The organism is Dokdonella aquatica (genome assembly GCF_051987395.1).
GTDB lineage: Bacteria > Pseudomonadota > Gammaproteobacteria > Xanthomonadales > Rhodanobacteraceae > Dokdonella.
In genome coordinates, this window is record NZ_CP197094.1 from 3,982,635 (window position 1) to 4,097,977 (window position 115,343).

Consider the following 115,343-nt stretch of genomic DNA (forward strand, 5'->3'; position numbering starts at 1 on the left):
TCAATCCGCTCGCGATCATCCTGTCGCTGATGGTGTGGGGCTGGCTGTGGGGCATCCTCGGCCTGCTGCTCGCGGTGCCTATCCTGGTCAGCGTGAAGATCGTCTGCAGCCGCATCGAGAGCCTGCAGAACTGGGCCGTGCTGCTCGAGAAGTAGCGCGGCGGCTAGGCCGCCGCGCCATGGCGATCACTTGGCTTCGAGCTTCTTCTTGAGGTTGTCGAGGCCGGCCTGGTAGACGTTGGACATCGTCGTCGTCGCGGTCTCGTCGTTGGCGTCGGCGGCGGGCTTGTCGCCCGTGTCCTTGCGCTTGAACGTGCCGCTCCACGTCACCGTGGACTGGTTTGCGCCGTCGGCCTTGATGCTCACGGTCGAGGTGTAGTGGCTGACCGGCAGCACGCCCTCGAGGATCGAATAGCGGAACGTGTGCGACGCGGCGTTCCACTCGAGCAGTTTCTCGTGGATCGTGCCGCCGTCGCCGAGCGTGAGCTTGCGCTCCGCGCCGACCTCGTTGTTCTTGCCCTTGGTGATCTCGTCCTTGGCGACCGCCGGATGCCAGGTGTGCAGGCCGTCGAAATCCTTGACCGCGTTCCAGGCCTTCTCGGCCGGCACCGCGACGGTGACGCTCTTGGTCACGTTCAACTCGGGGGCCGCAGCGTGGCCCACCACGGACATGCCGGCCGCCACGACGGCAGCCAACGCGATCGACAGCTTCATGCGCTTCTCCACAGGGGTTCGGGAACGGGAACCGGGAAATCTTCCCGGGCGCGCACGGTGGCACGGAAGCACGGCGACATCACGCTGCGGTGCAGCCAGAACGCGCACCCCCAAAGAAGGTTGCGTCGGATACCGTTCGTCCGCAGGCGATATCGATTTCGATGTGGCATCGTGCGGAATCAGTCCAGTTCGCGGAACGTCATCGCTGTCGGCACCTCGGCGCCTTCGAGCAGCACCGTGGTCACGCCGCCGTCGAGGCGAAGACCCGAGATCGCCAGCGTCGACGACGCCTGCGCTCGTACCCATGGCGACACCTGCTCGAGACCCTTCGCTTCGCGCACCGACAGCCGCACGACGCTGGCCTGCGCATCGAGCCATGCACGCTGCACGCGGATCTCGCGACCGCTGCTACGCAGCACCAGCCCGTCGTCGAATCGACGGTCCGACGCGGGCGGCATCACGAACGCATGCACGGAGCGGCCGTCCAGGATCGCCTCTGCCTCGTCGCCGAAGATCGGTGCCGATGTCGGATATGCATCGTCGAAGCCTTCACGCAGGATCACGATCGTATTCGTGTCGACGAGCGAATGCGGGTCATGGCCGCCGACGTCGACTGCGAGCGTCGCCGACGTTTCCGCGGTGTCGTGACGAACCGGCACACGGACGAGCCAGGTCAGGCTGCGGCCCGGCGGGATCGTCGCGAGGTCGTCGAGCAAGCCGTCGCCATTCGCCGCGCAGGTTGCACCGGCGCCGGCGCCGAAGCATTGCCAGCGCGCGAAGTCGCCGTCGAACGCGGCCGACAGCGTCGCCGTGACCGGGAACGCGGTCGCCTCGCCAAGGCCGTCGTTGCGCAGGGTCACGGCATAGTCGACGACACGCCCGTAGGTGACATAGTCGCGCCCGTCGTCGAGGCTCGGCGCGAGCACGGCGCGCTCGAGCACCGCGAGCGGCGCGTGTGCGTCGGAGGCGAGGAAGTTGCCGTCGCCAGCGTAGCTCGCGGTCAACGTGCGCATGCCGGAGCCTGCCGGCATCAACGTGCAGGCGCTCGCCGTCTCGAGATCGATCGAGCACGAAACCGTGCCGTCGCCGATCGTGACGATGCCGAAAGGCGTGCCTGCTCCCGGCGCACGCGCCGCGACCGACACACCAACCTCGACACTGTCACCGACGAGCACCGAGGCCGGTGCGCTCAGATCGACGACACTGCCCGCGCGGTCGACGGCGAACGTCCCCGTCGTCGAAGACCCGGCGACGAGGTCGTCGACGGATCCGATGTGGCGCGCGGTGATCGCATGCACGCCGACGTCGAGCGCGGACGTTGTCCATGACGCGACGCCCTGGGTGATCCACGCGCGCGCCAGCAGGGTCGTGCCGGACAGGAACTCGACCTCGCCCGACTCGATCGGTACACCCGCATGATCGACAACGTGCGCCGTGAGCGTGGCCGGTTGGCCGTAGACCGGAATGGAGCCTTGCGGCTCGAGCGTGGTCGTGCCCTGCAGGTCGACGGTCACGTCGAACGTCGCCGTGATCGTCGCGTCGCCACGGCTCGTCACCGTGATCGTGCGCGGACCGGACGAGCCGAAACCGAGCGCAACCGGCACGCTGCCGTGCGATTGACGCACGTCGCCCGGCATCGTGTCGGACGGATCGCTGCTCGTGAAACGCCACAGCGTCGTGTCGTCGATGTTCGCGTTGACGACCGCATCGTCGACCGCGAGCGTGAACGGCTGCGCGGCGTCGGCCGGGATCGTGACCGACGTGGCGCCGGCCGGGATCGCGACGCGTACCGGACCCGACAGCGCCGCCGACGGCAACGGCAGGTTCTCGAACGCGATCTCGGCGCGCACGTTGTGTCCCGGGATGCTCACGATCGCCTTGTAGGCACCGACTTCGCGATTCGCCCGGCGTACATCGGGCTGATAGCCGGTCGAGCCGAAACCCGCGGCGAGATCCTGCGTTTCGGGATCCGGATCGCTTTCGAGATCGACGCTGGGACCCGAGAGTGGCGCCGCGATGTTGACCGGGCTGACGTACTCGGGATTCGAGTCGTTGAGGATCGAACGGATGTTGAGGGCGTAAGCGGACGGACTGAAGTTCTGGCCGATGCGCGCCCGCATCGAGATCGAAGGTGTGCAGGTTGCCGAACCGAGGTGCCGCATGCACAGCTCGATCCGGCGCGTGCTGTCGTTGATGTCGAACGCGTAGGGCAGATTCGTCGGCACGGGCGTGAGCACCGCGAGGAACTTCGGCGCACTGCCCATCGCACCGTCGCCGGTTGCGCGGATGCCCTCGAGCGTGACGGGGCCGGCGACCGACGTCGTGCCGGCGACCGCGAAATTCGCCGTACTGCTGTCGGCGACGTAGGCCTCGCGCAACGCGTCGATGTAACCTCGGGTGATGTCGCTCGCGAGCACCTGCGAGGCACGATCCGGACGCACCGTGTTGGTGGCCAGCAGCGCGGACGGTTCCGGCAGGCTCCAGCCGTTGTTCCAGGTGATGCGTGCATTGCCGCTGTTGAAGGCCGGCGTGCGATACCAGGTCACCGTCTCCGTCGCGGCACCCGCCGAGGGAAACGCGGAGTTCACCGACGTGATCATCGACATCTTGTAGCTGCGCGTGCCGGCCTGGTTGAGGAAGCTGCGCATCGTCGCGCCGCCGGTCTGGATGCTGCGCGGTCGGATCAGCGCGTAGGCACGCTCGGCGGGATGGCCGTTCATGAGCAGGTTGGGATCGAGCGAGAAGTCGCGATCGGCGACGGAAGGATCCGCCAGCACGTTCTGCACGCTGGTCGCGAAGAGCGTGCTCGAGGCCATCGTCGCCGCGTCGGTCAGCGTGATCAGCAGCTGCGGCGCATGGCGGGTATGGGACTGGCCCATCACCTTTTCCTTGCTCGCGAAGGCGAACCGGCCGAACGACCCGGTGGAGAGGTCCGGCGCCGACACCACGCGCAGCACGCCGGCATAGCCCTGGCGGATGCGATCCTTGACGACTTCGGTCACGTCGAGGCTGTGGTAACCGCGCTCGGCGATGCGCCATGCCTGCGCGGGATCGTCGGCATTGCCGGCGCGCACGGGGCCGGCAAGGGTCGAGGCGCAGTTCGAAGGCGTGGCCTCGTTCGCGAAGCAATCGCCACCGGCGGTATGGAGGCCATCGACGCGGACATAACCCGGTTCGATCACCTCGTCGGCGTAGAGCACGAGGCGCGCGCGGAACACTTTCTCCGCGGTGAGGTTGTAGGTGCTCGACGACACCGTCGCCGTGTTGTTCTCGATGACCAGCCGGCTCAAGGTGCCGCTCGGCAACGTCGCGAGCGAGAAGCGCAGGTCGGCCACGCGATCGGGACCGACCGCAAGCGTCTCCTCGAACGGCTGGTACGGCCCCGAAGCGGTCGAACGCGAGGCATCGGCTTCGAGCACCGCAGGCACCCACATCGGCCCGCTCGCTCCGCAGCCGGAGAGCAAGCCGGCCAGCCCTGCAAGGGTCCATGCCCTCGTCCCGCGCCATACGCGCGACTCCGTAACGCTCGCCATGCCGAACCCCTGATGCCCGTGGACGGCCCTGCCCGATCGCGACGCGATCGGATGCCGTCAGCGAACCAAGCGTCGGCGGCGCGGCCGAACTATCAGCGCTTCGGCGTCGCGCTCAGCAGACGCCGAACGGCAGGGCCAGCGTCGACACGACGCGCTGCCCGATCGCCTCGCCGCGCAGGAATCCGAGTCCGGCCGCGAGCGTCTCCGGGGCATCCACGACGCGATGGTGGCCGAGCCCCGACGTGCTCAGCAGCCGCGCCTGCGGCCAGTAGCGTGCGTAGCGCTCGCCCTCGTCCCAGGGTACGTCGCGGTCCTCGAGGTCGTGCACGATCAGCGCGGGCGTCGCGATGGCCGGCGCCGTCGCATGCGCATGCAGCGACGCGGCGCGGAACGCCGTGATCGCTTCGTACTCGTCGAAGATGCGACGCGAGAGATGCCCGGCGAGGCCGACGATGCGACCGAAGCGGCGTGCCGCGTCGATGGGATCGGCCGCCGGCGCGAGCAGGACCACACGCTCGGCCCGCATGCCCTGCGCGAGCGCAACCGCCACGGCACCACCGCCGAGCGAGTGGCCGATCACCGCGGCGAGCGGACCGACATGCTCCGCGACGCGTTGCACGGCCTGCGCGAACATCGGCATCGTCGCGCGGCGCCCCGTGCTGAAGCCGTGCGCGGGCTGGTCGAACGTGACGACCGCACAGCCGGCGTCGCGCAACGGCTGCACCCACGGCAGGAAGCGCAGGCCGAAGCTCGACCAGCCGTGCGCGAGCAGCACGGTCGGCTGTGTCGCCGGGTCGCCCCAGGTGTAGACGGCAAGTCGCTCGCGCCCGAAGTCGATCGTGTGGCGGTGCGCACCGCCGTCGTCGGCGCGTTGCGCCCTGCGACGCGCCCCTGGCATCGGCGTGCAGAACAGCCGGAACGCACGCTCGACCGTGGCCTCGGGCATGAGCCAGCTGCCGAGCGCGAAGCGCGCCCGCAGCGCGCCGAAGCCGAGCTTCGCGCGCCACGGCATTTTGCGAACGGTCGTGCTATTTCTTGCGGTGAGAACGGCGGCCATGGCCAGCTCCAGTCGAGGGTCAGTGGGTGGTGGAGGTGGGACGCTCGCCGTACGAGGCGAGCAGGCGATCGAGCGCGCGGTCGGCGAGTTCGGCGGCGCGATCCGGAAGATAGATGCGGGCGTTGTGCAGGCCTTCGGTGACCGCGAACAACTCGAACGCGAGCAGGTCGCGATCGGTGTCGGCAGCGAGTTCGCCCGCGTCGATGCACAGGCCGATCGCCTTGCCGAGCTGGCGATGCCACTGCATGAACCAGTCGGTGATGCGGTCGCGCAGCACGCCGGGGCGCGCGTCGTACTCGTGCGCCGCACTGAGCATGATGCAGCCCTCGGGATTGTCGCGTACCCACGCGAACCAGCCCTGCATCATGCCGCGCAGACGCGCGAGGCCGCGCGGACGCGTCAGCGCCGGCCGCACGGCCACTTCGGTGAAGCGCCCCGCCGCCCAGTCGAGTACCGCGATCTGCAGATCCTCGCGCGAGCCGAAATGCGCGAACACGCCGCTCTTGGACATGCCGGCCGCGGTGGCGAGATCGCCGATCGACAAGCCCTCCACGCCTTGCCGGCACGCGATCGCGTAGGCACGCGAGAGGATCATCTCGCGCGTCGCGGTGCCCTTGTTCGTGGCGGTCAGCGGGGACATGGCGCGATAAATAGCACGATCGTTCTATTTACTCAAGCGACGATCCGGAACCACCCTACCGAAGCCGCCTCCGGGACGACCATCAAGGCGCTCCGCGCGGCCTGAAACGCTCCAGCGCCTGGTGGGCGATCGTGCCGAACAACGCCGCATCACCGACGGCCCGCGCACCGAGCATCGCACCATGGATCGATGCGACGAACGCGCTCGCTTCCTCTAGAGGCGTGCCGACCAGGCGCAATGTCCCCGAGGAGTTGCCCTCTTCCATGACCGACGCGACCCACGCGTGCAAGCCCTCGAAATGAGCCTTGACCTCGTCGGCCACCTCGACGGGCAGCGACGGCAGCTCCGCCGCGAGCAACGCACAGATGCAGATCGGCGGATTCGAGGCCTCGATGCACTGGGCCCAGAAGCCGGCATAGGCCTCGAGTCGCGCCATGGCATCGGGAACGGCGTCATCGAGGGTATCGAGTCCACGTCGCGTTGCTTCCCTGTGCAGCGCGACCGTTGCCTTGACGAGATCCGCCTTGGCCGGGAAATGGTGGTGGATGCTCGCCTTCCTCACCGCGACGCGCTCGGCGATGTCCGCATAGCTGAAACCGTTGTAGCCGCCGCTCGCGATCAGCTCATTCGCGTGCGCGATGATCTCTAGTGCCTTCGGCGAGTACGCCGGCGATTCCGCATCATGTCGTGGCATCAGGCGTCCACCTTCCCTCGCGCAGGCCGGCGCATGTACACCGCCCGCAGCTGCAGCGGAACGCCGATCACGAGCGCGAGCAGCAACGCGCCCTGCACGCCGACGAGCAGCGGGTCGGTCATCGACTTCGCGATCGGATCGCCGGCCGGCAGCCTGCGCAGGGTCTCGCTGACCGCGGGAAGCAGCAGCATGAACACGCTGAGGCTCAATGCCACCGTCTCGACATACGGTCCCCAGCGCGTCGCGGAAGCCCAGCGCGAGACACCGTAACCGACCAGCAACGCGACCAGCGTGACCGCAGCGATGATCGTGCTGACCGCCTGGTGCGCGATCGGGAACACGGTCAGCACACCGAGCAACATGAAACCGAAATACGCCATGCCGCTGCGCGTGGCCGGCACGATCCTGCCGTGCCGGGCCAGCATCACGATCGCGAGTGGAATGGCGGGAAGGCTGCCCAGCGTGTGCAGCCAGCCCAGGGAAGAAATGCCCATGGCGAACCTCGAAGGATGTCGCGACATAATCTACCTACCAATAGGTAGACAATCAAGTGGGGCCGATCACGACGTTCACGACGACGGCGATTCGACGAGGTGGAACTGCCCCCGCTCGATGCCGTCCTGCCACGTGTCCGGTCGCGGTTGCCAGGGCCCGTCGCCGAGCACGGCATGCGCGAGATCCGCGATCGACACGCCGAGATGGTGCTCGGCACCCACGCCCCCGTCGCGAAGATCGGCTTGCAGCACGAACGCACGGAACGCCGCCTCATCGCGTGCCGCGAGTGCGGTGATCCTCGTGGCGAGGTCGTAGGACAGTCGGTTGCCCTCGTCCGTGGCGAGGAACGACTTTCCGGACCAGAACGTCTGGATGCTGTCGGCGTTCCAGTACGCAGCATGGTGGGCGATGATCTCGCGTTGCGAATACAGCTGCGCATGCGGCGATGCGAGGTGCGGGAACATCGCGTGCTCGGTGTTCACCGCCAGCCCCTCGTTGAGCCAGGCCGGGATCGGCAGGTGCGATACGAGGCGATGCGTGAGCTCGTGCGCGATGACCGGTTCCATCGCGTCGATCGCCTCGAGCGGCATCACGAAATGGCCGTAGCCGAACTGCAGGAACATGCCCGAGGACATCGCGTACTCGCCGTCCTCCGGGTAGTAGTGGCCGATGTAGGCGTAATAGTCGTCGGGATGCTCGAACACCATGACCACGTGCCGGCCATGGCCGCCATCGTCGGCGAGGTCGCCAAGGCTGCGTCGTATGCGCGCGAGCATGCGCTGGCAGGTCGCGAGGAAAAGATCGCCCTGGCGCGTGTCCAGTGTCGACAGCAGCAGGAAATCATCGGAACCGCGCACGCGATACCCCTCACCGAGCCGCGCGACACCGGCGTCGAGCCAGGCCCGTGCGGCCGAGTCCCAGTACGCGTGGAGTCTCGCCTCACCGGAATCGGTCGGCGCCGAGTCGCCGATGCGCTGCCAGTCGGGGATCGGCATGCTCGTGCCGTCGAACCAGTGCATCGTGACCGGAACGCGATCCGGCGCGGCGGATGGCGACGCCGTCGCGGCGGCGGGAAGGAACAGGCGAGCGAGGCGTCGGAGCATGCGGGCGTCGTCCGTGTCGGCCGGAAGTGGGAATGCGCGACGGCCGCGGCATCGCAGCGCGAACCGTCGTCATGCCGCCGATGTTAGCGGCGTCCCTGTCGCACGAGCATGCACGACATCCGGATCAGCCACATCGCCTCGACGCGGGCGGCTGGTCGCACTCCGGCGTCAGAGCCCCTGCCCGCCCGACACTTCGATGCGCTGCGCGTTGACCCAGCGGTTGTCGGTGCCGAGCAGGCTCGCCACCATCGGGCCGATGTCGTCGGCGACGCCGACGCGGCCGAGTGCGGTCACCGACGCGATATGCGCGTTGAGGTCCGCGTTGTCGCGCACGACACCGCCGCCGAAGTCGGTCTCGATTGCACCGGGCGCGACCGTGTTGACGGCGATGCCGCGCGGGCCGAGTTCCTTGGCGAGATAGCGCGTGAGCACCTCGACGGCACCCTTCGTCGCCGCGTAGGCGGCGTAACCGGGCAACGACATGCGCGTGAGGCCCGAGGACAGGTTGACGATGCGACCACCGTCGGCGATCAGCGGCAGCAGCGCCTGGGTCAGGAAGAACACGCCCTTGAAGTGCACGTCGACGAGGCGGTCGAACTGCGCCGTCGTCGTCGCGTCGAACGCCGCGTAGTCGCCGTGGCCGGCGTTGTTGACGAGGTGGTCGAAACTCTCGCGGCTCCAGTGCGTGTGCAGGCTCTCGCGCAGGCGTGCGGCGAACGCATCGAATCCGCCGACGTCGCCGCTGTCGAGCTGGAACGCGACGGCCTTGCGGCCGATCGCCTCGATCTCGGCGACGACGGCCTGTGCGTCGTCGGCGCGGCTCTGGTAGGTGATGACGACGTCGCCACCGCGATGGGCGATCGCGAGCGCCATGTTGCGGCCGAGGCCGCGGCTGCCACCGGTGACAAGGGAAATCGCGCTCATGGACGTGCTCCTCGAGTGGGGAGCGCAGTGTCGTCCCGCGACGCCCCGGCGGGTTGCCGGAAACTCGACCTTGCTTGCCTGATCCTCCAGACTGGCAGCTCCCGGCTCCGCGCAAACCGTACGATCGCTGCCATGACGACCCTGCTCGAGGCGGTACGCCGCCACGCGATGACCCATGCCGCCGACGAGGGCCCCGTGCCGAGCGCGGTACCGGGCCTGTGGACCGTGCGCGCGACCGTGCCGAGCGGGTTGCTGCACGCGATCTCGAAACCGATGGTCAGCCTCGTCGTGCAAGGCGCCAAGGCCGTCACCGCCGGCACGCGCACGTTCGCATTCTCGGCCGGCGATTCGCTGCTGATCACGGCCGACGTGCCGACCGTCAACCAGATCACGCGCGCGAGCGCCGCCGAACCCTACCTCTCGATCGGCCTCGACCTCGATCTCGCCGTGATCGCCGAGCTCGCCGCGCAGATGCACGAGCCGCGCGCCGTCGATCCGGCGCCGGTGCGCGTGCACACCACCGATGCCGAGGTCGCCGACGTCGCGTTGCGCCTCGTGCGCCTGCTCGACCGTCCCGAAGCGATCCCGTTCCTGCATGCACCGCTCGTGCGCGAGCTGCATTACTGGCTGCTCGCGGGGCGGCATGGCGCCGCGATGCGCCGCCTCGGCGGCCCCGACACGCATGCCCAGCGCGTCGCACGCGCGGTCGCGGTGCTGCGCCGCGACTTCACGCAGGCCTTGCCGATCGAACGACTCGCCGCGATCGCGGGCATGAGCCCGTCGTCGTTCCACCAGCATTTCCGCAGCGTCACCTCGCTGTCGCCGCTGCAGTTCCAGAAACAGCTGCGCCTCATCGAGGCACGCCGCCTGCTGCTTGCCGAAGGCGTGTCCGCGAGCAGCGCCGCGTTCGCGGTCGGCTACGAGAGCGTGCCGCAGTTCACCCGTGAGTACGGGCGCTTCTTCGGCATGCCGCCCGTGCGCGACACGCTCGCCGCGCGCCACGAGGCCCGCGTGCTCGCCGAACGTGCAGCGCCCGCGGCCACCACCTCGCGCTCGCCGCGCAGGCGCTCCGCATGAGCGCGACGCCATCGGTGCCGAGGCATCGCGGCCTGTCACCGCTCCACGCACGTTCGATGCAGGAACACCCGCCATGAAGCTCCTGATTGCCGGCGCGACCGGTCTCGTCGGCCGCCACGTCCTTGCGCTCGCACTCGACGATCCGCGCGTCGAACACGTCGTCGCGCCGACGCGCCGCGCCCTGCCCGCGCATCCGAAGCTGCTCGCACCCGAAGTGGATTTCGACGCCCTGCCTTCCGACGCCGCGTGGTGGGCCGTCGACGCGGTGATCTGCGCGCTCGGCACCACCATGCGCACGGCCGGTTCGCGCGAGGCGTTCCAGCGCGTCGACCACGACTATCCGCTCGCGATCGCGCGCCTCGCGCACGCGCACGGCACGCCCACGTACGTGCTCAATTCGGCGATGGGTGCCGATGCGGGATCGAGCGTGTTCTACAACCGCGTCAAGGGTGACGTGGAAGACGCCTTGCGCGAGGTCGGTTTCCGCTCGCTCGTGTTCGCGCGCCCGGGCCTCATCGGTGGCCAACGCGACGAGCACCGCCCCGCCGAACGCTGGGCGTCACGCGTGCTCGGCGTGCTCGGCCCGGTGCTGCCGCGCGCGTGGCGCATCAATCCCGCGACGACGATCGCGCGGCGCATGCTCGAGGCCGCGATCGAGGCGCGCGAGGGGGAGCATGTGATCCGGTCGGATGAGCTCATCTGAGCTCAGGGAAGCGAGGCAGCCGACACTGTCTCTACATCGGTAGCAGCGCCGGACCTTACCGCGCTCCCGGTCTCTGCGTGCACGCCGACGTCGAAGCATCATCCTTCGCAAGCGTGTCCTGCTCTCCGTCGAACGGGAGCAGGCGAATGCGCGGAAGATCGGCGATGCTGGCCAACTCGAGCTGCACAGAAGGCCGCACACGCAGCTCGATCTCGCCGACCTCCGAGAGATCGCCGAGCATGACCTTCCCGCCGACCATCGCGATCCTGAGAACGCCTACCTTGCCCGTTACGAAATGCACGTGGGCGTCGAGATCGGACACACCATCGCAATACCGCGAGGTCATGGGTCCCACATGGATATCGAGCGCCTCGGCATCTCCGCTCCACGTCAGGCTCCATGCGTCGAGGCGCAACCGCGACACGGCGATATCGCTGATGATCCGGAGCATCTGTCCGGTCACGTTCTGCAACCCTGGACCGATCTTCAACGACGCATTGTCGACGTATCCGTAGGGCATGTCGGTCGACACATGAAGCACCTTGTCGCTGACTTGCCACGTGGCCCTTTCGAGGCCAGATGCGGCCTGTGCATCCGTGAAACTCAGGACGGCGCCAGGGTTCTCGACGAATCGGATCTCATCCACTCGCGATGAACCGATGTCGATCGACGTGGCATCGCCCACGTCGATGTCGAGCGCGCGCCGCTCTTCCATCTCCTTGTGCCAGAGCTCCGCGCTGCTGCTCAGTACGCCCGCGACCACGAGAACGAGGCCGGCCAGGAACATCGAAGGTCCGAGCCGCATCACGCGATATCCCTCTCGCGCAGGAAGCCGTACACGCTGCACCAGAACAGCGCCGGCACACCGATCCACAGTACCCACAACCACGCGCGCACGCCGTTCCCGATCGGCAAGCTGTCGGAGCCGGGGAGAAGTTTCTCGGGATGTGCGCCAGACAGTGTCTGGATCAGCGGCAAGGCGATGACGAGGATCGCAAACAGCGAGACGATCGTCTTGAGCGCAGCGAATCGACGGAAATAGAGCATTCCTGCGAGCACCATTGCCTGCAACGTGCAAACGCCCAGGAACGCGGACGCCTCCTCGAGCGGGTTGTCACCCGCGAAAGGCATGAAAGGCCCGAAGTCACGCGAATAGAAGAGCAGGCCAGGAGGACTCGGAGCGGTCGCGGCGAGCGCGTATCCGGGCAGATGGCACACCTGAAAAGCGAAGGTGTAGGCCAGCGGATACGCCACGGCCACGACCAGGAACGCGAGCACGAACTTCTCGATCGTGGATCCCGGTCGCATGAGATACGTCAGTGCGGCGTCCGGTCGCGCGAAGATGGCGAAATGTCGCCCGGCGAAGATCAGCGACGTGAGCAGATAGCCGCCGTAGTAGAGGCGTCCCTGGTCGTGAAGCTGATACATGTCCATGCGCTTGCCGGCCTCAGTGAGCAGCAGCCACATGCACGCATGCACCGCGATCCCGATCCCGAAGAACCACAGGTATTCGCGCCGATGCTCGGCCCACTGCACGGCGGCGAGGCGTCCGAAGCGCCGGAGGTCAAACATGCGTCACCTCCGTCGCACGCAATGCCGCGAGCACGGCCTCTGGCGCGCGGCACAATGCGCGGTAGAGCAGCTCGAGCTGCACGGGCTCGATCACGTCGTCGTGGCGCGTCGCGATGAACGCGGCCTGCGCCCCGATCGCCTCCCGATAAACCACTCCGTCGACACCGGCGAGTGCCGCCTGGTCGACGACGCCCATGCGCAGGCACCTGGCGAGGTCATCCATCGAGGCCGACAGCGCGAGCCTGCCGTCTTCGACGAACATGACGCGTGCGATGACCTGTTCGAGGTCGTGGGCCTGGTGCGTGCTGATCACGACGATGCGGTCGGCCTGCTGCGGACGCCGGATCAGGTCGCGGAAGCGGTCGCGGCCGACGATGTCGAGGCCGTTGGTCGGCTCGTCGAGCAGCAGCAGCGGCGTGCGAGTCGCGAGTGCGAAGGCGAGCACGGCCTTCTTGCGGCCACCGAGGCTCATGCTGTCGAACGGCGCCCGGGCATCGACCTCGAACGTTGCTAGCGCCTCGTCGAGCACGACGCGGTCGAAGCGCGGGTAGAACCCGGCCTGGTGGCGCACGAGCCGCTCGCAGCTCAGGTTGGGGAGGTGGAACTCCTCGGGCACGATGGTGACGCCGGCGAGGAAGTCCGGATGCCGCAAGCGCGGCTCGTGGCCCGACACGCGGATGCGTCCGCCGCGCGGGAAGAGCAATCCCGCCAGCAGCTTGAGCAGCGTGGACTTGCCGCTGCCGTTGCGGCCGAACAGGCCATAAAGCCCCGGCGTGTCGACGCGCAGATCGAAGCCGTCGTACAGCGCCTTGCGGCCGTAGCCGAACCGCAACCCTTCGATCTCGATCACGCGCGCCTTCCCTGTCGTGAACGTCGATCCTAACCGTCGCGATGCCGTGCCGCCAGAACCGGCCAGCAGCACTGGCCCTGCCCGCTCAGGCGAACCAGCCCAGCGGATGATGCTGGCGCGCGACGCCGATGATCATCGCGTACACGGCCAGCGCGGCGGCGAAGCACGCCGCGCGCACGGCACGCGTGCGGCCGCGGCGCAGCGCGAACACGCCGAGCACGATGTAGGCGCCCAGCAGCAGCACCTTCACGGTGAGCCAGCCGTGCACGAAGGGATACTGGCCGAGCATCACCGCAAGCGTGATCGCCGAAGCCAGCAGTACGGTGTCGACGACCTGCGTGGTGCGGTTGAGGGCCGGACGCGTCGCCCAGGCCTGGCCGTCGAACAGGGCGAGCCCGCGCACGAGGAACAGCAGGCCCGACAGCGCGACCATCGTGACGTGCAGGTGCTTGATCGGTAGGTACAGCGTGCCCATCGGCGGACCCCATGGCGTGACGGCCGCGCGATGGTCGCATGATGCGCCGTCGATGAACGGCGACCGGCTGTCGCAGGTCGGGCGTCGGTCGACTCAGGTCACGACCTGCAGTGCGCGCTGGTCGGCGACGAGCGTCTCGAAGGCCTCGATCGGCATGGGCTTGCCGAAGTGGTAGCCCTGGAAGCCGTCGCAGCCGTGCTCGCGCAGGAAATCGAACTGGTCCTGCGCCTCGATGCCTTCGGCCACGACCTCGAGCGCGAGATCGCGACCGAGCTGCAGCAGGTTGCGCGTGATGCTCGCGGCACCGGCATCGCGCGTCACCTCGGCGACGAAGGCGCTGTCGATCTTGAGCTCCGACAGCGGCATCTGGCGCAGGTAGGACAACGACGAGTAGCCGGTGCCGAAGTCGTCGAGCGACAGGCGCACGCCGGCCGCGTCGAGGGCACGCATCGTCGCGATCGCGCCGTCCATGTCGTCGAGGAACACGCTCTCGGTCAGCTCGAGCGTAAGCAGATGCAACGGCGTGCCGTGGCGTCGCACCGCATCCAGCACTTCGGCGGCGAAGTCGGGCTGGCGTAGCTGCAAGGCGCTCACGTTGATCGAGAGGCGCAGGTCGTCGAGTCCCGCACGGCCACGCCATTCGCCCAGTTGGCGGCAGGCGGTTTCGAGCACCCAGCGTCCGAGCGGCAGGATGAAACCGGTGTCCTCGGCGGCCTGTACGAATTCACCCGGCGGCACCAGGCCGCGTCTGGGGTCGCGCCAGCGCAACAAGGCCTCGGCGCCGATGGTCCGCCCTCCGGGATCGACCTGCGGCTGCAGGAACAATTCGAACTGCCGTTCCGCCAGTGCGTCGCGAAGGGCCCGGTGCAGCGCGCGATGATCGGCGAGATCGCTTTCCTGGAGGTGCAGCACGATGAGCAGGCTCGCGACGACCGTCACGAGGTTCACCCAGATGCCGACCCGGCGCATGCGATCGTCGATCGCGTAAGGGCCCGGCGGATCGTCCGGCAGCGCCGCGAACACGACGAACGCCGCGAGGAACACGAGCACGCAGCCGTAACGGGCGAAAGGCCGCTCGTTGCGGAACACATGGTGCGCGCAGGCGGCCAGCACGAGCAGGAACAGGTGCGTCGTACGCGGAATCTCGTCGGTATGCACGTCCAGCCGGGCCGAGAACACGCAGATGTAGGCGAACAGGCCGATGAACGCCAACCACGACGCGCCGCGCACGCGATCGCGCCGTGCCGCTGCAATCACGGCGATACCGAGCACCGCCAGCGCGACTTCGACCACCGCGATGTGCGGCGCATCGCGCGTCACGAAGAACACGGCCCAGCCGATCCCGAGCGCGATCATGATCGCGCCGGTGGCGAACAGCAGGTTGAGCGCGCGACGGTTGCGCCGCGCTTCGACCGGATGCGTCGCCTCGAACGGTCGGGTGGCCCCCTTCATGCCGGCCCTTCGCTTCGGTTCGCGGCAAGAGTACGCCGTGTCCCGTCGGCCCGCACGTGGCCCGCCAAGGCCGCGCCGGACGCGCCGCCGAAGGCCGCCGGGGATGCCGCCACGCCTGATGATGTCCACATTTCCACGATGAAGCATGGTAATGGACGCGAGCACCGAACGTGCCGGCGCGGCACCCGCCCGTTGCGCACGCGGCCGACGGCGGCGGACCCGGGTCCGCCGCCGCCTGACTTCACTGCAGCGGCGGCGCCTCTCCGCTGATCCACATGCGCGGGCTCAGGCTTCCGGCATCGTCGAGCAACGGATCGTTGGCGTGGTCGCGGAAACGCCACGCCCAGGGATCGAAGCCCTGCGGCGCCAGCCAGCCCCAGGGATCGACCGCGCCCACGCTCGCGTCGCGGTCGTGGCGCCCGCCCTCGAAGTCGAACTCGAAGGCGGGACGGAAGGTCAGGTTGCGATGACGCACGACCGACATGTGCAGGTGATCGCCGCTCGACGCACCGGTCGTGCCGATTCTGCCCAGCACGTCACCGGCGGCGACGAGCTGGTTGCGGCGCACCGCGGTGTCCTGCATGTGCGCGTAGTAGGTCGTGAAGACCTCGGCGTAGCGCCCGCTGCCGATCTGGTGACGGACGAACACCTCGCGCTGGTACGGATCCATGCCCGCCGGCGCATAGTTCACCACATGGCGGGGCACCGCCATCGACACGCGTCCCGCCGCGGTGGACGTGGCCATGCGCGTGGACGGCGCGGCGATGTCGACGGCGGGTTCGTTGATGCCGGAGTTGTCGAACCAGCACTCGGACGGGTTGGCATTCGGATTGCCCACGCTTCGCGACCGCCCACGGTTGTCGATCGCGCAGGCATCGAACGACCCGGGCGTCTGGCCGTAGTCGGTCACGTCGAGCGGGATCATGTAGGGATCGTGGTTGAACGACTGCGTGTTGCCGATACCCGTGTGCGATCCCGAGTACGGCCGCGAGAACACGGGCAACGCATCGGGACTCGCCGCGAACACGCAGTTGCTTTGGCCGGCCGTGTCGGCGAACGCCACGTCGAAGGGCTGGACGCCGAAACCTGAACGCAGCGTGATGAAGCCGCCCGTGCAGGTGCCGATGACCCAGTTCAGGCCCGAAAGCGAGTACAGGCCTGCACGCTCGACGGTGCGCGTGGGATCCTCGGCGAGAAACACCTGGCAGGGATCGCTGCCGACACCCTGCCGAAGCAGGCCATAACCACCGCCACTCCGGTTGCGCACGCTGCAATAGTGACCGTAGCCCGCCGGAACCGCGATCACGGGTGGCGCGGCGCTCGGCGTGTCGAGGCCGTCGAAGTCGAAGTCGGCATCGAAGAGCCCCTCTGTCGTGATCGAGGCGATCACCGGCGCGATCGGGCCCGGCTCGTCGAGGTTGCCATCGCCGTCATGGTCGAACACGTTGGGCGGATAGCGCTCTCGATCGGCGATGAACAGCAGGTTGCCCTTGTAGCGCACGGCGTCGACGAGCACCTCGCTCGTGCGCTCTCGGGCACCCTGGCTGACGCCGCTCTGCGTCACCTCGGCAAGCGTGTGGAACTGCACGCCGTCCGCCGCGTAGGCACCTGTACCGCCCTGCACGACGCTGCCGTCGGCCTGGATGCGCAAGGTCGCCGCATCGTGGCTGCCGAAGCGGGCCACATCGATGCCGGTGTTCTCGTGCGTGCCGAGCACGTTGAAACTGCCGTCGTCGCGCATGAGCAGGCGCTTGACGCGTGTTCCGCCCTGGATGCGGGGCGGACCGAGCCCGTACGACGAGAACCGGAACGACTTGCGTCCGTCACCGTCGAACGTCGTGTCGAGCGCGCCGTTAGCGCCGCGTACCGCGATCACGCAACCCGAACGGTCCACACCGGCCGAAAAGCTCAGGTCGCAGCCGACGAGAATCCGCTGCCGTGCGGGATCCCATGCGAGGTCCGAGAGCGTCGGCGTCGCTGCGATGGCGCTGCCGTCGTCGATGAGCAGGCGCCCCTGGTTGCCGAACGCGGACACGAAGCCGCCGGTCGACGTCAGTCGCGCGAGTCCGTACGCCTGATCGCCGTCGGCGCCCGTCACGATGCCACCCGCGACGATACCGCCGTCGGGCAGCACGAGCAGGCGCGAGCAGCCGTCGACGCGATCCCCGGCGACGTTGAAATCGACCTCGAGGTGACCCGTGCCGCGGAACGTCGTGTCGAGCCGACCTTCCGCGTCGAAGCGCACGATCATCATGTTGCGGCTGGAACCGCGCTGCACCCAACCGCAGGCCAGCACCTTGTCGTCGACCGCGATCACGTGCTCAAGGCGCGACGACAGGTTAAGGAACGGGGTGAGGTTGTTGATGGCGAGCTTGCCGTCGGTCGAGAACGTCGTGTCGTAACCACCCGCCGCATTGAGCCTGACGACGAAACCGCTGATCCCCGGATCGGACGTGCCCCAGCCCGCGATGACGGCACGCGACTGCGCGTCGACGTCGATCGACGTGCAGAAATCGGCATTCGCCGAGCCCATGTCGGCCGCCACGCGACGCGTGCCCTCGAGCTCCTCGGGCCCCGTGTAGGCCATGTCCAGGAGTCTGGCGTTGGGCAGGTGCCGGGTGACCGCACAATCGAAGTTCGTGTTGCCGGCCTCGCTCCACTCGTTGAGCACGAGCACGCGCTGGCGTGGATCCACGGCGATGCCGTACGCATTCTGGCTGCGCAGGTGTTCCCGCGTGATGTTGACGAACACGCCACTGGCGCGGTCGGGTCCGAAGCTGTCCCAGGTCGCGCCACTGCCCGGCTGGGCATGGGCGGTACCGATGATGGCCGATGTTCCGAGGCCGAGTGCGAGCACGAAACGCTTGTCCATGGCAGTGCCTGCTGGGCGTGGACATCCACGCGCCATCCACCACGGCACGAGGGCCCGCCGCGGGCCACCTCGCGACACGTCCGGCCTTGAGGGTTCCTGCACGGCTCTGCGTAAGAGGCAGCACCCACCGACCTGCAAGGAGCACGGTCATGTCGTTCTCACCATCGCATCACGCTGCACGGATGTTCACCCTGCTCGCCCTCGCCGGCAGCACGGGCGCCCTTCACGCCGCCACGTTCACCGTCGGCAGCGAGGCAGGCTGCACCCACGCCACGATCCAGGCGGCACTCGATGCCGCTCGCGTTAACGGCGCAGGCGAGGACGAGATACGGATACGGGAGGGCACATGGCTGGGCCAGAACCTGTGGCTCGCCGGAAGCTCGGTGATCCTGAGCGGCGGCTGGAACGGCTGCGGTGCGGGCGCGCAACGTACCGGATCCAGCACGCTCTCGGCAGGATCCAGCCTCGGCACGCACGGCGCCAACCGCGTGCTGCGCGTCGAGCAGGCGAACTCCCCGATCGATGTGACGCTGCGCCATCTCGTGATACGCGACGGCCGCGATGCGGCCTCGTCCGACGGCGGCGGCGGCATACGCGCCACGGGTCGTGTGCAGCTGTACCTCGAGAACGTCGAGGTGACCCGCAACGCGAGCGTCGCCGATGGCGGCGGCGTGTTCGTGCAGGGCGCATCCTCGAACGCACCGGCCTTGCTCGAGATCCGAGCCAACGTCCACATCGCCGACAACGAGGCGTTCTCCCATGGCGGCGGCATCCAGGCGACCGACGCCAACGTCTACGTACGCAGCGACCGCACGCGCATCTCCGGCAACCGTGCCTTCTTCGGCGGCGGCATCGCGGCGCGCGCCGCGCGCGTGGTCTTCGGCGCGGTCGGAACCCCCGTCCCCTACGTCACGACGTCGGGAGCCTCGATCGACAGCAACCAGGCGGCCTATGGCGGCGGCATCCACGTGCGCGACAACACCTTGTTCGATGCGCGCGAGCTGCGCATCGTCGACAACACCGCGAGCGAGAACGGCGGCGGCGTCCACGCCACCGGCGGCTCGCAGGTCCAGTTCTCGCGCGATTATCCGACCGCGATGCAGGTTCGCTGCGCGGACTCGAGTTGTTCGATGTTCAAGGGAAATCAGGCCGGCGACGGATGCCCGGGCACGCGCGGCACGGGAGGCGCCGCCTACTTCGACGGCGCCGCCGGCTACTTCAGCCAGGTCGAGTTCGTGCGGAACTGCGCCTGGGGTTCGCCGGCAATCTTCACGTGGGGAACGCGCATGTACCTCGACGGTGTGCTTTTCACGCAGCAGCGCCTGCGCTTCCGCGACAACGGCGACAGGACATCCCGCCAGGTGGTTACCTACGGCCGACGCGCCGGCGACCCCGACGCGCAGAGCTATCTCGGGTTCGTCACCTTCGCGGACAACGTCGAGGTCAAGGGCGACGGCACCACGCTGCCTGCGCAAGCGACATCGGTCGACATCTTCGGCACATGGCACCATACCGTGACCGCGCTCGTGACGGCCGACCCGATCCTGCTCGACGTCCCCGGGGCGTGCAACGTCGTGGGTGCGACGGCTTGGGATTTCGTCAATGCGGCGGCGAGAGACTATCGCCCGAGCCTTGGGGGCCGCCTGATCGATGCCTGTCCACGCAACGCGGTGACGATCGAGTACACCGACCCGCGCCTGCAGGTGCGTTGCCAGGACCATCCGGGCATCGACCAGGGCGGCACCTGCGACATCGGTGCGTACGAACTGCCCGCACCACCCGCCGATCGCATCTTCGCCTCGGGCTTCGAGTAGAGCCCGGCGCGCTCCCCGGCATCCGGCCACACGCAGCACCACATTGGGGGATCGATGCCCGAACCGCGTATGGGGAAGGTTCCCGTTTCGTCACGAGGTGACCGATGCCTTTCCTCTCCCGTCCGCGCGCGTTCGCAGCCACGGCACTCGTCGCTGCCTGTAGCGCCGGAAGCGCCGCTGCCGCCACGTTCTGGGTCGGCAGCGGCGCAGGCTGCACCCACGCGACGATCCAGGCCGCGATCGATGCCGCCGCGGCGAACGGCGTCTCCGCAGACGACGTGAACGTGCGCGCGGGTACCTACGTGAACCAGAGTCTCGTGATCACCGGCCAGAACGTGTCGATCTCGGGCGGCTGGAATGCCTGCGGCGCGGGCGCACAACGAACGGGGCGCAGCGTGGTGAGCGCCGGACCCGCCGCCGGATCCTATGGCCCGAATCGCGTGTTCCGCATCGAGAACCCCGCAGGCAACTGGGTCACCGTGAACCTGACCGGCCTCGAGATCAGCGATGGCCGCGACACCGCGCTCGACGGCGGTGGCGGCGGCATCCGCGCGACCGGCCGCCTGCTGTTGCGCCTGCAGGATTCGCGCATCGTGCACAACACCAGCGCCAACGTCGGCGGCGGCATCTACCTCCGCGGCGAGTCGCAGAACTCGCCCGCGGCGCTCGAGATGCTCGACCGCACCTCGGTCGTCGACAACCAGGCACAGTCCTTCGGCGGCGGCATCCGCGCCGAGTTCGCCAACCTCAACATCCGCAGCAACGACACCGACGTCGTCGCCAACGTCGCCTACGCAGGCGGGGGCATCGCGGCGCGCCGCTCGACGGTCGTCATCGGTGCGGTCGGCGAGCCGCTGCCGGCCACCGGCAACGGTGCCGCGATCACGATCAACCACGCCACGCGCGGCGGCGGCGTGTACGTCGACGACCAGACCCTGTTCGAAGCGCGCGAGCTGCGCCTCTACGGCAACACCGCGGCGAGCATGGGAGGCGGCCTCTACGCGACGGGCGGTGCGCAGGTGCTGTTCGCACGCGACTACCCGAATGCGTTCGCGCTGCGCTGCACCGGCCCGAACTGCTCACGCATCGAAGCCAATCAGGCGGGCGACGGCTGCCCCGGCACCAGTGGCGACGGCGGAGGCGTCTACCTCGACGGTGCCTCGGGCTACTTCAACCAGGTCGAATTCGTCGGGAACTGCGCGTTCGGTTCGCCGGCCATCATGGCGTGGGGAACGCGCCTGTACCTCGAAGGCGCCCTCTTCGCGCGCAACCGCCTGACCTGGCGCAGCCCCACCAGCAGCACGGGCCGCCAGGTCGTCACGCTCGGGAATCGTGGCGGCGATCCGCCGCGCACGGCCGACATCGCGTTCACGACCTTCGCCGACAACGTCGAGGTCAAATCCGACAACACCACCGAACCCGCGTCACCGATCTCGATGCTCTACGCGGGCGGCGACTGGACGACGAGGATGCGCGGCACGATCGCGACGGGCTCGATTCCCGCCGCGAGCGGCGGCATCGACGCGCTCGGGCCGTGCAACCGCTCCAACGTGTTCACCTCGTGGTTCGCGAATGCCGCAGGTGGCGACTACCGCCCCAACCCTGCCGGCGGCCTCGTCGATGCCTGCGCGCGCGAGGACATCACGTTCGAGTACAGCGATCCGTTCCTCGTGCCGCGCTGTCAGGACCATACCCGCCCCAACCAGGGCGGTACCTGCGACCTCGGCGCCTACGAGCTGCCGGGCAACATCCCCGACGACCGCATCTTCGCGTCGGGATTCGACTGAGCATCCGGATGCTGCCCGGGCACACGCACTGGGGTGATGCCCGACACGCGCTCACGAGCTTGCGTGCCGGCCGCTCGTTTCGATGCCGGCGCATCTGCGCTCCGGCATCACGACGCGGCCTTCCACGTTGGTGCGCCCGGCCTGCTGCATCAGCCCGCCCCGGACAGCGTTTACCGGACATGCCTGCGTTGACAGCGTGACCTGTCACGGCGACGATGCGCGCCGCAGGACACTGCACTTGTCAGGGGATGAACAATGGATGTTGCCAAGGGCAGCCGCAGCCTCGCTGCGGCTTTGCTGTGCTCGTCGTGCGTCGCCTTCGCGGGCACGCCGTCTCCACCGATCTTCGTGGAGCTCGGCCACAGCATCGACAGTTTCAGGGACACGGCCTACGGCCGCTTCGCGGAGGCCGATTTCGACGGCGACGGCATCCAGGACGTCGCGTTCACCGCGTTCGCGCAGGACGCCGTGCTGCTCGTGATCGGGCGCAAGGGTGACGGCACGACCGGCTTCAAGCAGGCCGACGTCATGCAGGGCGACGCAAACATCGCACGCGTGCTGGCATGGTCGTCCGGCTCGGGGCCGCACCTGCTGGTCGTCGGCTCGTCGGGAACGGTGCGTGACTATGCGGGCTGGCCGCTGCAGCAGCAGCGCACCTTCCCCATTACCGGAAACGCGGTCTCGGCAGCGGTGGGTGACATCGACGCCGACGGCGTCGACGAACTGCTGGTCCTGACCTCATCGACGCTCGTGGCCTACCGGCTCGATACCGGCGCCCTCAAGTGGAGCACGCCCGTGCAGGCGGGTTACGACCTTGCACTCGCGCAACTCGATGCCGATCCGGCCCTGGAAATCATCCTCGCCGAAGGCTCGCCGTCGCGCATCCTCGATGGCGCCACGCGCGCGGTCGAATGGAGCTACATCGACGGTTTCGGCAACCAGCTGGCGGTCGGTCGACTCGCCGCCGGCGGTGGCCGTCAGTGGGTCGCCGCCCAGGCATGGCAGTCGTACACGGTGTTCCGCGCGACACCGTGGTCGCCGTTGTGGAGCGGGTCCACGAGCCACGACATCGGCGCGATCACGACCGCCGACCTCGATGGCGGCGAGCGCGACGCCATCATCTACGGCGACGGCCAGTGGGGTTCCGTCCACGTCATCGACGGCACGACGCATCAGGAACGCTTCGCCGTGCCGAACGGCGGCCATGGGACAGCGGCGGTCATCGCGAGCGACATCGACGGGGACGGTACCAGGGAGATCGTGTTCTCGCCGCGCAGCTCCTACGATGGCGACCGGCTGGTGAACGTTGCGAGCGGCCTCGATGGCACGATCGAGTGGTCGCACATCGGGTCGCGCGGCGGACCGTTCATCGCCAGCGGCATCGCCGACGTCGATGGCGACGGACGGATGGAGGTCGTGGCGGCCTCCGGGTCGGGCTATTCGACCGGCACGATCGGCATGTTCGACCTCGTGTCGGGTACGCCGATCTGGCGCTCACCAAGCCCGATCGGCAACGCCAACGAACCGTTCTACATGACGGCGAGAAGGGTCGCGTTCCGTGATCGACCGCAGGGCTCCGGCAAGGACCTTGTACTGGCCGGTACGTCGACCTACGACGGGCGGATCATCGTGATCGACGGCGTGACAAAACAGGTCACGTTGCAGATCGGGTACTACGCCACAGGCCCGATGCGGTCGCGCGCCGTCAAGGGACTCGTCCTGTTCGACTACGACGGCGACGGCATCGACGATTTCGTCGTCGCGACCGACGCGCAGACGACGGGATCACACGGAGCGATGCTGAACGTGTTCTCGGGTGTCGACGGCTCTCCGTTGTGGAACTCCGTCGCGATGGGCAACGGCTTCTCGCCCATACTCGATGTCCTGATCAGCGATGCCGCAGCGGGCAAGCCCGGCAAGGAACTGGTCGCCGTGCTGCCGAACAGCCTGCGTGCCTACAACAGCGTGACGGGACTTCTCTCGTGGACCCTGTCCGTTGCCAACACGGGCGCGGCCTACCTGCCGTACGGAGCAACGGGTGCCGAGTTCGCCCTGCTCGGTGTGGACAGGGTGAGCTTCTACGACGCCACGACGCGACAGTTCCTGCGCCATGTCCCGCTGCCGACGCCGGTGAGCGCGATTGCCGCGCCCGGAGGCGACGCCGCCTGCCTGGCCGTGGCCGCGGGCGGCAAACTGCTGTTCCTCGACGGCGTGCAAGGCAGCGTGCTCGCCGAAACGCCGTTCCTCGGCAACTTCCCCGAGGCCGGCAGCGTCGTCTCGTCAGTGGGCGACGGCTGCGGCACCGCGACGCTCGCGACCGGCACGCAGTCGGCGTTCTACCGCTTCCGCATGCATGCGAGCGACCGCATCTTCGCCGGGAGCTTCGAAGGGCCCTGATCATGCGAGTCGAGGATCGGCACATGCCGATCCTCGACTCGACGTGACGTTCTGCCCCGCGGCCTCCTCGCGCACCAGGCTGCGTCGACACGGCACACCCCGCCGGCCCTCGTCCCGGTCGCACCTGCGCTAGGATGGCCGTCCAGGCGCCCGCGACGCGGCGCAACTCACGTTACCCACAACCGTGCTCGTTCCCGCTCCAGCCAACCCGATCGCGATCCGTTCCTACGGAGCATCGAGCACGCTCGATCGCCACGATTTCGCGCAGATCGTGCTGCCGCTCGCGGGTTCGCTGGCCATGGACATCGCGGGGCGAGGCGCGCGCCTCGACCGCAGCACGGGTGCGTTCGTCGAGGCCGGCGCGCGCCACGACCAGCTCGGCGACGGCCCGAACCGCTCGATCATCGTCGACCTGCATGCCGGCGACCTCGATGCGCGTGCGACCGGAAGACTGGCGCGCACGCGTTACCTCAGGCTGACGCCCGAGGCGACGGGACTGGCCGACTACATGGCCGCGCTCGCGTCGCATGGCCAGGTCGCCCCTCATCGTTTCCGCCTGTGGCTGCCGCTGCTCGTCGACGCCCTGCTGGGCGACGAACCCCGGCCGCGTTCGCGTCTCGCGGATCTGCTCGCACGCGTCGAGGCCGATCCGGCGAAGGACTGGAATGTCGACGCCATGGCCTCGCGTGTCGGCGTCGGCACGAGCCGCCTGCACGTGCTGTTCCTCGAAGAACTCGACACGACGCCACGCGCCTGGCTCGCGGCGCGGCGCCTCGAGCGCGCGCGCCATCTGCTCGAGCACACTCACGTGCCGATCGCCGAAGTCGCCTACCGCTGCGGCTATGCCGACCAGAGCGCGCTCACGCGTGCGATGCGCAAGGCGCTCGGCACCACGCCGGCCGCATGCCGGCGCGCGGCTGGAGCCAGGGCCCAAAACCCGCGAGTTCCCGTCAAGACGGACTAGCCTCCCGGACACGATCGTCTCCGTCGACAAGGAGACGAGCATGGGCCACCGCGACACCACCCTCGGCATCGCCTGCGGCGCAGGTGCGGGCGCCCTCTGGGGCCTCGTGTTCCTCGCACCTGCGCTCGTGAGCGATTTCGCACCGTTGCAGCTCACCGTCGGCCGGTATGCGTTCTACGGCCTGCTGTCGTTGCTGCTCGTCGCGCCGCTGTGGCGTCGCCTCTGTGTATCGCTGGGCCGACGCGAGTGGGTCGCGCTCGCGACACTCGCGTTCGCGGGCAACGCGCTCTACTACGTGCTGCTCGCGAGCGCCGTGCAACTCGGCGGCATCGCGATGACCTCGCTCGTGATCGGCTTCCTGCCCGTCGCGGTCACGATCATCGGCAGCCGCGATGCCGGCGCGGTGCCGCTGCGTAGGCTCGCACCGTCCCTGCTGCTGTGCACGGCGGCAGCGCTGTGCATCGGCTGGGAATCCGTTGCCGGCCCCGCATCGGGCGATGCGACGCGAAAGCTCATCGGCCTGCTCTGCGGCATCGGCGCACTGGTCTCGTGGACGTGGTTCGCGGTGTCCAACAGCCGCTGGCTCGCACGCCTGCCGGGCATCACCGCCCACGAATGGAACCTGCTGATCGGCGTCATGACCGGCGCGCAGGCCTTGCTGCTCGCGCCGGTCGCACTGGTGCTGTATCGCGAACCGCACGCTGCGCAGGCATGGGCGATGCTCGCCGGCGTCTCGATCGGTGTCGCGGTGCTCGCGTCGCTGGTCGGCAATGCGCTGTGGAACCGCATGAGCCGCCTGCTGCCGCTCACGCTGGTCGGGCAGATGATCCTGTTCGAGACGGTGTTCGCGTTGCTCTACGGCCTCGCGTGGGAACGCCGCTGGCCGACGCTGCTCGAGAGCGTCGCCTTCGCGCTCGTCGTGCTCGGTGTGCTGAGCTGCCTCGCCGCGCATCGCACGAAGCGAGAGAACCGCCCCGCGCTGGCCGACGCGTGAGGACCTCGTCCGACGTGGCGTGACGCCGAGATCGACACGTCGCAGCGCTGCGGGGGCCCCGGTGTGCTGCGATGATGCGTGGGGGAAGGGCGGCATCGACCACCCTTCGCCCGAGAGTCGCCTCGCGCGACGTCAGTCGATGCCGAACGACATCAACTCGACCGGCACGGTGCCACCGAAATTGATCTCGTAGTTGAAAAGGCCTGCGGGCGCGGACGCGTTGTTGAAACCTGCCACGACCACGATGCGCGTCTCGCCCGGCGGCACCGCGAAGGTCAAGCGGCTGCAGCGATTGGTCGCTCCGCTGATGTCGTCGTTGACGGCAAGGCAGTTCGCCAGCGGCGTCGCGGGGTTGAAACTGCTGTAGAGGGTGAAGAACGTGTCGTTCGCATCGCCGCAGGTGCCACCGCCGGGCAGACTCGACGTGACGACGAAATCCGCGACGCCTGGATTGGTATTCGTGATCGTGATCGTGTCGTAGGCGGCGGCGGTACCCACCCCGGAAAGCGCGGCGCACGTCGTCGCACGGTTGTAAGTCGAGTCGTCGGCGTCGAGCGCGCCCGTGAACGTATCGGGCGTGCCGCCCGCGTAGTCGATGATCGTGTTCTCGCTGGCCCGCACGGTGGGAGGCGTCGCCGGCCCCTCGCGTCCTGCATCGGGAACCTTGTCGCCCTGGGCGGCGGCAAGCATGGAGACGGCAACCACGGTGGCCATGAACATCGCGAACCCCCCTTGTCACGTCGAACACCGGGATCGGATCCCGCATCCGCCCCGGCGTCCACGCCGGGGCGGAATCATCTTCGCATGATCGACGTGGGCACGGAGCAGCATCGCTCACGCGATCAGCGGGCGTGCGGCCTCGTGGTGGACGGCCGATCGCTGCGACGGCCCGGACCATGCCGACGCGAGCCGCTCGACGACCGCGACGAGCTGTTCCTGTGGCTTCGTATAAGGCAGGCGCATCCACGTATCGAGACCGCCTTCGACGCCGAACACGGGGCCCGGCACCACGTGCAGCCCTGCGCGTTCGACGTCGGTGGCGAGTCGCGTCGCGCTGCCGTGCGGCATCTGCACCCACAGTGTGAGCCCGCCGTCGGGCACGCGGAAGCGCCACGACGGCAGGTGCTCGCGCAACGCACCGACGAGCGCATCGCGCTGCGCACGCACGCGCCCGCGGCGCACCGCGAAAGGATCCTCGCTGCGCAGCACCTCGCTCACGACGAGCTGATCGAACAGCGAGCTGCCGAGGTCGATCTTCGCGCGCGCAGCGACGAAACGCGCGACGAGGTCGCGCGGCGAACGGATCCAGCCGACGCGCAGCCCGCCCCAGCAGAGCTTCGACGCGCTGCCGACCGTGATCGCATCGTCCGCGTGGGCGGCGAACGGTTTCGGCATCGGCGTGTCGACGAGGCTCGTCGACTGCAGCGTCTCGTCGACGATCGCGACCGTGCGCGTCGCACGCAGCGTGCCGGCGAGGCGCTCGCGCATCGCATCATCCATGAGAAAACCGGTCGGGTTCTGGTAGTCCGGGATCAGGTAGGCGAGGCGCGGCGACACCTGCCGCAAGGTGGCTTCGATACCGTCGACGTCCCAGCCCTGCTCGCCGAGCGGATCGGCCATCGGCGACGCGACGAGGCGCGCGCCGCCGAGGCGCAGCGCCTCGATCGCGTTCGGGTAGCCCGGCGTCTCCACGGTGATGCGGTCACCGGAGCGCGACAGCGCACGCGCGACGACCGCGATCGCGGCAAGTGCGCCCGAGGTCACGATGATCTGGTCGGGTTCGGTCGGCAAGCCGCGCCGCGTGTACGACGCGGCGACACGTTCCTGCAGCACCGGCAGTCCGGACGGCAGATAGCCATCGGTCGAGAGATACGCAGGCAACAGCGTCAGTGCACGCGCATAGGCTTCGGCGATGTCGGCCGAGGCCGAACCGGCCGCGCACGACAGGTCGATGCGCGGATCGTCCGGCCCGATCGGACCGAGTCCGTGCAGCGCGTGATCGTGCGCGCGGCGGCGCTCCTCGGGCACCGCCGCGTAGGTGCCCGAACCCTGCTTCGCGACCGCGAAGCCGCTCGCGGCGAGCTCCGCGTACGCGCGCGTCACCGTCGTGCGCGACACGTCGAGTACCGCCGTGACCGCGCGCTCGCTTGGCAACCGCGTGCCGAGCGTGATGCGGCCGTCGCCGATCAGCGCCTGCAAGGCCTGGCACAGGCCGCGGTAGGCCGGCGCGCGGTGGAAAGACCCGACGAGGGTGGCAAGGCGTTCGGCCGTGATCGTGCGCTCCATGAGGCCACTATCGCACGATTGGATCTATGGCCAATAGCCAATCGGGCGCATCGTGGCCTCATGAACACGACGACCTCCCCGGCAACTTCCCAGGGCCTGACCAACCTCGGCCCGCTCGCCCAGCTGCGCAGCGGCCGCCTGCCCGAACGCCTGCTGCGCCTCGTCACGGGGTTGTGGCTCTACGGCATCGCGATCGCGCTCATGATCGAAGGTGCGGTCGGCGCGTCGCCGTGGGACGTGTTCCACCTCGGCGCCTCGCTGCACCTGCCGTTCTCGTTCGGCACGGTCATGATCCTCGCCGCGGTCGTCGTGCTGCTGGGCTGGATCCCGCTGCGGCAGATGCCCGGTCTCGGCACGCTCGCCAACACGCTGCTGATCGGCCCGTTCGCCGACATCGGCCTCGCCCTGCTGCCGACGCCCGAGGGCTGGGCGCTGCGCATCGCGTTCCTGCTCGGCGGTGTCGTGACCTGCGCGTTCGCCACCGCGCTCTACATCGGTGCACAGCTCGGTCCCGGGCCGCGCGACGGCCTCATGACCGGTCTCGCGCGCCGTACCGGCTGGCCGATCCGTCGCGTACGCACCGGCATCGAACTCACGGTGCTCGCGATCGGCGTGCTGCTCGGCGGCACGGTCGGTGTCGGCACGATCGTGTTCGCGCTTGCGATCGGCCCCCTCACCCAGGTGTTCCTCAAGTACCTCGTGGTGCGCACGCCGTCGATGTGACGGCACCGATCGGTCGTTCAGACGTCCGCCTCGTCGTCCTCGACCACAGCGTGCGGATCGTGCACGAGCAGGTCGGCCGGCTGGCAGTCCAGTGCCCGGCACAGCTTGTCGAGCGTGGAGAACCGCACGCCCTTGACCTTGCCGCCGCGGAACAGCGACAGGTGGGTCTCGCTCACGCCCACCAGGGTCGCGAGGTGCTTGGCGGTCATGCCGCGCCGGGCGAGCAGTTCGTCGAGCGTGATGCGGATGGCCACTAGAAGATCCCATCGAGTTCGGACTGGATCGCCGCAGCCTGCCGCAGCAGGCGCCCGACGATGCCGAGGGCGAGGCCGAGCGCGCCTATCACGACCTTGGACACGTCGTACGCGATGACATGGCCGGGCGGCGCCCCGAGCGCCGCGGATACCGACGGCAGCACCAGCACGCCGAGCGCGGCGCCCACCAGCATGAGCAACCCGACCCGCTGCAGCGCGAGCGTGACCACGGGCGTGAACAGCTGCCCCGCCGCGATCTCGCGCATCGCGCGACGGATCCACCACAGCGCGATCACGTAGAGCACCTCGGGCAGCGCGAGGCACGCCGCCAACGCGACGCGGGCCCAAGGCATCGACGCCTCGCGCGGCACCGCGAGCATCCATCCGAACCGCTCGAGCACGAGCAGCACGAGCAGTCCCGCGAGGACGATGCCCATGCCGTTCGCGTACCGCGCGCTGCGTTGCCTGATCCGTTCGACCTCGTGCATGCCGACCCCGAAATTTAAGTTTGACTTAAACAAACGAACCGGCGTAGTTTAATTCTTACTTAAACTTCCCGGCAACCTCATGGCCTTCGCGATCCACACCCGCGAGCTCTGCCACCGTCATCCGGGCGGTGGTTCCGCCCTGCATGCGCTCGACCTGCGCGTCCCCGAAGGCAGCCTCTACGGCTTCCTCGGCGCGAACGGCGCCGGCAAGACCACCACGATGCGCCTGCTGCTCGGGCTGCTGCAGCCCGACAGCGGCGACATCACGATCTTCGGCGAAGCGTTGCCGCGGGCGCGCGAACGCGTCCTCGGCATGATCGGCTCGATGATCGAGAGCCCAGCGCTGTACGCGCATCTCGATGCCCGCGAGAACCTGGCGCTTCTGCAGATCGCCCGGCGCCTGCCCAGGGCGCGCATCGACGAGGTCCTCGAAGCGGTAGGTCTCGCCGACATCGATCGCCGCACGGTCGGGCAGTTCTCGCTGGGCATGAAGCAGCGCCTCGGCATCGCCGCCGCCCTGCTCCACGCGCCGCGCCTGCTCATCCTCGACGAGCCGACCAACGGTCTCGACCCGGTCGGCATCATCGCGATGCGCGACCTGTTGCGCCGGCTCAACACCGCCGGCATCACGATCGTCCTGTCCAGCCACCTGCTTTCCGAGATCGGCAGGCTCGCCGACCACGTCGGCGTGATCCGCGCCGGCAGGCTCGTGTTCCAGGGCTCGATGGACGCGTTGCGGCAGGCGCATGCGCGTGCGGCGGGCGTCGTCATCGGCACCGACGACCCGGTCGGCGCGCATGCGCTGATCGCGCGGCACGTGCCCGCGGCGAGGCTCGTCGACGATGCCGTGCATGTTCCCGCGACCGACGACGCGACACGGGCGCTGCTCAACCGTTGCCTCGTCGCAGGCGGCATCGGCGTGCACGAGATCCGCTCCGGCACCGCCGATATGGAAAGCCTCTACCTCGCCGCCGTGGAGACCACGCCATGACCACGTTCCTGCGCGTGTTCGCGACCGAGGCGCGCAAGCTGCGCCGCAGCCTCGCCGTCACGATGGTCCTCGCCGGTGCCTGCTTCACGCCGGCCGCGGTGCTCGCCGTGAGACTGCTCCATGCGGAGACGTTGCCGCGCCTGTACGCGAATCCCGCCTTCTGGACCACCTACTGGAACAGCGTCTGGGAGTCCGTGGCCGTGTTCCTGTTGCCGATGGGCGTGATCCTCGTGACCGCCCTCGCGGCGCAGGTCGAGCATCGCAACGGCACGTGGAAGCAGGTCGCGACGCTGCCCGTGGCGTCGTCGACGATCTTCGCCGCGAAGTTCGCGATCGTCGCACTGCTCGTGGCGCTGTTCCTGATCGTGTTCGTCGTCGCCGGCACGCTCGGCGCGCTGGTGCCGGCATGGTGGTTCGCCGACGTGCCGCAGCCGTCGTCGGTGTCGCTGGCGTCACCGCTGCAGGATGCGGCCCGCCACTTCGTGCTCGTCCTTCCGATCCTCGCCGCGCAGTTCGCGTTGAGCCTGCGTTTCGCCAACGTCATGGTGCCGGTCGGCATCGGCTTCATCACCTGGGTCGCCGCGCTCGCGCTGCTGTCGTGGAAGTACGCGTGGCTCGTACCCTACGGCCACGGCATCCAGTACTACATGGCGACGCAGCCGAGTCCCAAGGTGGGCATCGACATCACACGCCTGCACGAGAGCGCGCTCGCGATGGCCGGCATCTTCGTCGTGGCGGGACTGCTCGTGTTCGTGCATCGCCGCGTGAAGGGTTGATACAGCGACACGTACCGGCTGGCCTATCGCAGACGCCGCGGGCTCCGCGACGATGGCCTCGGGCAGCGTCGTGCAGGTCCTGCGCCTCGTCGGCGACACGGTGTTCGAGCACAGGACCGAGAGCTCGCCATGAGCGGTCGGTGATCGAAGCCATGCCGTACCCGTGCTTGCGGGTGCAGGGCCCGCCCACGCATGGCCATCGGCATGGCAGGATCACCGTCCATGCGGCGTTGTGCGACGGCAGCCGATCCTGGCCCTCGTGGAGTCCGTCATGCTGTCGTCCCGCTTTTCGCGCACGCGCGCGTCCCTCGTCGCGGCATCCCTGTGCCTCGCAGCCGCCACCGTATCGGCGCGTGACGGCGACCTCGATCGCCGCTTCGGCACGAACGGCATCGTCGAGCGTCCGTTCCCGGGCGGCTACACGACGGAGGAGATCTTCCAGGACGTGCGCGTGCTGCCCGACGGCAAGCTGCTCGTGTCGGGCACGGCGAATGTCAGCGTGCAGGCCTCGACCGACATGGCCGTCATGCGCTTGAATGCGGACGGCTCGCTCGACACGACGTTCGGCGTAGGCGGCGTGAGCCTGGTCGGCTTCGATCGTCCCGGCAGCAACGACGGCGACATCGCGCGCGGCCTCGACGTGCAGGCCGATGGACGCATCCTGCTGTTCGGCCAGGCGGCCGGCACCACGGGCGGCTCCGACATGGCGGTCGCTCGACTTCTGCCCGACGGCACGCTCGACGGCAGTTTCGGCAACGGCGGCAAGGTCACCATCGCGTTCGATCTGGGCGCGACGCCCGACAGCCGCAACGACCAGGGCGTGCGCGGACTCGCCCTGCCCGACGGCCGCATCGTCGTAGGCGGCCTCGCCTACACGGGTGCGGGTGCGGTCATGGCACTCGCGCGCCTGAACGCGAACGGCACGCTCGACACGAGTTTCGACGGCGACGGCAAGCGCATCCTCGACTTCGGGGGCGGCCCCACGGACACCTCGCTGGCCTACGCGATCATTCCCGCCAACGATGGCCAGCGCATCTACGCGGTCGGCTCGGCGACGATCGGCGGCAACCAGCAGATCGCGATCGCGCGCCTGCTCGCCAACGGCACACCCGATCCCTCGTTCGCGGGCGACGGCACGCTCGCGTTCGCGTTCGACATCGGCGGCAATCTCGCCGAGACGGCCACCGGCGGTGTCGAACTGCCCGACGGCAGGTTCCTCGCCTGCGGTGCCGCGCAGGTCTCGGCAACCGGCAACGACATCATCTGTGCGCAGTTCCTCGCCAACGGCACGCCGGACAGCGGATTCCCTCCCGTCGTCGTGCCGCTGGATGTCGACAATCGCGGCATGGACCAGGCCTACGCGATGCGCCGTGATCCCCTGGGACGCATCGTGCTCGCGGGTTTCGCGTCGGTGGACGAGACGACGTTCGATGTCGCCGTGGTGCGCCTCATGCCCAACGGGCAGGTCGACGCGAGTTTCGGCGACGACGGCCGCCAGCACTACGACGGCTTGACGTCGGGCCGCACGAATCGCGCCTCGTCGCTCGCGCTGCAACCCGATGGTTCGATCGTGCTGGCCGGATCGGTCAACACCGCCACGCCGAACGAGCACCACATGCAGGTGATGCGCCTCATCGGCGACACGATCCACGACCACGGGTTCGAGTACACGCAGGAAGAATGACGCCAGCACCACGCGGGCACCTTCATGCACGCGTGCAGGATCGCTCCAGGCGATTCAGTCCCGCCGTGACGCTGCCATGGGCAGCCCGAACAGCCGCGCGGCATTCTCCGAGCGGATCTTCGCCTTCTCCTCGCTCGTGAGGTCGAGGCGCTCGAACGCGTCGACCGTGCGGCCGAGCGTGATCTGCGGATAGTCCGAGCCGAGCAGCACGCGGTCGATGCCGACATTGCGCAGCGTCCACACGAACTCGGCTTCGAGCGGCGAGTCGGCCGCGAGCAGCACGGTGGCCGAGATGTCGAAATGGATGTTGTCGGCGAAGAACGCCTCGGCCGTGCGCGCGAGCGCGAGGATGTTCCAGAAGCGGAAGTTGAGCCCGCCGATGTGGGCGAACACGAACCGCGTCTTCGGCGCCTGCACGGCGAGGTTGAACAGCCGTTCGCTGTCACCGGGCAGGATGTTGGCGTTGTCCATGAGCACGACCATGCCGAGCGTGCCCGCATGCTTCACCGTCGCGAGCACGCGCGCATCGGAAGCATCGAAGCCTTGCGTATGCGCGTGCAGCTTGACCACCTTGACGCCCTTCGCGGCGACGCGCGTGAGTTCGTCGAGCGCGGCCTGGCCGTCGTAGGGATGCACGGTCACGATCGGCAACACCTTCGCGTGCTTCGCGGCGAGTGCGATGACGCCGTCGTTGCCTGCGCGGATCGCCGCGGTGTCACCCTGCCTGGCCTGGTGCGGACCGCCGAACCACATCGCACCGACACCGGCGAGCTCGAGCTTCGCGGCGGCGACGTCGGCTTCGTAGGCACGCAGCGAGGTCTCGCCCTCGCGCAGGTGCACGTGCACGTCGAAGACCGGCGCCTGGGCCGAGGCCGTCTGTGCGAATACGGCGGCGAAGGAAAAGATCAGGCTGCGCATGGCGAGGGCCGTCGTGACGGGACAGCGTCGCAGTGTAGCGACGACGTCGGCGCACGCGGTATGCACGGACCAGAGCGGATGGCATGCCTTCACCTCGCGTACGGGTCGGTTCGCCTAGGCTGCGCGCCCCTTCATGAGATGGAGATCGACCATGACGAAGCCGACCGTGCTCGCCTGCAGCCTGCTCGTCCTCGCCGCCAGCCACGCAGCGTGGGCAGCACCATCCAACGTGACCGGAACCGGCGAAGGCGACACCAAAGAGGCGGCGATCGCGAAAGCGAAGGAAAATCTCGAGGCGAGCTGCACCTCGTTCCGCGGCACCGCCGTCGAAGGTTCGCTCAAGGTGACGTTCGAGAAGCCGTTGTCGAACGGCAAGTTCTACGTCGACGCGACGATGCAGTGCGAGATTCCGTAACGTCGGGACATGCGGGCGCCGTCGTACGCGACAGCGCCCCTCGCGGGACCGGCGATCAGGGCCCGCCCATGCGGCTCTGCAGGTAGAGCGGCAGGCCGAGCATGCGGATCAGGCGCAGCTGCTGCTCGAGCCAGTGCGTGTGGTCTTCCTCGGTGTCCTTGAGCTGGGCCACGAGGATGTCGCGCGTGACGTAGTCGCCGTGTTTCTCGCACAGCACGACGCCCTTGGCGAGGTTGCCGCGCACCGCGTACTCGACGTCGAGGTCGCGCTGCAGCATGGTCTCGACCGTGTCGCCCGCCTCGAACGCGTCCGGCGTCATGTCCGGCGTGCCCTCGAGGAACAGGATGCGCTTGAGCAGCGCATCGGCATGCTGGGTCTCTTCTTCCATCTCGTGATGGATGCGCTCGTGCAGCAGCTTGAGGCCCATGTCCTCGTAACGGCGCGAATGGATGAAGTACTGGTCACGCGCCGCGAGCTCGCCGCGCAGCAGGAAAATCAGGTAATCGACGATCTCGGGATGGCCCTTCATCGCGCTGGCTCCGTGGAAAACGGCGACAGTCTGCCGTAACCCGGATTCCGATGACGGGATGAGAATGGTTGCGTTTCGCCGTCGCAACTCGACGCACGGCACATCGAGCGACGGGCTCTGCCGTGCCACGTCCTCACACCCCGCGCCAGCCCATGAACGCGCTGTAGAGACCCATCGCGACGAGCAGCACGCCGACCGCACGCGTCGCCACGAGACTCGCCCCGGGGCGCCGTCGCGCGGTGTCGCGAAGACGATCCCCCGCGAGCGCGATCGCACCGTACACGACGACCTGCGCGAGCGCCGTGATCGCGCCGATCGCCGCGATGCGCCACCCGAATGGTCCCGAGCCCGGCACCACGAACGGCGGCAGCACCGCGAGCGTGAACAGGTAGGCCTTGGGATTGAGCAGGCAGGTCACCAGGCCTTGCGAGAACGTGCGTCGACGTGACGGTGTCGCCGTCGCCGCGGATCCGGTCGACGCGGCTTTGCTGCGTATCAGCGACACGCCGATCCAGCCGATGTAGGCCGCGCCCGCGAACAGCACGAGGTTGAACGCCATCGGCACGACACGCAGCACGGTCGCGACGCCGAGCGCGCCCATCAGAACGTGGAAGACCCCGCCGAGCACGATGCCGCCGAGTGCCGCAACACCGTTGCGTCGCCCACCCGCCACGGCACTCGCCATCACGAACGCCATGTCCAGACCCGGAAGCAGCACGATGCCGAACACCATCACCGCATACAGCCACAGGCTTGGTTCCATGATCAGATCCCCCGTGGCAGACGCGAACGCGGCGTCGGCTGCAGGCGCAGCGTCTGCGGAGGCGCCGTCGCATGCCTGGCGAGCGCTGCCTCGAGACGCGACCACGCCGCATCGGCCGCAAGAGCGGCCTCGTGACGCGCGAAAGCCTTCATGTCCTTGACCTGCACCAGCCAGACGACGGCGTGCTCGCCCTCGCGGACCGGCAGTCGCGGATAGCCGTTCGGCGACGGCTCGGTCGCGAGCACCGCGAGCACGTCGACGCCACGTTGCCTCAGCATCGGCACGGCGTCGTCGACGAAGGCCTGCACGCGGGCATCGAAACCGTCCGCCGGCAGGAAGCGGATCTGCGCGACGACGAAACCTTCCGGCACGGCGACGCTGTCGACGGCACGCAACGCCGCCTCCGCTGCGAAACCTTCGGCCTGCCACACCGGACGCAGCAGGAACACGTCGTCGGAATCGATCATCGTGCGGTTCGCGGCCTGGCGGTGCGTGCGCCACACCTCGCCGCCGTAGAACGCCTCGAGCGCCTGCGTGCGCGCCGGCATGTCGGTGAAACCGCGCAGCCAGACGAAGCGGTCCGGTGCATCGAGATCGCGGAACGTGCCGAGGACGCGGATGCCGAGGGCCTCCTGCGGCTCGACGAACACGCGCTCGAACAGGTCGATCAGCACGTCGCGCTTGAACGGGTGCAACGTGTAGCGGCGCAGTTCGACGACTGTACAACACGCGTCGCCGTGTTTCGTCGCTGCTCCGTGCGTCGTCTCGACCGCCGCGCCCTGCGACGGCCACGCCATGGCCATTGCCATGCCCAATAGTCCCCAACCTGCCGCCATGTCCGCCGTCCTCCGCCCCGTCATCGGGTACGCCGCAGGATCCGCCACCATCAGGACAGAATCCGCCCTGATTCGATGGCATGCTCGGCGTCATGGAACGACCGGCCACTCGCATCCTTGCCGTCCTCGAGCTGCTGCAGGCGCATCGGCGCCTCGGCGGCACCGAGCTCGCCGCGCGCATCGGGGTCGACGGCCGCACCCTGCGCCGCTACATCGCCGCGCTCGAGGACCTCGGCATCCCGATCCTCAGCGAGCGCGGCCGCTATGGAGGCTACGCGCTGGCCGCGGGCTTCAAGCTGCCGCCGATGATGTTCACGAACGACGAGGCGCTTGCGCTGTCGCTGGGCCTGCTCGCCGCGCGTGCCCTGGGACTCGCCGACGCGACGCCCGCGATCGCGAGCGCACAGGCCAAGCTCGAGCAGGTCATGCCGGCGAGCCTGCGCCGCCGCGTGCGCGCGATCGACGAGACCGTGGCGCTCGACCTGACGCACCCGCCCGTCGCGTCGGGACAGCCCGAAGCACTCATGCGCCTCGGCGAGGCCGCGCAGGCCCGCCAGCGCCTGCGCGTGACCTATCGCGGCGTGCGAGGCGAGGACAGCGAACGCGACCTCGACGTGTACGGCCTCGCGTTCCGTGGCGGGCGCTGGTACGCGGTCGGCCACTGCCATCTGCGCGCAGGCATCCGCACGTTCCGCGTCGACCGCATGCTCGCGCTGCAGGCCTTGCCGCAGAGCTTCGGACGACCCGACGGTTTCGATGCCCTCGCCCACCTCGCACGCTCGCTGGCCACGATGCCGCGCGCACACCGCATCGAGGTGGTCCTGCACACCGACCTGAAGGCCGCGCGCGCCGCGCTGTTCGACACCCTCGGCACGCTGGAACCGCACGCCGACGGCACGCTGCTGGCCGTGCAAGCCGACGATCTCGACTGGTTCGCACGCGAACTCGCACGCCTGCCTTTCGATTTCCGCATCCTCGCGCCGGAGGCCTTGCGCGATGTCGTGCAACATCACGCCGAACGCCTGCAGCGCCTCGCTCGTCGTACTCCTTCGCGCCGACGCCAGGCCTCTTCGTGACAAGCAGCGGGAGACGCGAGCTTGCGATTCCCCGGGAGCATGTGTCGGCACCGCGTGCCTGCCGGTCTTGCGGCCACGGCCGATCATGGACGGTGATGCCACGCTGCCCGAACCGGGTGATCGTGCCGTCTGCTCAGCGCACGGAAATTGAACCTGACCCCGTGGGGACCCGCGCTAGCATGACGGTTTGCCCCACCGGAGAAGCCCGTGTCGTTCAGTGATCCGCAGGCCGTCGCGCGCTACGCCGACGGCCCCGTGCGACAGGTTCCGGGCTTCCATGCGCTTCAGGCGATGACGACGCTGCTGCTCGCCGAGGCGGTACCCGACGACGGGCACGTGTTCGTGCTCGGTGCGGGCGGTGGCCTCGAGCTCAAGGTGTTCGCCGAGGCACATGCCGGCTGGCGCTTCACCGGCGTCGATCCCTCGGCCGAGATGCTGCGGCTCGCCGAGTCGACACTCGGTCCGCTCGCGTCGCGTGTCGATCTGCAGGAAGGTTATGTCGAGACGGCACCCGAAGGGCCGTTCGACGCTGCGGCCTGCCTCCTCACCCTGCACTTTCTTCCCGCCGAGGAACGCCTGCACACGCTGGTCGAACTGCGACGGCGCCTGAAACCGGGCGCGCCGCTCGTCGTCGCGCACCACAGCTTTCCGCAGGACGAGCCCGCGAAGACGCGCTGGCTCTCGCGTTACGCCGCATTCGCCGCGGCCTCGGGCGTCACCGGCGTCACCACGGCGAGCGCGATCGCCGGCATCGGCACGCGCCTGCCGACATTGGCGCCCGAACATGACGAGGCCCTGCTGCGCGAAGCGGGCTTCGGACAGGTCGAACTGTTCTACGCGGCGTTCTCGTTCAAGGGCTGGGTCGCGCGGGCGCCATGACGGCGCCGCGCGCGGATGATGCTCTGCGCGCCGGTGATCGCCCCGACCTGTAAACCCGGCAGCGCCGACGGTCATCCCACGCCCGCCCCCCCTGCCGGACGTTGCCGTGAAGACACCGATGCGAATGCTCGTGGCCTTGTCGATCGTTGCGACCCTCGCGATACCCGTGCATGCCCGATCCCTCGCCGAGACCGTCGCGGATGCCCGCGCAGGCGCACCGGCGCTCGGCGCGGTCGTGGTGTCGTGCAAGGGTGATGCAGCGCTCGCGGTGGAGGGCGTGGCTCGCATCGATCGCGACGAACACCTCGGCGAGGATGCGCGCTTCAACATCGGCTCGAACGCCAAGTCGATGCTCGCGAGCCTTGCCGGCGTGCTCGTGCAGGAAGGCAGGCTCACCTGGACGACGACGATCGGCGAGGTCCTCGGCAAGGACATTCCCGATCTCGACGCGACCCTCGCGCATGCCACGCTCGCGCAGCTGCTCTCGCATCGATCGGGGCTCCCGGGCTACGACACGGGCGCCGAACTGCGCAAGGTCGTCGTCGACGGCGACACGCCGTCAGCACAACGAAAGTCGTTCGTCCGTCAGGTCGTCACGCGTCCGCCCGCGCAGGCACCCGGCAAGGGCTTCGTCTACTCCAATGCGGGCTACGTCGTGGCCGGCATGATGCTCGAGCGTGTCGGCGGCAAGCCGTTCGACCAGCTCATGCAGGAGGAGCTCTTCCGCCCGCTCGACATGACACCGCGTTTCGGCTCGCAGACGCCTCCCGGCGTCGGCCAGCCGTGGGGCCACCGCGTACGCGAGGGTGGACTCGCGCCCTACGACGATCCCGATCCCGTGATCCCGGCGTTCCTTCAGGCGGCGGGCGATGTGTCGCTCACGCTCGCCGACTACGGCCGTTACCTGCGCGAGCACCTGTGCGGCCTGCGCGGCCAACCCACCCGGGTGCTCGACGCCGCGACCGTCCAGGCGCTGCATGCGCCGCAAGGCGAGGACGGCGCCGGCATGGGCTGGGGGCGATACGAACTCGGCGGCGCCACCGCGAGCGTGCACACGGGCGGTACCGGAACCTTCTCCGCGTTCGTTGCCGTGCAGCCCGGCACCGACCGGGCCATCGCGACGGTCACGAATGCGGGCGACGAGGCCTCGCGTGCGACGGCGCTGGCCCTCCTGCGCGACCTGGCGACGACGCGCGAGACGGTCGGCGCCGGTCGGTGATGCCGGTCCGACATGTCCCGTCAGGCACGACCCTGAAAGCGTGCCATGGTCACTGCCGCTGCGTGGCACTGCTTCGATGGATCCGTGCCGGCATGCCTGCGGTCGTCGCGGCATGCAAGGCGAGGAAGGCCTCCCGCCGTTCGGCAGGTACCTGTGGCGAGGGCAACGCATCGGACTCGCGATGCACGCCTGCCCAGACGTACAGGATCTGGTTCGACAAGGGATAGACGCGCGCATCCGCCTCGATGCCGCGGAAACGGTGGTTCGACACCGTAACGACCGCGCGATGGTCGAACGTCCACTGGAAGGTGGCCAGATCCTTCGTCCAGTCCGGTCGCGCCCTCGGCTGGTACTTGAGTTCGATGATGCCGATCACTTCACGCGTGTTGCAGACGACGATATCCGGATAGCGAAGCTGCCTTGCCTCGCCCGCCACCGACATGCACGGCTCGATGAAGAGCCGCCGTGTGTCGGGAAGGATCGACGAGAGATTCGCCCACATCGAGGCTTGCAGGCTGCGCTCCGAATTGATGCGTTGGCGCGCATAGTCGATGTCGATCGTGCGCTGCCACGCCTCGATGATGTTTCTCCGCAGCAGCGCGCGTGTCGACATGATCGCGGAACATCCCGTAAGCACCGATGGCGCAGACGAGCGAGCATACCGCGGCACCGTGGCCGACGAGCCCCGCACGCGAGCGGGCGCGAAGCCCGCACGGCAGGGCCAGCTTCGTGGCATCAGGACCCGCGCCGCTCGCCGAGCAGGTTGAAACGGCGGTAGGCGATCTCGAGCGGCACGGTCACGAGCGGCGGCACCGCGGCGAGCAGCGCGAGCAGCAGCGCCCATGCCGGCCAGCGCAGGCGCACGCCGACGAACACCGTGACCACGACGTAGAACAGGAACGCCGCACCGTGCAGGCGGCCGAACAGCCACACACCGAGGTCGGTCGTCTGCGTGCCGTACTTGAGCAGCATCCCGATGAGCAGGCCCGCCCACGTGAAGCCTTCGGCGAAGGCGGCGATCGCGAACCAGCGACCGGCGGGCGACAACGGCGGTGTCGGCATCGGATGTCCTGCGTGCGGGCGCATCGCAGGATGCGCGGGATCGACGATTCTAGCCGCACGACGGGCTGCATTCGTCGCGTCGCGTCGCCGCACCTCGACAAGCTCGCGCCGACCTTCACCGATTTTCGACAACTCCTGCCTGTTCACCCGTAACATCGCGGCTCGCGAGGCCCGGCATGTCGGCCTTCATGGACAGCTCGTACTGGTCGACGCTCTCGATCGGCGGTTCGCTCGAGAGCAGCAAGCACGTGGACCGTGCCGTCGATGCGGTGTTCGAGTACCTCGACGACGAGATCCTGCCGACGTTCGAGGCGTGCTCCACACATGTCGGCATCCTCGGCCTCGAGCTCGACGACAAGGGCCAACCGGGTTATCTCGTCCTGAGCGAAATGACCCTGGCCATGCACTGGCTGGTGGGCGACGACATGCTCGAGCGTCTCCATACGGCCTACCGCGCATCGGACCCGACGGGGATGGCAATGCCAAGGCCTACGCGGCGCTCAAGGCCTTACGGCGATCGTGAGGCAACGTCCGTGCTCTTGTGCAGTCGAACCGGTTGATCGCACGCGAGCCGAATCGCGGAACAAGCATGCGATCATCGCGGGAAAGAGCATTGGATGGAGAACCGCGTGACCACGGACGACGGACGTGACGAATTGAACGACCGCGCGTATGCGGCCATGCGTGCAGGACGGCTCGCCGAGGCGTCGCGTGACTTCGACGCACTACTGAAGCTCGTGCCCGAGAACACGTCCTACCACTACATGCGCGGCCTCGTGCACAAGTACATGCTCGACTGGCCGGTATCACTTCAGCACAACCTGCAGGCGATCGATCTCGCCGACGAGGAAGACGAAGCTACGCACTGGAATGCCGCGATCGCAGCGACAGCCCTCGGCGACTGGTCGACGGCACGACGCCTGTGGGAGACATGCGGCATCGCGATTCCGGAGGGCAAGGGCCCGATCGACGGCAACTACGGGGTGGCCGTGGTGAGACTGCATCCTTGGAGCGCTGGCGAGACCGTCTTCATGCGACGCATCGATCCGGTTCGTGCAAGGCTGCTCAATGTGCCTCTCCCCGAAAGCGGACACCGCTACGGCGACATCGTTCTGCACGACGGCGCGCCCACCGGATACCGCCTCGATGGCAGCGGGCGCGAAGTTCCCGTCTTCAACGAACTGGAGAGGCTCGTTCCCTCGGACTTCGAGACATTCGTCGTCTTCATCCACTGCGCGACGCCGGAAGATCTTCCTTTCCTGCTCGAAGCGACAGCACCTGGCTTGGGCGGCGTGGAAGACTGGACCGAAACCGTGCAGTACTACTGTTTGCGGTGCAGCTACGGAACGCCACACAGCCACAACGAGGCCCCAAACCCGACGTGGCAACCGGATCGCAACCTCGGCATTGCCGCGCAAAGTCGACACACGGTCGACAAGCTTCTCGAGACATGGGCTCGCGGCTCGGAGGGGCGCCATATCGATAGCGTCTCGACACGCAACTCCGCCGTTCCCGAACGCGGAGCGGGGCACGCGTGGTGGCGTGGCCCGGAGGACGACGACGATTCCTGATGGCCCGGATGACGCCAGCTTCGAGAAGCATCATCCCATCGCCGTGCGCACCTCCACGAGCGAAAGCGTGAGCGCCCAGGCGAATACGGCACCGAGCCACAACGTCACGCCATAGGCGATGCGGCGCGGCCACGCGCCCACGCCGCGTCGTGCGAGCCGCATCGCGACCCAGCCTGCGGCGATGAAGCTAGGCGCCCACAGCATGCCCGCGCAAAGTACGGCAGGCCACACGTTGTCGCCCTGCCAGTCGTCGAGGTTGCCGAAGGACGGCGCGAACACCGGATATACCGCGTAATAGAGGACGCCGCCGAGCAGGCCCATGCTCAGCAGGGCGAGTGCGAAGACGACGACGGCGGCGAGGATCGAGCGCTTCACGCCTATCAGTGCTCGCGCGTGAAGTGGTTCGTGCGCAGCAGCGGCAAGCCGTCAGGGCCAACGTAGGACGCGATCTCGGTCATCGAGCGGCCGTCGGCCGCAACCGTGTAGACGCGCGTCGACGCCGGGATGCCCTGCCGACCGAGGCCGAGCACGAGCACGTTCGGTGCCGGCATCGTCATCGCCGAGGCATCGGCCTCGACATTGCGCTCGAAGCGGATCGGCGTTGCGTCGAGCGGCGAGGTCGATTCGAAATGCGTGGTCGCGCCGCCCGCGTCGACGATGTCGACCGCCATGCCGAGCCTGCCGGCTTCGGGCGTGGCGAACGCGATCGTCACGCGCTTCGGCCGTGCCTCGGGCGGTTGCGTCATGCGCGACGTGTCGAGACTCCAGCGCCCGATGAGCGGGGAAGGCGGCGCCTTTGCGGCATGTACGGATGCGCTCGCGGCGACGAGACCGGACAGCAATGCGGCGATGCCATGGCGCACGGGAATCTCCTCGGTGAAGGATGGCATCGTGGCCAGCATGCGCACGACGCGGGAGTGACGACGATCCTGCGCAGACTCGCACAGGCGATGCTGCGCGTCATCTCCCTGCCCTGCATCCGCCGCACGCGATCGCGGGCGGGTGCGACGCGCACGACCGTGATCAGGGAGCGCGCCGGCGAGCCGGATACGCCCAGCGCAGCGCATCACGCTCCGACGCCTTGTAGATCGTGTCGTGGCGCTCGTGCGGGCGTGGCACGTACGTCCACGCGAGGTTCTTCGGTGCGATACGCGAGAGGATCACGTCGAGCGCGGCGACGTGCGGCACGATCGTGTCCTCGTCGGCGGAGGTGAGGTAGAGCCGACGCGACGCTCCAGGTGCGGCGGCGAGCAGCGCCGGCGCCTCGCGCACGAGTGCGGCATCGTTCCACCACAGGCTCGGGCTGATCGCGATCACCACGTCGAAAAGCGCCGGCTCGCGCAGGAAGCCCTCGACCGCGAACAGGCCGACGAGCGACTCGCCGATGATGCCGCGCCGATCGTCGACGCGGTAACGACGCGCGACCTCGGGCATGAGCTCGTCGGCGATGAAGGCGCGGAAGGCGGCCGATCCGCCGACGCGCGGCGCGATCGCGCGATCGGCGTCCACGGTCGTCGGCCCGGTCATGTCGCGGCGGCGCTCGGTGTTCTCGATGCCGACGAGCAGGACCGGCTCGATCTCGCCGGCCGCGATGCCGTCGTCGATCGCCTTCGCGACATGCGGGAAGTCCTCGGCGAGGCCGCCGTCGGGCATGACCAGCATCGCGAACCGTGCCTGGCTGTCCGCGTAGCCGGCCGGCACGTGGACATTGATGCGGCGCGTCTCGCCGAGGGCCTTGCTCGCGAGTTCGAAGCTGTCATGCGTGGGCACCTCCGCGGCGACCTGCGCCGAGGATGTGGACGTGACGCCGAAGAAGCATGCGCACAACCACCCCATCCACCAAGCCGCGCGCATCGATCCGCCACTCGTTGCGCGTCGCCTGCCTGTCGTCATGCTGCTGCCTCGCCGTGGGAGGTGACAGTATGGACGAAGGCAGCGCGATGCGACCCGCGGACCGATGAGGTGACGGATCTCGCGCACCGCGTGCGAACGGCTACGGTTCGAATCCGGCCTTGAAGATGCGATCGCTCTGCAACAGCAGTACCGCGAGTCCCGCGTTGAACGCTCTTGCCGTTCCCGCTCCCGAGAAGCGGCGACCGACCAGGTTGAACTGGCGCGTGCCTGCACCGACGTCGCGCGTCGCGTTGACGGCCATCGTGCGATCGGTGCCGTCGCCCGAGTCGGCATACACGTTGACCCAGCGGTCGGTCGGCGCGAGGCCGGCGAGATCGTCGATCGCGAGGCGGAGGTTCGCCTCGTACGCCTGATCCGTGAACGACATCGAGGCCGAGCCGAACATCATCGCGCGCGCCGGCTGCGCCAGCGACAGGCTGCAGGTGCGCGCCGCCGAGAACGCGTTCGACGTACTCGTGTAGATGAGGTTGCCCTGGTTCTGGCAGAACAGCCCGGCCGTCGCCGGCACGACGATGACGTTGATCGCGGTGTCGTACATCGTGGGGTTGCCCGTACCCGAGAAGCGACTGGCGCGTACGGCGAGCGTGCGCGTGCCCACGCCCACGTCGTACGCGTACTGCGTGGCGATCGACTCGTCGGTGCCGTCGCCGCTGTCGGAATAGGTGTTGACCCAGCGCTGCGTGCCCGAAGTCGGTACGCCGTCCAGCGCGAGCGACATGCGCACCTCGCTCGCCGCCGTACCGTAGCCGACCGACGCCGAGGCCGAGACGAACGCCGTGCCCGCGGCGGCCACCGGGATGCTGCAGGTCACGATGTCCGCATCGACCCCGAGGGAGACCATGTCACCGCTCGTGACGCCACACGTCGTCTGCTGCGCGAGCGGAGCCGGCACGAACACCACGGCGAGCTGCGGATCGAACAGGTTGATGGAACCCGGGCCGACGTAGCGCGAGGCAAGGAAACGCACCGTGTGCAGGCCGGCCGTGACGGCCGTGTAACGGTTCAGTGCGAGCGACTTGTCGGTGCCGTCGCCCGCATCCGCGTAGATGTTGAGCCAGCGGTCACCGAAGGTGTCGAAGGTGGGGTTGTCGACCGTGATCGCCGCACGCAGCTCGTAGTCGCCGTCGTTGTAGCTGACCGACGCGGATCCGTAGGCGAGCAGCACGCCGTCGACCGGCGCGTTGATCGAGCAGGCAATGACTTCGCTCGCCCCGGGGCTCGCGGACTGGAAGCCCGAGGCTTCGGCCGCACAGGACAGGTAGTGTGCCGGCAAGGCCTCGACCTCGCGCGGCGCTTCGGTCGACATGACCGGTGCGGAAGGCATCCCGAGTGCGATCACGTCGGCCTCGGCGTTCTTGTCCTGGGCGCCGACCGAAGCCGCCACGACCATCGCCACGGCAGCCAGGACGACACGCGCGCGCGACGGGCGCACGGCGGCGAAGCAGGGTTGAACCAGCATGCGACACCTCTCGGGAATCCGGTGCGCAGGGAGTACGTGAACCAAGGTGCGATCGGGACATGGTCGGGACCTGCCGATCCGTGTCCCGGTTGCGCCGCTCCCGGATCGTCTCGTCCAGGCGTCGCCACGTGCCCGCCGGTCAGAAATCGAACCCGTCCCGGAACAGCACCGCGGGATCCTGCAACGGCCGCACGTCGAGCAACAGCGCGTCGAACGCACGCAGGCGCGCGGGGATCGTCGCGGCGATGGTGTCGCGCGTGGCCGCCGGGACGCGATCCTGACCGCAGCACACCGCGAGGTACGGCACGAAACTCTCGGCGACATCCTCGCTGGTCGGGTTGTCGCGCGCATAGGTCGAGATGAACTCGCCGTCGGCGGCCTGCGCGGCGAGCCACGCCGGCGTGTCGCGCACGCGCACGTCGAGAACTGCATGTGTCGCCTCGTGGATCAGGATCTCCTCGAGCACGCCCTGGTTGATGTAGGACTGCGCCAGCGATCCCGTGTGGATCAGCACGGCGGGGTGCTCACCGTCGAACGGCGTACCACCGAACGGCTGGTCGCCCCGATGGATCCACGTGTAGGCGAGATGCCGCCTCAGCACGGCCGGCATGCGTCCGAGGATCGGTGCGTAGAACGCCGCCGGCTCGCGCGACGCGGCGGCGTCACCGAACTCCGGGTTCACCTGGAACTCGATGACGTCACCATCGGCGTAGGTCGCGTCGTAGAGGAACATGTCCATCGTGACGTAGGCGTTGACCCGCCGGTCGAACACCATGCGCGAACCGAGGCCCTTGTCGACGAGCGCGACGAACGCGGTGGGATCGGCCGACGTCACGAGATTCGGAGCGATGAATGCGGTGCCCGAGAACGGCGGTGCCGACATCACGTCGGAGGCCGTCGACAACACGATGACCGCGAGCACTGTCCGACACAGGGAGATGATGCCACCCGGCCTGACGAGGCTGATGGCGGAAGGGCGGGATGGGCGCATGCTGCGTCTCCGATGGAAGGGGCCGACGTACCCGTGCAGGCACGCTCCGGCGATGCGTGAATGCCTCAACCTGAGGCCTCGTCGGCATCGCTCCCTTCATCTAGCGACTGGAAGCACCGGATCCCCTCATCCGCGCGTGGAGCACAGGGCTCAGCGGCGCCGCACCGGCAACGTGCGCGCGTCGGCGATCGGGACGATGTGCCAGGGCTCGTCGAGATGGTCGACCGACTGCCACTCGACACGCGGCTCGCCGAACGAGCCCTCGGGTTCGGGCGGCCACACGTCCCAGTGCGTCGTCGCGAGCGCGTCCATCGTGCCGCTGTCCGGCGGGCATCCCCATGGCTTGCCGGCCTCGTCGGTGCGTGTCGTCTCGTCGGCGCGCGACACGACGGGCTTCTCGTTCGACGTACGCCATGGCTGCACGAGCCGAGCACACACCGGCCGTCCCTGGAAGTTGCCGAAGAACACCGGCACACGCGAACCGTTCATCCAGTGCCCGCGTTGCAGGCGCACGCCTTCGAGCGCGGTCACGGCATCGATATCGGCGACGTCGCGCACCTCCCAGCGGCGCCAGTGCATGCGGCTCGACTCGCCCATCGACGCGCTCGCATCGCCCCAGCCGATGGTCTGCTCGAACGCGGTCTTCGTGCCCGCGATCAGTGCGCCGCCCTTGTCGAGGCCGAAGCGCAGCTCCTCGTACTTCGTACCATCGACCTCGACCTGCTGACGCGCCAGGCTGTAGAGCCAGCCGTTGCTGCAGGTGAAATGATCGCCGTAGCGGATCGTCACCGCGCTGCCGCGTCCCGCGTACGCGCGTTCGCCCTTGGCCTGCTCCTCGCGCACGGCACGCATGCCGCGCGCGTTGAGCGCGGGTTCGATGCGCAGCCAGGACCCGTCGTCGGCCTGCGTGATGCGCGCATGGTGATCATGCCAGCGATCGACCGACGAACCGGTGCCGAGCATCCGCAACAGCTCGTACGAGACATCGTCGTAATCGCCCTCGAGACTCGGGCACGACCAGCCCTTGCGCGCGGCGAACATGCCCTTGGGCGAGGCCCAGTCGTCGGGATAGCCATCCGTCCCGCAGCCCGCGAGCAGGCAGGACGCGGCGACAAGGACACCGGCCTGCAACACGCGGTTCCGTCGCCGGCGCACGCACGAACGTGAAAGCATCGCGTGCTTGCGCGAATGACCACGTGGTGGGGTGTTGAGCATGGAAATGGACTCGTCCTGGAGAAGCGGGATGTTGAAGGATGGGACAGCATCGTCGCCTTTCGTCGGAGAGCAGGCGCGGCGACGTTCGTTCAAAGGGACGGCTCACGCGGTTCGGGGGCCGGCAGCTCGCGCACGTCGGGGATGTCGATGACGTGCCACGGCTCCTCGACCCGGTCGAGGTGCTGCCATTCGATGCGATAGGCACGAACCGAACCGCGGTACTCGGTCGGCCTCATCGCATGCATCTTGCCGCTGATCGGACCGACAGCGTCGCTGTCGGACGGACATTCGCCCGGCTTGCGTTCGACCGTGAGCGGCTTCTGTCGGGTCCAGAAATCGGACGTAAGGTCGGCCGGGTTGCTGACCTTGTCCTCCGGTTGCACGAGGCGCACGCAGAGGGCTTGTCGATGAAAGTTCGCGAACCAGGTCTTCACCTTGTCACCATCGAGGAAACCCGTGCGCCTCAGGGTAATGCCCTCGAGCCCCGCCGCCTCCGCTTCATCGGAAGGGTCACGCGCTTCCCAGCGGTACCAGCGATGCCTCGAACCGCGTCCCAGCGAGATGCGCGGGCTGTCGCCCCAGCCGATGCTCTGGTCGTCGCTCACCGTCTCGTCGACGATCAGCGCGCCGCTGCGATCCTTGCCGATGCCGGTTTCCTCGTGCGCGAAGCCCGAACCACCCGTCCCGCCCCTGTCGAAGTTGCGGATGTAGAGCCAGCCCATCGTGCAACGGTAGTCGGTGCCCTCCTTCAAGGTGAAGCTGGTGCCGCGCGTCATCGACATCTCGCCCGCACGCACCGCACGCATGCCTTCGGCACCGAGGGAGAAGTCGACGCGCAACGACGAGCCATCGTGGGCTTGCGTGATGCGCGCGACATGCCTGCCCCAATCGGCACGTCGAGGCCCCACGCCGAACACGTACGCGAAAGCCCAGTTCGCGTCCCGGTACTCGCCTTCGAGATTCGGGCACCACCATCCCTTGCGGTCGATCAGGAGGCCGCGTGCGCTCGGCCACTCCTCGGGATAGTCCTTCGTGTCGCGCAGGCAGCCCTTGAGCGCCCAGGCCATCACGGCGAGAACGATCAGCAGCGGCCAGAGCCGCACGAAGGCAGAGCGATCACGAGGACCTGCCTGTTGCCGTTTGGTGTCCGTCATCCCCGAGCCTCGTGATTCTTCCGTCTTCCAGATCAGCCGTTAAACCTTGCAGCATGCCGCCTCGCATCATGCGTCGAGCATTGCCTTGACCCGCCGCTCCACGTCCCGGTCCTTGAGCGCCGCGATCAGCGCATCGACATCCGCAATCGTCGGGAAATCTTCGGGTTTGCGGTTGATATTGCGCTGGATCTGGATGTGCAGCTGCTTGACGAGCTCGGGTCCTTCGCCACCGTAAAAGCGGTTCGTGTACACCGACAGCAGCACGATGCGCGCGAGCACTTCCGGCCCCATCATGTACCCGAGCTTCTGGCGCAACCGGACCACCTGGCCTTCGTAGGTGACCTGCTTGCCGAGCTCTGCCACGGTGCGCAACGCGTCCATGCGCGGACGCACCCAGTCGCGGTAGTGCGCGAGCGCGATCCGACCCTGCTGGTCGAAACCTTCGGGAATGCTCTTGTAGTAAGGCGATAGCGTGGCGGTCACGTGGCTGAGCGAGAAATCGTCAGCATGGATGTCCGGCATGTTGCGCACGTCGGCGCTGTAGGCGGGAGGTGGCGACGCGCGCAACTGTGCATCGCAGAGGCTCAGCCAGGCCTCGCGCAAGCGCTCGGCGCCGAGGTAGACGAATAGCGCGAAGCCAGCGGACTCGCGGTAGTCGCTGGCCATGTAGAGCAGCTTCTGCTCGATCACGCCATGGCGTCGCTGCGCGCGCATCATGCCGCGCCCCTCCGGTACCAGCGTGTAGCCGTCGGCGACGAGTTCCGGGAAGAGCTCACGCTCGAAGAACGCGTAGATGTCGGCGGCGGTCGGCTTGGCCGGTTTCGGCGTATCGACTCGTGGCTTTGCCCGCCAGGCGACCAGTCGCTCGTGAAGGAACGGCTTCAGGCGCGTCGACGAGGCCGGCGTGTCGGGCACCGAGCACAGGGCGTCGCCGCTGTCGTCGGTGATGCGGAAGCAGCGCCGGTAGTCCGCGATGTACGACGTCGCGTAGTAGGCCTCGGTGAAGGCCGCACCTTCCTCGTTGAGCTCGTCCGTGGTCAGCTTGCCATCGGCGAGGTCGAACAGGATGTCGGCGGCCGACTGGCCCCGCTCGCGGCGTGCCGCGATGTCCTTGGCCAGTGCCTCGTCGACGAGCCCGGCGCCGGCCGCCCAGACCCAGTACAGGCCGATCGGGATGCCGCCCGCCTCGTTCGGAAGCTCCGACGTGAAATCGAGGAAGTACATCTCGGCATCGTCGAACTTTTGCATCGCGAAACATCCCCCTTGGATGGCGCGGGATTAGAACATGAACGCGATCGATGCAAAGGAGGTGTTCAAGGACATGTTTTCCGTTTCGTGACGCCTTCACGAAAGTCGTCCCGGCGCCGCTCTCCCCGCACTTCACCGTCCGCCACCGATTTCGCCTATGCTCGCGCCGGCCACGCCACACATGGCGCTCGGCCACTCGCTTCATCACCAGGGGACATCATGCTCACCATCCACACGATCCGTGCCGCTCTCGCGTGCGCGGCGCTTGCGCTTCCGTCGATCGGCCTCGCCGGCCAGTGGTACTTCAACGTCACCAACGACACCGAATCGCGCATCACCAAGCTCGAGGTTTCCGAGAACAAGAAGGACTGGGGCAACTTCGACATCGGCCGTGGCATCGATGGCGGCGACACCGTCAAGCTCGAGTGGGACAGCAGCACGGATTCCGAGTCGTGCGACCAGTGGATCCGCGCCACGTTCAGCGACGGCAGCAAGAGTCCGGCGACGAAGCAGAACTTCTGCGCGGACCTCGACAACCCGATCGTCTTCGGCGAGGAGTAACTTCATCCATCGCCACGCCCATCCCCGGATGGACGTGGCGAAGGAAGCGACAAGCACTTCCGGCGAGATCGCCGGTCTACTTCTCTGCGCCGGCAGGTGGCACGAGGCGCTCGTGCGCTTCCGGTATCAGCCCGAGTGCGGCGGTGCCGTACCACTCGCGGTACTCGGCGATCATCTCGCCCTTGGTGATGACCGGATCGGTCTCGGCCAGCGCGCGCGCCGCATCGATACCGTCCACCGCGAACACGTAGAGGCCGCGCCATCCGGACGGATCCTTCGAGAACGGACCGGCCAGCACGAGCTGGCCGGCTTTCGACCAGCGCGTCATGTTCGCGAAATGGCCGGCGAACATCGCGTCGCGCTCGGCGCCGTCGGGAACCCGGGTCGGCCCGGTCCTGAGCAGCACGAGCACGTACTTGCGCATGCCGCGCTCGTCGGCGCCGAGGCGCTCGGCCAGCGCTGCATCGAACACCGCCGGAGGCGGCTCGTCCGCAGCAGCCTTGATCGGGGACATCGCGAGCAACACGAGGGCGAGCACTGACGGCATGCGCATGGACAACCTCCGAGGGGAATCGACGACCCGACCAGCGCACCGATCGTCGACCCGCCGAGCGACGTACGCAAGCACGATCGGATGACGTACCCTCGCCGCCACGTTTTCCTGCCCGCGCGGACGCCTTGGACACCCCGATCCTCACCGGCCGCTGCCACTGCGGCGCCACGGGCTGGACCCTGACCGGCGACCCCGGATCGATCACCGCGTGCAACTGCACCTTGTGCCGCCGCTACGGTGCACTCTGGGCCTACGACTTCGAGGGCGAACGCATCACCCTCGACGGCGACACGGGACGCTACACGCGCATCGGCAAGGACGATCCGGCGCTCGAGATCCGCTTCTGCCGATCCTGCGCCTGCGTGATTGCCTGGCGTGGCCTTCGCCTTCACGAGGACGGCCGACGCCGCATCGCCGTCAACGTGCGGCTTGCCGATCCCGACGCCGTCGCCGACCTGCCGATCGACCATTTCGACGGCCTCGACAGCTTCGACGACCTGCCCGCCGATGGCCGCTGCGTGCGCGACCTGTGGTTCTAGGACGGATCCTTCCCGGAACGGACGTCCCACGTCAGCACGCTCATGCGGGACGGCATCGTCGCCTTTCGTGACGCGTCCTCGCCTTTCGGAAGCGCTGTCCACGGCGTCGAGCCGATCTGCGCGACATCGTCGTAGCGACCGAGCACACGGTAGCGGTCGAACGTGTAGGCGAGGCCTTCGCTCGCGTACTCGTCGGCGCCGTCGGTCAGCGCGAAATGCAGCTGCGGATCCGACGCGCTGCCGCTGAAGCCGACCTCGGCGATGCGTTCGCCCGCTTTCACACGCGCGCCTTCACGCACCACCGCGCTGCCCGGGCGCAGGTGGCCGTAGTGCGCGAAGCCGCCGCCGTCGAGTGCGATCACGATGTCGTTGCCTTCGACGCCGGTCATCGCATCCGACATCCGCTCGCGTTCGGGCGAGGTGTCGCGGACCTTCACGACACGACCATCGCCGACCGCGAGCACGGCCTCGCCGTGGCTGAAGGTCCGTGCCGCGTGGTCGTTGCCGGGCGGCGCCTTGCGCCCCTCGGCATCGAGCTTGACCCAGTCGGCCGCATGGCGACCGGGCGTGCGCAGCGTGCCGCCGACCGCGTAGCCGGCACGACGATGGCCGCGATCCCAGCGCGGGTTGTAGATCGCGACCCACGGGCCACCCTCGAGCGGCGGCGACAGGACCGGCGCCTGCGCAGCGGCCATCGTCGTCACACCGCCTTCGATCGTGCGCACGTCGCTGCCCGCAGCCTTGTCGACGAAGCAGACACGATGGCGCAGCGAGCCCGGCACCGTGCCGGGCAAGGTCAGTTCGACGAACACGACCCCGCGTCGTCCCGACGGGATCGCCTCGTAGGACTCGCCCTTCCACTGCAGGCCCGAGCGGTCGAGACGCTCGTCGAGCGCCGTACCCTCGTACGAGGCGAGCACGCGCCCGTCGTCCGCCGCGAGCACCTCGACGCGGACGGGCATCAGGTCGCGACGTGCGAAGTTGGCGAGATGCAGCTCGTAGACGAGTTCGCGACCACCGTCGACCGCGCGCGGCATCGGCGGCGACGGCACGCGCAGGTCGAACGACTCCTGCGGCGCCGCCGATGCATTGCCGAAGAAGCAAAGAACAGTAGCGAAAGCACCGGACCACCTGGCTCGCATCGGCATGAGAGGCTCCCTGTCAGTCCCGGATCGACACGACGTGTCGCTCGAACGGCTTCAGCACAACGTGGAATGCCTCGGGATCTCTTCAAGGCGCACAAGCAAAAACAAGCAGAACACTAGCGGTCGAAGGACTCCAGGAACAACGAATCGTTGTCGCCCAGGCAATAGAGCCTCGCGATGTTCGCGCAACCGATCGGACTTGTCCGACCGAACGTCCAGTCCTGATCGGCCCAGCCGCTCGATCCGACGTTGCCTCCCACGCTCGTCGAGTTCCATTGCTGGCAGTCGATGCTCGTCGAAGCCCCATTGAAGAGCGTACCGGTCCAGACGAAATCATTCGTCGTCGGACTACCCTGTTCATCCATCTGTATCGGGGCGTCGATGTGCCCTTGCCCAAGAGCCGCACGAGACGACACGACGCGCACGCCGTCGAGGCGATGGAACGGGCCATCGAACTCGAGCCGCTGCAGAGCACCCGTCTGTCCGGATGAAAGCCACGCCTTGAACGTCGCGGATCGTGGGAGGTTCTCGCGCTCGGCATGGGCGCGACAGATCGCATCGCCCGCGGCGATCCCGGTAGCGGAACCTGCATCGGCCCACGAGGACAGGTTGCCCGTGCCGGAACTCGAGGTCACGAACACCAGTCGCGCGGTCGGTGCGCGCGGTCGCGGCAGAGCGTCGCCGTGGGCGCCTTTGGCAAGACAGATCAACCTCGATACCGTGGAGCACATGCCTCTCCCACCCGCCCATGATCCGCCGTAGCCGACGTAGGCGGCACCCGTCGTGCTTTCCCCGTCCGTGCTGGTCCAGTCGGAGCAGGTTTCACCGGGATTGACGAGGACACCATTGGGCATGGTCGCCGTGAATGCCCGCATTCCGATCAGTGTCCGCGGGATGGGCTGGCCGAACTCGTCATACATGATGTGTCGAGGCACATAACCGCCCAACGGCGGAAACACGAGTGAGTTTCGGGCGACGTCCATGGCCGCCAGGCCGTCCATGCGGTACCACGGACCTGCATCATCGGGCGCCGCTGCGGGGGACAGACTGCACGCGTTCACCAGATAGCGCCCGCCGAGCCCGTGGACACGGCAGTACGCATCATTCGCAGCATCGGACAGGAACGCGACGTAATCCGATGCGTCCGCTATCGAACCGGCCGCCGCGCGAGTCCTGCAGATCTCGTCGGCGGCTTCAAGTCCGGACAGGCCATGCGCGTCCGGCCACGTCGAAAGATCTCCCGATCCCGTGACCGACGTCATGAAGATTCTGGGGAGGTCACCCGCCTGCGCATTACCGATCACGCAGGCCATCGCGAGTGGAAGAACGAACTTCATCGTGGCGGTCTCCCTGACCTGAGGCGATCGGAGGAGTCTAGCGCTTTGTCGGACGAAGAGGCCGGTGCGTTGTCGACGCACGCGAAGCGGCACGTTTGCCGTGCGCACGCGCCGGCATGGCTCAGTCCGGCACGCCTTCGAACGGGTCCGGCATGTCGATGTCTATACCGAGCACACGCGCCATCGCCTCGTCGCTGCGGTCGGTCGAGAACTCGATCCACAACGGCAGGTGGTCGCTCACGCGCGGCGACACCTGCGCCTGGGTCAGTTCCTGGTAGACCGCGCCGGCGAAGTCGATCGTGCCGGCCCGCCCTGTCGGCCGCAGGCCGAAATCCTGGCCCTGGAACCACGCGATCTGGTCGTAGTGCTTCGCCTCCTTGCCCGTGGTCGTCTTCACCGACTGCAACGCCTCGGGCACGCGCAGGCCGGTCTCGACGAATGCATCGAACAACGGGTTGCCCTGGCGCTTGTCGATGTTGAAGTCGCCCAGCACGAGCAGGTTAGGTTCTTCGCGACTCTGGCCCGTGCGCGTGCGTTCGCGCAGCTCGTGCGCGGTGAAGCGCCCGATCTCCCTCAGTTCCTGCAGGCGATCGGCCGGCACGTCGCCGTAACGGATGTGCGCCGTGAGCAGCGTGAAGTGCTCGTTGCCTGCGCGGAAGCCCGCGATGTAGGGCGTGCGGTCGAACTGCTCGGGCAGGCCGTCCGGTGTCGGGCCGAGCACGATCTCGCCCGACAGGCCCGAGAGCACCACGCGTCGCGTGTCGTAGAGGTAGGCCAGTCGCTCGGAGTTGCCCTTGTCGCCGACGGTCACGTCGGTCAGCAGCACGGCCCAGTGCGTTCCAAGGACGTGCTCCATGAGGTAACGCAACGCGGTCGTCTCGCGCTGCACCTCCTGCAGCGCGATCACGTCGAAGCAGCGGATCACCTCGGCGATGATCGCAAGCGAACGCATGTTGCGCTTGGGACTGCCCGGATTCTCGGTCCACTCCGGATGCAGCCCGCCGAACTTCTGCAGGTTCCACGTGCCGATGACGACGTTGGCGTCGGTGCGCCGCGCGGGGATCCCCGAGGCCCGGATGCGCCGGCGCATGCGCACGATGTCCTCGACGACGTTGGCGGGATACAGGGCATGGTCCATGGCGAGTCCCGAAACGAGGATGGCGACAACAGCTTCCGAACACTCTATACGTGTCCGCACGGCGATCCATGACAGCGACCGCCTCGAGTGCTGTTTCCAGCGCATCAGGCTGCGCGGCCTCGTCGACGACATGGCATGGCACCCGCCACGTGTCGAGTACAGGAAGGGAGAACACCGCAATATTCACAGGCAACCGATACGTGGGAGTAATCTCGACTCGCTGGGGGCATCACCGCCTCAGGGCGCCCGAACATCGTCATGCCAAGGAAGAATTCATGAACCGCATCGCCATGGTCACCGCAGTCCTCGCCATCGCCTGTCCTGCCGCATCGGGATGGGCACAGAGCACGCTCACGCTCGACGACTACAAGTCGTTGCATCCGCGCCTTTCCAACGAAGAACGCGCCGCCTACGACAAGGCTCTCGCCGAGCAGTACGCGGTCGAAAGCAAGGATTGGGAACGCCCGAAGGGACCGGTCGAAGGCGATCTCTGCACGATGCCCGCGCCGGCGCCGGTCAATCCCTTCACCATATCCTCGACGACGGTCGGCGCGACCAACAACTACGACATCGGCACGACCTGCGGCACCGGCCAGACGCTGTTCGGTGGCACCGGCGCGTCGCTCGACCTGGCCTACGGCGTGGTCACGGACAGCGATTGCTCGGTCACCGTGAGCGCGGATCCGACAGGCACCAGCTGGGATCTGGCGCTGTACGTGCTGCAGGCACCGGCAGCCGCGTGCACGCAGCTGCCCACGCTGGCCGATGCGCAGTGCGTCACGATGGACGACGATGGCGGAGGAAACGTGACCGAGACCGTCACGTTCAACGCCGTGGCGGGCACGCCCTACTTCGTGATCGTCGACGGCTTCAACGCGGCCGTCGGAACGTTCGACCTGACGATCACCGGCACCGGCTGCAACCTCGTGCCGGTCGGACTGCAGTCGTTCTCGGTCGACTGACCTCCGCTCGGGCTGCCTCGTCCGGATCGGACGAGGCAGCCTGACGACCTGCGCGGCGGACCCTCGCGCCTTCGACGGGTCCGCCCCTGCGCGCTTCCGCATGTGCCGGAAGCGCGCGCACCGCTCCCGCTCGGCTAGACTTTCCGGCTTGCCCGGAACTCCACCTCATGTCCCTGCCCGCGTCACGTGAACAGTTGGTCCACCGCGCGAGCATGGCCACCCTGGCGTCGACCGCCCTTGCCGGCGGCATCGCCACGCTGATCCACTGGACCGCGCCCGTGCGGCAGCCGATGGACCTCGTCATTCCGCCCACGGTCTGCGTGGTCTTCGTGGCACTCATGGTCGCGCTGATGCGACATCCCGCGCACGTCGTCGTGATCATGCGTGCCGGACTGCTGGCAGGCCTGCTCGCACTGGTCGCGCCGGCCTGGTTCTACCTCTGGCAGGCACTCCACGTGCCCGGCGTGCAGCTCGTCGCGACCTACCCGCCGGTCGCCGCGCTGTTTCTCGCGCTCATGGTCATGGTCATGATCTTCCTGCCACCGCGTGGCGCGCTCGTGGTCATGGTGTCGGGCTGGCTGCTCGTGGCCTTGCCCGTGCTGGCCTACCTGTTCGCCCATCCCGCCGAACTGCACACGCCGCGCGGTACCGACCTCGTCATGGCCTACGGCCCGGTGTTCGTGCTCGTGGCGGTGCTGCTGCCGGTGCAGCGCCTGCTTGGCGGACGCATCCGCCACCTCGTCTCCGAGCACGCGCGCATGGAGATCATGGCCAACCGCGATCCGCTGACCGGCCTCTACAATCGCCACTTCGGCGAGCACGTGCTGCGCGACATGCTGGAGCGTCAGGCACAGGGCGGCGTGATCATGTTCGACATGGATCGCTTCAAGGCGATCAACGACACCCACGGCCATCCGGTCGGCGACGTGGTGCTCCAACGCGTCGCCGTCCGCTGCCAGGAACTCCTGCGCAAGGACGAGTGCATCGCACGCTGGGGCGGCGAGGAGTTCCTCGTCGCCGTACCCGCCGTCGACGCCTCGAGCCTGCATGCGCTGGCCGAGCGCCTGCGCACGGCGATCGCCGAACTGGTCATCCCGCCCGTCCCTGCGATCAGCGCCTCGCTGGGCACCACCCTCATCGCGCCCTGCGACGGCTTCGACAGCCTGCTCCAGCGCGTCGACAAGGCGCTGTACCGCGCCAAGCAACGTGGCGGGGATGTGGTGATGTAGTTGCCCGGGAGCCGGTCCGGTTTCGCGACGAGTCAGAACGGGGGTCAGGTTCGTTTGCCTGGCGAGTACGTCGAGCGATTGTCGGGCGCATGGGCAATGAACCCGACATCGGCTTCCGACGCCTGATGCCGCCGTACGGCGCTATTTCTTCCTTCTCCCGGATGAGGGGCCGGCCCCGCAACAAGCGTGCACCGGCGTCGACGCAGAACCGGGGTCAGGTTCATTTGCCTGACATCCGTTCCGAGGAACCGCCGGGCGCCGGGCAAATGAACCTGACCCCAGCTTCCGACGTTCCGGTTCTGCCGCGCCGACAGAACGCCATCGCGGCGCCGTTGACGGCCGACCTGCAGCTCGGCGAGATTCATTGACGTCGGGTCACGTGCGCGTTCCCGATCACTTTCGCGATCTTCCAATCCCCGGCGGCTTCCGGGGCGGATGCATCGGGTCACGCGCAGGCCTCTGGCCAGTACGCGTCCACCGAAAGTCTTCGCACGTGGCGATGGCCGTCACGCATGCGCGCGATCCGACACGCTAGGCTGCGCGCTCGTCTCCACGGAAGGTGGGGAGTTTCACCATGCACCTGCCACGCATCCTGGTGCTGCTGCTCCTCGCGTGTCCCGCCGCAGCCTTCGCACAGACCCTGCAGACCTTCACGTTGCCGGTCGCGAATCCCGCCAACGGCGCCTACTATCCGGACATTCAGGCGAGTTTCCCGACCGTGCAGTGGGCGACGCTCGATCGCCTCTACCTCCCCGCAGGTCACTACAAGTTCCTGCGCATCGGCAACCTGCCGCAACGCAGCGCCTCGCGTCCGCTCGTGATCACGAACCTCGGCGGCCAGGTGCGCATCGGCGGCCTCGGCCACTACTACGTGTTCCCGATCGGCGGCGGCTCCAACTGGCGCCTCACCGGGCACTACGACGCGGCCGCCGCGACCGGCGATGCGGCTTACCAGGGCCATGCAGGCGGCGCCTACGCGACGTCGCGCGGCCGCTACGGCATCCTCGTCGACGACGGCCGCATCGAGAACGACGATGGCACCGACACGGGCTACAGCGGCGTGTCCGTCGGCGGCGGCGCGACCGATTTCGAGATCGACTTCATCGAAGTCACACGCGTCGGTTTCGCCGGCATCGTGCTCAAGACCGACAACGACGGCAACGCGCACATGCGCAACGTGCGCATCCACGACACCTACGTGCACGACACCGGCTCGGAAGGCTTCTACATCGGCAGCACGCAGGCACAGCCGCAGCACCGGATCGAAGGCCTGAAGTTCTACAACAACCGCGTGGTGCGCACGGGCACCGAGATGTTCCAGCTCGGCCAGGCGGGCGGCGGCAGCGACATCCACCACAACGTCTTCATGCTCGGCGCGCTGGACTGGAAAAGTCCTTTCCAGAGTTTCCAGGACAACGCGATCCAGCTCTCGCCGCGCGCGGGTTCGCTGCGCTTCCGCAACAACATCGTGATCGGCGGCGCGGGCTCGCTGCTCAACATGCTCGGCGCCAACATCACCGGCGATCCGCACGCGGCCGGCGACCTCGTCGAACTCTCGGACAACCTGTGGTCGCATTCGCGGCACTTCGGCCTGTACGTCGCACGCCTCACCGACGGCGTCACGAATTACTGCTTCGAGCGCAACCGCATCTCCTCGATCGTTTTCACGTATGACGAACTCACGCCCGGCACGACCAACTACAACCAGGTGTTCCGCATGGGTAGCGGCACCGGCGTCGCCAACACCAACCCCATCGCGCTGCGCGACAACCGCTGGCAAGGCCCGCAGCTCTTCGTGTTCAACTGGACCAACCCGAACCAGACGGTTGGCAACGTCACCTCGACCGGCAACGCCAACGTCTCGACGATGCCGTCGCCGCGCTTCGTCGACAGCGGATTCCCTGAGGGTTTCGACTGGCTCCGCATCGAACAATGGGGCCGCCAGACGCCAGCTGGCGCCGCCATCACCTACCAGCCCGGCGACTACGCGACCTACCAGGGCAAGCTCTACCGCAGCATCGCGACCGCCGCGCACAGCGGCCGGCGCCCGGACCAGAGCCCCGCGACCTGGCAGCTGCAACCCGATCCCGCGGACGACCTGCGCCTCGCCACCGACTCGCCCGTACAAGGCGTCGGCCTGCTCGACGGCCTCGAGGCGATCTTCTCGCACGGGTTCGAGTGAGAAGCGATCGACCGACGCCCGATGGATGACGTGCGTTGGTGCTAGCCTGGCGACATGCCAGACCTCCGACGCGGCCTCTACGAACAAGTCGTCACCGACGCTCTTGAACGACAACTCGCGACACTGGATTCGCGACACCACGCCCTCCGCGGAAAGCTCGATCTCGAAGAAGCGCCTGATCGCATCGCACTGCATCTCGCGGGCCTGTTGAGACGTGCCATAGCAGGTCTCGGCAACGATCAACGGATCGAGGTCGGCATTCGACTCGCACGCGAGGTCATCGACCTTCTGGCGGTAACGGGCAAGAGCGTCGATACCGGCGACGCACCCTCCGTGTCGGGTGACGTGCTGCGTGCCATCCTTTCACTCAGACCGGACGGAAAGCCTGAAGCGATCGCCCCTCCCGCCACACCGTTGCTCGACACGACCCTGCTGACCAATGCGCCGGGCGAGCCTCGCATCGGATACCAGATCGGTTCCGAAATCCCGTCGGCCGATCGGATCGACGTACTCATGGCCTTTGTCCGGCGTACCGGCATCAGGCCGTTCCTTGATTCGCTGCGCCGCCACGTGGAAGCAGGACGCACACTTCGCCTGATCACGACGACGTACACGAATTCCACCGAGCTCGACGCACTGCTTGAGCTTCAGGACATCGGGGCCGACATCCGGGTGTCATTCGATACATCGAGTACACGCCTGCACGCGAAGGCCTGGCTTTTCCATCGCGCCGCTGGTTGCTCGACCGCGTTCATAGGCTCGTCCAACCTGACCCACTCCGCCCAGGTCACCGGGCTCGAGTGGAACGTCCGTGTTGCGGGAGCCCGCAATCCCGATGTCATCGAGAAGTTCTCTGCCGTCTTCGAGAGTTACTGGCGGGCCGACGATTTCAGGCGATTCGATCCCGACGAGTACCGCGCCCTCACGCGCGACGATGATCGCGGCCCGAAGATCTTCCTCAGTCCCGTCGAGCTTCGTCCCGAGCCTTTCCAATCGAGATTGCTTGAGCAGATCGAGCTCTCGCGACTGCAAGGTCATCACCGCAACCTGCTCGTGTCCGCGACCGGTACGGGCAAGACCGTCATGGCGGCCCTGGACTATCAACGCCTGTCGCGGAGGCTTCCGCGTGCAAGGCTGCTCTTCGTCGCGCACCGCAAGGAGATCCTCGAGCAAAGCCTGGCCACGTTCCGGCATGCCTTGCGCGATGCGGCGTTCGGGGAGCTGTGGGTGGGAGGCCATCGCCCATTCCATTTCGAGCACGTCTTTGCATCGGTCCAGAGCTTGACGGCATCCGGAATCGACCATGTCGACACCGATCATTTCGATGTGGTGATCATCGACGAGTTTCATCACGCCGCCGCCCGGACTTACCAGACGCTCCTCACCCACCTTCGCCCGATTGAACTGCTGGGACTGACGGCAACTCCGGAACGTGGTGACGCCGAACCCATCCTTCACTGGTTCGGCGACAGGATCGCGGCCGAGCTTCGCCTTTGGGACGCGGTCAACCAGAGCCGACTGGTACCTTTCGCCTACTACGGCATCAGCGATGGTCTTGACTACCGCAAGGTGTCCTGGAATAGGGGCCGTGGTTACGACCCGCAGGAGCTCAGCACGCTCCTCACCGGTGACCACGCTTGGGCACGTCTGGTCATCTCCAACATCGCACGGATCGTTCCGAGCCCACACTCCATGCGCGCGCTCGGCTTCTGTGTCTCCGTCGCGCACGCCCGGTTCATGGCGGATCAATTCAACGACGCAGGCGTGCCGGCAATGGCCGTTTCGGCCGAAAGCGACGCCGAGACCCGCAGCAGCGCGCTGGCCCAACTGCGCTCCGGCAAGCTTGCCATCGTGTTCTCGGTCGATCTCTTCAACGAAGGCTTCGACATCCCCTGCGTGGACACGCTGATCCTGCTGCGTCCCACCGACAGCCCGACCGTGTTCCTCCAGCAGCTCGGACGCGGGCTACGTCGCGATCATGGAAAGACCGTGTGCACGGTTCTGGATTTCGTCGGACAACACCGTGACGAGTTCCAGTTCCATCGACGCTATGCGGCGCTGCTCGGCGGCACGCGCAAGCAGATCGAACGCCAGATCGAGAGCGGGTTCCCCTATCTTCCGAGCGGCTGCCACATGCAGCTCGACGCCGTCGCGACGCGATGGGTGCTCGACAACATTCGTCGCAGCCTTCCCTCGCGGTGGGGCGACAAGGCCCGCGAGCTTCAGCGCGTTGCCGAGACGTCTCACGGCGTGAGCCTGGAGGCGTTTCTCGATCAGTCCGGACTCGAGCTCGAGGATGTCTACTCGGGTGACCATTGCTGGTCGGACCTACTGGAAGCCGGCGGCCTGCCTGTCTTGCCTCCTGGCCCCGATGAACGCGCATTGAGGCGGGCTGTCGGACGACTGTTGCACCTCGACGATCCGGAGCGGATCGCCCACCACCGCTGGTTCGCCACGCAAACATCGCTCCCTGACCTGGCTCCGGTTGGTCTTCGCCGACAACGCCTCTTTCACATGCTCGCCTCCGTTCTCACCGAAAAGGTCATGGCCGGGGACGCAACTCTCCAGGACGCCGCCAACCTGATCTGGAGGCACCCCCAGGTCATGGCGGAGATCGCACAACTGATGGCCGTCCTTGCAAGAAGGGTCGACCATGTGCAATCCCCGCTGCGCGACCGCCACGATGTGCCATTGCATGCGCATGCCCGCTACACGAGGCGTGAAATCCTCGCCGCATTCGGCGACGGCACAGCCTTGAAGCTTGCGGAATGGCGGGAAGGCGTGCGATGGCTCCCGCAGGCAGAGACCGACCTGCTCGCGATCACGCTTGACAAGACCAGCGGCCACTTCTCGCCGACGACGCGTTACCGTGATTACGCAATCAACCGGGAGCTCATCCACTGGGAGAGCCAGTCCGTCACCCGGAGCGACAGCGAAACGGGTCAACGCTATCGCGAGCACGAGAAGCGCGGGACTGACGTTCTGCCTTTCGTGCGCTTGACTGCCGACGACCGGGCATTCTGGTTCCTCGGGCAGGCCACCTATATGGATCATTCCGGTGAACGGCCTATGGCCATCACGTGGCGTCTGCAGACGCCGATGCCGGGCGATCTGTACGCCCGCTTCGCGGCAGCGGTTTAACCCAGTCGAGCTACGGGGTGAGGTTCATTTTCTTGCCTCGACATGCCGGACGACACGTCGAAGAAATGAACCTGACCCCAGGTTTCGGGCCGACGTCACCTACATGCAATTGACACTCATTCGCATCGCCATCTAAAGTCGCGATCCCTTTGGAGGGAGGAGGCGCGCCGCGCTTCCCGTGATCGCGCCGGTGTCCTGCCGGTGCTCCAACCCCGCGGGGCATTCGCCAACACGCACGGCCGGGGGGTCGCGCGGCGGAAGGGCCGCGCTGCCAGGAGAACCACCATGAACGTGTCATCGCGGGTCCGACACCCGAAAGTCGGCCCTTTGCCGTGGGCGATCCTCGTCGCCCTGAGTCCCTGCGCCGTCTCGGCCCAGGCCCTTCCCGACGACGAAGAAAAGAACAAGGACGACCGCACGCTCGAGGTCGTCGAGGTCATCGGCGAACGCCCGCTGCCCAACATCAAGGATCGCCTGCAGCGCGGCCAGGCTTCGACCGTGCGCGACCTCTTCGATCTCGACGCCCGTGTCGACTTCGGCGGCGGCACGCGCAACGGCCAGCGCCTGTATCTGCGCGGCGTCGAAGGCAGCAACCTCAACGTCACCGTCGACGGTGCGCGCCAGGGCCAGAACCTCTACAACCACCGCGGCGGCCAGGGCAACGTCGATCCGGAGATCCTCAAGCGCGTCGACATCGCGCCGGGCCCGGTCGCGGCCGATGCCGGCTACGGCGCGCTCGCCGGCAGCGTGCGCTTCACCACCGTCGATGCGCAGGACCGCCTCGCCGACGGCGACACGTTCTGCGCCGCGGCCAAGCTCGGCTACGCCTCGGCCACCGAGGCCAAGCGCGCCTCGGCCACCGCCTACGGCCTCGCCGGCGACACGCTCGGCGTGCTCGTGCATGCCTCCGCGCAGGATTACGACGACCTGCGCGTCGGCGGCGGCAGCCACATCCCCTACTCCGGCGGCGAAGACCGCAGCGCGCTGGTCAAGCTGAGCCTGCTCGCGATCGAAGGCCACGAACTACGCGTCGGCCTCGAGGGCAACCGTGCCGAAGGCTTCAACTACATGCAGCGCGGCGACTACCCGTGGCAGGTTCAGCCGCCCGTCGGCACGCGTCCGCCGCAGGACCAGACGCTCACGCGTACCGCGCAGACGCTCAACTACCGCTTCTCGCCCGGTTCGGACCTTGTCGACCTGCGCGCGACGTTCGCCAACTCGCGCGACGATTTCCACGCGCCGGACAGCAACGGCGAGCGCTTCATCAGCGACGGACGCACGTTCGACCTGCGCAACATCATGCGCTGGAACACCGGCACGATCGCCACCGACCTCACCCTCGGCCTCGAGTACGTCGACCAGGAAGGCACCGCCGAGCAACGCACCGGCACGACGTTCTTCCGCACCGCGAGCGACAATCTCGGTGCCTACGCGCAGGCCCGCGTGCACGGCACGCAGTGGGACGTGAGCCTCGGCGCGCGTCGCGATGCCTACGACAGCGACTACGGCACCGCGAGCAGCGACGGCGAGGAAACCTCCCTCAACCTGCAGGCGCAGTGGCGCTTCGATAACGGCCTGCGCGTGCATGGCGGCTACGGCGAGTCGATCCGCGGCTTCGGCACGATCCCGCTGCAGTTCACGCGCAACATCGCGCCGAACCTGCTGTTCAACGGCACGCCCGACGGTACGCTGCGCCCCGAGCGCGGCCGCCAGAGCGAAGTCGGCATCGCCTGGGCCGGCGAAGGCGTGCTCGGCGCGCGCACGTTCGAGATCGGCCTCAAGCGCTACCTCACGCGCCTGCAGGACGTGATCGCATTCGACCAGCCCGGCACGGGCGGCCTCGGCGGCCGACCGGTACGCGGTTTCTCGAATCTTCACCCGTCGGTGCGCTTCGAAGGCACGGAGCTCACCACGCACTGGCGTGGCGAGCGCTTCGAGACCTCGCTGTCGGTGATCGACGCCGAAGCGAAGAACCTCGCCATGCAGCCGCAGTTCCTCGCCCGCGCCGGCGCGCCGACGCAGGGCAAGCTCGTGTGGGATTCACGCTTCGCGCTCGCGCCGCAGTGGACGGTCGGCTACACGTTCACGGCCGTCGAAGGCCTCGACAGCCCGCCCGCCGGACAGACCGTCTTCATCGAACGCCCCGGCTACTCGCTGCACGACGTGCAACTCAACTGGCGCGCGCCGGGCGCGCAGGACTGGGGCGTCGCCCTGGCCGTCAACAACCTGTTCGACCGCCGCTACAGCACGCTCACCACATTCACCGAACTCGGCTTCGCCACCGAAGAACCGGGCCGCGACGTGCGCGTGACGGTCGACGTGGCGTTCTGATACACGCAGCACTTTGCGCCGAAAAAAAGGCTGTCAAGTTGGAAAGGCCCCGCACAGCGCGGGGCCTTTCATTATCACCTAAAAATTGGCCGCAAAAAATTCAGCCCAATGATCAGATCCTTATCCAATAATTATTGGATTACCTGGATCCAGCAACTGACAAGAACGTTTCCGTCCCATGCACAAAACAGCCAAAGCTCGCCAATCGAACCTGACGACCCCGGGAAACCATAGCGGATGACTCCGTTGTTCCACTCCGGAGCTACGGCCATACCGTTACCGCCACCGTCAAGCGAATTTCCGTTCACGTCTCTCGCCGTACCCGGAATATAACTATCCCCACTTGGAGCGTTGGCAATTGGCTCGAAGCATGCGGAGTCACCATTGTTGAAAACACCACACACCATGGCGGTCCTGCCATGCTTTCCCGCCACCAGATTAATCAAAGCCCTGAGCGCGCGGCGAGGCAGACTCTGCAATGCCAGTGTAATGTTAAGTCTCTGATAAATAGCGAGCCCCACGGCTGCGGACTCCCTGGTGGCAAAAGTATCGAACATTCCGGTGACGGGGAAGACGACATAATAGTCGTTCCGTCCCGCATGGAGTGCCGCTGTAATTTCGTCGAGTTCTTGTGCCGTGGGAGGAATGGAGAATGCCGTCGAACTGTTGTTCGCGATAGCTTCCTCTAAATAGCGGAGGTAATCATCGGTAGATTTCCCATTGTCGGATCGAGGCACGACAAACATCAGGGTTTCGTTGTCGCTCAGCTCTGTGGGGCCCTCCGAAGTGCTTGCCGACGGGGCCGGAATGATATGACCAGATGGATCCCCCGAAGAAGCCGGGACGCCGCCTCCTGGAGAATAGGAAACTCCAATCCATCTAGCATCTTCGGAGACATCGTTGACCACCAGGATCATGTGGTTCCCAGGAATACCTCGTCCTTCGACGTAGCCGATGGCAGCCTGCTCATACTGCCAATCGGCACTGCAGGTATCACAAAGCATGACATCCTCTGCCACTGCGGCTGCCGGAATCAGAGCCGAAAGAGAAAACATCAAGGTCATTAATTTACGCATTACCTTCTCCATGTAATAAGCCAATATCCAAGCTCCAGCCAGACCACACCGTCATGTCCGGCCATCGATTATGGCCACATGAACAGCCTTTCGTTGCGTGCGCAACTTCTCAGTTCCGAAGACCAAGCTCACGTTGAGGCCAAACCGGCATGTGGAATCAACAGTTGCGTAGCGAACCTGTTAATCAGAATGCGTGGCATTCGTCAGGACTGCCGCTGGTGATGTCGCAAGATTAGCCGCATAGGCCGGCAGACTTACGCGCCGCGCGACCCGAGCTCCATCAATTGCTACTCTCGGACCGCCGGCGATGAGCAGGCGTCGCATCCTCCGGCCACATCGTCACGCCACGCAGCGGATCTTCCGGCCTCCACGCGTCGAAGGGATCGCCCTCCACCGCTTTCGAGGCGACAATGCGCGCATGAGAACCTTCGTCCTCCGCGCCCGCGCGGCTCCCACCGACAGTCCGACCCTGCTGGCCTCCATCGGCCAGGAGGCGCACACCGAGATTCTCGCGCACACGCTCATGAACGCGATCTTCGTGGCGCAGTCGCATCGCCCCGATGTCGTCGTCTACCTCGTGCTCGAGAGCACGCGCGATTTTTCGCGCACGATCCGTTTCGACGCCAACGCGATGCACGACATCGGCGGCTTCGACGAACGCGCCCTGCTCGGCAAGGTGGCCAGAGCCCTCGACGTCTCGCGCGGCATGGACAAGGAAGAATCCCGACCGGTCGAGTCGGGCGTCACCGTGCAGACGATCAGTTTCGAGCGCCTCGTGCAGGCACTCGCCACGGATCATCAGCTCTACGTGATGGACCGCAAAGGCACGCCGATCCGCGAGCAGGTGTTCGAAGGCAACCCGTGTTTCCTGCTCACCGACCACATCCCGATGCCGAAGAAGACCTTCCACAGTCTCGAGCGCCTCGGCGCGCAGAAGCTCGCGCTCGGCGCGACGATGCTGTTCGCATCGCAATGCGTCGTGCTGATCCACTACGAACTGGATCAGGCCTGACGACGGCTGCATCGGGCGTCCTTGCCCGCAGATGCGCGTTTGTCAGCAGCGCTCGATGCCGACTTTCCAGGTTCCGCCTTCCTTGCGCATCAGCACGTCGCACTGCATCTCGTAGCGATCCGCGGCGCTCCCGGCCTGCGCCTTGAGCTGCGCCACGGCAGCGTCGCCGAGCACTCGCATCGTGCCGATAGCAGGCTTTCCGCTGTGCGCGGGCACGAACATGTGCACGAACATGTGCTCGACCTCCGCGCCGTACTGCTCGGCCTGGCGCCGGGCATCCGCGCGGCGGGTCTCCGTGAACGAGCCCTCGATGTCCTTGGACGATTTCGCCTTCCCGGCGGCCGTCCAGTAGGAGAGGAGCGCCGCGCGTGCCGCCTCGACATCAGGGCCCGTCGTGACGCCAGAAGCCAGCGTGCGGTCGACCAGCGACGGCGGCGCGAGCGGCACGTCGACGGTGTACCTCCCCAGCACGTCGCACCACTCGCCGTTGCAGCTGCCGCTGCCCTCCTCGAGTGTTCCGGTGACACGCGTGCCGCTCGTCTTGAGCTTGGCCACCGCGCTGGCGAGGTCGTTGATCACGTTGACGCCGCGCACCGAGCACGCCCCGCCGGCGTCGCATTCGTAGATGGCCTCGACGTTTCCATCGGCCTTGATCGACCAGCGCAGCAGCGGAGCGCTGGCCTTCTGGCGCCACGCGAGGATGTCGTCGTTGCGATCCTCGGCGTCGGCCCACTCATCGGCAGGAACCGCCCTGTCGAACAGGTAGATCGTCGTGGTCGCGCCGGCACGCGACGATTCGCTCCAGGCGTACGCATGGGTGGGCTTGAACACGCCGTCGGCGGATTGGCCGGACACCGTACCGGCGGGTGCGGCGGACGCTTGGATCGACATCGTGGCGAGCACGAACACGGTGGAAAGGCGGCGCGGGAACATGCAAACCTCCTGGTCGGTATCGAGAACGGTGCGGACGGTCGTGCACGCTCACGCGAAGGCGTGGCGAGAGGGGCCAACCGCAGCGCCTCCGGACCGTACGGACATGCCCTCGCCGCCATTCGCGCTCCGCTAAGCTGCGGGGATGTACGACGGTATCCCCGCGTCGACCACCAAGGAGAAGGCATGAAGATCGTGACCAGCCTGAGCTTCCAGGGCCAATGCCGCGAAGCATTCGAGTTCTACGCCAAGGTTCTGGGCGGCAAGATCACCGCCGCCTACCCGTACGGCGAGGCGCCTCCGGGCATGCCGTTCACCGACGACAAGTACAAGCAGTGGCTCATGCACGCGTGGCTCGATGTCGGCGACCAGTCGATCATGGGCGCGGACATGGACACCGCCTGGGCGCCGAACATCGGCAAGCCCAAGAACGGCTTCGACGTGACCCTGCACACGACCGACATCGCCGAGGCGCGTCGCTGGTTCGATGCACTGTCCGAAGGCGGCAAGGCCGTGATGCCGTTCGCCGAGACATTCTGGTCACCCGGCTACGGCGCGCTTGTTGACCGGTTTGGCATTCCGTGGATGGTCAACACGATCCCTTCGGGCGACTGGAAGCCACCGCAAGGTGCAGACGGTTCGTTCTGACGCCCCCTCTCCCCCGGCCCCTCTCCCGCAAGGGGAGAGGGGAGAAAGGCGCGCATCCAGGGATAGGTGCAGTCGCTCCTTCTCGACGCACTTTCCGAAGGCGGCAAATCCGTGATGCCGTTCGCCGAGACATTCTGGTCACCCGGCTACGGCGCGCTCGTTGACCGGTTTGGCATCCCGTGGATGGTCAACACGATCCCTTCGGGCGACTGGAAGCCGCCGCAAGGTGCAGACGGTTCGTTCTGACGCCCCCTCTCCCCCGGCCCCTCTCCCACAAGGGGAGAGGGGAGAAAGGCGCGCATCGAGGGATAGGTGCAGCGCTCCTCTTCGAGGCGCTTTATGAACGCGGCAAACCCGGGATGCCGTTCGCCGAGAGGTTGCGGTCACCGGGCTAAGGCGCGCTCGTCGACAAATTCGGCATCTCGTGGATGGTCAATACGATCCCGTCGGGCGACTGGAAGCCGCCGCAAGGTGCAGACGGTTCGTTCTGACGCCCCCTCTCCCCCGGCCCCTCTCCCGCAAGGGGAGAGGGGAGAAAGGCGCGGGCCGCGGGATATCCCACCGCGTCCGTGGAGATCCCATTCGTCGCTCTCGATTAGAGAGCGAGATGTCGCCTGCACACGACGAGCAGCCAGCACGCACACGCCCGCATGTCTCCCCTCTCCCCTTGCGGGAGAGGGGTCGGGGGAGAGGGGTCATCGAAACCGCGAGCTCACACCGGCACGACATGCCAGCCGTGGTGAGTCACGCAGGCGATCACCTGGCGCTCTTCGCCCGCCCCCACGCGTCACCAGCCTGCTTCGGCGGCGACGACGCACCGACCGGAACATCGCGCACGCGCTGCGTGAGCCCCTTGAGGAAGTTGCGCAGCATCTGGTCGCCGCATGGACGGTAGTTGCGATGTCCGGGCTGGCGGAACAGCGCCGACAGCTCCGGCTTGGACACCGGGAATCCCGCGTCGGCGAAGACCTCGTGCATGTCCACGTCGGCGAGCTCGAACGCGATGCGCAGTTTCTTCAGCACGAGGTTGTTGGTCATGCGCGTCTCGAAAGGTCGCGCGGGCTGGCGGTCGTCGCGACCGCGCCGGTGCACGATGAGGCCATCGAGGAAGCGCGCGAGCACCGCGTCGCTGCACGGCACGTGAGCGGGATCCTCTTCCTTGAGCAGCATCGCCCGCACGTCGTCGCGCTCGAGCACGAACGCCGGATCGACCAGACGCACGATCTCGACCACCTTGGGATCGCTCAGGTCGAGCATGTAACGCACGCTGCGCAGCACATCGTTGTGGATCATGGGCCTTCGTGACGCCGGGGAAAGACGCGCAGTGTAGCGGGTGTGGCGGGAATCGCCGGGCCACGCATTCTCCATCAGCAAACACGTCACCCGGACCTCGCCTCCTGCTCGTCATCCCGGCGAAAGCCGGAATGACGAGCTGGGTGACCGCAGCGAATCGGCGGCAGCTTCGACTTGCCCGAGCCGAATCACGCCCGACGATCGACGGCATCAACCCACGCCATGTCCTCCTTCCCCGCCTCTCCACGTTTCCTCATCGGCGGGTTGTATAGTCCGCCGGCACGCCGGGTGCTGCACCCGGCCACACGAAAGGTGAAGGAATCGTCATGGGTCTCATTCAAGCGGCGGTGGGTGCGGTCGGCGGCATGCTCGCGGACCAGTGGAAGGACTTCTACACGGTGCCGGCAGGGCTGCCGTCGACGGCGGCGCTGTTCGCGGCCGTGCCGCAGGGCACCAACGCCGGGCGTGGCTCGAACACCAAGGGTTCGTCCAACATCATCACCAACGGCTCGAAGATCGTCGTGCCGGAAGGCTACGGCCTGCTGCTCATGCAGGATGGCGCGATCACCGGCTTCGTCGCCGAGCCGGGCGGCTACGAGTGGCGTTCCGACGACCTCAACTCCAAGTCGATCTTCGCCGGCGACGGCTTCGTCAGCCCGCTGATCACGCAGAGCTGGGAGCGCTTCAAGTTCGGCGGCCAGCCGGGCTCGCAGCAGGCCGCGTTCTTCGTCTCGCTCAAGGAGCTGCCGGACAACCGCTTCGGCACGCAGTCCGAGATCTACTGGGACGACGCCTTTCTCAACACCCAGGTCGGCGCGGTCACGCGCGGCTCTTACACGCTCAAGATCGTCGACCCGATCCTGTTCGTGAAGAACTTCGTGCCGGCGCAGTACCTGCAGTCGGGCCAGGTGTTCGACTTCACCGACATGGACAACGCGGCGGCCAGCCAGCTGTTCAACGAGGTCGTCGGCTCGCTCGCGCCGGCCTTCAGCCTGTACTCGAACGATCCCGCCAAGGGCAACCGCATCACCAAGCTGCAGCAGGATTCGATCGGCTTCGCGAAGAGCCTGTCCGACGCGGTCGAGCAGGCCTACCAGTGGAAGTCCGATCGCGGCCTCGTGATCGTCAAGACCGCGATCGTCTCGATCGAATACGACGCCAACACGCGCGAGCTGCTCAAGACCGTGCAGCGCGCCGATGCGCTCGCCGGTGCACGCGGCAATTCCAACCTGCAGGCCAGCGTCGCGCAGGGTATCCAGTCGGCCGGCGAGACCGGCGGCGCGGCGGGTCTGGTCGGCATCGGCATGGCCTCGGGCATGCTCGGTGGCGTCGGCAACCTGCAGCAGCCGGCCGCGCCCGCGGCGGATGATCCGGTGGCCAAGCTCAAGAAGGCCAAGGAGATGCTCGATCTCGGCCTGATCACGCAGGGCGACTACGACGCGCTCAAGGCCAAGGCGCTCGGCCTGTAACCGTCCGGGTACGTCGCGACCATGTCCAACACCAACCTCCCGCCGGTGCCGCCGCCTCCGGGCATCGGTCCCGGCTCGCCGCGCGACGTGCCGCCGGTGCCGGGCAGCCATCCGATCGATCCGGCCACGCTGCCCAAGCCGATCCGTGACGAGCTGCTGGCACCGGATCCGCTCGCCATCGACACCTCGGCCGCCGAACTTCGCGACGGCCTCAACCGTTGCCCGAAGTGCGGCGCGACCGACATCCGCCACAAGCTCGGCACCGATCTGCTGATCTGCCAGTACTGCCGCCACGAGTGGGACGGTGCGCGTGTCGAGGAGGCGTTCGGACTCGGCGAAGGCCTCGCCGACCTGCGCGGCACGGTCGTCGCGTCGGGTGCGCGCGACATCGCCGCCGACGCCGCCGCGCTCATGACGTTCAAATGCACGGGCTGCGGCGCCGAGGTCACGGTCAACACGTCCACGTCGATGACGGCGCGCTGCCACTGGTGCCGCCACGTGTTCGGTGTCAACGAACAGGTACCCAATGGTGCCGTGCCCGATGCCGTGCTGCCGTTCCACATCAAGAAGGACGACGCCGTCGCGCGCATCCGCCAGTTCGTCGACAAGCGGCGCATGTTCGCGCTCAAGGCGTTCAAGGAGGAGTTCACGCCCGAGAACGTCGTCGGCGTCTACCTGCCCTACATGATCGTCGACGGCAACGTCAGCGCGGCGGTCTCCGGCAAGGGCGAGATCAAGACGCGCGAGTACCAGCGCGGCACCGACAAGAACAAGACCACCTACTACGACGCCGACATCTACCAGGTCGAGCGCCAGGTCTCGTTCACCGTCGACGACCTGCCGCTGGAATCCTCGACCGAGCGCGGCAACCTCGACACCAAGGTCAACACCAACAACATCATCAACACGATCCTGCCGTTCGACACCAAGAACGCGGTGAAGTGGAACGCCTCGTACCTGTCGGGCTTCACCTCCGAAAAGCGCAACAGCAACATCGAGCAGATGCAGCCGCGCCTCGAGGACCAGTTCATGTCGATCGCGCGCGCGCAGGTCGAAAGCTCCGTGCGCCGCTACGACCGCGGCGTGCGCTGGGAGCAGGAACAGCTCGACGTGCACGGCACGCGCTGGGTGTCGATGTACCTGCCCGTGTGGCTGTACTCCTACCACCAGCCCGGCGCCAACGGCGGCATGCTGCACTACATCGCGGTCAACGGCCGCACCGGCGAGACCATGGGCAGCGTGCCCGTGCAGCAGTGGAAGCTGCTGCTCGCCGCCCTCACCACCGGCACGGTCATCGAAGGCATCGTGCTCTGGATCCTGGCGACGTCATCATGAGCGACGATGGTGGCCTCTGGCTTCTCGCGGCCGGTCCCGCCGGCGCGTCCGCGCTGTACTGGTACCTCTACCGCTACTACCGCAACACCGACAAGTCGCACGCCTTCGAGCGCGAGACGACCGTCGAGGCCCAGCCCGTGACGGGCTCGGACGCCCAGGTCGGCGACATCAAGGGCACGCGCGAATCCCGCATCCGCGGCGACAACGTGCGCGCGTTCCGCGAACGCGTGCAGCGAGTGCGCAGCGATTCGAGCTGAGCGGCGACGCGGCGGCGGCACACGTGGCGGCACCCTTCGCGCATCCGTTGGCTCTCCTCTCCACCTGCACACCTGGCGCCGTGATCGGCGACCGGGCCCGTACCGCTGCCGAGTTTCTTCTGGTGGTACGTCACCGTGAAGTCGAGCGGCGCAGGACTTGCCTTGAGCGACAGCGTCCTGCCCTCTTACGTCCGCTCCACGAGCATGACGACATCCGCGTAGTCGGCCGATCGCAGCGCGCCCTTGTGGGCATCGCCCTTCACGGAGCATAGCGCCGCCGACACGCTGGATCCGATCACACGCCGCCGCACGCGAGGTCAACGGCCTCACAAGCTTCGACTCAGTGGTAGACCCACTTCCCCGACGGATCCCAGCGCACGATCATGCGCTTGGCATCGTCGAGTGCCTCCTCGCGGGACGGATTGCAGTCGCCCAGGCAAGAACGCACCTTGAGCAGCACGCCGCACTCGAACTCCCCGACATCGGCGCGGCGCACCCTGCACGACTCCACCGTCACGTCGGCGAGTTCCATGTGCACGACAGCCGACTTGCCCGTCGCGGTCAGCGTCAGCGGCACACCGCCTTTGGACTCGAAGTCCTCGTACATCTCGTAGGTGAGCTTGCGTACCACGCTCAACGGAGGCCCACCTTCCGGCACCGGTTTGCCCTTGGCGACCGGGGCCGGCTTGGGCGGTGCTGCAGGCACCGACGCGAGCGCCGCGGGCATGCCGACGTCGTCCGTCGTGGCGAAGGTCACCGAAGAAGCGTTCGAGAACGCGCTCGACCACTGCAGCTCGAAACCTTCCGGCACGATCACCACGAGAACACCGCGCGCCGTCGTGCCGGCCAGCGACAACCCGTAACGCGCAAGCAGGCTCGTCACCGCATCCTGCTCGCCCTGCTTCGGCGTGACCAGCACGCGCCCTTTCGCGACCCTCGAAGGCGTCGTCTCACGCGGATAGTCGTTGCCGTCGACCCTCAGCGATGCGCCGCTGTAGCGCACGGCATCGTTGTTGCGTGGATCGCTGCTGCAGCCGACGGACATGACCAGGGCGAACATGACGACGATGCCGTACCGCGAAGCACGCATGAAGCGGATCCTTGCCTGATGGGAGGGTGCGGCACTCTGGCATCGATGTCGGTGGACGTCACGCGCGCCGACGCAGGCCGGTGACAGGCATCACGACTCCGCGCCGGCGGAATCGCCTGCGGCGGTTCCGCCCTACGCAAAGCAGCGTCGTCGACCGATCAACACGAACCCGCTCCCGTAGGGCGGAACCCGCGCAGCGGATTCCGCCGCAAACGTGTTCCGAGGCAGCATCCTCGTCATCGCCTTCGGAGCTCCCGCGCTGCGCTGATCGCATCGCCCAGCCATCCAGACGCCCGAACGTTCGACTGTCATCACGATTCGGTGACCGCCATCGCGTACACGCATGACGCGATGCACCACTATCGATCCACCGCCGGAACCGGCACCTCCTTCGCCACGACCATGCGCAGCGAACGCCGTTTCCGACCCGCCTCCTCCGCGGCGATGCTCGCCATCACGATGCTTTGCGCCGGATCGGCGTCCGCCACGGGTCAGGCGCCCGCCGGCACCGGCGCGACGTCTGCCGCGTCGCCCGTCGCCTACGCGCCGCTCTACGCCGAAGGCACGCCGGCCACCGAGGACATCCAGTATTCGGAGCCTGACGGCACGCTCGTCACGCTGGCCGGTTTCCGCCCGACCAACCGCCATGCGCGCGAGCGCGGCGAGCCCTGGTACCTGCCCAACTCGCAGGTGTTCAATCCGCGCGATGTCGGCCCCGGCAACTACTTCACGTTCCCGACCTTCTACTTCCAGAACCGCACCTACGGCCTCATGGTGCGCGACGAGGTGCCCGCCGGGCGCTCGCGCGTCACGTTCTACCTGCGCGTCAGCAACGGTACCTTCATCAACAACGGCATCAGCCTGTTCCGCCGCGTCGATCCGAACGTCGGCGAGTACGGCTGGATGAACAATCAGGGCTTCACCAACGTCATCGAGAACAATCGCCGCTGCCACCACACCTCGGCGCCACTCGACTGCCGCATGGACGGCCCCGTGCTCGACAACTGGCGCGCCCCGCAAGGCGGCACGCCGTTCCGGATCGGCGACAAGATCGAGGTCGCGCCCGCGCAGTTCCTCGACAACACCGACGGTGCGCATGCGCTGATCGACGGCGGCGGCATCCGCTACTACTCGTTCGAACAGCTCTACGTGGTCGGCCACGGCATGGCGCCGTGGTACGGCGTCGCGCCGCTGCTGGATTCGCATCCGCTGCCCGCCTCGTCCCTGCTCGGTGGCCAGGCCAGCGTCTCGTACAACTATTCCGACGAGCCGATGCGCAACTTCCAGCAGTCGGTCAACAACATCGGCTTCACCAACATGCAGCGCTTCGTCGAAGGACGCCGCCTGTTCCACACCTCGTTCGCCGACGGCAAGCATTCGGAAAGTCCCAACGTCAATCCGGTGTTCACCGCGCACGCCGGCCAGCTCGGTCCGCGCTTCAACGCCGAGCGCTGCCTCGGTTGCCACCAGCTCAACGGCCGCAGCCTGCCGCCGCGCGTCGGCCAGCCGCTCGATACGCTGTCGGTGTTCACGGCCACGAGCAGTTCCGCCGCCGGCACCACGCCGGATCCGACCTACGGCATGAACGTGCAGCAGCGCGCGTCCGCCGCGGGCGCAGCCGATTACACCGTGCGTCTCGCTTCGAACACCGCGCAGACGCGCACGCTCGCCGACGGCACGATCATCGAGCTGCGCAAGCCGACCTACGCGTTCAGCGGTCCCACGCCGGCGCAGTTCTCGGTGCGCCAGGCTTCGCAGGTGATCGGCATGGGCCTGCTCGAAGCGGTCGACGAGGCGACGATCCTCGCTTGGGCCGATCCGGGCGACACCAACGGCGACGGCGTGCGCGGCGTACCGAACTGGGTGACCGATCCGCAGACCGGCGACACGCGTCTCGGCCGCTTCGGCTGGAAAGCCGGCAAGGCCAGCGTGCGCCACCAGGTCGCGAGCGCACTCATGCTCGACATGGGCGTGACCTCGCCCGTGTACCGCTCACGCGCCTGCCAGCAGGATCCCGTGTCGGCCGCGTGCACATCCGCGACCCAGGCCGTGTCCGGCGTCAACGACGATGAACTGCTGCGCCTCGCCCAGTACATCGAACTGCTCGGCGTGCCCGCGCAACGCAACCTGCGCAGCGGCTACGGCCCCGGCCAGCGCGTGCCGACCGAACACGACATCGATCCCGCGCGCATCGCCAACGGCGAGGCCGTCTTTGCGCAGGCGCAATGCGGCGCCTGCCACCGCGCGCAGCTGACCACGGCCAGCCACCACCCGATGGCCGAACTGCGCAACCAGACCATCCGCCCCTACACCGACCTGCTGCTGCACGACATGGGCGAAGGCCTCGCCGACACGCTCGCCGAAGGCCAGGCCACCGCACGCATGTGGCGCACGCCACCGCTGTGGGGCCTCGGCTCGCTCGCGTACACGCAGCGCACCGCCGCGCAGATCGCCGCGGCCGATCCGTCCACGATCCTCACCTCGGGCTTCGACATCGGCGAACTGCCGCGCGATCCGGTCTCCAACGCCCGCTTCCTGCACGACGGCCGCGCCCGCACGATCACCGAGGCCATCCTCTGGCACGACGGCGAGGCCCAGCAGAGTCGTCAGCGTTTCGAGCAACTGAGCACGCAGGACCGGAACGATCTGCTGGATTTCCTGAGGTCGCTGTAGCGAGGAAACGGAGCGCGTTCGTTCCCTTCTCCCTCCGGGAGAAGGTGGCCCGGAGGGCCGGATGAGGGTGCTATGACGCGCGACGCCGGAGCCTTTTCAGGCCGTCGTACCCCTCTCCCCCAAGCCCCTCTCCCGCAAGGGGAGAGGGGAGCAATGCGTGCGCTCCGAGGATCGGGCATCGCGCGTGGAGAGGCCTTCACATCTGGATGGTCCTTCACACCTCCATGGTCCTTCGCATCTGGATAGCCCTTCACACCTCGATGTTCCTTCACACCTGCAAGGTTCCCTGACGGCAGCGATCGCCTTCATGGCGTGCCAGCGATGCGCGTCATCGCAGGACGGCATCGACAGCCTCGATCGTCCGCACGCCGCCGGCCGACCACCACCTGTCCGCACTGTTCACCACCGGACGCCGCCTGTGCGCGGCCGGACAGCGCAGCATTCGCCCGAGCCGCCAACCCGCGCCACGCCGCGGTTCCCGCGCTGGCACGCCGCTTGCGTTGCACGGGGACGATCCGCGCCCGGCGTGGCGGGTCGACACGCCTTCGGGCGGCCCCTGCGGATCACGAGGACACCCCATGCGTCTTGCCCACTGGTTCGCCGATCTGCAGCGTGCCGCGCGCACGTTGCGCCGCACGCCGGGTTTCGTCGGCATGGCGGTCGGCATGCTCGGCCTCGCCATCGGCGTGACGGCGGGCATGTTCAGCGTGGTCAACACGGTGCTGCTGGATCGCCTGCCCTACGCGAACCCCGATCGCCTGGTCTTCATCTCGGCCAGCGCGCCGGGTTCGGACATGCCGGCCGAGTTCCAGGTGTCGCCGGAGCTGTTCCTGCAGTACCGCGAGCAGTCGCGCCTGCTCGAGGACAGCGCCACGAGCGCCTCGGGCACCTCCACGCTGCGCGTCGGCGATCGCGTCGAGCGCGTGCGCATGGGCTGGCCGACCAACTCGCTGTTCTCGACACTCGGCGCGGTGCCGGTGCTCGGTCGCCTGCCGCTCGACAGCGACGAGGACAACGCCGTGGTGATCAGCTACGGCCTCTGGAACGACTGGTTCGGTCGCGATCCGAACGTGGTCGGCGCGCGCTACTTCGTCTCGGATAAAGACCGCACCATCGTCGGCGTGATGGGGCCGGACTTCCGCTACCCGTATGCGGACGTGAGGCTGTGGGTGTCGGGCACGATGAAGGTGTCCGACATCAAGGAAACCGGCGATTTCGACTACGACATGGTCGGCCGCATGGTGCCCGGCGCGACGCACCAGGCGCTCGCCGAGGAACTGACCACGCTGGCGCGGCGCGTGCCCGAGCGCTTCGGCGGCACGCCCTCCTACCTGCGCACCATCGAGCAGCACCGCGCCGTGGTGCGCTCGCTCGAAGACCGCCTGCTCGGCGCCTACGCGCGCCCGCTGTGGGTGCTGCTCGGCGCGAGCGTGATCGTGCTGCTGATCGCCTGCGCCAACGTCGCCAACCTGTTCCTCGTGCGCAGTGAAGGGCGTCGCCGCGAACTCGCGGTGCGCAACGCGCTCGGCGCCTCGCGCGGTGCGCTGCTGCGCCTGCAGCTGGCCGAGGCCACGCTGATCGCGCTGCTGGCCGGCGGCGTCGCGATCGTGCTCGCCGCGTTCACGCTGCCGCTGTTCCTGCAGGCCGCGCCGCGCGGCATTCCGCGGCTCGATGCGGTCGGCGTCGATGTGCCGATGATCGCCTTCACGGCCCTCGCCGCCGCGGTGTCGGCGCTGCTCTGCGGCGGCCTCGCCGCGCTGCGCGATGCCACGCCCGACATGTCGCGCCTGCGCGAAGGCGGGCGCGGCTCGACCGCCGCGCAGCATTGGCTGCGCAATGCCCTGGTCGCCGGGCAGACCGCGCTCGCGCTGGTGCTGCTGATCGGCTCTGCGCTGCTGCTGCGCAGCGTGTGGGAGCTGCGCCAGGTCAAGACCGGCTACGACACGCGCGACATCCTGAGTTTCCAGATCGCGCCGGACCGACCCGAGCTCAACAGCCCGCTGACCTACGCGCACTTCAACCTCGCCTTCCTCGAGCGACTGGCGGCTCTGCCGAGCGTGCAATCGGTCGGCCTGATCGAGAACGTGCCGATCGACGAAGGCACCGCCACGCTCAAGATCCGCACCGAGGCCGGCGCGGCCGACACCGGCGAAGGCATCCCGCTGCACGCCACCTACAGCGCCGGCGACTACTTCAGGACCATGGGCATCGCCCTGCTCGGCGGCCGTCCGTTCACCACCGACGACCAGATCGGCGCACGCGGCAACGTGATCGTGAGCCGGTCCGCAGCGGACCTGCTGTGGCCCGGCAAGGATGCCGTCGGCCAGCGCCTGCAACGCGCCGGCAGGACGAGCTGGGAAACCGTCGTCGGCGTGGTCGACGACGTGCTGCAGGATGGCCTGCAAGGCAAGCCCGAAGCGCTCGTCTACTTCCCGATGGTCGGCCCCGCGGCCGACTTCAAGCGCCAGGTGTCCTCGCCCGGCTATGTCGTGCGCAGCACGCGCGCCGACACGATCGCGCCGCAGATCCGCGCACTGGTCAAGGAGATCGCGCCCGAGGCGCCGATGTACCGCGTCAACACGATGGAGGCGCTGGTCGAGCGCTCGATGACGCAGCTCAACTTCACGCTGCTGACGCTCGGCATCACCGCGCTGCTCGCCCTCGTGCTCGGCGCGGTGGGCCTGTACGCCGTGCTCTCGTACATCGTCGCCGAACGCCGCCGCGAGATCGGCGTGCGCATGGCCCTCGGCGCCAACGCGATGCGCGTGCGCGCGATGGTCGTCGCACAAGGCGCCCGCGTGGTCGGCGTCGGCCTCGTCATGGGCCTGCTCGTCGCGTTCGCTACGACGCGCGCGCTAGGCAGCCTGCTCTACGGCGTGCAGGCCACCGATGCCGCGACCTTCATCGTGGTGCCGCTGCTCATGGCGATGGTCGGCGTGCTGGCGAGCTACCTGCCCGCAAGGCGTGCGTCGAACCTCGATCCGATGGAGGCGTTGCGGCGGGAGTGAGGGTGCCGGTGGGACGGCGTTGAGAGCCACGCTGATGACGGTGAATGGGATCTACGCTGACTAACTCTTATTACCTGGCTGACGATGCTGGGCGATTGGGTCGATGACCTCGAGGATTTTATCTTTCGAGTTGTAAGCAATAAGTAGCGTGTTGCCGACGGGAACGGCATCCGGCAATCCTCTGACAGAGCTCATGTCCAAGGTGCCATCGTATACAGAAGACAAGAAATCGAGGAATAGATTCTGCGCTTCATTGCAAAGCTCATCATCAAAATCGCTCTGAAGAAGAAGCTTTACTTGAAAACCATCGCCAAGTTGAGCCACCACAGAATAGAAAATTGAGTAGCGCGGGTTCTCAGACTCGGCCTTTCCCTTGCTGAAGACAATCCTGCCTTTTGGCGCTCCATCGCCAAAAAACCTGGACGACAAGCTATGCAGCGCCTTCTTCAGTATGTGGTAGTGATCTTTGCCTGCCTCCTTTAGAAAAGCATCAAAATACGATCGCCCCAAGTACACCATGACTGCTGTCGGAATCAACCACTCGATTCCCGCGTAAGGGCCTGGATCCGGCCTCGACTCAACGCGAACAGCAAGACCATCAGCTTCAATGTATCGCCTGAAATCAGAAAATGATTGGTCCTCAAGCGACTCGAAATACACCAAGCCGATATCAGGAACTGATGGTCTGCTCATCGAACATTCCTCACCAATCAAAAAGTCCGGCCTTCAGTAGAAGTCAGGTATACAAATTCTCATATCCATCCGCGTCCACAGCGCTGAGGCCCAGCGTGTGGAACTGCTCCCACATGCCGCGCCAACGCTCGGCATCCCGCTGCACACGACTGACAAGACGCGGACACGTGTCGGCGAGGATCGCGTCCATCAGCGCGCTCGGTTCGGTGCCGCTGTAGCGGTACCAGAGCGCAGCCGCCTGGGCTGGATCGTCGCGGCACAGCTGCGCGCCCTGCCCGATCAGCCGCGTGACCGTCGCGACCACGTCGGCGTGCTCGGTCAGGAAACGCTCCGACGTGAACAGCTCCAGCGCCGAGAAGTTGTGCAGCCCAACCTCGGTGCTCGTGATGAAGTGCGTGTCCATGCCTTCGAGCCGCGCCTCGACGCCCTCGAAGTTGGCGAAGCACAACCATGCGCCGTCGAAACCGGCCCGCAGGTTGGCCAGATGCTCGAAACCCGCACCTTCGATCTGCACCTGCTCCGGCGAGAACGCCGCACCGCGCTGCGCACACCAGCGCGCCAGGATCTCGCGCGCGATCGTGTCGGTCACGCCACCCGCCACCGGCGACGCGAGCCGCACCGTGCCGCCCGCGAGCAGACGCTCGCCCGCCGCACGCTGCAGCAGGATCCCACCATCGGTCTTGAAGAAGCAGCCTAGCGCCTTCAGACCCGGCCGATGCGCATCGATCATGTGCAACGGCTCGTTGCACGCGAACGCGATGTCGCCACTCACCGTCGCCGCAAGGCCGTCGTAGTGGTCATCCGGCACCAGCAGCTCCAGCTCGAGGCCCGCATCGCGGAACCAGCCGAGTTCGATGCCCGCGATGAGCGGCAGATGGTCGGGATTGAGGAACCATTCGAGGGAGATGGACAACGTCATAAATTATTCCAAAGGCCTCCCATCAAAAAATCGAAAAATAACAAAATTAATGCGCAACGACTTGCATAAAAGATCTGAATAAGGCCATTTTAATCAAGTGACAGAGGCCGACTGCTCGCCAGAGCAAAAATTCTGGCAGCGAGCTCCTTTCCCGCCGCTGAAATTTCCGAATCAGTGAGCCACGCCGCAATAATTTTCGATCTTATAATTTCTATAGACTGGTCACCTATTCCTAACGCCCCCCGTAAGTCACTCGGAAAATCATGATAATCGCGATGCCCAATATCCATCATGGCGTCTACGATCCTCGCAGCTTCGATCCCAAGAGAAGCAGCCAGTACTTCAGGCCTATCCCTAATGAAAGACCGCGATGCGTTCATTGGATCATGAAGTCCAGGAAGATAATCTAAACTCGCGCATTCGCCATGCTCACGCTTGTCTCCATCGAGAACACCAATAATACCGCAAATAACAGATTTCTTGGGAAATTTCTCGACGAATTTGACAACCTCCGAATCACCGCCCGCCACAATCTGCACGTCAACCCATCTAGACAAATCGCCGCTAAAATTAAAGACTATCTGCTTAATTGCTTCTTGAGCATCCACATCTTCGACGATTATTAGCAAGCACTTAGTGGAAAGTAAGCGAAGTGGTCTAATAAGTTGGCGCCGTTCTTTTACGTTTGCAAGAAGAGTTGACCTAGCAACATCAGCCTTAACGTATACAAGACAGAGGTCTGATTCTCGCATCGAGTACATTGGCTCTGCGGAATGTGATGAGAAGAATATCATCAGCTTCCGATCGTTAGCAATCACCGCCATAGAATCTATCAGCCCACGTCTCGACTCGGATGACAAATGTGAGTCCGGCTCATCCAGAAGAATAACAGTGTGCTTATCGGCGCGTCGCATCAACCAAATGGTATAAAAGGCGCAATACTCTCCGAAACCCATTCCTCTAGAATCGTAGGCACGCGACTGTGTAACAACCTTGAAGAAAGGAAAGACACTCTCATCTTGCTCGCTATCATCCGGTTCACTCTCTATACCTTTATCGTCAGGTAATATTATTTCACTGACGGATATCTCAGTGTAGGACTGACACGCCACGTGACATAAAAAATCAGCATCTTTTCCCGTCAAAACTCTACTGCCAGCCTCCTTTATAAACTGATCTATATCGCTCATCTTATGGATTCTACTACGTATATAGTTGACGTCACGAGAAACGTCAGAGTAAACGACTGTTATCTCCGCATCACTTTCATCTTGTGGGATTGTGAAATCTTTGCCTCGGTAGCTACCACGCAAACGGACCACCGGTGATCTATCATGATAGGCTCTACGGTTAAGAATACCCTCCATAGCCAGAAGAGCTCCTGTTTTACCGACGCCGTTAGCGCCAAGTAGTGCAGTTACTCTGGACTCTATGGAGACCGACTCAATATCACCATCATTGTTATACTCTATCGACCTTACAAAGAGATCCTTGGCCGCTGAAGATCTGCAGTGCTTCCATGCATCGTCGACATCAGCTTTTCGCATTTCAGAATTCCCTTGCCCAGTTTATGCTCGACGCGAAACTCAACAACTTTTCGTCACTGAACTCTGGAAATCCAATGGAGGTATGCAGTTCGTACTCTCCGCCGAATACAGCACTTCGGTACTTTCCAATGTATCTATAAGCGGGATCTGTGCACTCAATATCCGGATCTTTCGAAAATTCATGCCACGAGATCCACAGCGCGATGTCCCGAAGCACCAGTGAGGCAACGTCAGTAACACGAGAGGTTGCGCGATCGGAGTAGACCAAGACAACCGGAACCAAAGCGTCGGGCCAGTATAGTTCCCCATCATCCTTACCAAAAGAAGGAGGCGAAATCTTTGAATCACCACTCTTAAGGAGCTCGAAGTACTCAAAGAATGCGGCAAGCATATTCGGCTTCTCAAAAGAGGAAATTCTCGACAGAAAGAGAAGCCATGATAAAAATGTAGCCTTGTTGAGCTTTAGCTCTCCGCCCGTGCCTGGTACTCGACGAACTTCGGCCGCTATAGAAGACAGCCGTTTCAAAGCCATCGACATTCTTGTGTATTTTACATCTTCTATTTCAGAGGACCTTCGATACATGCTATTAACTGCACCTGCAGTTATTTTCTGCCATAACGTACCTTGCTCCATCACACAAGCCATGCGTGCGAGAACGTCGTCATACGCCATCCGCGCGTTGCTAAAACCTAAAATCTGTCCAAGCTTGTCATCCGCCTTGCACTCATCGACTAACTTACGAATCTGATCCCTAACAGGGCCAATATATGCATTCCTCTTTTCTGCCGACGTCAGAGGCATTGGTTGGTTTAATCTAAAAAATATCTCAGCAGGTTCCTCCGGCCTGTAGTCAGTAACCTCAAAAATTCTTATCACTGCCTTGTCAAAAAATTTTCTAACATCATTCGGCAACTGTGAATAGTAGAGCCGATCCAGCTTTTCTACTTCATAACTTAAAGGCTCAATGTGACCGTCGACTCTGAATTTGTTCTCTTTAAAATCTCTTATTGCTGCTAGCCGTTGCTGCCCATCAAGAACTAGCTGAGGCCCACCATTGTTCTGTGCGATAATTATGACTGGAGGTACTATCCAACCCCTTAGTATTGTATCTACAAGTTTCTGTCGCTTCTGTAGCGACCAAACATCGCCTCTCTGAAAATCAGGCTGCAAGTCGATGTCACCATCAACAAGCCTATTGTAAATGGTTGATATGTCCGGCTCTGATGGTTGAAATCGCATTATATTTTTCGCTCTTTAAGTGGCAACAAGGAACTAAGTACATAAACTTTATGCGGCGAATTAAGAACGATTTCGCCTCATTTCATTTCTGGCGCGTAGCAAAGCATTTACTCGCCGATCGCACCATCATTGCCCCTGATCGCCGGCGAGTCAAATCGTACAACTTAGACACTAGCAACTGCGCCATTTTCAGTCGCCGCGGGAGTCCGTAAGCACGCGCGCAAACGTGAGCGACTCGTAGCCACCGTAGCGCATGAACACGCCGACGAAGTTCTCGGGGATGCGGCGTTCGCCGAGCAGATCGTCGAGGGCCTTCTGCAGATCGGCCTGCTGGCGGATCGGAAACGATCGCGAGGTGGTCAACAACGCTTCCGGACGCTGCGGCGCGAAATGCTGCTCGAGCCGCGAGCGCAGGCCGACATCGTCGTCGGTCTCGGCCTTACCGGGGTGTTCGCCGAGCGCGGTGATGCAACGCTTCACGCAGGTTTCGCAGATGAAACCCGAATCGCCCGCAACGACGCGCGAGGTTTCACTGGTGGCGCCGTGGCAGAACTGGCAACGCCATGGGGTGATCGCTAGGGTGTTTGTCGTCACGCGTTGGTCCTGAAATCGGATTGTTGTTGGGGCACGCTGCGGGGCTTGCTGCGCTATGCGGTCTTCGTGTGCGCATGGGCATGTCGGCGGCGCGCAGCATGCGTGATGTGTGCGGGCATGACGTCTCGATCCACGGGATCGCCGGGACGACGCGTCATCGCTTCTGCATGGCCTTGAAGGTGTCGCGCGTCTCCGCGTCGACCACATCGACCTGCCGCTTGCGCTGCAGCATCGCCCTCTGCCCTTCCGGCAACTGGCAGTTGCGCGACAGCGTCATCGCCTCGTCGCCGTTGCGCGCGGTCGCGTCCTGCAGGTTGACGACGACGGCGAGCGTGTCGCCGAGCGGCTCGAGCGTCACGCAGACCTCGTCGATCATGTCCATCGTGCGATGCCGCTGGCCGTCGACCATGACGATGAGGTTGTCGCGATCGAGCCAGACCACGGATTTCACGCCGGCCAGCGGACGCACGGCGGCGCGTGCGGCTTCGCGATGGATCGGGCGCGTGGCATCGGGCAATCGCGCCGAGCGGCGCATGTCCTCGGCGACGGCGCGGGCGTGGCCTTCGACGGCCTTCTGGTCGCCGAGCACGGCGGACACACGTGCACCGACGATGTGTGCCGCGGTTCGCGTCGGATCAAGCGGCTGGCCGGCTTGCTGCGGCTTGCGTGGCGGCGGCGTGCGTTCCTCATCCGCCTGGCGCGCGCAGGCGCCAAGCATCGAGGCCGTCAGGCCGACGACAAGCCATGAAGCACGCGCACGATGCGCTTGGAGTCCCTTCCCCATCTCCACCCCCTGTGGTGTCGATGGGTCGAGTTCACTACGGAACGGGCGCGTACGGCAAGGGGCGCTGCGGCAATGTGGACGCGGCTCCAGCGGAGATCGTGGGCCTGGCCTGTGCGATGAGGCGCTTACCTCAGCGGAAATGCCCTGGATGACCTGCGCCACGTGTTGTCGTGAAGCGTTTCCGGCCTACGCCGGAATGACACGCCTCGAGGCGAAGGCACCGGGTGGCCGGCGCGATCGCCGTTACGACGTGCCTCAACCTTGCCCGAGCCGGCTGACGTCACTCGAAGCCGTGGGTGAAGACGACATCGCTTTCCACGATCCACATCTGGTAGGTCGTGAACGAGCGACCGATCGAGACGCGCCATCCGTTTCCGTCACGTACGACGGAGAGGCTGTCGCCGAACCCGGGCCCCGCGCCTATCCAGTCGGATGTGCGCAGCACGTTGCCCTCGCGATCGATGAGGAGGAGGCGTTCGCCCGCCACGGCGAGCAGCCAGTCATCGCGCCCGGGCAGGCGCGCGAGTGTCTCGATGGGCCCGGGAAGCGGGAAGCTGCCCACGGCCTGCAACGTCCTGGCGTCGTAGCGGTCGACGACGCCCAGAGGGCTGATCGAATAGATCTCGGTGCCCTGCCCCTGCGGCACGATGATCGCGCCTGCCGTAGGGACTTCCAGCGTCCAGTCGATCTGTCCCGTTGCCGCATCGAAGGCCGTCAGGCCGCGGGTGTGCGCAAGCAGGTACTCGTCGGACGGATCGTCGTCCAGATTGCCGACGTCGATGCTCATGCTGCAGTCGTACATGCCGCCGAGCGTGGGGCTGCTCCAGAGCCGCTCGCCGCCGGGCAATGCGTACACCTCGAGCCAGACGTTCTGGGGGGCTGCGTACTGGTAGCTCGCGACCAGGAGCTCCGGCGGCCCACCGGGAACATGCTGCACGAGGCGACTCGACGTCGGGGTCCTGTACCAGCGGGTGATCGGCTGGGGAATCTGCGCCTGCACGGCCTTGGTGGAGCCATCGAGCACGAGGATGCGGAAGTCGCTCTCTCCGTTGCCACCGACCGCGACGACCTCGAGCGCGGGATCATCGTCCAGCTGCGCGGCATGCAGGCTGCGATACGTCATCTGGAACGGTTCGAAACTGTTGGCGAGCACATATGGCGCACGCCACCGTTCTTCCGTGGTGGCCGTATCCATCATGCGCAGGAGACCCTTGTAGGCACCGTACACGGAGGTGCCGACCCACCACTCGGAACGGCCATCCTGGTCGACATCCGCAAGCAGCGTCGCCGTGGCGCCATGCGGACGGCTTTCGATCACGAGGCGCGGCAGCTCATTGATGGGATTCAGGATGGCCGCGGCGAAGCTCGACTCCCTGTCCGTGCTCTGCTCGATCCGCGCGCTGTACCACACCTCCTCGCGCCGATCGCCGTCGAGATCGAGCATACCGACCGCCCACATGCCCCAGGCTCCGTTGCGGATCGTGTACAGCATCTGGCGTGTGGGCGCATCGTAGACCCTGATGCTGCCCCACTGCCCGTCACCAACCACGAACTCCTCGCGGCCGTCACCATCGGTGTCGCCGACGGCCACGCCGTCGGTATCGACATTGTCGAGGGTCCAGGCGTGCGCATACGGCGCCGCCGTGTATCCGGACAATGCGCCCCAATCCGGTGCGCCGATGAATCCCGGTTCGCGCGACTCGCCCAGGGCGCCCGCCGCGACGTAGCTGCCGAACCCTTCCGCGCGCTGCCACTGAGGCATGAGCGTCGCTCCGTCCAGCACGATGCCCGGCGAACCGTCACCACCGGCGACGATGATCTCGAGCGCGGGATCCGAATCGAGCGCCGCGAGCGCGATATCCGCAACCTGGAGCTTCATGCTCCACTTGAGCGTGCCGTCCGCAAGCGTGTGGGCGCTGAGCCTGCCATCACCGGCGACGAGCAGCTCCAGCGTGCCGTCGGCGTCGATGTCGCCGATGCGCGCGAGCGTTGCCGTATGCCCCAGCGGGAATGAACCGATCGGTGCGAGTGGCCATCCCCCGTAACGCGTGACCCAGGCGTCCGGCGAGACGGTGACGACGCGCGTGTCGCCCGTCGAAGCGGTGGCGAGTGCGCGGATGCTGTCGGGTGGACCGTAGAGGCGTTGCTTGAGGCGGATCGCCGAACTGCCGGCCACACGACCATAGACAAGGATGATGGCGGCGGGGCCGTTCGAGCTGGTCACCAGCTCGACGCGACCGTCGCCGTCGAGGTCGGTGTCGCCCCAGCCGTGCTCGCCGACCGGACCCAGCCTATGGAGCACATCGCCCACGGCGGGGATCGGCATCGGCTCGAACGCATGACCTACGTTCATGGCAGGCACGGCGAGCATGGCCATGACCGCGCACCTCGGCAAGCACGTGAAAGTGCGATGGATGCTCATGGCAGGGGCTCGAAGCCGTTGGAGAAGATGAGCGGATGCTGCAGTTCGTACGCGCCGACGTCGATCGTGTGGACGCCGTCCCCGTGGCCGTCCGCGATGCGAGCGTGGCCGTCGAGGTCGGTGGCCTGGCTGGATTCGACGTTGTCGCCCTGGTTGATGCCGGGCGAATGCGGCTGCAGGCGGAAGTTGTCCTTGCCCATGAATACGGGTGCGGCCGTCTGGTTGCCGGCCATGCCATCCGCACCGGCGCATGCCCCGCCGTAAGCGGTGCCTTCGGGAGCATGCACGATGTTGTGCCGGGTGACGGGGCCCGCACCATCGGATCCGATGTCGCAGAAGAAAGCCGGACTCGCACCGGTCGCCGAGACGAGATTGTTGATGACACGCGAGGTGGCGTCGTAACCGCTCGAATGGATGGCCGAAGCAGTCTCCGCCTCATTGGCGACGAGCGTGTTGTTGACGACGACAAGCCCCGTGCTGCCCATGCTCACGCTCGAGTAGATCCCGCCACCACTCGAGTTGGCCCGGTTGGCATGCAGAAGGTTGTTCTCGATGCGCGAAGCCGATCCGTTGACGCTCGAGATGCCTCCGCCCCTTCCGGCCTGGTTGTACTCGATCACGTTCCCGATGACATGAGCACGCCCGCCGTTGAGTTGGATACCGCCGCCGACGTTGTTGGCGATGTAGTTGTTGCGGATCTCGACCACGCACGGCTGCGAAGACGGGCATGCACTCGCGTAGAGGCCGATACCGCCACCTGAGCTCGAACTCGCGGGACCGGTGCGGTTGTGCCGGATTTCGTTGCCCTCGATGAGCGGCGACGCGGGCACGATGAGCGAGACACCATGGCCACGGCCGCCCCAGTTCTGCCGTATCACGTTGCCGCGCACGATCGGCGACCCGCCTTGGCCGATGTGCACGCCGCCCGCTTTGTTCCCGTCCGGGTCGATCCCGTTGGTCAGCGTGAAGCCCTCCACGATCGCGCCGCGTCCCGGCGCTCCGTCGAACGTGATGACCGTGTCGAGTGCCTGACCGTCGATCGTCGTCAACGTCGGCCCCTCGGGCGCGAACAGGTGGATGTCGCGCGGAGGGAACCGCAGTGCTTCGTAGTAGCGCCCGCGTGCAACGACGACGCTATCGCCGTCGACAGCGGCATCGAGCGCCGACTGGATGGTGGGGTAATCCGCCGGGACATGTCGGTCCGTGGCCGATGCCGCGGAAGCAGGCAGTGCGATCCACAGGGCGGTGGTGATTCGGAGCAAGGACATGGATTCCCATCCGTGCGATACGGGTGACGATCGGTTGATGTGGCATGCGGCATGAGCGCCTGGCCGCGGGCAGAGTCACGGGAGAACGTGTTGCTCAGGACGGACCATCCCCGGCGCCGATCGCCTTGGAGGGGGAATGGAAGGCGGTGACACCTCGCCCCGACGCACCGACCGACGGGGAGGCGCGCCTGTCCCGGGTAGGACCGGCTTCTTGCATGTCCGGCAGCGAGTACCTACTCACGCACCGAAGCACTAGGTCTGATCGTCGGGGCACGCCATGGTTCAGCCGCTCACGCTGCAACGCCGACAGTCGGACACGCGCACGATGCGCGTGGAATCCCTTCCCCATCTCCACCCCCTGTGGTGTCGATGGGTCGAGTTCACTACGGAACGGGCGCGTACGGCAAGTGGCGGTGCGGCATGGTGGGCTGGGCTGGCGGCTCGGCTCACTCGTGTCCTGGTAACCTGGCTGCGACAGAGGATCGCGATGCCGCACGCCGTATTCACCGCTTCCGAGAGTTCGATCTACGACGACCTCATCGAGGAGCGTTACCACTTTCCGTCGACCTATCTGCGGCAGGTGCAGGCGTCACTCCAAGACTGGATCGTCTACTACGAGCCTCGGCGCACGACTGGTCCGCACAACTCGACAGGTAGGCAGGCCTACTTCGCGGTCGCACGCGTCGCGGCCGTCATTCCGGACTCGTTGCGGCCCGATCACTTCTACGCCGTGATGCGCGACTACATGCCGTTCGACGCGCCGGTTCCGTTCAGCGATGCGACGGGTTATCGGGAGTCGAAGCTGCAGCGCGAGGACGGGAAAACGAACAAGGGCGCGTTCGGACGCTCTGTGCGCGAAGTCCCTCGCAACGAGTTCGAAGACATCATCCGACGCGGGATCAGCGTGGGCCCCGAGCCGTGGGAACGCACGCACCGGATCGCCGAAGATGCGCCCGAGTACATCACGCGCTCGGTCGTCGAGACCATCACGATGCGGAAGGTACGTGATGCTGCATTCCGACGTCATGTTCGCGCTGCCTACGCGAACACATGTGCGGTCACCGGCCTCCGGCTCGTCAACGGCGGTGGTCGACCCGAAGTGCAAGCGGCCCACATCCGCTCCGTCGAGGCCAATGGACCCGACTCGGTTCGCAACGGCATCGCGTTGACCGGTACGGCCCACTGGCTCTTCGATCGCGGACTGATGACCTTCGGCGATGACTATTCCGTGATCCTTTCGCCGCACGGCGTGCCGGATGAGCTCGACAAGCTGATTCGCAAGGATCGACGGCTGGTTGTTCCCGCCGCGCCGGAACTGCGGCCGCATCCGACCTACCTGCGTTGGCATCGCGAGACGTGCTTCAAGGCCTGATATGTCCCTCGTACGAAAGACACACGCGCTGTCGTAGGGCGGAACCCGCGCAGCGGATTCCGCCATCGTGCGGAGTCATGCGTGACCGTCGGATACGACGCGCAACGGCGTGGCGGTGACTCGTTGCACGGCGGAATCGCCTGCGGCGGTTCCGCCCTACCCTTCGAATGCGAGCGGACGTGGCGCGTCAGGCCGCGAGGCGCTCGATGGTCTTGACGGCCTTGCCGAGGTTCCGTCTCGCTTCCTCGAGATCGTGCTCGGCCTGGAGGCTCAACCAGAAGTGCTCGCTCGTGCCCAAGGCGATGGCCAGGCGGATGGCGGTATCGGCGGTGACGCTGCGCTTGCCGAGCACGATCTCGTTGACGCGGCGTGGCGGCACGCTCATGGCGCGGGCGAGCGCGTTCTGGCTGATGCCGAGGGGCGCGAGGAAGTCGTGGCGAAGGATGTCGCCGGGGTGCGGGTTGGGAATTCTCTTCATCTGCGAAACGCCATCCTTGGCAGTCAGTTTCAACCGAGCTTCCACGCAAAACGATCCGCTTTCGGATCGTTCAAGATTCACTTGTGAGGTTTGCGCACCTAGCTGGTGTGACATTCCCGAGCACAGTAATAGCAACCGTTGATCCTGCTATTGGGATAGCGGCGCTTGGCCTCAGCGACGGCTTCGCGACAGCTCGGGTGCGATCCAAGATCAATTCGGCTGGCGGGATCCGGCATGAATGTGCAACCTGTGGTCGTGTTGTGGACCTCATGATCGCCGTTCGACTGAGCATTGCTGTTGAGAATGAAGTTTGGCATTGCACTCCTCCGCGATGTCATGGGTTGAAGCCACTACGGCAGAGGTAGCTTGACTGGCTCCGGTCGCAGATCCTGCGACGTCCCGGCGCAAGCGCCGAGCTATTTGCGCGAGACACCTCGATTCGGACCGGGTCGGGGAACAGGTCGATCGAATCGCGCAAAGGCTCTGGATCCCGGCCTGCGCCGGGATGACAGCATGTTAGGACGAGGCCACCACGCGAAGACGCCGGGCCGTCTTCAAGCGAGGACCGCTCGCAAACGGCCACGATGCTTTAGCGCTGCAATGCTTGAATGGATTCCGGCTTGACCAGCCATTCGGCTGTTGAGAGCCGCCGGAATGACGGTGTACCTTGATTCCGTCGCTTCACGAGTCCTTAGACGGTTTTGTTCCTGCCGCCGGGGCGATGGACGCGATCGAGACGGCACGTCACGCACTTTTCTCGCGTGACGCACCGTCGATGACTACATGTTCCGCCGATACTCCCCGCCCACGTCGTACAGCGCGTGGCTGATCTGGCCGAGGGAGTGGGTCTTGACGGCTTCCATGAGTGCGGCGAAGACGTTCCTGCGGTCGCGGGCGGTCTTCTGCAGGTAGGCGAGGCCGTGGCCATCGTGGACGAAGCCTTCGGGTTCCTCGGCGCCGGCGATATGGCCGAGGTCGGTTTCGCCGGCCGGGGCGAGCGCGTTGCGGTTGGTCTGCCAGCCGAGCACGTTGGCGATCTGCTGGCCCTTCTCTTCCTCGGTCGAGCGGATCAGTTCGATCTCGGTGACGACTTCGCCGGCGTGCTCCTTGGGCAGGAACGTGTTGACGCCGACGAGCGGCAGCGAGCCGTCGTGCTTCTTGTGCTCGTAGTACATCGACTCTTCCTGGATCTTGCCGCGCTGGTACATCGTGTCCATCGCGCCGAGCACGCCGCCGCGCTCGCTGATCGCCTCGAACTCCTTGTAGACGGCTTCCTCGACGAGGTCGGTGAGGTAGTCGACCGCGAAGCTGCCCTGCCACGGGTTCTCGATGAAGTTGAGGCCCATTTCCTTGTTGATGATCATCTGGATCGCGACCGCGCGGCGCACGCTTTCCTCGGTCGGCGTGGTGATGGCCTCGTCGTAGGCATTGGTGTGCAGGCTGTTGCAGTTGTCGAACAGCGCGTACAGGGCCTGCAGCGTGGTGCGGATGTCGTTGAACTGGATCTCCTGCGCGTGCAGGGATCGGCCCGAGGTCTGGATGTGGTACTTCATCATCTGGCTGCGCTCGTTGGCGCCGTAGCGCTCGCGCATCGCGCGCGCCCAGATGCGCCGCGCGACGCGGCCGATCGCGGTGTACTCGGGATCCATGCCGTTGGAGAAGAAGAATGACAGGTTCGGCGCGAAGTCGTCGATCTTCATGCCGCGCGCGAGGTAGTACTCGACGATCGTGAAACCGTTGCTCAGCGTGAAGGCGAGCTGGCTGATCGGGTTCGCGCCGGCTTCGGCGATGTGGTAGCCCGAGATCGACACCGAATAGAAGTTGCGCACCTTCTGGTCGACGAAGTACTGCTGGATGTCGCCCATCATGCGCAGCGCGAACTCGGTGCTGAAGATGCACGTGTTCTGGGCCTGGTCCTCCTTGAGGATGTCGGCCTGCACGGTGCCGCGCACGGTGGTGAGCGTCTCGGCCTTGATGCGCGCATAGGTCTCGGCATCGACGAGCTGGTTGCCGGTGATGCCGAGCAGGCCGAGGCCGAGACCGTCGTTGGTCGGCGGAAGATCACCGTGGTAGCGCGGGCGCTCGCGACCTTCGAAGAAGCGCGCGATGGTCGCCTGCGCCTCGGCCCAGCGCGCGTCGTCGGCCTTGAGGTACTTCTCGACCTGCTGGTCGATCGCGCAGTTCATGAACATCGCGAGGATCATCGGCGCGGGGCCGTTGATCGTCATCGACACCGACGTGGTCGGCGCGCACAGGTCGAAGCCCGAGTAGAGCTTCTTCATGTCGTCGAGCGTGGGGATGTTGACGCCCGAGTTGCCGATCTTGCCGTAGATGTCGGGGCGCGGCGCGGGATCCTCGCCGTACAGCGTGACGCTGTCGAACGCGGTGGACAGGCGCGCGGCGGGCTGGCCGACGGACAGGTAATGGAAGCGACGGTTGGTCCGCTCGGGCGTGCCCTCGCCCGCGAACATGCGGATCGGATCCTCGCCCGTGCGGCGGTACGGATACACGCCGCCCGTGTACGGATAGCTGCCCGGCAGGTTCTCCTTGCCGAGGAAGGTCAGCAGCTCGCCCCAGGACTTGTACGTGGGTGCCGCGATCTTCGGGATCTTCTGGTGCGAGAGCGAATCGCGGTAGTTGTCGACGCGGATCGCCTTGCCGCGGACTTCGTACGCGGTCACCTCGTCGGTGATCGCGGTGAGGCGCGCAGGCCAGTCGCGCAGCAGCTTGAGGTTGTCGCTCGACAGCGACTGCACGGCGTCGTTGTAGCGCTGGCGCAGGGTGAGGAGGGAGCGGTCGACACCGCCTTTGTCATTCCGGCGGAGGCCGGAATCCAGTGCCTCCGCATTGGCACCGTCCGCATCACGCTGGGCCCCGGCCTGCGCCGGTGCGACGGAAAGGAGGTCTTCGCCGGCGTAGAGATCGAGCGCCTTCGGCAGACGCGGATCCTCGAGGTCGTGGAGCGACTGCCAGTAGGCCTGCGCACGGTCGGCGATCTCGGCCTGCTTGCCGATGCCGGCGTTGATCGCGCGGCCCTGCTCGGCGATCTCGGCGAGATAGCGCACGCGGCTGCCCGGAATCAGCACGGTCGCGCGCGGCTCCTTGAGCGAGGTGTCGTAATCTGGTTTGAAGTCGCAGGCGGGCGAAAGCATGGGGTCAGGTTCATTTTTCCCCGATGCCTTCTGCGCCTGATGAGCGTCACCCGAAAAATGAACCTGACTCCGGTCTTCGTTCGACTCAGCAACCGGCACGCGGATCACGTCGCCCGCCGCCTGCGCCTGGATCCACTTCTCGCTGCCCTTCTCGCGCAGCAGGCGGCACAGGTTGACGAACATCCACGTCACGCCGGGATCGTTGAACTGGCTCGCGATGGTCGGGTAGACCGGCACCTCGTCGTCCTTGAGCTGGAACGCGACGCGGTTGCGCTTCCACTGCTTGCGCACGTCGCGCAGTGCATCCTCGGCACCGCGCTTGTCGAACTTGTTGAGCACGACGAGCTCGGCGAAGTCGATCATGTCGATCTTCTCGAGCTGGCTGGCCGCGCCGTAGTCGCTGGTCATCACGTACATCGGGAAATCGACGAGATCGACGATCTCCGAATCGCTCTGGCCGATGCCGGCGGTCTCGACGATGACGAGGTCGTAGGCCTGCGCCTTGAGGAACGCGACGCAGTCCTTGAGCACGACGCTGGTCGCCGCGTGCTGGCGGCGCGTGGCCATCGAACGCATGAACACGCGCGCGGAGCGCAGCGAGTTCATGCGGATGCGGTCGCCGAGCAGCGCGCCACCCGAGCGGCGGCGCGTCGGATCGACCGCGAGCACGGCGATGCGCATGCGCGGAAACGCGTGCAGGAAGCGCAGCAGCATCTCGTCGACGACGCTCGACTTGCCCGCGCCGCCGGTGCCGGTGATGCCGACCACCGGCGTGCGGCTGCCGGCGAGCTGCCATTCCTTGCGCAGGCGGTCGAGCTGATTCGGATCGTGGCGGCCTTCCTCGATCGCGGTGAGCGCGTGGCCGACGGCGATCTCGTCGTCGATGTCGACCGCGGCCGGCACCACGCCATCGGGGCCGGCCATGCCGGGATCACGTGCATCGGCGCCGACGCGCGCGCGGCGCACGACGTCCTCGATCATCTCGACGAGGCCCATCTTCATGCCGTCGTTGGGGTGGTAGATGCGCTCGACCCCGTAGGCCTGCAGCTCGCGGATCTCCTCCGGCGTGATCGTCCCGCCGCCACCGCCGAACACGCGGATGTGCGCCGCGCCGCGCTCCCTGAGCATGTCGACCATGTACTTGAAGTATTCGACGTGGCCGCCCTGGTACGACGACAGCGCGATCGCGTCGGCATCCTCCTGCAGCGCCGCGCGCACGACGTCCTCGACCGAGCGGTTGTGGCCGAGGTGGATCACCTCCGCACCCTGCGACTGGATCAGGCGCCGCATGATGTTGATCGCCGCGTCGTGCCCGTCGAACAGGCTCGCGGCGGTCACGAAGCGCAGCGGCGCGCCCTCGGTCGAAGGCTCGTGCTGGGGAAGGCTTTGGGCGGTGGTGCTCATGGCGTTCGGCTTGCAAAGACGGAAACCCCGATTCTACCCCGCGCGGCCGAAAGGCCTGTTTTGCAGCGCGGCGAGGGACGGCCGGCCCCTCCCGCCGCCGTGGCCGCATTCACACGTCGTCGGGCGACACGCGCCTGGTACGACGGGTCGGGACCTCGAAGCCGCATCCGAACGGCGTCTTTACACGCGCATGCTAGGATGGCGTGTCGGGTCCAAGCCGATACATGCGTTCTGAGCGACGTTTCCCGTCGCGCCCCTCGCTTCCTTTCACGCGTCATCGCCCCTCGCGGGCGACGCTCCCCAGGAAGCGCCGTGCCCGGATTCCAGACCCGCCAGATCATCGTCGTCGTGGACGGCGATGCATTCCGCCTCCGCGTGCTAGCCGACCTCCTGCAGTTCTCCGATCCCGACGGGCACGGCGCACGCGCTGGCATCTCGTCCGCGCAATGGAGCCTGTTCGGCCAGGTCTGGCCGGCCGGTCGCCTGCTCGCCGACACGATGGGCCGCGTCGACGTCGCCGGCAAGCGCATCCTCGAGATCGGCTGCGGCATCGGTCTCGCCAGCCTCGTGCTGATGCGACGCGGTGCCGACGTGGTCGCCTCCGACGTGCATCCACTCACCGAAGGCTTCCTCGCCTACAACGCCGCGCTGAACGGATTGCCCGCCTTGCACTACCGCCACATGCGCTGGGACGAGGCGCTGCCCACGCTCGGCGATTTCGACATGATCATCGCGAGCGACGTGCTCTACGAGCGCGACCACGCAGCCCTCGTTGCCGGCGTCGTGTCGCGCCACGCGCGGTCGCGTGCCGAGGTGTTCGTGACCGATCCGGGCCGCGGCAACAGCGGCACGTTCACGCGCCTGCTCGCCTCGTACGGTTTCGACGTCAGGGAGTCGCATCCGGCCATGGAGGGCGACGACGGCGAGATGCGTCGAGGCCGCCTGCTCCACTACCGCCGCGGAGCTGCGAGATCCGTGGCGTGACGATAGAGCTTTCGCACCATCTTCCACGCGCCACCGATACGGAGATTGCCCCATGGCACGCCCCCCGAAGCAGATCGACCCTCTTCCCGCGACGAGCTATCACGCACCGCGCAAGTCCCACGAACGCGTCACGCCGATCACGCGTGAGCGCATCGCCTCCGACCTCGCCGCGTTCCGCGAAGCCGGTGGCCATATCGAGGTGCTCGGCATCACCCGCGTCGTCACCGAAGTCGGTGCGGACGGCAAGGTGGTCTTCAAGCCGAGCCACCGCCCGGGCGTGACCGCACCCGGCAAGGCCTCGCCGGGCACGCGCAGGACGCCTTCGTCGGACCGCTGACCGCGGGCGAAGCGTCCCCGAGCACATCCGGAAGGACCGGAAAGCGCACGCCGCACGGCGGGTTCGAAGCCGTGCGCTGCCATCGTCGGTCGCGATGTCGTCCCGCACGGACACCGCGTCGGCCTCGCCCATGGCATCCATCCGGTGATGCCACCGTGCCACGGATCCACGGCATGGCCATCGACCACCGCGGAGGCTCGCCGCAACGGGTGCGGCGACACCCTTCACTCGAACCTCGTTCCGGCGAAGACACGAGAACGCTGCGGAGCTCTGCGCGCGCACGCGTCGCCTCGATCGCCACGCGCGTAAGATGGCCGCATGATGCTCGAGCGCCCGCCCTGTCCCGCGTTGCGACCTTTCGTGCGCAGCCTCTGGTACGCCGCGTCGGCGAAAGGTGCGGCGGACGCACGCGAGCACCTGTTGCCGACGGGCGAAATGCATCTCGTGATCCGGTTGTCGGAACGCGGCGTGCGCGTGTTCGCGGGCGCCGACGACACGGCGGGCTCGCGCCTCTCGCCTTCCCTCGTCGCGGGACTGCGCGACCGCTTCCACGTACGCGGCACGGGCGAGGCCTCGACGAGCGTCGGCGCGCAGCTGCGTCCCGGCGCGGCGGGCGCGCTGTTCGGACTCGAGGCGTGCGAACTCGCGAACCGCCATGTCCCGCTCGATGCGCTGTGGGGCGCGGCTGCGGCGCAGGCACGCGAGCAGCTCCAGGAGGCCGCGACGCCGGCCATCGCACTCGACGTGTTCGAACGCGTGCTGCTCGCGCGCGTCGGCCGCGTGCGTGGCGTGCATCCCGCGATCGCCCGTGCGCTCTCCGATGTGGATGGTGCGTGGCGCGTCGCGGCAGCCGCGGCCGCGAGCGGGCTCAGCCACCGACGCTTCGCGACGCTGTTCGAACGTGCCGTCGGGTTCACGCCGAAGCGCTATGCGCGGGTGCTGCGCTTCGGCGACGCCCTGCGCCTGCGCGCGGGCGATCCGTCACGGCCATGGTCTGCGATCGCACTCGACGTCGGCTACAGCGACCAGCCGCACCTGCAGCGCGAGTTCGTCGCGATGGCGGGCATGACGCCGGCGACGTATGCGCGGCACGGCGTGCGCGCGGTGCATCACGTGCCGGTCGACGGGCCGACGACCTGACGGCGGATCACGACGACGGTCGGGTGCCGACGTCGTTCCGATACGAACCTCAGCGCGATCCGCACCCGGAACACATGATCCGGGGCGCGTGAAGCGGAGCGGATGTTTCACGGACACGTGGACGTTTCGCGGGCCCATCACTCGTGAACACCCGTCGCGCCCTCGCCGCGCGAGGACACTGCCGAGCACGGGAGCGGCACGGCCTCCCGGGGATGCATCGGCAGGAACCCGTTCCATTTCGTTCAAGACAGGCCTTCCGCACGGGTGCATGCTGCGGCCTCCCGACACCGAGGATGCCGCCATGTCGACGCACGAGCTGTTCCCGTACCTTCACATCAAGGACGCCGCAGCGGCGATCGACTTCTATCTCGCCGCCTTCGGCGCGAAAGAGAAGTTTCGCCTCGTCGAACCCGGCACCGGGCGCGTCGGCCATGCCGAGCTCGACTTCGGCGGCACGACGATCATGCTCGCCGACGAGTTCCCCGAGTATGGCCTGCACTCGCCGAGTTCGATCGGCAACACGAGCGTGACCCTGCACCTGCACGTCGACGATGCCGACGCGGTGATCGCCCGCGCCGTCGGGGCCGGCGCCACGCTCGAGCGCGCGCCCAGCGACGCGTTCTACGGCGAGCGTTCCGGCAGCGTCCGCGACCCGTTCGGCCACCGCTGGAGCATCGGCCACAGCATCGAGGAGGTCAGCCCCGCGGAGATGCAGCGGCGGTATGACGCGTTGATGGAAGGGAGTTGAGGGGGCGGCGATGGCGAGGTTTCAGAGCGGGCGCATGGCTTCCAAAGTGTGAAAGGCCCTTCGCTGTCGGTCACGCTCAAGGGAATGACCAGCGCTGCGCGCTGTTGTGAAGCGCCTCCGGCTTGACCAGCCATTCTGCTGTTGAGAGCCGCCCACCGCTGTCCGGGGAAAATCCACACACCGTGTCGCACCATCAACGGAGCTGTGGCGTGGTGTTTCCCGGCGCTCAGCGTCGCGCGACCGTACAGGATCAATGCATCCTCCCGGAGCGGCGTCGCGCTTGAGCCCCTCGCCCTCCGGGAGAGGGGTTGGGGAGAGGGTGCGGGATAGAGACCACGTTCGAACATCGTCGCGATCCCGGACCCTCATCCGGCCCTGCGGGCCACCTTCTCCCGGTGGGAGAAGGGAGAGCGCGCGCGATGCGGTGTTGCTGCGAGAACGAATCTGCATCTCGGCATTCGTCGTCGGAAGCCCGACGCGTCAGTGCTTTCCGGAGGAGCTTCACGACACCGCAAAGCGCTGGTCGTCCCCTTGAGCCTTTCAGGATGCGGGAACCCGCAAGAAGCCTGGGAATCGACAACGAAGCCGCGCTTCTACGGAGTCGGATCACGCTGCTTCGTCGAGCCGACCACGGTGTCGCGCGGAAACGGGAGCGGCCCCTACCCCACCGCCTGGTAATCCGCTCTCCGCTCGCGCACGCCGAAGATGTCGTTGAGCGAGCGTGGCATCGAGAACAGGAAGCCCTGTCCGATCGAACAGCCGAGGTCGAGCAGGATGGCGCGCTGGGCTTCGGTCTCGACGCCTTCGGCGATGACCTCGATGCCGAGCGAGTGCGCGAGCGTGCTGATCGCGCGGACGACGGCGACGCTGGGGCTGCCGTCGCCGAGGTTGCTGATGAACGAGCGGTCGATCTTGAGCGCGTGGATCGGGAAGCGGTGCAGGTAGCTCAGCGACGAGTAGCCGGTGCCGAAATCGTCGAGCTGCACGCGCACGCCCGCGTCGCGCAGGCGCGAAAGCGTCTGGTGCACGTGCTCGGATTCGCCGAGCAGCGCGCCTTCGGTGATCTCGAGGCGCACGCGGCGCGGCGACACGCCGGTCTCGGCGATCAGGTGCAGTGCCAGATCGGCGAAGGCGGTGCCGTGCAGCTGGCGCGGCGAGACGTTGATCGAGACGTAGCTGTCACCGGGCAGGCGCGTCGCGGCCTCGCAGGCGAGTTCGAACATCCGCCAGTCGATCGCCTCGATGCAGCCGTTCTCCTGCGCCGCAGCGAGGAATTCGTCGGGCGCGAGCAGGCCACGCACCGGGTGGCGCCAGCGCAGCAGCGCCTCGTAGCCGGCGACGCGTGCATCCTCGAGGCGCACGATGGACTGGAAATGCGCCTCGAAGCCGCCGTGCGCGAGCGCGTGGCGCAGCTCACCCTCGAGCTCGAGCGCACGCACGGCCTGCGCGCGCAGCACCTCGTCGAAGATCTCGTGGCGCTGGCGGCCTTCGGCCTTGGCGCGGTACATCGCCGCGTCGGCGTCGCGCAGCAGCTCCTCGCCGCGGCGGTACTGCGGGCTCGCGTAGGCGATGCCGATGCTCGCCGAGGTGTAGAGCTCCTTGCCGCCGACGCGCATCGGTTCGACGAGCGCGCCGAGCAGCTGCTCGGCGACGTCGACCGCGTGCTCGGCACGCGGCAGGTTCTCGAGCAGCACGGCGAACTCGTCGCCGCCGAGGCGCGCCACGAGCGCCGAGGGACACGCGTGCGCGAGGCGCGTCGCGGCCTGCTTGAGCACCTCGTCGCCGACGAGGTGGCCGACGCTGTCGTTGATGACCTTGAAGCGGTCCAAGTCGAGGAACAGCACGGCGAAGTCGCGGCGATCACGCCGGTAGCGCTCGAGCGCGGTATCGAGGCGCTCGAGCAGCAGCGCGCGGTTCGGCAGGCCAGTCAACGTGTCGTGCAGCGCCTCGAACATGAGCTGCGCCTCGACGCGCTCGCGTTCGCGGATCTCGGCGACGAGATCGTTGTTGGCCTGCGCGAGCTCTCGTGTGCGCGCCTCGACGCGCGCCTCGAGCTCGACGTAGGCGTGGCGCAGCGACTCCTGCGCGAGCTTGCGCTCGAGTGCGCTGGCAACATGGAAGCCGACGAAGGTCAGCAGCTCCTGGTCGCGGATCGTGAAGATGTGGCGCTCGTCGTAGCTCTGCACGGCGAGCACGCCGACGGTGCGCTCGTCGCAGGTCAGCGGCACGCCGAGCCAGCACGTCGAATGCGGTCCCGAGGTACGCACGACGCCCAGGCGCACGAGTTCCTCGACCTGGGCACGATCGGCGAGCACGGCACGTCCGGTGCGCAGGGCGTACTCGGTCATGCCGTCGCGCATGCGCCGGCGTGGGCGCACGGCATCGATCTCGTCGACCGAGTACGGGAACTCGAGCTCGTTGCCGTCTTCGGAAACGAGTGCGATGTAGAAATTGCGGGCGTCGATGAGCTCGCCGACGATCGCATGCACGCTCGCGTAGAAGCGGTCGATCGAGTCGGCCGTGCTCGCGCGCTCGGCGATGCGGAACAGCGCCGACTGCAGGCGCTCGCCGCGCTGGCGCTCGGCGACCTCCTGGTGGAGATCCTGGTTGGCGCGCGCGAGCTCCGAGGTGCGTGCCTGCACGCGGCGCTCGAGATCGGTCTGCGCCTGCTTGCGCTCGAGCGCGGTGAGCACGTGCTGGGCGACGTAGGTGAGCAGCGCGCGATCGTCCTCGGTGTAGCGCGTGTGCGCGAGGTAGCTCTGCACGACGATCACGCCGCTGATGCCGCGCGCGCCGACCATCGGCACGCCGAGCCAGTCCTCGCTCTCGGGGCCCATGCCCTGCCCGCGCTGCATGCCGAGACGCGCGCGCACCTCGCTCGACGGGCCCATCTGCGACTCGCCGGTGCGGATCACCGCGAGCGAGAGGCTGTTGGGGATGCTCGCCGCGGGGATCTCGCTGCTGTCGATCGGCGTCTTGTCGACCGAATCGACGAAGTACAGGAAGCGCAGGCTGTCGCGCTCGGCCTCGTACAGCGCGATGAAGAAGTTCTCGGCATAGGTGAGCTGGCCGATGATGCCGTGGATGCCGCGCAGCATCTCGGTCATCTCGAGGTCCGAACTCGCCATCGTCGCGATCGCGAACAGCGCGCGTTGCACGTGCTCGGCGCGCTCGATCTTGCGCACGGCGTGCTTGAGCCAGTCGACCTCGAGCAGCCAGTCGGCCGCGCAGGCGATGTCGTCGACGAAATCGTTCCAGCCCGGCTGCAGCGAGGCGTCGGTGTTGCCTCGCTCGGGCCACACGGCGAGCGCATTGACGACGCCGAGGTCGCGCGCGAGCGGGATGACGTGGACGTCGTCGGGTGGCTCGGCATCGGAAAGGCCGAATTCGCCGTCGAACGCATGTGGATCGATGCCGGCGGCCCAGGCATCGGGGGAGCTCGAGAGCACGGGGCCGCCGACCGCTTCGGTCGCGTCGCTGCGCCAGATCACGTTGAAGCCGGTCAGCCCGAAACGCGCGAGCGCTTCCTCGGCTGCGAGACGCCCCATGCCGCGCATGTCCGGGACGCGCAGCAGCTCGCGGGCAAACATCGATCCTGATGTGGATTGCATACGGGCGCCGGTCACGAGCGTGGACCGGGCTCCCCTCGCCGGCCCCACCGTCGGACATGTCGACGCGATTGTAACCACACATTCACCGTGCGCGGGCGGGCCGTGTGAAAGCGCACGAAAGCGTGAACTGCGTCATGAAAAACGGGACCTTTGTGACTTTGGAAGCTGAATGGGTGGCCCGTTGGCGTGGGGACTCGGCGCTACGGGAGAGCGTGGCCCTGGTCATCGTCACGACGGCTGCGCGAGTGCCGAGGGCCATCGTATCTCTCGACGCTTGAGGGGATCCCGGCTTCCGCCGGGATGACGGTTACTCCGGATATAGCCTTCTGCTTCAGATCCCACGCCGAACGGAGGTTCGACGGTCGGTTCAAACAATTCCCACCGACCGTCATTCCGGCGGAAGCCGGAATCCATTTGGGCCTAGCGCGGATCGGCAACGTTCCCGCACTCAGGCAGCGCTCAAGGGGATCCCGGCTTCCGCCGGGATGACGGTTACTCCAGACATGGCCTTCTGCTTCAGATCCGACGCCGAACGGAGGCTCGACGGTCGGTTCAAGCAATTCCCACCCACCGTCATTCCGGCGGAAGCCGGAATCCATTCGAGCCTGGCGCGGATCGGCAACGTTCCCGCACTCAGGCAGCGCTCAAGGGGATCCCGGCTTTCGCCGGGATGACGGCGATTCTGGAGTCAGTGGCGTAGCTCACACCGGAGCGTCTATGTCATCCACGGACGCCCACCTGCCGTCGTTCCGGCGGCTCTCAACAGCCGAATGGCGCCGAGACCAAACCCAAAGAAAAAGCCGGCACGAGGCCGGCTTTTTCACGAACCGCGACACGCAGGCCGACGATCACCCGTCGCGCCCTCGTCTCGCCCGCCACGTCACGCTCACGCGTTGACCGTGTCGGCGATGTCCTTGTAGTCGGCGATCTGGTCGAAGTTCATGTAGCGGTAGATCGTGTCGCCGTTGGCGCTGAGCACGCCCATGTCGGTCATGTACTCCTCCTTGGTCGGAATGCGACCGAGGCGCGAGCAGATCGCTGCGAGTTCGGCCGAGCCGAGGTACACGTTGGAGTTGCGGCCGAGGCGGTTCGGGAAGTTGCGCGTGCTCGTGGAGAACACGGTGGCTCCTTCGCGCACCTGCGCCTGGTTGCCCATGCACAGCGAGCAGCCCGGCATCTCCATGCGCGCGCCGGCCGTGCCGAACGTGCCGTAGTGGCCTTCCTTGGTGAGCTCGGCGGCGTCCATCTTGGTCGGCGGGGCGACCCACAGCTTGCTCGGGATGTCGCGCTTGCCTTCGAGCAGCTTGGCGGCCGCACGGAAGTGGCCGATGTTGGTCATGCACGAACCGATGAACACCTCGTCGATGGTCGCGCCGGCGACATCCGACAGCGTCTTCACGTCGTCCGGGTCGTTCGGGCAGGCGACGATCGGCTCGTGCACGTCGGCGAGGTCGATCTCGATGACCGCAGCGTACTCGGCGTCGGCGTCCGGCGCGAGCAGCTTCGGATCGGCGAGCCACGCCTCCATCGCCTTGATGCGGCGGTTGATGCTGCGCACGTCCTGGTAACCCTGCGCGATCATCCACTTGAGCATGACGATGTTCGAGTTGATGTATTCGATGATCGGCGCCTTGTCGAGGTGCACCGTGCAACCCGCGGCCGAACGCTCGGCCGAGGCATCGGAGAGCTCGAACGCCTGCTCGACCTTGAGGTTCGGCAGTCCCTCGATCTCGAGGATGCGGCCCGAGAAGATGTTCTTCTTGCCCTGCTTGGCGACCGTGAGCAGGCCGGCCTTGATCGCGTACAGCGGGATCGCGTTGACGAGGTCGCGCAGCGTGACGCCGGGCTGCAGCTCGCCCTTGAAGCGCACGAGCACCGACTCGGGCATGTCGAGCGGCATGACGCCCGTGGCCGCCGCGAACGCGACGAGGCCCGAGCCCGCCGGGAACGAGATGCCGATCGGGAAGCGCGTGTGCGAGTCGCCGCCGGTGCCGACCGTGTCGGGCAGCAGCATGCGGTTGAGCCACGAATGGATGATGCCGTCGCCCGGACGCAGCGGGATGCCGCCGCGCGTCGCGATGAACGCGGGAAGCTCGTGGTGCGTCTTGACGTCGACCGGCTTCGGATACGCCGCGGTGTGGCAGAACGACTGCATGACGAGATCGGCCGAGAAGCCGAGGCAGGCGAGATCCTTGAGCTCGTCGCGCGTCATCGGTCCGGTGGTGTCCTGCGAGCCGACCGAGGTCATCTTGGGTTCGCAGTACGTGCCCGGACGGATGCCCTGGCCTTCGGCGAGGCCGCAGGCGCGGCCGACCATCTTCTGCGCGAGCGTGAAGCCCTTGCCGGAATCGACCGGGTTCTGCGGCAGGCGGAACAGCGACGACGGCGCGAGGCCGAGGGCTTCGCGCGCCTTCGCGGTGAGGCCGCGGCCGATGATGAGCGGGATGCGGCCGCCGGCACGCACCTCGTCGAACAGCACCTCGGACTTGACCTGGAACTCGGCGATGACGGCACCGTCCTTGAGCGCCTTGCCCTCGTAAGGACGCAGCTCGACGACATCACCCATGTTCATCTGCGACACGTCGAGTTCGATCGGCAGCGCGCCGGCGTCCTCCATCGTGTTGTAGAAGATCGGCGCGATCTTGGAGCCGAGGCAGACGCCGCCGAAGCGCTTGTTCGGGATGAACGGGATGTCCTCACCGGTGAACCACAGCACCGAGTTGGTCGCCGACTTGCGGCTCGAACCCGTGCCGACGACGTCGCCGACGTAGGCCACGAGATGGCCCTGGCGCTTGAGGCCTTCGATGAACGCGACCGGGCCGCGCTTGCCGTCTTCCTCGGGCACGATGCCTTCGCGCTTGTTCTTGAGCATCGCGAGCGCGTGCAGCGGGATGTCCGGGCGCGTGGTCGCGTCCGGCGCGGGGGACAGATCGTCGGTGTTGGTCTCGCCGGTCACCTTGAGCACGGTGATGGTGAGGCTCGGCGGCACCTCGGGACGCGAGGTGAACCACTCGGCGTCGGCCCAGCTCTGCAGCACGGCCTTGGCGTGGGCGTTGCCGGCGTCGGCCTTGTCCTTGACGTCGTGGAAGGCGTCGAACATGAGCAGCGTGTGCTTGAGCGCCGTCGCGGCGATCGCGCCGACCTGCGCGTCGTCGAGCAGCTCGACCAGCGGATGGATGTTGTAGCCGCCGAGCATCGTGCCGAGCAGCTCGGTGGCGCGCTCGCGCGTGATCAGCGTGCACTGCTCGGTGCCGAACGCGACCGCGGCGAGGTACGAGGCCTTGACCTTGGCGGCATCGTCGACGCCGGCCGGCACGCGGTAGGTGATGAGGTCGACGAGCGTGGCTTCTTCGCCGGCTGGAGGCGCCTTGAGCAGTTCGATGACGTCGGCGGTCTGGCGGGCGGACAGCGGCAGCGGCGGGATGCCGAGCGCGGCGCGTTCGGCAACGTGTTGGCGGTAGGCTTCGAGCATGGAGGACTCCGGGAAACGCGGTGAAGGGTGAACGGGGTCAGGCGGCGGGGACGACGAGCTTGAGTCCCTTGAAATAGTCTCGGTAGAACGTGCGGTCGCGCGTGATGAGGCCACTGCACTGCAGGAGCGCGTGCGCGCCGATCAGGAAATCCGGCACCGCACGCGTGCGCGCGCCGCCGCGCTGGCGGTAGCGGCGCTGCATCTCGCCGGCACGCACCGCGGCGCGCGCCTCGAGCGGGTTGAAGCGGATGCCGACGTCCTCGAGCACGGCCAGCGCCTCGGCACCGTCGCGCAGCGCGCTGCAGACCTCGGCGAGCACGACCTCGCAGACCACGACCGGGCCTTCGGTCAGGCACTGGCGCAGGCAGGCCTCGGCGGCGTCCGCCTGCGGACCGTCGGCCAGCAGGTCGACGAGCACGGAAGTATCGATCGCGATCATGGTCGCGGGATCAGGGATCGAGCGGTTCGTCGGGCGCGCGACCGCGGATCGCGCGCATCGCCTCGTCGGTGGTCTCGAAACCGTCGAGCTTGAAACGGCCGCGTGCACGCGAGATCGCGTCGTCGACGTTCTTGCGCAGCACGATGCGGCTGCCTTCGAGTTCCACCTTGAGCGTGGAACCCTTCACGAGCCCGAGCGCGTCGCGCACGGCTTTCGGCAGCGTGATCTGCCCGCGTTCGGCGACGGTCGCTTCCATCGGCATGCCCCGAAAAGTATGTATGGATGATACGTACTTTAAAGCCCGTACTCAAGTCCGCATGTCGCGGGCACGGGCGCCATGGGGCGTCCGCCGGCTGCAATCAGCGGAGGATAATCTTCGCAAGTCCATACTCGCGAAGTGCCTCGCCACCGCCCACACTGCACCCGTCCCGCCTGAAGCCAGCGCCACCCGACACGCCACAGGAGCACGCGCATGAAAGACTCGTTCGCCACCCGCAGCACACTCGACCTCGCCGGCAAGACGTACCACTACGCGAGCCTCGCCAAGCTCGGGAAGCGCTTCGACCTCGCGCGCCTGCCCTACTCGATGAAGATCCTGCTCGAGAACCTGTTGCGGCATGAAGACGGCGTCAACGTGACCACGGCCGAGATCGAGGCCGTCGCGCAGTGGGATGCGCACAAGGAGCCCGATACCGAGATCGCGTTCATGCCGGCGCGCGTCGTGCTGCAGGACTTCACCGGCGTGCCGTGCGTGGTCGACCTCGCCGCGATGCGCGACGCCGTGGTCAAGCTCGGCGGGCGCCCCGAGCAGATCAACCCGCTCGCGCCGGTCGAGCTCGTGATCGACCACTCCGTGCAGGTCGATGCGTTCGGCAACGCGGGCGCGCTCGATCTCAACGTCAAGATCGAGTTCGACCGCAACAAGGAGCGCTACGCGTTCCTGCGCTGGGGCCAGGGCTCGTTCGACAACTTCAAGGTCGTGCCGCCGCGCACCGGCATCGTCCACCAGGTCAACCTCGAGCACCTCGGCCGCGTGGTCATGGCCGCCGACAAGGACGGCGAGCTGTGGGCCTACCCGGACACCGTGTTCGGCACCGACTCGCACACCACGATGATCAACGGCATCGGCGTGCTCGGCTGGGGCGTCGGCGGCATCGAGGCCGAAGCCGCGATGCTCGGACAACCGTCCTCGATGCTGATTCCGCAGGTGGTCGGCTTCAAGCTCATGGGCAAGCTGCCCGAAGGCGCGACCGCGACCGACCTCGTGCTGACCGTGACGCAGATGCTGCGCAAGCTCGGCGTGGTCGGCAAGTTCGTCGAGTTCTTCGGACCGGGCCTGGCCAACCTCGCCCTCGCCGACCGCGCGACGATCGGCAACATGGCGCCCGAGTATGGCGCGACCTGCGGCATCTTCCCGGTCGACGCGGAAGCGATCGCCTACCTGCGCCTGTCGGGCCGCAGCGAGGAACTCATCGCGCTGGTCGAGGCCTACGCGAAGGCTCAAGGCCTCTGGCACGACGCGAACACGCCGGCACCCGACTTCACGACCACGCTCGAACTCGACCTCGGCGACGTCAAGCCATCGCTCGCGGGCCCGAAGCGCCCGCAGGACCGCGTGCTGCTCGGCGACGTCAAGGCCAACTACCGCAGCAACGTCGGCCCGCTGTCGGCCAACCGCAAGCCGCGCAAGACGCAGGAGGCCGCCGACTTCGCCAACGAAGGCGGCGGTGGCGCGATCGGCAACCCGGCCAACGACATCGTCAGCGGCCGCGTGCGCGTCGAGCACGACGGCCACCACTACGAGCTCGACGACGGCGCGGTGGTGATCGCCGCGATCACCTCGTGCACGAACACGTCCAACCCGTCGGTCATGCTCGCCTCGGGCCTGCTCGCGCGCAACGCGGTGCGCAAGGGCCTCAAGACCAAGCCGTGGGTCAAGACCTCGCTCGCACCGGGCTCGAAGGTCGTCACCGACTACCTCGAGCACACCGGCGTGCTCGCCGACCTCGACGCGCTCGGCTTCTACACGGTCGGCTACGGCTGCACGACGTGCATCGGCAACTCGGGCCCGCTGCCGCCCGAAGTCAGCAAGGCGATCGCCGAGGGCGACCTCGTCGTGAGCTCGGTGCTCTCGGGCAACCGCAACTTCGAGGGCCGCGTGCACCCCGAGGTCAAGATGAACTACCTCGCCTCGCCGCCGCTCGTGGTCGCCTACGCGCTCGCCGGCACGGTCGACATCGACCTCACCCAGGAGCCGCTCGGCACCGGCAAGGACGGCGAACCGGTCTACCTCAAGGACATCTGGCCGACCAACAAGGAGATCTCCGACACGGTGGCCGGTGCGGTGACGCCCGCGATGTTCGAGAAGAACTACGCCGACGTGTTCAAGGGCGACGAGCGCTGGAACGCGATCGACGCGCCCGAGGGCGAGCTCTACGCCTGGGACGAGGACTCGACCTACATCAAGAACCCACCCTACTTCGACGGCATGACGATGGAGACGGGCTCGATCGCCGACATCGACGGCGCGCGCGTGCTCGGCGTATTCGGCGACTCGATCACGACCGACCACATCTCGCCGGCCGGTTCGATCAAGAAGGATTCGCCGGCTGGTCGCTTCCTGATCTCGCGCGGCGTGCAGCCGGTCGACTTCAACTCCTATGGTTCGCGCCGCGGCAACGACGACGTGATGGTGCGCGGCACGTTCGCCAACATCCGCATCCGCAACCTCATGCTCGACGGCGTCGAGGGCGGCTACACGCTGCACGTGCCCTCCGGCGAGCAGCTCGCGATCTACGATGCCGCGATGCAGTACAAGGACGAGGGCACGCCGCTGGTCGTGTTCGCGGGCAAGGAGTACGGCACGGGCTCCTCGCGCGACTGGGCCGCCAAGGGCACGCTGCTGCTCGGCATCAAGGCCGTGGTCGCCGAGAGCTTCGAGCGCATCCACCGTTCGAACCTGGTCGGCATGGGCGTGCTGCCGCTCCAGTTCAAGGACGGCGAGAACGCGACGACGCACGGCCTCACCGGCCGCGAGACGATCGCGATCACCGGCCTCGACGACGGCAAGGCACGCGAGGCGACCGTCACGGCGACCGCCGACGACGGCACGACCAGGACCTTCGCGGTCAAGGTGCTGCTGCTGACCCCGAAGGAGCGCGAGTTCTTCCGCCACGGCGGCATCCTGCCGTACGTGCTGCGGCAGCTGGCGGCGAAGAAGGGCTGAGCGGTCGTCGCACGACAACGCGTGTCTGCATCCGGAGCGTAATCACCTGCGGCGATTCCGCTGGCTTTACCTAGGGCGGAACCCACGCAGCGGATTCCGCCGCAGATGCAGGCCAGCGCCCGGGATCATCACGATGGACGGTGATCGCAGCCCCGTCCTGACACGTCGGAACGCCATCGCGGTGCACGGCGGAATCACCTGCGGTGGTTCCGCCCTACCCGCCGGACGCGATGGCGGCTTGGGAATCCATGTCATCGTGATGTGATGGCTGGTGCCATCGGTTTGCGTGGTTCGACGTATCCGGCCCTTCCGCGGCCGTCGTACGGAGCTGTGCGATGTACCGATCCTCTCCTGCACGTCGCCAGGCGTTCGCGCTGGCGTTCTCGATGGTCGCCGTGATCGGCGTCGGCGCACTCCCCGCTCCGCTGCATGCGCAAGCCGGCATGCACGGCCGTGCCGCGATGGCCACGCGCATGGACTGCGCAGGACTCGCCGGCCAGAAGCACGCCACGCTCTCGGTCGAGGCCTGCGAGCGCAAGAAGGCCGCCCTGCTGTCGCTGCAAGACGCCTCCGCAACGCCCGGCGGCGAACGTCCCGGCGACGAGGCGATGACGTGCACGCAGCTCATCGCCAAGCTGCAGTCGATGGGCCCGGGCATCGACCCCGCGCTCGGCGAGAAAGCGCGCATCGCCGGCGAAGCTGTGCGCGAGACCTACGACCGGCAGAATGCGGCCGCGAAGGCGATGGCAGCGCGCCAGGCCGCGGAATCGATCGCCGCGATGGCCGGGCCGAACATCGCCCAGGGTATCGTCGGCGCGAAGCACAGCGCCGAGAGCGTCGCGCTCGGCACGGCAAGCAGCCAGGCCATGCGCGGCGCCCGCGACCAAGCCTCGTTCGCGAGTGCCGACGCGTCCGAAGCCCTCGCACAGCGCATGCGCGATGACCCGCGCTTCGCCCGCTTGCTCGCGCTCGTGCAGCAGAGGAACTGCGGGATGGGGGACATGCCGGCGGTGCCTGGAGGTTGATCGATGAGGGCGAACGAGTACGTCGCTTTATGCGGCGGCAGCCTTCGAAAAGACGTGCTGAAGGTCCGACACCAGAGAAGCTTCGCTGCGCCGTGCAACGACGGTCTCCGAAACAGCGCCATCCCGGCGGCTCTCGATAGCCGAGTGGCTGGTCAAGCCGGGATCCCTTTGAGCGCCACCGTATGACGCGCACTTACGGCTGGAGGCGTACTCGCAAAGAAGCACGACGGTCGCACTACGACTGCAGCGCTTGAATGGATTCCGGCTTCCACCCACTGCTGTCCGGGGAAAATCCGCGCACCGCGTCGCGTCGTCAGCGGAGCTGTCGCATGGCGGTTCCCGGCGCTAGGCGTCGCGCGACTTCACCGTCTCGACGCGTACTCCCGCCGTGGCGTCGCGCTTGAGCCCCTCGCCCTCCGGGAGAGGGGTTGGGGAGAGGGTGCGGGATCGAGACCACGTCGGATCATCGTCGCGATCCCGGACCCTCATCCGGCCCTTCGGGCCACCTTCTCCCGGAGGGAGAAGGGAAGAGCGTGCGCGATGCCGTGTTACCGCGGGAGCGAGTCGGCATCCCAGCATTCGTCGTCGGAAGTCTGACGCGGCAGCGCTTTCCGGCATTCGCTTCGAACTTTCCCCGGACAGCTGCGGGCTTCCGCCGGAATGACGGTGTACAAGAATGGATGCTGTCGGCGAATCGGACCGGGAAGACGATGTGGCATCGAAACAACGTCATCCCGGCGGAAGCCGGGACCCTCTTGAGCGTGAGGGCAAGATGCACGCCCCGAGCCTGAAGCCGACTCTCGAAGAAGCTCGATCGACGCATCACGGCTGCAGCGCTTGAGTGGATGACCAGCACCTTGGAACGCTGCTCCGCACCTACTTGCACACGCACCGTCGCAGCACGACGATGAGTGCTCTTCCGCAGCGGAAATCCGTCGATGACAGCCACGAGGTCCTCCTTCGCCAACCTCACGGCGCAGCATCGTGCCGACAGCGCGGACCGTGCATGAAACTCCCCACCCGCCACACCTGGACCATGATCGGCGCGGCGCTTCCCGACGGCATCTCGGCGTTCGCGTTCCTCGTCGTATGGATCGCGCCGTTCGCGTTCGGGCCGCATGCTGTCAAGAACGCGATGCTCGTGATGATGGTGGAGTTCTTCGTCATCCACGCGAGCGGCATGATCGGCGGCACGGTGCTGCGCGAGGACGTCACCCGCGGCAAACGCGTCGCCACGGTGTTCGGCTTCGGCGCGTTCTACCTGCTGTTCGTCAGCGTGTGGTCGCTGGTGTTCCAGGTGTGGTGGCCGTTCGTCGCGTTCGGCTGGCTGCTGGTCGGCAAGCTCGTGCTCGCGCTCGACCTCTCGCGGACCTCGGCCGAGCGGCGTGCGGCCATGCAGGCGCGCTGGGGCATCAGCATCCTTGTGTTCGTGCTCGGGGCCTTCGCGACGACGATCCTGCCGCTGCCGCGCCTGGGCATCGGCGTCGACCTCGTGTCACGCCTCGGCCTTCCCGCTACCGGGCTATGGGTCGAGCAGCCGCATCGCGTGGTCGCGTTCGGGTTCTTCTACTTCACGACGCTGGCATGGCTCAACGTGCGTGCGCTGCGCGTGCCGAAGCCGGCACCGAAGCCTGCATCGAGGTGATGCGGCCGTATTGCGTGACGACCCGCGCGGCGTCGAGACGCTTTGCGCGACCCCGTTCGCAGTAGCGAACGGCGTTTCCGGAGCGTGGCCTGTGCGAGTCACGCACATGACCCGCACAACGGCCCGCCACGGCAGGACCCCAGCCTGCCGTGGCGGACTCGTGGGCCTCAGCGACCGGCGTCGGCCGTACGCTGGTCCGGCAGCGTGATGGTGCGCGGCGTGCCGACACGCAGCGTGCGGTTCGCACAGACGTCCACATTGCCGAGCACGACCGTGCGGCCACCGCGGAACGTCACGCGCACATCGCGCTGGCAGCTGCCGGCGGCGACGTCGATCGTGCGCGCGGCACCGCCGCCCTGCAGCGACGTGGTGCCGATCGGCACGTGCACGAACGCGGACGATCCTGCGTCGGCCATCTCGAGGCCGGCAATGCTGTCGCGCGAGGTGTTGACGAGATCGAGGTAACGCGCGGAGGGCGCGGCGAAGGCCGAGGCGCTGGCGAGGACGGCGAGCGTGGCGAGGACGAGGCGGGACATGGCGGGGCTCCTGGGAAGGGTGCCGGGACGGTCGCTGCCTTCCCGGTCGCTGCCATGGAACCCCGGACCCCGCGCGCGCAGGAACCGCAACGTGACGAATCGTCGTGGGGCCGGGGCGAATCGTAGCTACCACGCGCCGTGCTTCCGGTGGCCCGGCGCGCGCCGTAGGATCGCCGCCACCTGCCCTGCACGCCACCGTCATGAAGATCCGCCTCGGCGACAACGAGATCGGCCTCGCGCGCTACCTCGGCCTGTGGAGCATGGTCGTCGTCGCGTTCGCGGCGCAAGGTTTCCTGCACGACGCCTACCACGGCTTCACGTGGTCGCCGTTCGATTACCTGCGCTGGTCGATGGTGCAGTGGTACACGTGGGCCGCGCTTGCGCCGCTGGTGTTCCGCCTTGCCGCGCGCCATCCGATCCGGCCGCCGCTGCGCCTGCGTTCGCTGGGCACGCACATCCCGGCGAGCCTCGGCGTGTCGGGTCTCGCGGTGCTGGTCGGCGCGTTCGTCTCGAGCGTGTTCGAGCCCGGCACGTTCGGCGACCAGGTCTGGCAGTTCGCGAGCAAGCACGTCGCGATCGGCCTGCTCGCGTACTGGGCGCTCGTCGCGATCCAGCAGGCCTTGCACTACCGCGCCGAGACCGCACGCCGCGAGCTCGAGGCGAGCCGACTCGCGACCGAGCTCGCACAGTCGCGCCTGCAGGTGCTCAAGACCCAGCTGCAGCCGCATTTCCTGTTCAACACGCTGCACGCGATCGTGACCCTGCTCGACGAGGACACCATGTCCGCCGAGGACATGCTGCTGCGCCTGAGCGAACTGCTGCGCGCGTTCCTCGAGGACTACGACGGCCAGGAGATCACGCTGCGCCGCGAGCTCGCCCTGCTCGACCTCTACCTCGGCATCCAGCGCACGCGGTTCAAGGATCGCCTGACGACACAGGTCTACGTCGAGCCCGAGCTGCTCGATGCGGCCGTGCCGAGCCTGATCCTGCAGCCGATCGTCGAGAACGCGATCCGCCACGGCATCGGCCAGCACGTCGGCTCGGACCATGTCGAGATCGAGGCACGCCGCGAGGGCGACGTGCTGTGCCTGGAAGTGCGCAACCGCAACAGCACGCTCGAGGCCGGCGGCAGCGCCGCGGCCGGCCATGGCATCGGCCTGTCGAACACGCGGCTGCGCCTGCGCGAGCTGTACGGCGACGCCGCCTCGCTGCGCCTCGACATGACCTGGCCGAAAGGCGTGTCGTGCCGCGTGCGCGTGCCGTGGCGGATCATGGACGACGAGAGCGACGACCCCGAATTCAGTCCCGAGGCGCACCCGGCATGACCCTCGCCGTGCTCGTGGTCGACGACGAACCGATCGCGCGGCGTGCGATCGCGCGCATGCTCAAGGACGATCCCGAGGTCGCGCTCGCCGGCGAGTGCGGCGACGGCGCATCGGCGGTCAGCGCGATCCGCGAGCTCTCGCCCGACCTCGTGTTCCTCGACATCCAGATGCCGGCCATGAACGGTGTCGACGTGGTCGAGGCAATCGGTGCGGCGCGCATGCCCGCGACCGTGTTCGTGACCGCGTACGAGCAATACGCGGTGCGCGCGTTCGAAGCCAATGCGGTCGACTACCTCGTCAAGCCATTCAGCCGCGAGCGTTTCGCCGAGGCGCTGCGCCGGGCCAAGGCCAGGCTCGCCTCGCGTGCCACCGCCGCCCACGACGCGACCACCTCCGAGCGCCTGCTCGAGGCGCTCGCCGCGGTGCGCGCTCGAGACGAATACCTCGAGCGCATCCCGGTGCGCGTCGACGGCCATGTCGTGTTCGTCGACGTCGACGACATCGTC

The 115,343-nt window shown here is 67.0% G+C and carries 98 protein-coding genes and 1 pseudogene (2 of these 99 cut by a window edge); 44 read left to right on the plus strand and 55 right to left on the minus strand.

The window, feature by feature from the left end; genetic code table 11:
- A protein-coding gene (locus ACQQ2N_RS17700) for an AI-2E family transporter (RefSeq protein WP_440222889.1) crosses the window boundary here: on the plus strand, positions 1-155 show its 3' end. Its footprint begins 1,027 nt before the window's first position; 155 of the gene's 1,182 nt are visible here — the last part of the coding sequence; the start codon falls outside the window, past its left edge; the stop codon is at positions 153-155.
- 30 nt (positions 156-185) lie between these two features.
- Here the strand turns inward: ACQQ2N_RS17700 and ACQQ2N_RS17705 are convergent, their stop codons facing one another.
- From ACQQ2N_RS17705 to ACQQ2N_RS17740, 8 genes are all read right to left on the minus strand, one after another.
- On the minus strand, positions 186-713 hold the full coding sequence (locus tag ACQQ2N_RS17705) for an SRPBCC family protein (protein WP_440222890.1): 528 nt from the start codon (positions 711-713) through the stop codon (positions 186-188).
- Between the two features lie 179 nt (positions 714-892).
- Positions 893-4,147 carry an Ig-like domain-containing protein gene (locus ACQQ2N_RS17710; RefSeq protein ID WP_440222891.1) on the minus strand — a complete coding sequence of 1,085 codons (3,255 nt, stop codon included), beginning with the start codon at positions 4,145-4,147 and terminating at the stop codon, positions 893-895.
- A gap of 211 nt (positions 4,148-4,358) precedes the next feature.
- Positions 4,359-5,258: an alpha/beta fold hydrolase gene (locus tag ACQQ2N_RS17715; protein WP_440222892.1), complete on the minus strand. Its 900-nt coding sequence runs from the start codon at positions 5,256-5,258 to the stop codon at positions 4,359-4,361.
- Between the two features lie 64 nt (positions 5,259-5,322).
- On the minus strand, positions 5,323-5,943 hold the full coding sequence (locus ACQQ2N_RS17720; protein ID WP_440222893.1) for a TetR/AcrR family transcriptional regulator: 621 nt from the start codon (positions 5,941-5,943) through the stop codon (positions 5,323-5,325).
- Positions 5,944-6,025: 82 nt separating this feature from the next.
- Positions 6,026-6,637 (minus strand): TetR/AcrR family transcriptional regulator, encoded by a 612-nt coding sequence (locus ACQQ2N_RS17725; protein WP_440222894.1) that lies wholly within the window; start codon positions 6,635-6,637, stop codon positions 6,026-6,028.
- Positions 6,637-7,131 carry a hypothetical protein gene (locus ACQQ2N_RS17730; RefSeq protein ID WP_440222895.1) on the minus strand — a complete coding sequence of 165 codons (495 nt, stop codon included), beginning with the start codon at positions 7,129-7,131 and terminating at the stop codon, positions 6,637-6,639. Before ACQQ2N_RS17730 ends, ACQQ2N_RS17725 begins: the two co-directional genes overlap by 1 nt.
- Positions 7,132-7,206: 75 nt before the next feature.
- On the minus strand, positions 7,207-8,235 hold the full coding sequence (locus tag ACQQ2N_RS17735; RefSeq protein ID WP_440222896.1) for a hypothetical protein: 1,029 nt from the start codon (positions 8,233-8,235) through the stop codon (positions 7,207-7,209).
- 168 nt (positions 8,236-8,403) lie between these two features.
- Positions 8,404-9,159 carry an SDR family NAD(P)-dependent oxidoreductase gene (locus tag ACQQ2N_RS17740; protein WP_440222897.1) on the minus strand — a complete coding sequence of 252 codons (756 nt, stop codon included), beginning with the start codon at positions 9,157-9,159 and terminating at the stop codon, positions 8,404-8,406.
- 132 nt (positions 9,160-9,291) lie between these two features.
- Here ACQQ2N_RS17740 and ACQQ2N_RS17745 point away from each other — a divergent pair, with 132 nt between their 5' ends.
- Positions 9,292-10,236 (plus strand): AraC family transcriptional regulator N-terminal domain-containing protein, encoded by a 945-nt coding sequence (locus ACQQ2N_RS17745; RefSeq protein ID WP_440222898.1) that lies wholly within the window; start codon positions 9,292-9,294, stop codon positions 10,234-10,236.
- A gap of 73 nt (positions 10,237-10,309) precedes the next feature.
- Entirely contained in the window at positions 10,310-10,939 is a 630-nt protein-coding gene (locus ACQQ2N_RS17750; protein WP_440222899.1) for an NAD(P)H-binding protein, read from the plus strand.
- Between the two features lie 55 nt (positions 10,940-10,994).
- Here the strand turns inward: ACQQ2N_RS17750 and ACQQ2N_RS17755 are convergent, their stop codons facing one another.
- From ACQQ2N_RS17755 to ACQQ2N_RS17780, 6 genes are all read right to left on the minus strand, one after another.
- Positions 10,995-11,726, minus strand: coding sequence for a hypothetical protein (locus ACQQ2N_RS17755; protein ID WP_440222900.1), 732 nt, complete (start codon positions 11,724-11,726; stop codon positions 10,995-10,997).
- A 17-nt stretch (positions 11,727-11,743) separates the two neighbouring features.
- Positions 11,744-12,511: a hypothetical protein gene (locus ACQQ2N_RS17760; RefSeq protein WP_440222901.1), complete on the minus strand. Its 768-nt coding sequence runs from the start codon at positions 12,509-12,511 to the stop codon at positions 11,744-11,746.
- The gene (locus tag ACQQ2N_RS17765) at positions 12,504-13,361 is read right to left on the minus strand and encodes an ATP-binding cassette domain-containing protein (RefSeq protein ID WP_440222902.1); all 858 of its coding nucleotides are present in this window, start codon (positions 13,359-13,361) and stop codon (positions 12,504-12,506) included. The genes ACQQ2N_RS17760 and ACQQ2N_RS17765 overlap by 8 nt, the downstream gene beginning before the upstream one ends.
- 85 nt (positions 13,362-13,446) lie before the next feature.
- Positions 13,447-13,836, minus strand: coding sequence for a SirB2 family protein (locus tag ACQQ2N_RS17770; RefSeq protein ID WP_440222903.1), 390 nt, complete (start codon positions 13,834-13,836; stop codon positions 13,447-13,449).
- 93 nt (positions 13,837-13,929) lie between these two features.
- Positions 13,930-15,453, minus strand: a complete 1,524-nt coding sequence (locus ACQQ2N_RS17775) for a putative bifunctional diguanylate cyclase/phosphodiesterase (protein ID WP_440222904.1) — start codon at positions 15,451-15,453, stop codon at positions 13,930-13,932.
- Between the two features lie 76 nt (positions 15,454-15,529).
- On the minus strand, positions 15,530-18,160 hold the full coding sequence (locus tag ACQQ2N_RS17780) for a peptidoglycan DD-metalloendopeptidase family protein (protein ID WP_440222905.1): 2,631 nt from the start codon (positions 18,158-18,160) through the stop codon (positions 15,530-15,532).
- A 149-nt stretch (positions 18,161-18,309) separates the two neighbouring features.
- Here ACQQ2N_RS17780 and ACQQ2N_RS17785 point away from each other — a divergent pair, with 149 nt between their 5' ends.
- The 5 genes from ACQQ2N_RS17785 to ACQQ2N_RS17805 all read left to right on the plus strand — a co-directional run bounded on the left by ACQQ2N_RS17785 (position 18,310) and on the right by ACQQ2N_RS17805 (position 26,116).
- Positions 18,310-19,974, plus strand: coding sequence for a hypothetical protein (locus tag ACQQ2N_RS17785; RefSeq protein WP_440222906.1), 1,665 nt, complete (start codon positions 18,310-18,312; stop codon positions 19,972-19,974).
- A 104-nt stretch (positions 19,975-20,078) separates the two neighbouring features.
- Positions 20,079-21,761, plus strand: a complete 1,683-nt coding sequence (locus ACQQ2N_RS17790; protein ID WP_440222907.1) for a hypothetical protein — start codon at positions 20,079-20,081, stop codon at positions 21,759-21,761.
- A 255-nt stretch (positions 21,762-22,016) separates the two neighbouring features.
- Positions 22,017-24,158 (plus strand): FG-GAP repeat domain-containing protein, encoded by a 2,142-nt coding sequence (locus tag ACQQ2N_RS17795; protein WP_440222908.1) that lies wholly within the window; start codon positions 22,017-22,019, stop codon positions 24,156-24,158.
- Between the two features lie 184 nt (positions 24,159-24,342).
- Positions 24,343-25,122 (plus strand): AraC family transcriptional regulator, encoded by a 780-nt coding sequence (locus ACQQ2N_RS17800; protein WP_440222909.1) that lies wholly within the window; start codon positions 24,343-24,345, stop codon positions 25,120-25,122.
- A gap of 40 nt (positions 25,123-25,162) precedes the next feature.
- Positions 25,163-26,116, plus strand: a complete 954-nt coding sequence (locus tag ACQQ2N_RS17805; protein WP_440222910.1) for a DMT family transporter — start codon at positions 25,163-25,165, stop codon at positions 26,114-26,116.
- 132 nt (positions 26,117-26,248) lie between these two features.
- Here ACQQ2N_RS17805 and ACQQ2N_RS17810 read toward each other — a convergent pair whose 3' ends face one another.
- Both ACQQ2N_RS17810 and yczR read right to left on the minus strand, forming a co-directional pair.
- Positions 26,249-26,830 carry a hypothetical protein gene (locus ACQQ2N_RS17810; RefSeq protein ID WP_440222911.1) on the minus strand — a complete coding sequence of 194 codons (582 nt, stop codon included), beginning with the start codon at positions 26,828-26,830 and terminating at the stop codon, positions 26,249-26,251.
- A gap of 120 nt (positions 26,831-26,950) precedes the next feature.
- Positions 26,951-28,402, minus strand: a complete 1,452-nt coding sequence (yczR, locus tag ACQQ2N_RS17815; protein WP_440222912.1) for a MocR-like transcription factor YczR — start codon at positions 28,400-28,402, stop codon at positions 26,951-26,953.
- A gap of 60 nt (positions 28,403-28,462) precedes the next feature.
- On the opposite strand from yczR, the gene yczE reads away from it, so the two are divergent.
- Positions 28,463-29,125 carry a membrane protein YczE gene (yczE, locus tag ACQQ2N_RS17820; protein WP_440222913.1) on the plus strand — a complete coding sequence of 221 codons (663 nt, stop codon included), beginning with the start codon at positions 28,463-28,465 and terminating at the stop codon, positions 29,123-29,125.
- A gap of 17 nt (positions 29,126-29,142) precedes the next feature.
- Here the strand turns inward: yczE and ACQQ2N_RS17825 are convergent, their stop codons facing one another.
- Both ACQQ2N_RS17825 and ACQQ2N_RS17830 read right to left on the minus strand, forming a co-directional pair.
- Positions 29,143-29,379, minus strand: coding sequence for a helix-turn-helix domain-containing protein (locus ACQQ2N_RS17825; protein WP_440222914.1), 237 nt, complete (start codon positions 29,377-29,379; stop codon positions 29,143-29,145).
- Positions 29,379-29,816, minus strand: a complete 438-nt coding sequence (locus ACQQ2N_RS17830) for a DUF2975 domain-containing protein (RefSeq protein ID WP_440222915.1) — start codon at positions 29,814-29,816, stop codon at positions 29,379-29,381. Before ACQQ2N_RS17830 ends, ACQQ2N_RS17825 begins: the two co-directional genes overlap by 1 nt.
- Before the next feature lie 130 nt (positions 29,817-29,946).
- Between ACQQ2N_RS17830 and ACQQ2N_RS17835 the strand changes: the two genes are divergently transcribed.
- From ACQQ2N_RS17835 to ACQQ2N_RS17845, 3 genes are all read left to right on the plus strand, one after another.
- Complete coding sequence (locus ACQQ2N_RS17835; RefSeq protein WP_440222916.1) at positions 29,947-30,858, plus strand: ABC transporter ATP-binding protein; 912 nt, start codon at positions 29,947-29,949, stop codon at positions 30,856-30,858.
- Positions 30,855-31,634: an ABC transporter permease gene (locus ACQQ2N_RS17840; protein ID WP_440222917.1), complete on the plus strand. Its 780-nt coding sequence runs from the start codon at positions 30,855-30,857 to the stop codon at positions 31,632-31,634. The genes ACQQ2N_RS17835 and ACQQ2N_RS17840 overlap by 4 nt, the downstream gene beginning before the upstream one ends.
- Before the next feature lie 271 nt (positions 31,635-31,905).
- On the plus strand, positions 31,906-33,318 hold the full coding sequence (locus ACQQ2N_RS17845) for a delta-60 repeat domain-containing protein (RefSeq protein ID WP_440222918.1): 1,413 nt from the start codon (positions 31,906-31,908) through the stop codon (positions 33,316-33,318).
- Positions 33,319-33,372: 54 nt separating this feature from the next.
- Here the strand turns inward: ACQQ2N_RS17845 and ACQQ2N_RS17850 are convergent, their stop codons facing one another.
- Positions 33,373-34,236: an amidohydrolase family protein gene (locus ACQQ2N_RS17850; RefSeq protein ID WP_440222919.1), complete on the minus strand. Its 864-nt coding sequence runs from the start codon at positions 34,234-34,236 to the stop codon at positions 33,373-33,375.
- 151 nt (positions 34,237-34,387) lie between these two features.
- On the opposite strand from ACQQ2N_RS17850, the gene ACQQ2N_RS17855 reads away from it, so the two are divergent.
- Positions 34,388-34,651: a hypothetical protein gene (locus ACQQ2N_RS17855; RefSeq protein ID WP_440222920.1), complete on the plus strand. Its 264-nt coding sequence runs from the start codon at positions 34,388-34,390 to the stop codon at positions 34,649-34,651.
- Positions 34,652-34,706: 55 nt separating this feature from the next.
- Here the strand turns inward: ACQQ2N_RS17855 and bfr are convergent, their stop codons facing one another.
- The 3 genes from bfr to ACQQ2N_RS17870 form a co-directional block, all read right to left on the minus strand.
- Entirely contained in the window at positions 34,707-35,180 is a 474-nt protein-coding gene (gene bfr / locus ACQQ2N_RS17860) for a bacterioferritin (protein WP_440222921.1), read from the minus strand.
- Positions 35,181-35,313: 133 nt separating this feature from the next.
- Positions 35,314-35,943, minus strand: a complete 630-nt coding sequence (locus ACQQ2N_RS17865) for a LysE family translocator (protein ID WP_440222922.1) — start codon at positions 35,941-35,943, stop codon at positions 35,314-35,316.
- A 2-nt stretch (positions 35,944-35,945) separates the two neighbouring features.
- Positions 35,946-36,752, minus strand: coding sequence for an NIPSNAP family protein (locus tag ACQQ2N_RS17870; RefSeq protein ID WP_440222923.1), 807 nt, complete (start codon positions 36,750-36,752; stop codon positions 35,946-35,948).
- Between the two features lie 119 nt (positions 36,753-36,871).
- Between ACQQ2N_RS17870 and ACQQ2N_RS17875 the strand changes: the two genes are divergently transcribed.
- The 3 genes from ACQQ2N_RS17875 (at position 36,872) to ACQQ2N_RS17885 (ending at position 39,953) form a co-directional block, all read left to right on the plus strand.
- Positions 36,872-37,855 (plus strand): helix-turn-helix transcriptional regulator, encoded by a 984-nt coding sequence (locus tag ACQQ2N_RS17875; RefSeq protein ID WP_440222924.1) that lies wholly within the window; start codon positions 36,872-36,874, stop codon positions 37,853-37,855.
- A 207-nt stretch (positions 37,856-38,062) separates the two neighbouring features.
- Positions 38,063-38,734 (plus strand): class I SAM-dependent methyltransferase, encoded by a 672-nt coding sequence (locus tag ACQQ2N_RS17880; protein ID WP_440222925.1) that lies wholly within the window; start codon positions 38,063-38,065, stop codon positions 38,732-38,734.
- 106 nt (positions 38,735-38,840) lie between these two features.
- The gene (locus ACQQ2N_RS17885; protein WP_440222926.1) at positions 38,841-39,953 is read left to right on the plus strand and encodes a serine hydrolase domain-containing protein; all 1,113 of its coding nucleotides are present in this window, start codon (positions 38,841-38,843) and stop codon (positions 39,951-39,953) included.
- Between the two features lie 49 nt (positions 39,954-40,002).
- Here ACQQ2N_RS17885 and ACQQ2N_RS17890 read toward each other — a convergent pair whose 3' ends face one another.
- Together ACQQ2N_RS17890 and ACQQ2N_RS17895 are read right to left on the minus strand one after the other, a co-directional pair.
- Positions 40,003-40,566, minus strand: coding sequence for a hypothetical protein (locus ACQQ2N_RS17890; RefSeq protein WP_440222927.1), 564 nt, complete (start codon positions 40,564-40,566; stop codon positions 40,003-40,005).
- A gap of 122 nt (positions 40,567-40,688) precedes the next feature.
- Entirely contained in the window at positions 40,689-41,015 is a 327-nt protein-coding gene (locus ACQQ2N_RS17895) for a DUF3817 domain-containing protein (protein ID WP_440222928.1), read from the minus strand.
- Between the two features lie 176 nt (positions 41,016-41,191).
- On the opposite strand from ACQQ2N_RS17895, the gene ACQQ2N_RS17900 reads away from it, so the two are divergent.
- Positions 41,192-41,575: a hypothetical protein gene (locus tag ACQQ2N_RS17900; protein ID WP_440222929.1), complete on the plus strand. Its 384-nt coding sequence runs from the start codon at positions 41,192-41,194 to the stop codon at positions 41,573-41,575.
- A 69-nt stretch (positions 41,576-41,644) separates the two neighbouring features.
- Entirely contained in the window at positions 41,645-42,586 is a 942-nt protein-coding gene (locus tag ACQQ2N_RS17905; RefSeq protein ID WP_440222930.1) for a tetratricopeptide repeat protein, read from the plus strand.
- A gap of 30 nt (positions 42,587-42,616) precedes the next feature.
- Here ACQQ2N_RS17905 and ACQQ2N_RS17910 read toward each other — a convergent pair whose 3' ends face one another.
- The 8 genes from ACQQ2N_RS17910 to ACQQ2N_RS17945 all read right to left on the minus strand — a co-directional run bounded on the left by ACQQ2N_RS17910 (position 42,617) and on the right by ACQQ2N_RS17945 (position 50,567).
- Positions 42,617-42,961, minus strand: coding sequence for a hypothetical protein (locus ACQQ2N_RS17910; RefSeq protein WP_440222931.1), 345 nt, complete (start codon positions 42,959-42,961; stop codon positions 42,617-42,619).
- A gap of 5 nt (positions 42,962-42,966) precedes the next feature.
- On the minus strand, positions 42,967-43,476 hold the full coding sequence (locus ACQQ2N_RS17915; RefSeq protein ID WP_440222932.1) for a hypothetical protein: 510 nt from the start codon (positions 43,474-43,476) through the stop codon (positions 42,967-42,969).
- Between the two features lie 133 nt (positions 43,477-43,609).
- Positions 43,610-44,356, minus strand: a complete 747-nt coding sequence (locus tag ACQQ2N_RS17920) for an alpha/beta hydrolase (protein WP_440222933.1) — start codon at positions 44,354-44,356, stop codon at positions 43,610-43,612.
- 223 nt (positions 44,357-44,579) lie between these two features.
- The gene (locus ACQQ2N_RS17925; protein WP_440222934.1) at positions 44,580-45,959 is read right to left on the minus strand and encodes a hypothetical protein; all 1,380 of its coding nucleotides are present in this window, start codon (positions 45,957-45,959) and stop codon (positions 44,580-44,582) included.
- Between the two features lie 139 nt (positions 45,960-46,098).
- Positions 46,099-46,863: a hypothetical protein gene (locus tag ACQQ2N_RS17930; protein ID WP_440222935.1), complete on the minus strand. Its 765-nt coding sequence runs from the start codon at positions 46,861-46,863 to the stop codon at positions 46,099-46,101.
- Positions 46,864-47,100: 237 nt separating this feature from the next.
- On the minus strand, positions 47,101-48,084 hold the full coding sequence (locus tag ACQQ2N_RS17935; RefSeq protein WP_440222936.1) for a hypothetical protein: 984 nt from the start codon (positions 48,082-48,084) through the stop codon (positions 47,101-47,103).
- Positions 48,085-48,254: 170 nt separating this feature from the next.
- A complete protein-coding gene (locus ACQQ2N_RS17940; protein ID WP_440222937.1) occupies positions 48,255-49,268 on the minus strand; it encodes a hypothetical protein in 1,014 nt (337 codons plus the stop codon).
- 117 nt (positions 49,269-49,385) lie between these two features.
- The gene (locus ACQQ2N_RS17945; RefSeq protein WP_440222938.1) at positions 49,386-50,567 is read right to left on the minus strand and encodes a DUF7832 domain-containing protein; all 1,182 of its coding nucleotides are present in this window, start codon (positions 50,565-50,567) and stop codon (positions 49,386-49,388) included.
- Between the two features lie 219 nt (positions 50,568-50,786).
- Between ACQQ2N_RS17945 and ACQQ2N_RS17950 the strand changes: the two genes are divergently transcribed.
- Positions 50,787-51,128: a hypothetical protein gene (locus ACQQ2N_RS17950; protein WP_440222939.1), complete on the plus strand. Its 342-nt coding sequence runs from the start codon at positions 50,787-50,789 to the stop codon at positions 51,126-51,128.
- Positions 51,129-51,204: 76 nt separating this feature from the next.
- Here the strand turns inward: ACQQ2N_RS17950 and ACQQ2N_RS17955 are convergent, their stop codons facing one another.
- The gene (locus tag ACQQ2N_RS17955) at positions 51,205-51,681 is read right to left on the minus strand and encodes a YciI family protein (protein WP_440222940.1); all 477 of its coding nucleotides are present in this window, start codon (positions 51,679-51,681) and stop codon (positions 51,205-51,207) included.
- A 125-nt stretch (positions 51,682-51,806) separates the two neighbouring features.
- Here ACQQ2N_RS17955 and ACQQ2N_RS17960 point away from each other — a divergent pair, with 125 nt between their 5' ends.
- On the plus strand, positions 51,807-52,220 hold the full coding sequence (locus tag ACQQ2N_RS17960) for a GFA family protein (protein WP_440222941.1): 414 nt from the start codon (positions 51,807-51,809) through the stop codon (positions 52,218-52,220).
- Here the strand turns inward: ACQQ2N_RS17960 and ACQQ2N_RS17965 are convergent.
- The 3 genes from ACQQ2N_RS17965 to ACQQ2N_RS17975 all read right to left on the minus strand — a co-directional run bounded on the left by ACQQ2N_RS17965 (position 52,217) and on the right by ACQQ2N_RS17975 (position 55,840).
- Complete coding sequence (locus ACQQ2N_RS17965; protein WP_440222942.1) at positions 52,217-53,368, minus strand: M23 family metallopeptidase; 1,152 nt, start codon at positions 53,366-53,368, stop codon at positions 52,217-52,219. The genes ACQQ2N_RS17960 and ACQQ2N_RS17965 overlap by 4 nt on opposite strands.
- A 113-nt stretch (positions 53,369-53,481) precedes the next feature.
- Positions 53,482-54,702 (minus strand): hypothetical protein, encoded by a 1,221-nt coding sequence (locus ACQQ2N_RS17970; RefSeq protein WP_440222943.1) that lies wholly within the window; start codon positions 54,700-54,702, stop codon positions 53,482-53,484.
- A 121-nt stretch (positions 54,703-54,823) separates the two neighbouring features.
- Positions 54,824-55,840: an endonuclease/exonuclease/phosphatase family protein gene (locus ACQQ2N_RS17975; protein ID WP_440222944.1), complete on the minus strand. Its 1,017-nt coding sequence runs from the start codon at positions 55,838-55,840 to the stop codon at positions 54,824-54,826.
- A gap of 275 nt (positions 55,841-56,115) precedes the next feature.
- Here ACQQ2N_RS17975 and ACQQ2N_RS17980 point away from each other — a divergent pair, with 275 nt between their 5' ends.
- The 6 genes from ACQQ2N_RS17980 to ACQQ2N_RS18005 all read left to right on the plus strand — a co-directional run bounded on the left by ACQQ2N_RS17980 (position 56,116) and on the right by ACQQ2N_RS18005 (position 65,685).
- Positions 56,116-56,802 (plus strand): hypothetical protein, encoded by a 687-nt coding sequence (locus tag ACQQ2N_RS17980; protein ID WP_440222945.1) that lies wholly within the window; start codon positions 56,116-56,118, stop codon positions 56,800-56,802.
- A gap of 212 nt (positions 56,803-57,014) precedes the next feature.
- Entirely contained in the window at positions 57,015-58,031 is a 1,017-nt protein-coding gene (locus ACQQ2N_RS17985; protein ID WP_440222946.1) for a GGDEF domain-containing protein, read from the plus strand.
- An 89-nt stretch (positions 58,032-58,120) separates the two neighbouring features.
- Entirely contained in the window at positions 58,121-58,399 is a 279-nt protein-coding gene (locus tag ACQQ2N_RS17990) for a hypothetical protein (RefSeq protein ID WP_440222947.1), read from the plus strand.
- 206 nt (positions 58,400-58,605) lie between these two features.
- Complete coding sequence (locus ACQQ2N_RS17995; RefSeq protein ID WP_440222948.1) at positions 58,606-60,213, plus strand: hypothetical protein; 1,608 nt, start codon at positions 58,606-58,608, stop codon at positions 60,211-60,213.
- 54 nt (positions 60,214-60,267) lie between these two features.
- Positions 60,268-63,354, plus strand: a complete 3,087-nt coding sequence (locus tag ACQQ2N_RS18000) for a DUF3427 domain-containing protein (RefSeq protein WP_440222949.1) — start codon at positions 60,268-60,270, stop codon at positions 63,352-63,354.
- Between the two features lie 285 nt (positions 63,355-63,639).
- Positions 63,640-65,685: a TonB-dependent receptor plug domain-containing protein gene (locus ACQQ2N_RS18005; protein WP_440222950.1), complete on the plus strand. Its 2,046-nt coding sequence runs from the start codon at positions 63,640-63,642 to the stop codon at positions 65,683-65,685.
- Positions 65,686-65,816: 131 nt separating this feature from the next.
- Here the strand turns inward: ACQQ2N_RS18005 and ACQQ2N_RS18010 are convergent, their stop codons facing one another.
- The gene (locus ACQQ2N_RS18010) at positions 65,817-66,785 is read right to left on the minus strand and encodes a hypothetical protein (RefSeq protein ID WP_440222951.1); all 969 of its coding nucleotides are present in this window, start codon (positions 66,783-66,785) and stop codon (positions 65,817-65,819) included.
- Positions 66,786-67,179: 394 nt separating this feature from the next.
- Here ACQQ2N_RS18010 and trmY point away from each other — a divergent pair, with 394 nt between their 5' ends.
- Entirely contained in the window at positions 67,180-67,773 is a 594-nt protein-coding gene (gene trmY / locus ACQQ2N_RS18015) for a tRNA (pseudouridine(54)-N(1))-methyltransferase TrmY (RefSeq protein WP_440222952.1), read from the plus strand.
- Positions 67,774-67,815: 42 nt separating this feature from the next.
- On the opposite strand, the gene ACQQ2N_RS18020 is transcribed toward trmY, so the two are convergent.
- Positions 67,816-68,706, minus strand: a complete 891-nt coding sequence (locus ACQQ2N_RS18020; RefSeq protein ID WP_440222953.1) for a hypothetical protein — start codon at positions 68,704-68,706, stop codon at positions 67,816-67,818.
- 183 nt (positions 68,707-68,889) lie between these two features.
- Here ACQQ2N_RS18020 and ACQQ2N_RS18025 point away from each other — a divergent pair, with 183 nt between their 5' ends.
- Together ACQQ2N_RS18025 and ACQQ2N_RS18030 are read left to right on the plus strand one after the other, a co-directional pair.
- Positions 68,890-69,351 carry a VOC family protein gene (locus tag ACQQ2N_RS18025; protein ID WP_440222954.1) on the plus strand — a complete coding sequence of 154 codons (462 nt, stop codon included), beginning with the start codon at positions 68,890-68,892 and terminating at the stop codon, positions 69,349-69,351.
- A 66-nt stretch (positions 69,352-69,417) separates the two neighbouring features.
- Positions 69,418-69,597, plus strand: a complete 180-nt coding sequence (locus tag ACQQ2N_RS18030; RefSeq protein WP_440222955.1) for a hypothetical protein — start codon at positions 69,418-69,420, stop codon at positions 69,595-69,597.
- A 582-nt stretch (positions 69,598-70,179) separates the two neighbouring features.
- Here ACQQ2N_RS18030 and ACQQ2N_RS18035 read toward each other — a convergent pair.
- Positions 70,180-70,644: pseudogene (locus ACQQ2N_RS18035) on the minus strand (DUF1456 family protein); the annotation flags it as partial.
- 326 nt (positions 70,645-70,970) lie between these two features.
- On the opposite strand from ACQQ2N_RS18035, the gene ACQQ2N_RS18040 reads away from it, so the two are divergent.
- The 3 genes from ACQQ2N_RS18040 to ACQQ2N_RS18050 are packed head-to-tail and all read left to right on the plus strand — an operon-like array spanning position 70,971 to position 73,705.
- The gene (locus tag ACQQ2N_RS18040) at positions 70,971-72,113 is read left to right on the plus strand and encodes an SPFH domain-containing protein (protein ID WP_440222956.1); all 1,143 of its coding nucleotides are present in this window, start codon (positions 70,971-70,973) and stop codon (positions 72,111-72,113) included.
- A gap of 21 nt (positions 72,114-72,134) precedes the next feature.
- Positions 72,135-73,448, plus strand: a complete 1,314-nt coding sequence (locus ACQQ2N_RS18045) for a TFIIB-type zinc ribbon-containing protein (RefSeq protein ID WP_440222957.1) — start codon at positions 72,135-72,137, stop codon at positions 73,446-73,448.
- Positions 73,445-73,705 carry a hypothetical protein gene (locus ACQQ2N_RS18050; RefSeq protein WP_440222958.1) on the plus strand — a complete coding sequence of 87 codons (261 nt, stop codon included), beginning with the start codon at positions 73,445-73,447 and terminating at the stop codon, positions 73,703-73,705. The genes ACQQ2N_RS18045 and ACQQ2N_RS18050 overlap by 4 nt, the downstream gene beginning before the upstream one ends.
- Before the next feature lie 340 nt (positions 73,706-74,045).
- On the opposite strand, the gene ACQQ2N_RS18055 is transcribed toward ACQQ2N_RS18050, so the two are convergent.
- Complete coding sequence (locus tag ACQQ2N_RS18055; protein WP_440222959.1) at positions 74,046-74,795, minus strand: hypothetical protein; 750 nt, start codon at positions 74,793-74,795, stop codon at positions 74,046-74,048.
- A gap of 321 nt (positions 74,796-75,116) precedes the next feature.
- On the opposite strand from ACQQ2N_RS18055, the gene ACQQ2N_RS18060 reads away from it, so the two are divergent.
- Positions 75,117-77,468 carry a di-heme oxidoreductase family protein gene (locus ACQQ2N_RS18060; RefSeq protein WP_440222960.1) on the plus strand — a complete coding sequence of 784 codons (2,352 nt, stop codon included), beginning with the start codon at positions 75,117-75,119 and terminating at the stop codon, positions 77,466-77,468.
- Positions 77,469-78,046: 578 nt separating this feature from the next.
- On the plus strand, positions 78,047-80,476 hold the full coding sequence (locus tag ACQQ2N_RS18065) for an ABC transporter permease (RefSeq protein WP_440222961.1): 2,430 nt from the start codon (positions 78,047-78,049) through the stop codon (positions 80,474-80,476).
- Positions 80,477-80,536: 60 nt separating this feature from the next.
- Here the strand turns inward: ACQQ2N_RS18065 and ACQQ2N_RS18070 are convergent, their stop codons facing one another.
- The 8 genes from ACQQ2N_RS18070 to ACQQ2N_RS18105 all read right to left on the minus strand — a co-directional run bounded on the left by ACQQ2N_RS18070 (position 80,537) and on the right by ACQQ2N_RS18105 (position 89,943).
- A complete protein-coding gene (locus ACQQ2N_RS18070; RefSeq protein ID WP_440222962.1) occupies positions 80,537-81,169 on the minus strand; it encodes a hypothetical protein in 633 nt (210 codons plus the stop codon).
- Between the two features lie 43 nt (positions 81,170-81,212).
- Positions 81,213-82,088, minus strand: a complete 876-nt coding sequence (locus ACQQ2N_RS18075; RefSeq protein ID WP_440222963.1) for an ABC transporter substrate-binding protein — start codon at positions 82,086-82,088, stop codon at positions 81,213-81,215.
- Positions 82,089-82,177: 89 nt separating this feature from the next.
- Positions 82,178-83,635 (minus strand): hypothetical protein, encoded by a 1,458-nt coding sequence (locus ACQQ2N_RS18080; RefSeq protein ID WP_440222964.1) that lies wholly within the window; start codon positions 83,633-83,635, stop codon positions 82,178-82,180.
- Between the two features lies 1 nt (position 83,636).
- A complete protein-coding gene (locus tag ACQQ2N_RS18085; protein ID WP_440222965.1) occupies positions 83,637-84,875 on the minus strand; it encodes a DUF262 domain-containing protein in 1,239 nt (412 codons plus the stop codon).
- A gap of 189 nt (positions 84,876-85,064) precedes the next feature.
- Entirely contained in the window at positions 85,065-85,676 is a 612-nt protein-coding gene (locus ACQQ2N_RS18090) for a ClpX C4-type zinc finger protein (RefSeq protein WP_440222966.1), read from the minus strand.
- Complete coding sequence (locus ACQQ2N_RS18095) at positions 85,624-86,415, minus strand: hypothetical protein (RefSeq protein ID WP_440225825.1); 792 nt, start codon at positions 86,413-86,415, stop codon at positions 85,624-85,626. Before ACQQ2N_RS18095 ends, ACQQ2N_RS18090 begins: the two co-directional genes overlap by 53 nt.
- A 118-nt stretch (positions 86,416-86,533) precedes the next feature.
- Positions 86,534-88,630: a hypothetical protein gene (locus ACQQ2N_RS18100; protein WP_440222967.1), complete on the minus strand. Its 2,097-nt coding sequence runs from the start codon at positions 88,628-88,630 to the stop codon at positions 86,534-86,536.
- 41 nt (positions 88,631-88,671) lie between these two features.
- Complete coding sequence (locus tag ACQQ2N_RS18105; protein ID WP_440222968.1) at positions 88,672-89,943, minus strand: right-handed parallel beta-helix repeat-containing protein; 1,272 nt, start codon at positions 89,941-89,943, stop codon at positions 88,672-88,674.
- Between the two features lie 487 nt (positions 89,944-90,430).
- Here ACQQ2N_RS18105 and ACQQ2N_RS18110 point away from each other — a divergent pair, with 487 nt between their 5' ends.
- Entirely contained in the window at positions 90,431-91,315 is an 885-nt protein-coding gene (locus tag ACQQ2N_RS18110) for an HNH endonuclease (RefSeq protein ID WP_440222969.1), read from the plus strand.
- Positions 91,316-91,502: 187 nt separating this feature from the next.
- Here ACQQ2N_RS18110 and ACQQ2N_RS18115 read toward each other — a convergent pair whose 3' ends face one another.
- Both ACQQ2N_RS18115 and ACQQ2N_RS18120 read right to left on the minus strand, forming a co-directional pair.
- Positions 91,503-91,793, minus strand: coding sequence for a HigA family addiction module antitoxin (locus tag ACQQ2N_RS18115; protein WP_440225797.1), 291 nt, complete (start codon positions 91,791-91,793; stop codon positions 91,503-91,505).
- Positions 91,794-92,572: 779 nt separating this feature from the next.
- Positions 92,573-96,349, minus strand: coding sequence for a methylmalonyl-CoA mutase family protein (locus ACQQ2N_RS18120; protein WP_440222970.1), 3,777 nt, complete (start codon positions 96,347-96,349; stop codon positions 92,573-92,575).
- A 312-nt stretch (positions 96,350-96,661) separates the two neighbouring features.
- Here ACQQ2N_RS18120 and ACQQ2N_RS18125 point away from each other — a divergent pair, with 312 nt between their 5' ends.
- From ACQQ2N_RS18125 to ACQQ2N_RS18140, 4 genes are all read left to right on the plus strand, one after another.
- Positions 96,662-97,333 carry a class I SAM-dependent methyltransferase gene (locus tag ACQQ2N_RS18125; RefSeq protein WP_440222971.1) on the plus strand — a complete coding sequence of 224 codons (672 nt, stop codon included), beginning with the start codon at positions 96,662-96,664 and terminating at the stop codon, positions 97,331-97,333.
- A 52-nt stretch (positions 97,334-97,385) separates the two neighbouring features.
- Positions 97,386-97,670 carry a hypothetical protein gene (locus ACQQ2N_RS18130; protein WP_440222972.1) on the plus strand — a complete coding sequence of 95 codons (285 nt, stop codon included), beginning with the start codon at positions 97,386-97,388 and terminating at the stop codon, positions 97,668-97,670.
- 318 nt (positions 97,671-97,988) lie between these two features.
- The gene (locus ACQQ2N_RS18135; RefSeq protein WP_440222973.1) at positions 97,989-98,810 is read left to right on the plus strand and encodes a helix-turn-helix domain-containing protein; all 822 of its coding nucleotides are present in this window, start codon (positions 97,989-97,991) and stop codon (positions 98,808-98,810) included.
- A gap of 301 nt (positions 98,811-99,111) precedes the next feature.
- The gene (locus ACQQ2N_RS18140; protein WP_440222974.1) at positions 99,112-99,558 is read left to right on the plus strand and encodes a VOC family protein; all 447 of its coding nucleotides are present in this window, start codon (positions 99,112-99,114) and stop codon (positions 99,556-99,558) included.
- 659 nt (positions 99,559-100,217) lie between these two features.
- On the opposite strand, the gene ACQQ2N_RS18145 is transcribed toward ACQQ2N_RS18140, so the two are convergent.
- From ACQQ2N_RS18145 to ACQQ2N_RS18160, 4 genes are all read right to left on the minus strand, one after another.
- Positions 100,218-103,148 (minus strand): putative bifunctional diguanylate cyclase/phosphodiesterase, encoded by a 2,931-nt coding sequence (locus ACQQ2N_RS18145; RefSeq protein ID WP_440222975.1) that lies wholly within the window; start codon positions 103,146-103,148, stop codon positions 100,218-100,220.
- A 907-nt stretch (positions 103,149-104,055) separates the two neighbouring features.
- The gene (gene acnB, locus ACQQ2N_RS18150; RefSeq protein ID WP_440222976.1) at positions 104,056-106,641 is read right to left on the minus strand and encodes a bifunctional aconitate hydratase 2/2-methylisocitrate dehydratase; all 2,586 of its coding nucleotides are present in this window, start codon (positions 106,639-106,641) and stop codon (positions 104,056-104,058) included.
- Between the two features lie 37 nt (positions 106,642-106,678).
- The gene (locus tag ACQQ2N_RS18155) at positions 106,679-107,080 is read right to left on the minus strand and encodes a type II toxin-antitoxin system VapC family toxin (protein ID WP_440222977.1); all 402 of its coding nucleotides are present in this window, start codon (positions 107,078-107,080) and stop codon (positions 106,679-106,681) included.
- A gap of 10 nt (positions 107,081-107,090) precedes the next feature.
- Positions 107,091-107,336: an AbrB/MazE/SpoVT family DNA-binding domain-containing protein gene (locus ACQQ2N_RS18160; RefSeq protein ID WP_440222978.1), complete on the minus strand. Its 246-nt coding sequence runs from the start codon at positions 107,334-107,336 to the stop codon at positions 107,091-107,093.
- A gap of 216 nt (positions 107,337-107,552) precedes the next feature.
- On the opposite strand from ACQQ2N_RS18160, the gene acnA reads away from it, so the two are divergent.
- The 3 genes from acnA (at position 107,553) to ACQQ2N_RS18175 (ending at position 112,976) form a co-directional block, all read left to right on the plus strand.
- The gene (gene acnA / locus ACQQ2N_RS18165; protein ID WP_440222979.1) at positions 107,553-110,306 is read left to right on the plus strand and encodes an aconitate hydratase AcnA; all 2,754 of its coding nucleotides are present in this window, start codon (positions 107,553-107,555) and stop codon (positions 110,304-110,306) included.
- A gap of 335 nt (positions 110,307-110,641) precedes the next feature.
- Positions 110,642-111,331: a hypothetical protein gene (locus ACQQ2N_RS18170; protein ID WP_440222980.1), complete on the plus strand. Its 690-nt coding sequence runs from the start codon at positions 110,642-110,644 to the stop codon at positions 111,329-111,331.
- 1,006 nt (positions 111,332-112,337) lie between these two features.
- Positions 112,338-112,976, plus strand: coding sequence for a hypothetical protein (locus tag ACQQ2N_RS18175; protein ID WP_440222981.1), 639 nt, complete (start codon positions 112,338-112,340; stop codon positions 112,974-112,976).
- 167 nt (positions 112,977-113,143) lie between these two features.
- On the opposite strand, the gene ACQQ2N_RS18180 is transcribed toward ACQQ2N_RS18175, so the two are convergent.
- On the minus strand, positions 113,144-113,512 hold the full coding sequence (locus tag ACQQ2N_RS18180; RefSeq protein ID WP_440222982.1) for a hypothetical protein: 369 nt from the start codon (positions 113,510-113,512) through the stop codon (positions 113,144-113,146).
- 200 nt (positions 113,513-113,712) lie between these two features.
- Between ACQQ2N_RS18180 and ACQQ2N_RS18185 the strand changes: the two genes are divergently transcribed.
- Positions 113,713-114,837 carry a sensor histidine kinase gene (locus ACQQ2N_RS18185; protein WP_440222983.1) on the plus strand — a complete coding sequence of 375 codons (1,125 nt, stop codon included), beginning with the start codon at positions 113,713-113,715 and terminating at the stop codon, positions 114,835-114,837.
- On the plus strand, positions 114,834-115,343 hold the 5' portion of the coding sequence (locus ACQQ2N_RS18190; protein WP_440222984.1) for a LytR/AlgR family response regulator transcription factor. It continues 285 nt past the right edge of the window; only the first 510 of its 795 coding nucleotides appear in the window; its start codon is at positions 114,834-114,836; its stop codon lies beyond the right edge, outside the window. Before ACQQ2N_RS18185 ends, ACQQ2N_RS18190 begins: the two co-directional genes overlap by 4 nt.

Excerpts from the sequence above, each read along its gene's own strand:
- ACQQ2N_RS18050 (WP_440222958.1), top strand. The coding sequence starts at position 73,445 with ATGAGCGACGATGGTGGCCTCTGGCTTCTCGCGGCCGGTCCCGCCGGC.
- trmY (WP_440222952.1), top strand. The coding sequence starts at position 67,180 with ATGAGAACCTTCGTCCTCCGCGCCCGCGCGGCTCCCACCGACAGTCCG.
- ACQQ2N_RS18065 (WP_440222961.1), top strand. The coding sequence starts at position 78,047 with ATGCGTCTTGCCCACTGGTTCGCCGATCTGCAGCGTGCCGCGCGCACG.
- ACQQ2N_RS18135 (WP_440222973.1), top strand. The coding sequence starts at position 97,989 with ATGATGCTCGAGCGCCCGCCCTGTCCCGCGTTGCGACCTTTCGTGCGC.
- ACQQ2N_RS18040 (WP_440222956.1), top strand. The coding sequence starts at position 70,971 with ATGGGTCTCATTCAAGCGGCGGTGGGTGCGGTCGGCGGCATGCTCGCG.
- ACQQ2N_RS18110 (WP_440222969.1), top strand. The coding sequence starts at position 90,431 with ATGCCGCACGCCGTATTCACCGCTTCCGAGAGTTCGATCTACGACGAC.
- ACQQ2N_RS18075 (WP_440222963.1), bottom strand. The coding sequence starts at position 82,088 with ATGACGTTGTCCATCTCCCTCGAATGGTTCCTCAATCCCGACCATCTG.
- ACQQ2N_RS17785 (WP_440222906.1), top strand. The coding sequence starts at position 18,310 with ATGTCGTTCTCACCATCGCATCACGCTGCACGGATGTTCACCCTGCTC.
- ACQQ2N_RS17770 (WP_440222903.1), bottom strand. The coding sequence starts at position 13,836 with ATGGGCACGCTGTACCTACCGATCAAGCACCTGCACGTCACGATGGTC.
- ACQQ2N_RS18145 (WP_440222975.1), bottom strand. The coding sequence starts at position 103,148 with ATGTTTGCCCGCGAGCTGCTGCGCGTCCCGGACATGCGCGGCATGGGG.
- ACQQ2N_RS17895 (WP_440222928.1), bottom strand. The coding sequence starts at position 41,015 with ATGCCGACACCGCCGTTGTCGCCCGCCGGTCGCTGGTTCGCGATCGCC.
- ACQQ2N_RS17985 (WP_440222946.1), top strand. The coding sequence starts at position 57,015 with ATGGCCACCCTGGCGTCGACCGCCCTTGCCGGCGGCATCGCCACGCTG.
- ACQQ2N_RS17780 (WP_440222905.1), bottom strand. The coding sequence starts at position 18,160 with ATGGACAAGCGTTTCGTGCTCGCACTCGGCCTCGGAACATCGGCCATC.
- ACQQ2N_RS18020 (WP_440222953.1), bottom strand. The coding sequence starts at position 68,706 with ATGTTCCCGCGCCGCCTTTCCACCGTGTTCGTGCTCGCCACGATGTCG.
- ACQQ2N_RS17865 (WP_440222922.1), bottom strand. The coding sequence starts at position 35,943 with ATGGAACCAAGCCTGTGGCTGTATGCGGTGATGGTGTTCGGCATCGTG.
- ACQQ2N_RS18055 (WP_440222959.1), bottom strand. The coding sequence starts at position 74,795 with ATGCGTGCTTCGCGGTACGGCATCGTCGTCATGTTCGCCCTGGTCATG.
- ACQQ2N_RS17745 (WP_440222898.1), top strand. The coding sequence starts at position 9,292 with ATGACGACCCTGCTCGAGGCGGTACGCCGCCACGCGATGACCCATGCC.
- ACQQ2N_RS18025 (WP_440222954.1), top strand. The coding sequence starts at position 68,890 with ATGAAGATCGTGACCAGCCTGAGCTTCCAGGGCCAATGCCGCGAAGCA.
- ACQQ2N_RS18100 (WP_440222967.1), bottom strand. The coding sequence starts at position 88,630 with ATGGCCATGCTCGCCGTGCCTGCCATGAACGTAGGTCATGCGTTCGAG.
- ACQQ2N_RS18185 (WP_440222983.1), top strand. The coding sequence starts at position 113,713 with ATGAAGATCCGCCTCGGCGACAACGAGATCGGCCTCGCGCGCTACCTC.
- ACQQ2N_RS17900 (WP_440222929.1), top strand. The coding sequence starts at position 41,192 with ATGTCGGCCTTCATGGACAGCTCGTACTGGTCGACGCTCTCGATCGGC.
- ACQQ2N_RS17990 (WP_440222947.1), top strand. The coding sequence starts at position 58,121 with ATGGGCAATGAACCCGACATCGGCTTCCGACGCCTGATGCCGCCGTAC.
- ACQQ2N_RS17945 (WP_440222938.1), bottom strand. The coding sequence starts at position 50,567 with ATGCAAAAGTTCGACGATGCCGAGATGTACTTCCTCGATTTCACGTCG.
- ACQQ2N_RS17970 (WP_440222943.1), bottom strand. The coding sequence starts at position 54,702 with ATGAAGTTCGTTCTTCCACTCGCGATGGCCTGCGTGATCGGTAATGCG.
- ACQQ2N_RS17890 (WP_440222927.1), bottom strand. The coding sequence starts at position 40,566 with ATGTCGACACGCGCGCTGCTGCGGAGAAACATCATCGAGGCGTGGCAG.
- ACQQ2N_RS17965 (WP_440222942.1), bottom strand. The coding sequence starts at position 53,368 with ATGCCGATGCGAGCCAGGTGGTCCGGTGCTTTCGCTACTGTTCTTTGC.
- ACQQ2N_RS18090 (WP_440222966.1), bottom strand. The coding sequence starts at position 85,676 with ATGTGGTCGACGCGGAGACGCGCGACACCTTCAAGGCCATGCAGAAGC.
- ACQQ2N_RS18130 (WP_440222972.1), top strand. The coding sequence starts at position 97,386 with ATGGCACGCCCCCCGAAGCAGATCGACCCTCTTCCCGCGACGAGCTAT.
- ACQQ2N_RS17750 (WP_440222899.1), top strand. The coding sequence starts at position 10,310 with ATGAAGCTCCTGATTGCCGGCGCGACCGGTCTCGTCGGCCGCCACGTC.
- ACQQ2N_RS18170 (WP_440222980.1), top strand. The coding sequence starts at position 110,642 with ATGTACCGATCCTCTCCTGCACGTCGCCAGGCGTTCGCGCTGGCGTTC.
- ACQQ2N_RS17710 (WP_440222891.1), bottom strand. The coding sequence starts at position 4,147 with ATGTGGGTGCCTGCGGTGCTCGAAGCCGATGCCTCGCGTTCGACCGCT.
- ACQQ2N_RS18120 (WP_440222970.1), bottom strand. The coding sequence starts at position 96,349 with ATGAGCACCACCGCCCAAAGCCTTCCCCAGCACGAGCCTTCGACCGAG.
- ACQQ2N_RS17790 (WP_440222907.1), top strand. The coding sequence starts at position 20,079 with ATGCCTTTCCTCTCCCGTCCGCGCGCGTTCGCAGCCACGGCACTCGTC.
- ACQQ2N_RS17725 (WP_440222894.1), bottom strand. The coding sequence starts at position 6,637 with ATGCCACGACATGATGCGGAATCGCCGGCGTACTCGCCGAAGGCACTA.
- ACQQ2N_RS17740 (WP_440222897.1), bottom strand. The coding sequence starts at position 9,159 with ATGAGCGCGATTTCCCTTGTCACCGGTGGCAGCCGCGGCCTCGGCCGC.
- ACQQ2N_RS18180 (WP_440222982.1), bottom strand. The coding sequence starts at position 113,512 with ATGTCCCGCCTCGTCCTCGCCACGCTCGCCGTCCTCGCCAGCGCCTCG.
- ACQQ2N_RS18070 (WP_440222962.1), bottom strand. The coding sequence starts at position 81,169 with ATGAGCAGACCATCAGTTCCTGATATCGGCTTGGTGTATTTCGAGTCG.
- ACQQ2N_RS17950 (WP_440222939.1), top strand. The coding sequence starts at position 50,787 with ATGCTCACCATCCACACGATCCGTGCCGCTCTCGCGTGCGCGGCGCTT.
- ACQQ2N_RS17795 (WP_440222908.1), top strand. The coding sequence starts at position 22,017 with ATGGATGTTGCCAAGGGCAGCCGCAGCCTCGCTGCGGCTTTGCTGTGC.
- ACQQ2N_RS18005 (WP_440222950.1), top strand. The coding sequence starts at position 63,640 with ATGAACGTGTCATCGCGGGTCCGACACCCGAAAGTCGGCCCTTTGCCG.
- ACQQ2N_RS18175 (WP_440222981.1), top strand. The coding sequence starts at position 112,338 with ATGAAACTCCCCACCCGCCACACCTGGACCATGATCGGCGCGGCGCTT.
- bfr (WP_440222921.1), bottom strand. The coding sequence starts at position 35,180 with ATGAAGGGCCATCCCGAGATCGTCGATTACCTGATTTTCCTGCTGCGC.
- ACQQ2N_RS17830 (WP_440222915.1), bottom strand. The coding sequence starts at position 29,816 with ATGGGCATCGTCCTCGCGGGACTGCTCGTGCTGCTCGTGCTCGAGCGG.
- yczR (WP_440222912.1), bottom strand. The coding sequence starts at position 28,402 with ATGGAGCGCACGATCACGGCCGAACGCCTTGCCACCCTCGTCGGGTCT.
- ACQQ2N_RS17975 (WP_440222944.1), bottom strand. The coding sequence starts at position 55,840 with ATGGACCATGCCCTGTATCCCGCCAACGTCGTCGAGGACATCGTGCGC.
- ACQQ2N_RS17955 (WP_440222940.1), bottom strand. The coding sequence starts at position 51,681 with ATGCGCATGCCGTCAGTGCTCGCCCTCGTGTTGCTCGCGATGTCCCCG.
- ACQQ2N_RS18080 (WP_440222964.1), bottom strand. The coding sequence starts at position 83,635 with ATGCGAAAAGCTGATGTCGACGATGCATGGAAGCACTGCAGATCTTCA.
- ACQQ2N_RS17715 (WP_440222892.1), bottom strand. The coding sequence starts at position 5,258 with ATGCCGTGGCGCGCGAAGCTCGGCTTCGGCGCGCTGCGGGCGCGCTTC.
- ACQQ2N_RS17995 (WP_440222948.1), top strand. The coding sequence starts at position 58,606 with ATGCACCTGCCACGCATCCTGGTGCTGCTGCTCCTCGCGTGTCCCGCC.
- ACQQ2N_RS17730 (WP_440222895.1), bottom strand. The coding sequence starts at position 7,131 with ATGGGCATTTCTTCCCTGGGCTGGCTGCACACGCTGGGCAGCCTTCCC.
- ACQQ2N_RS17720 (WP_440222893.1), bottom strand. The coding sequence starts at position 5,943 with ATGTCCCCGCTGACCGCCACGAACAAGGGCACCGCGACGCGCGAGATG.
- ACQQ2N_RS18105 (WP_440222968.1), bottom strand. The coding sequence starts at position 89,943 with ATGTCCTTGCTCCGAATCACCACCGCCCTGTGGATCGCACTGCCTGCT.
- ACQQ2N_RS18155 (WP_440222977.1), bottom strand. The coding sequence starts at position 107,080 with ATGATCGCGATCGATACTTCCGTGCTCGTCGACCTGCTGGCCGACGGT.
- ACQQ2N_RS17980 (WP_440222945.1), top strand. The coding sequence starts at position 56,116 with ATGAACCGCATCGCCATGGTCACCGCAGTCCTCGCCATCGCCTGTCCT.
- ACQQ2N_RS18000 (WP_440222949.1), top strand. The coding sequence starts at position 60,268 with ATGCCAGACCTCCGACGCGGCCTCTACGAACAAGTCGTCACCGACGCT.
- ACQQ2N_RS17835 (WP_440222916.1), top strand. The coding sequence starts at position 29,947 with ATGGCCTTCGCGATCCACACCCGCGAGCTCTGCCACCGTCATCCGGGC.
- ACQQ2N_RS17810 (WP_440222911.1), bottom strand. The coding sequence starts at position 26,830 with ATGGCCACCGTGGTTGCCGTCTCCATGCTTGCCGCCGCCCAGGGCGAC.
- yczE (WP_440222913.1), top strand. The coding sequence starts at position 28,463 with ATGAACACGACGACCTCCCCGGCAACTTCCCAGGGCCTGACCAACCTC.
- ACQQ2N_RS17805 (WP_440222910.1), top strand. The coding sequence starts at position 25,163 with ATGGGCCACCGCGACACCACCCTCGGCATCGCCTGCGGCGCAGGTGCG.
- acnA (WP_440222979.1), top strand. The coding sequence starts at position 107,553 with ATGAAAGACTCGTTCGCCACCCGCAGCACACTCGACCTCGCCGGCAAG.
- ACQQ2N_RS17875 (WP_440222924.1), top strand. The coding sequence starts at position 36,872 with ATGGAACGACCGGCCACTCGCATCCTTGCCGTCCTCGAGCTGCTGCAG.
- ACQQ2N_RS17850 (WP_440222919.1), bottom strand. The coding sequence starts at position 34,236 with ATGCGCAGCCTGATCTTTTCCTTCGCCGCCGTATTCGCACAGACGGCC.
- ACQQ2N_RS18140 (WP_440222974.1), top strand. The coding sequence starts at position 99,112 with ATGTCGACGCACGAGCTGTTCCCGTACCTTCACATCAAGGACGCCGCA.
- ACQQ2N_RS17760 (WP_440222901.1), bottom strand. The coding sequence starts at position 12,511 with ATGTTTGACCTCCGGCGCTTCGGACGCCTCGCCGCCGTGCAGTGGGCC.
- ACQQ2N_RS17925 (WP_440222934.1), bottom strand. The coding sequence starts at position 45,959 with ATGCTGGTTCAACCCTGCTTCGCCGCCGTGCGCCCGTCGCGCGCGCGT.
- ACQQ2N_RS17755 (WP_440222900.1), bottom strand. The coding sequence starts at position 11,726 with ATGTTCCTGGCCGGCCTCGTTCTCGTGGTCGCGGGCGTACTGAGCAGC.
- ACQQ2N_RS17870 (WP_440222923.1), bottom strand. The coding sequence starts at position 36,752 with ATGGCAATGGCCATGGCGTGGCCGTCGCAGGGCGCGGCGGTCGAGACG.
- ACQQ2N_RS17845 (WP_440222918.1), top strand. The coding sequence starts at position 31,906 with ATGCTGTCGTCCCGCTTTTCGCGCACGCGCGCGTCCCTCGTCGCGGCA.
- ACQQ2N_RS17855 (WP_440222920.1), top strand. The coding sequence starts at position 34,388 with ATGACGAAGCCGACCGTGCTCGCCTGCAGCCTGCTCGTCCTCGCCGCC.
- ACQQ2N_RS17735 (WP_440222896.1), bottom strand. The coding sequence starts at position 8,235 with ATGCTCCGACGCCTCGCTCGCCTGTTCCTTCCCGCCGCCGCGACGGCG.
- ACQQ2N_RS17915 (WP_440222932.1), bottom strand. The coding sequence starts at position 43,476 with ATGCCATCCTTCACCGAGGAGATTCCCGTGCGCCATGGCATCGCCGCA.
- acnB (WP_440222976.1), bottom strand. The coding sequence starts at position 106,641 with ATGCTCGAAGCCTACCGCCAACACGTTGCCGAACGCGCCGCGCTCGGC.
- ACQQ2N_RS17705 (WP_440222890.1), bottom strand. The coding sequence starts at position 713 with ATGAAGCTGTCGATCGCGTTGGCTGCCGTCGTGGCGGCCGGCATGTCC.
- ACQQ2N_RS18115 (WP_440225797.1), bottom strand. The coding sequence starts at position 91,793 with ATGAAGAGAATTCCCAACCCGCACCCCGGCGACATCCTTCGCCACGAC.
- ACQQ2N_RS18045 (WP_440222957.1), top strand. The coding sequence starts at position 72,135 with ATGTCCAACACCAACCTCCCGCCGGTGCCGCCGCCTCCGGGCATCGGT.
- ACQQ2N_RS17840 (WP_440222917.1), top strand. The coding sequence starts at position 30,855 with ATGACCACGTTCCTGCGCGTGTTCGCGACCGAGGCGCGCAAGCTGCGC.
- ACQQ2N_RS18085 (WP_440222965.1), bottom strand. The coding sequence starts at position 84,875 with ATGCGATTTCAACCATCAGAGCCGGACATATCAACCATTTACAATAGG.
- ACQQ2N_RS18160 (WP_440222978.1), bottom strand. The coding sequence starts at position 107,336 with ATGGAAGCGACCGTCGCCGAACGCGGGCAGATCACGCTGCCGAAAGCC.